The organism is Streptomyces sp. NPDC031670, assembly GCF_055580545.1.
Window position 1 is genome coordinate 1 of sequence record NZ_JBVILC010000020.1, and the last position, 111,096, is coordinate 111,096.

General features: G+C 72.2%; 103 protein-coding genes, 2 tRNA genes and 1 riboswitch (1 of these 106 only partly in view). Of the genes, 39 read left to right on the forward strand and 66 right to left on the reverse strand.

The genetic code is table 11. The features are described 5' to 3' along the window. The 17 genes from ACZ5ID_RS29095 to ACZ5ID_RS29175 all read right to left on the reverse strand — a co-directional run. The coding region (locus ACZ5ID_RS29095; protein ID WP_468903708.1) for an FAD-dependent monooxygenase at window positions 1-317 on the reverse strand (317 nt) is incomplete at its 3' end. A gap of 75 nt (window positions 318-392) precedes the next feature. Beyond that, window positions 393-1,379: an alpha/beta fold hydrolase gene (locus tag ACZ5ID_RS29100; protein ID WP_468903710.1), complete on the reverse strand. Its 987-nt coding sequence runs from the start codon at window positions 1,377-1,379 to the stop codon at window positions 393-395. 87 nt (window positions 1,380-1,466) lie between these two features. Next, on the reverse strand, window positions 1,467-2,303 hold the full coding sequence (locus ACZ5ID_RS29105; RefSeq protein WP_468903713.1) for an NAD(P)H-binding protein: 837 nt from the start codon (window positions 2,301-2,303) through the stop codon (window positions 1,467-1,469). A gap of 113 nt (window positions 2,304-2,416) precedes the next feature. Further along, entirely contained in the window at window positions 2,417-3,904 is a 1,488-nt protein-coding gene (locus ACZ5ID_RS29110) for an FAD-dependent monooxygenase (protein ID WP_468903715.1), read from the reverse strand. A gap of 215 nt (window positions 3,905-4,119) precedes the next feature. Then, the gene (locus ACZ5ID_RS29115) at window positions 4,120-4,536 is read right to left on the reverse strand and encodes a pyridoxamine 5'-phosphate oxidase family protein (RefSeq protein ID WP_406555568.1); all 417 of its coding nucleotides are present in this window, start codon (window positions 4,534-4,536) and stop codon (window positions 4,120-4,122) included. Window positions 4,537-4,687: 151 nt separating this feature from the next. Beyond that, the gene (locus tag ACZ5ID_RS29120) at window positions 4,688-6,208 is read right to left on the reverse strand and encodes an MFS transporter (protein WP_468903718.1); all 1,521 of its coding nucleotides are present in this window, start codon (window positions 6,206-6,208) and stop codon (window positions 4,688-4,690) included. 407 nt (window positions 6,209-6,615) lie between these two features. Further along, window positions 6,616-7,494 carry a sigma-70 family RNA polymerase sigma factor gene (locus ACZ5ID_RS29125; RefSeq protein ID WP_468903720.1) on the reverse strand — a complete coding sequence of 293 codons (879 nt, stop codon included), beginning with the start codon at window positions 7,492-7,494 and terminating at the stop codon, window positions 6,616-6,618. A gap of 157 nt (window positions 7,495-7,651) precedes the next feature. After that, the gene (locus tag ACZ5ID_RS29130; protein WP_468903722.1) at window positions 7,652-8,110 is read right to left on the reverse strand and encodes a carboxymuconolactone decarboxylase family protein; all 459 of its coding nucleotides are present in this window, start codon (window positions 8,108-8,110) and stop codon (window positions 7,652-7,654) included. 60 nt (window positions 8,111-8,170) lie between these two features. Next, the gene (locus ACZ5ID_RS29135) at window positions 8,171-8,881 is read right to left on the reverse strand and encodes an SDR family oxidoreductase (RefSeq protein ID WP_468903724.1); all 711 of its coding nucleotides are present in this window, start codon (window positions 8,879-8,881) and stop codon (window positions 8,171-8,173) included. 59 nt (window positions 8,882-8,940) lie between these two features. Next, complete coding sequence (locus tag ACZ5ID_RS29140) at window positions 8,941-10,194, reverse strand: acyltransferase family protein (RefSeq protein ID WP_468903726.1); 1,254 nt, start codon at window positions 10,192-10,194, stop codon at window positions 8,941-8,943. A gap of 317 nt (window positions 10,195-10,511) precedes the next feature. After that, the gene (gene fxsT, locus ACZ5ID_RS29145; RefSeq protein WP_468903728.1) at window positions 10,512-13,499 is read right to left on the reverse strand and encodes an FxSxx-COOH system tetratricopeptide repeat protein; all 2,988 of its coding nucleotides are present in this window, start codon (window positions 13,497-13,499) and stop codon (window positions 10,512-10,514) included. A gap of 94 nt (window positions 13,500-13,593) precedes the next feature. Then, window positions 13,594-14,832, reverse strand: a complete 1,239-nt coding sequence (locus tag ACZ5ID_RS29150) for an FxsB family cyclophane-forming radical SAM/SPASM peptide maturase (RefSeq protein WP_468903730.1) — start codon at window positions 14,830-14,832, stop codon at window positions 13,594-13,596. Further along, the gene (locus ACZ5ID_RS29155; RefSeq protein WP_468903732.1) at window positions 14,829-15,107 is read right to left on the reverse strand and encodes a hypothetical protein; all 279 of its coding nucleotides are present in this window, start codon (window positions 15,105-15,107) and stop codon (window positions 14,829-14,831) included. The genes ACZ5ID_RS29150 and ACZ5ID_RS29155 overlap by 4 nt, the downstream gene beginning before the upstream one ends. Beyond that, window positions 15,104-18,517, reverse strand: a complete 3,414-nt coding sequence (locus ACZ5ID_RS29160) for an SAV_2336 N-terminal domain-related protein (protein ID WP_468903734.1) — start codon at window positions 18,515-18,517, stop codon at window positions 15,104-15,106. The genes ACZ5ID_RS29155 and ACZ5ID_RS29160 overlap by 4 nt, the downstream gene beginning before the upstream one ends. 44 nt (window positions 18,518-18,561) lie before the next feature. Further along, window positions 18,562-19,563: an AAA family ATPase gene (locus ACZ5ID_RS29165; RefSeq protein ID WP_468903736.1), complete on the reverse strand. Its 1,002-nt coding sequence runs from the start codon at window positions 19,561-19,563 to the stop codon at window positions 18,562-18,564. Window positions 19,564-19,795: 232 nt separating this feature from the next. Beyond that, a complete protein-coding gene (locus ACZ5ID_RS29170) occupies window positions 19,796-21,769 on the reverse strand; it encodes a VMAP-C domain-containing protein (protein WP_468903739.1) in 1,974 nt (657 codons plus the stop codon). Further along, window positions 21,762-22,151, reverse strand: a complete 390-nt coding sequence (locus ACZ5ID_RS29175) for a CU044_2847 family protein (protein ID WP_468903741.1) — start codon at window positions 22,149-22,151, stop codon at window positions 21,762-21,764. Before ACZ5ID_RS29175 ends, ACZ5ID_RS29170 begins: the two co-directional genes overlap by 8 nt. Before the next feature lie 134 nt (window positions 22,152-22,285). On the opposite strand from ACZ5ID_RS29175, the gene ACZ5ID_RS29180 reads away from it, so the two are divergent. The 3 genes from ACZ5ID_RS29180 (at window position 22,286) to ACZ5ID_RS29190 (ending at window position 24,416) form a co-directional block, all read left to right on the forward strand. Then, on the forward strand, window positions 22,286-22,468 hold the full coding sequence (locus ACZ5ID_RS29180) for a DUF6104 family protein (protein ID WP_468903743.1): 183 nt from the start codon (window positions 22,286-22,288) through the stop codon (window positions 22,466-22,468). Between the two features lie 156 nt (window positions 22,469-22,624). Next, window positions 22,625-23,488, forward strand: coding sequence for a DUF4097 family beta strand repeat-containing protein (locus ACZ5ID_RS29185; protein WP_468903745.1), 864 nt, complete (start codon window positions 22,625-22,627; stop codon window positions 23,486-23,488). A 1-nt stretch (window position 23,489) separates the two neighbouring features. After that, complete coding sequence (locus ACZ5ID_RS29190; RefSeq protein ID WP_468903748.1) at window positions 23,490-24,416, forward strand: PadR family transcriptional regulator; 927 nt, start codon at window positions 23,490-23,492, stop codon at window positions 24,414-24,416. A 64-nt stretch (window positions 24,417-24,480) separates the two neighbouring features. Here ACZ5ID_RS29190 and ACZ5ID_RS29195 read toward each other — a convergent pair whose 3' ends face one another. The 3 genes from ACZ5ID_RS29195 to ACZ5ID_RS29205 form a co-directional block, all read right to left on the reverse strand. Then, complete coding sequence (locus ACZ5ID_RS29195) at window positions 24,481-25,845, reverse strand: cellulase family glycosylhydrolase (RefSeq protein WP_468903750.1); 1,365 nt, start codon at window positions 25,843-25,845, stop codon at window positions 24,481-24,483. A 64-nt stretch (window positions 25,846-25,909) separates the two neighbouring features. Next, on the reverse strand, window positions 25,910-26,875 hold the full coding sequence (locus tag ACZ5ID_RS29200) for a zinc-binding dehydrogenase (protein WP_468903752.1): 966 nt from the start codon (window positions 26,873-26,875) through the stop codon (window positions 25,910-25,912). A gap of 267 nt (window positions 26,876-27,142) precedes the next feature. Further along, window positions 27,143-28,357: an NAD(P)-dependent malic enzyme gene (locus ACZ5ID_RS29205; protein ID WP_468903755.1), complete on the reverse strand. Its 1,215-nt coding sequence runs from the start codon at window positions 28,355-28,357 to the stop codon at window positions 27,143-27,145. Between the two features lie 546 nt (window positions 28,358-28,903). On the opposite strand from ACZ5ID_RS29205, the gene ACZ5ID_RS29210 reads away from it, so the two are divergent. The 4 genes from ACZ5ID_RS29210 to ACZ5ID_RS29225 all read left to right on the forward strand — a co-directional run bounded on the left by ACZ5ID_RS29210 (window position 28,904) and on the right by ACZ5ID_RS29225 (window position 32,470). Next, window positions 28,904-29,866, forward strand: coding sequence for an ABC transporter substrate-binding protein (locus ACZ5ID_RS29210; protein WP_468903758.1), 963 nt, complete (start codon window positions 28,904-28,906; stop codon window positions 29,864-29,866). A 72-nt stretch (window positions 29,867-29,938) separates the two neighbouring features. Then, window positions 29,939-30,877, forward strand: coding sequence for an amino acid ABC transporter permease (locus tag ACZ5ID_RS29215; protein ID WP_468903761.1), 939 nt, complete (start codon window positions 29,939-29,941; stop codon window positions 30,875-30,877). Continuing rightward, window positions 30,877-31,638 carry an amino acid ABC transporter ATP-binding protein gene (locus ACZ5ID_RS29220; protein ID WP_468903764.1) on the forward strand — a complete coding sequence of 254 codons (762 nt, stop codon included), beginning with the start codon at window positions 30,877-30,879 and terminating at the stop codon, window positions 31,636-31,638. Before ACZ5ID_RS29215 ends, ACZ5ID_RS29220 begins: the two co-directional genes overlap by 1 nt. A 202-nt stretch (window positions 31,639-31,840) precedes the next feature. Next, the gene (locus ACZ5ID_RS29225) at window positions 31,841-32,470 is read left to right on the forward strand and encodes a CGNR zinc finger domain-containing protein (protein ID WP_406555652.1); all 630 of its coding nucleotides are present in this window, start codon (window positions 31,841-31,843) and stop codon (window positions 32,468-32,470) included. Here the strand turns inward: ACZ5ID_RS29225 and sodX are convergent. Beyond that, the gene (gene sodX, locus ACZ5ID_RS29230) at window positions 32,374-32,799 is read right to left on the reverse strand and encodes a nickel-type superoxide dismutase maturation protease (protein WP_468903768.1); all 426 of its coding nucleotides are present in this window, start codon (window positions 32,797-32,799) and stop codon (window positions 32,374-32,376) included. The two genes, ACZ5ID_RS29225 and sodX, sit on opposite strands and share 97 nt — an antisense overlap. A gap of 166 nt (window positions 32,800-32,965) precedes the next feature. On the opposite strand from sodX, the gene sodN reads away from it, so the two are divergent. The 5 genes from sodN to ACZ5ID_RS29255 all read left to right on the forward strand — a co-directional run bounded on the left by sodN (window position 32,966) and on the right by ACZ5ID_RS29255 (window position 37,049). Further along, window positions 32,966-33,361 carry a superoxide dismutase, Ni gene (gene sodN, locus ACZ5ID_RS29235; protein ID WP_067163856.1) on the forward strand — a complete coding sequence of 132 codons (396 nt, stop codon included), beginning with the start codon at window positions 32,966-32,968 and terminating at the stop codon, window positions 33,359-33,361. 268 nt (window positions 33,362-33,629) lie between these two features. Continuing rightward, entirely contained in the window at window positions 33,630-35,258 is a 1,629-nt protein-coding gene (locus tag ACZ5ID_RS29240; RefSeq protein ID WP_468903771.1) for a hypothetical protein, read from the forward strand. Then, window positions 35,258-35,914: a hypothetical protein gene (locus ACZ5ID_RS29245; RefSeq protein ID WP_468903774.1), complete on the forward strand. Its 657-nt coding sequence runs from the start codon at window positions 35,258-35,260 to the stop codon at window positions 35,912-35,914. Before ACZ5ID_RS29240 ends, ACZ5ID_RS29245 begins: the two co-directional genes overlap by 1 nt. A gap of 12 nt (window positions 35,915-35,926) precedes the next feature. Next, window positions 35,927-36,619: a hypothetical protein gene (locus ACZ5ID_RS29250; protein ID WP_468903776.1), complete on the forward strand. Its 693-nt coding sequence runs from the start codon at window positions 35,927-35,929 to the stop codon at window positions 36,617-36,619. A gap of 22 nt (window positions 36,620-36,641) precedes the next feature. After that, on the forward strand, window positions 36,642-37,049 hold the full coding sequence (locus tag ACZ5ID_RS29255) for a VOC family protein (protein WP_468903778.1): 408 nt from the start codon (window positions 36,642-36,644) through the stop codon (window positions 37,047-37,049). Window positions 37,050-37,055: 6 nt separating this feature from the next. Here the strand turns inward: ACZ5ID_RS29255 and ACZ5ID_RS29260 are convergent, their stop codons facing one another. From ACZ5ID_RS29260 to ACZ5ID_RS29275, 4 genes are all read right to left on the reverse strand, one after another. Further along, window positions 37,056-37,412 (reverse strand): GntR family transcriptional regulator, encoded by a 357-nt coding sequence (locus ACZ5ID_RS29260; protein WP_468903781.1) that lies wholly within the window; start codon window positions 37,410-37,412, stop codon window positions 37,056-37,058. Then, window positions 37,412-38,407, reverse strand: coding sequence for a DUF1648 domain-containing protein (locus ACZ5ID_RS29265; protein ID WP_468903783.1), 996 nt, complete (start codon window positions 38,405-38,407; stop codon window positions 37,412-37,414). Before ACZ5ID_RS29265 ends, ACZ5ID_RS29260 begins: the two co-directional genes overlap by 1 nt. 72 nt (window positions 38,408-38,479) lie before the next feature. Next, entirely contained in the window at window positions 38,480-38,923 is a 444-nt protein-coding gene (locus tag ACZ5ID_RS29270; RefSeq protein ID WP_468903785.1) for a DUF6304 family protein, read from the reverse strand. Between the two features lie 58 nt (window positions 38,924-38,981). After that, complete coding sequence (locus tag ACZ5ID_RS29275; RefSeq protein ID WP_468903787.1) at window positions 38,982-39,557, reverse strand: dihydrofolate reductase family protein; 576 nt, start codon at window positions 39,555-39,557, stop codon at window positions 38,982-38,984. 137 nt (window positions 39,558-39,694) lie between these two features. Here ACZ5ID_RS29275 and ACZ5ID_RS29280 point away from each other — a divergent pair, with 137 nt between their 5' ends. Further along, the gene (locus ACZ5ID_RS29280; protein ID WP_468903790.1) at window positions 39,695-40,267 is read left to right on the forward strand and encodes a TetR/AcrR family transcriptional regulator; all 573 of its coding nucleotides are present in this window, start codon (window positions 39,695-39,697) and stop codon (window positions 40,265-40,267) included. A 29-nt stretch (window positions 40,268-40,296) separates the two neighbouring features. On the opposite strand, the gene ACZ5ID_RS29285 is transcribed toward ACZ5ID_RS29280, so the two are convergent. The 3 genes from ACZ5ID_RS29285 to ACZ5ID_RS29295 all read right to left on the reverse strand — a co-directional run bounded on the left by ACZ5ID_RS29285 (window position 40,297) and on the right by ACZ5ID_RS29295 (window position 43,656). Beyond that, window positions 40,297-40,911: a GNAT family N-acetyltransferase gene (locus tag ACZ5ID_RS29285; protein WP_468903793.1), complete on the reverse strand. Its 615-nt coding sequence runs from the start codon at window positions 40,909-40,911 to the stop codon at window positions 40,297-40,299. A gap of 145 nt (window positions 40,912-41,056) precedes the next feature. Beyond that, window positions 41,057-42,088 carry a family 2 encapsulin nanocompartment cargo protein polyprenyl transferase gene (locus ACZ5ID_RS29290; protein WP_468903915.1) on the reverse strand — a complete coding sequence of 344 codons (1,032 nt, stop codon included), beginning with the start codon at window positions 42,086-42,088 and terminating at the stop codon, window positions 41,057-41,059. A gap of 170 nt (window positions 42,089-42,258) precedes the next feature. Continuing rightward, complete coding sequence (locus ACZ5ID_RS29295) at window positions 42,259-43,656, reverse strand: family 2B encapsulin nanocompartment shell protein (protein WP_468903795.1); 1,398 nt, start codon at window positions 43,654-43,656, stop codon at window positions 42,259-42,261. Window positions 43,657-44,069: 413 nt separating this feature from the next. Between ACZ5ID_RS29295 and ACZ5ID_RS29300 the strand changes: the two genes are divergently transcribed. Both ACZ5ID_RS29300 and ACZ5ID_RS29305 read left to right on the forward strand, forming a co-directional pair. Continuing rightward, window positions 44,070-44,660 (forward strand): N-acetylmuramoyl-L-alanine amidase, encoded by a 591-nt coding sequence (locus ACZ5ID_RS29300; protein WP_468903797.1) that lies wholly within the window; start codon window positions 44,070-44,072, stop codon window positions 44,658-44,660. 22 nt (window positions 44,661-44,682) lie between these two features. Continuing rightward, complete coding sequence (locus tag ACZ5ID_RS29305; RefSeq protein WP_468903799.1) at window positions 44,683-45,591, forward strand: 1-aminocyclopropane-1-carboxylate deaminase/D-cysteine desulfhydrase; 909 nt, start codon at window positions 44,683-44,685, stop codon at window positions 45,589-45,591. A 54-nt stretch (window positions 45,592-45,645) separates the two neighbouring features. Here ACZ5ID_RS29305 and ACZ5ID_RS29310 read toward each other — a convergent pair whose 3' ends face one another. Beyond that, complete coding sequence (locus ACZ5ID_RS29310; RefSeq protein WP_468903801.1) at window positions 45,646-47,244, reverse strand: Na+/H+ antiporter; 1,599 nt, start codon at window positions 47,242-47,244, stop codon at window positions 45,646-45,648. 40 nt (window positions 47,245-47,284) lie between these two features. Here ACZ5ID_RS29310 and ACZ5ID_RS29315 point away from each other — a divergent pair, with 40 nt between their 5' ends. The 3 genes from ACZ5ID_RS29315 (at window position 47,285) to ACZ5ID_RS29325 (ending at window position 49,236) form a co-directional block, all read left to right on the forward strand. Further along, window positions 47,285-47,545 (forward strand): UBP-type zinc finger domain-containing protein, encoded by a 261-nt coding sequence (locus tag ACZ5ID_RS29315; RefSeq protein WP_468903803.1) that lies wholly within the window; start codon window positions 47,285-47,287, stop codon window positions 47,543-47,545. Window positions 47,546-47,848: 303 nt separating this feature from the next. Continuing rightward, complete coding sequence (locus ACZ5ID_RS29320; protein ID WP_067163834.1) at window positions 47,849-48,262, forward strand: ATP-binding protein; 414 nt, start codon at window positions 47,849-47,851, stop codon at window positions 48,260-48,262. A 32-nt stretch (window positions 48,263-48,294) separates the two neighbouring features. Continuing rightward, window positions 48,295-49,236 carry an RNA polymerase sigma factor SigF gene (locus tag ACZ5ID_RS29325; protein WP_468903917.1) on the forward strand — a complete coding sequence of 314 codons (942 nt, stop codon included), beginning with the start codon at window positions 48,295-48,297 and terminating at the stop codon, window positions 49,234-49,236. A 95-nt stretch (window positions 49,237-49,331) separates the two neighbouring features. Here ACZ5ID_RS29325 and ACZ5ID_RS29330 read toward each other — a convergent pair whose 3' ends face one another. Then, complete coding sequence (locus tag ACZ5ID_RS29330) at window positions 49,332-49,787, reverse strand: hypothetical protein (protein ID WP_468903805.1); 456 nt, start codon at window positions 49,785-49,787, stop codon at window positions 49,332-49,334. Window positions 49,788-49,891: 104 nt separating this feature from the next. Between ACZ5ID_RS29330 and ACZ5ID_RS29335 the strand changes: the two genes are divergently transcribed. Next, window positions 49,892-50,860, forward strand: a complete 969-nt coding sequence (locus ACZ5ID_RS29335; protein WP_406555932.1) for a diacylglycerol/lipid kinase family protein — start codon at window positions 49,892-49,894, stop codon at window positions 50,858-50,860. Window positions 50,861-51,177: 317 nt separating this feature from the next. Next, the gene (locus ACZ5ID_RS29340; RefSeq protein ID WP_004937597.1) at window positions 51,178-51,435 is read left to right on the forward strand and encodes a WhiB family transcriptional regulator; all 258 of its coding nucleotides are present in this window, start codon (window positions 51,178-51,180) and stop codon (window positions 51,433-51,435) included. 165 nt (window positions 51,436-51,600) lie between these two features. On the opposite strand, the gene ACZ5ID_RS29345 is transcribed toward ACZ5ID_RS29340, so the two are convergent. Further along, entirely contained in the window at window positions 51,601-53,067 is a 1,467-nt protein-coding gene (locus ACZ5ID_RS29345) for a sensor histidine kinase (RefSeq protein WP_468903919.1), read from the reverse strand. 331 nt (window positions 53,068-53,398) lie between these two features. Further along, window positions 53,399-54,472 (reverse strand): SIS domain-containing protein, encoded by a 1,074-nt coding sequence (locus ACZ5ID_RS29350; protein WP_468903807.1) that lies wholly within the window; start codon window positions 54,470-54,472, stop codon window positions 53,399-53,401. 163 nt (window positions 54,473-54,635) lie between these two features. Here ACZ5ID_RS29350 and nagB point away from each other — a divergent pair, with 163 nt between their 5' ends. Continuing rightward, a complete protein-coding gene (nagB, locus tag ACZ5ID_RS29355; RefSeq protein WP_468903809.1) occupies window positions 54,636-55,421 on the forward strand; it encodes a glucosamine-6-phosphate deaminase in 786 nt (261 codons plus the stop codon). 524 nt (window positions 55,422-55,945) lie between these two features. Here nagB and ACZ5ID_RS29360 read toward each other — a convergent pair. The 4 genes from ACZ5ID_RS29360 to ACZ5ID_RS29375 all read right to left on the reverse strand — a co-directional run bounded on the left by ACZ5ID_RS29360 (window position 55,946) and on the right by ACZ5ID_RS29375 (window position 60,698). Next, entirely contained in the window at window positions 55,946-57,466 is a 1,521-nt protein-coding gene (locus ACZ5ID_RS29360; RefSeq protein ID WP_468903812.1) for a glycoside hydrolase family 3 protein, read from the reverse strand. Window positions 57,467-57,475: 9 nt separating this feature from the next. Beyond that, window positions 57,476-58,333: a carbohydrate ABC transporter permease gene (locus tag ACZ5ID_RS29365; protein WP_468903814.1), complete on the reverse strand. Its 858-nt coding sequence runs from the start codon at window positions 58,331-58,333 to the stop codon at window positions 57,476-57,478. A gap of 4 nt (window positions 58,334-58,337) precedes the next feature. After that, the gene (locus ACZ5ID_RS29370; protein ID WP_468903817.1) at window positions 58,338-59,333 is read right to left on the reverse strand and encodes a carbohydrate ABC transporter permease; all 996 of its coding nucleotides are present in this window, start codon (window positions 59,331-59,333) and stop codon (window positions 58,338-58,340) included. Window positions 59,334-59,414: 81 nt separating this feature from the next. After that, window positions 59,415-60,698 carry an extracellular solute-binding protein gene (locus ACZ5ID_RS29375; protein ID WP_468903819.1) on the reverse strand — a complete coding sequence of 428 codons (1,284 nt, stop codon included), beginning with the start codon at window positions 60,696-60,698 and terminating at the stop codon, window positions 59,415-59,417. A 283-nt stretch (window positions 60,699-60,981) separates the two neighbouring features. On the opposite strand from ACZ5ID_RS29375, the gene ACZ5ID_RS29380 reads away from it, so the two are divergent. The 5 genes from ACZ5ID_RS29380 to ACZ5ID_RS29400 all read left to right on the forward strand — a co-directional run bounded on the left by ACZ5ID_RS29380 (window position 60,982) and on the right by ACZ5ID_RS29400 (window position 67,642). Beyond that, on the forward strand, window positions 60,982-61,746 hold the full coding sequence (locus ACZ5ID_RS29380) for a GntR family transcriptional regulator (protein ID WP_468903821.1): 765 nt from the start codon (window positions 60,982-60,984) through the stop codon (window positions 61,744-61,746). A 130-nt stretch (window positions 61,747-61,876) separates the two neighbouring features. Further along, complete coding sequence (locus ACZ5ID_RS29385) at window positions 61,877-62,131, forward strand: DUF3311 domain-containing protein (RefSeq protein ID WP_467871303.1); 255 nt, start codon at window positions 61,877-61,879, stop codon at window positions 62,129-62,131. Further along, entirely contained in the window at window positions 62,128-63,759 is a 1,632-nt protein-coding gene (mctP, locus tag ACZ5ID_RS29390; RefSeq protein ID WP_468903824.1) for a monocarboxylate uptake permease MctP, read from the forward strand. Before ACZ5ID_RS29385 ends, mctP begins: the two co-directional genes overlap by 4 nt. Window positions 63,760-63,980: 221 nt before the next feature. Next, window positions 63,981-64,120, forward strand: a riboswitch (cobalamin riboswitch). A 130-nt stretch (window positions 64,121-64,250) separates the two neighbouring features. Continuing rightward, a complete protein-coding gene (locus ACZ5ID_RS29395) occupies window positions 64,251-66,629 on the forward strand; it encodes a ribonucleoside-diphosphate reductase subunit alpha (RefSeq protein ID WP_468903826.1) in 2,379 nt (792 codons plus the stop codon). Then, on the forward strand, window positions 66,629-67,642 hold the full coding sequence (locus ACZ5ID_RS29400) for a ribonucleotide-diphosphate reductase subunit beta (RefSeq protein ID WP_468903829.1): 1,014 nt from the start codon (window positions 66,629-66,631) through the stop codon (window positions 67,640-67,642). The genes ACZ5ID_RS29395 and ACZ5ID_RS29400 overlap by 1 nt, the downstream gene beginning before the upstream one ends. A gap of 67 nt (window positions 67,643-67,709) precedes the next feature. Here the strand turns inward: ACZ5ID_RS29400 and def are convergent, their stop codons facing one another. From def to ACZ5ID_RS29440, 8 genes are all read right to left on the reverse strand, one after another. Continuing rightward, the gene (def, locus tag ACZ5ID_RS29405) at window positions 67,710-68,342 is read right to left on the reverse strand and encodes a peptide deformylase (protein WP_468903830.1); all 633 of its coding nucleotides are present in this window, start codon (window positions 68,340-68,342) and stop codon (window positions 67,710-67,712) included. Window positions 68,343-68,407: 65 nt separating this feature from the next. Continuing rightward, a complete protein-coding gene (locus ACZ5ID_RS29410) occupies window positions 68,408-69,397 on the reverse strand; it encodes a tetratricopeptide repeat protein (RefSeq protein ID WP_468903832.1) in 990 nt (329 codons plus the stop codon). A gap of 113 nt (window positions 69,398-69,510) precedes the next feature. Beyond that, window positions 69,511-70,794: an HD-GYP domain-containing protein gene (locus ACZ5ID_RS29415; RefSeq protein WP_468903834.1), complete on the reverse strand. Its 1,284-nt coding sequence runs from the start codon at window positions 70,792-70,794 to the stop codon at window positions 69,511-69,513. Then, entirely contained in the window at window positions 70,791-72,173 is a 1,383-nt protein-coding gene (locus ACZ5ID_RS29420) for an HD-GYP domain-containing protein (protein ID WP_468903836.1), read from the reverse strand. The genes ACZ5ID_RS29415 and ACZ5ID_RS29420 overlap by 4 nt, the downstream gene beginning before the upstream one ends. Window positions 72,174-72,379: 206 nt before the next feature. Further along, on the reverse strand, window positions 72,380-72,673 hold the full coding sequence (rsrA, locus tag ACZ5ID_RS29425) for a mycothiol system anti-sigma-R factor (RefSeq protein WP_371654607.1): 294 nt from the start codon (window positions 72,671-72,673) through the stop codon (window positions 72,380-72,382). After that, on the reverse strand, window positions 72,670-73,314 hold the full coding sequence (locus ACZ5ID_RS29430) for a sigma-70 family RNA polymerase sigma factor (RefSeq protein WP_180357259.1): 645 nt from the start codon (window positions 73,312-73,314) through the stop codon (window positions 72,670-72,672). The genes rsrA and ACZ5ID_RS29430 overlap by 4 nt, the downstream gene beginning before the upstream one ends. A 256-nt stretch (window positions 73,315-73,570) precedes the next feature. Continuing rightward, on the reverse strand, window positions 73,571-74,206 hold the full coding sequence (locus tag ACZ5ID_RS29435; protein ID WP_468903838.1) for an alpha/beta hydrolase family protein: 636 nt from the start codon (window positions 74,204-74,206) through the stop codon (window positions 73,571-73,573). A gap of 68 nt (window positions 74,207-74,274) precedes the next feature. Then, window positions 74,275-75,096: an SOS response-associated peptidase gene (locus ACZ5ID_RS29440; protein ID WP_468903840.1), complete on the reverse strand. Its 822-nt coding sequence runs from the start codon at window positions 75,094-75,096 to the stop codon at window positions 74,275-74,277. 49 nt (window positions 75,097-75,145) lie between these two features. Here ACZ5ID_RS29440 and ACZ5ID_RS29445 point away from each other — a divergent pair, with 49 nt between their 5' ends. From ACZ5ID_RS29445 to ACZ5ID_RS29460, 4 genes are all read left to right on the forward strand, one after another. Continuing rightward, complete coding sequence (locus ACZ5ID_RS29445) at window positions 75,146-75,859, forward strand: M50 family metallopeptidase (RefSeq protein ID WP_468903842.1); 714 nt, start codon at window positions 75,146-75,148, stop codon at window positions 75,857-75,859. A gap of 26 nt (window positions 75,860-75,885) precedes the next feature. Further along, complete coding sequence (gene aroA, locus ACZ5ID_RS29450) at window positions 75,886-77,211, forward strand: 3-phosphoshikimate 1-carboxyvinyltransferase (RefSeq protein WP_468903845.1); 1,326 nt, start codon at window positions 75,886-75,888, stop codon at window positions 77,209-77,211. A 15-nt stretch (window positions 77,212-77,226) separates the two neighbouring features. After that, complete coding sequence (gene rsgA / locus ACZ5ID_RS29455) at window positions 77,227-78,240, forward strand: ribosome small subunit-dependent GTPase A (RefSeq protein ID WP_468903847.1); 1,014 nt, start codon at window positions 77,227-77,229, stop codon at window positions 78,238-78,240. A 69-nt stretch (window positions 78,241-78,309) separates the two neighbouring features. Further along, window positions 78,310-78,633, forward strand: coding sequence for a DMT family transporter (locus ACZ5ID_RS29460; protein WP_344075238.1), 324 nt, complete (start codon window positions 78,310-78,312; stop codon window positions 78,631-78,633). A 43-nt stretch (window positions 78,634-78,676) separates the two neighbouring features. Here the strand turns inward: ACZ5ID_RS29460 and ACZ5ID_RS29465 are convergent, their stop codons facing one another. Further along, the gene (locus tag ACZ5ID_RS29465) at window positions 78,677-79,315 is read right to left on the reverse strand and encodes a TetR/AcrR family transcriptional regulator (protein WP_468903850.1); all 639 of its coding nucleotides are present in this window, start codon (window positions 79,313-79,315) and stop codon (window positions 78,677-78,679) included. Window positions 79,316-79,468: 153 nt separating this feature from the next. On the opposite strand from ACZ5ID_RS29465, the gene hisN reads away from it, so the two are divergent. Together hisN and ACZ5ID_RS29475 are read left to right on the forward strand one after the other, a co-directional pair. Next, entirely contained in the window at window positions 79,469-80,269 is an 801-nt protein-coding gene (hisN, locus tag ACZ5ID_RS29470; RefSeq protein WP_468903852.1) for a histidinol-phosphatase, read from the forward strand. 214 nt (window positions 80,270-80,483) lie between these two features. Then, entirely contained in the window at window positions 80,484-80,885 is a 402-nt protein-coding gene (locus ACZ5ID_RS29475; RefSeq protein ID WP_468903854.1) for a CBS domain-containing protein, read from the forward strand. Between the two features lie 93 nt (window positions 80,886-80,978). On the opposite strand, the gene ACZ5ID_RS29480 is transcribed toward ACZ5ID_RS29475, so the two are convergent. Continuing rightward, window positions 80,979-82,448, reverse strand: a complete 1,470-nt coding sequence (locus ACZ5ID_RS29480; protein WP_468903856.1) for a catalase — start codon at window positions 82,446-82,448, stop codon at window positions 80,979-80,981. A gap of 125 nt (window positions 82,449-82,573) precedes the next feature. Here ACZ5ID_RS29480 and ACZ5ID_RS29485 point away from each other — a divergent pair, with 125 nt between their 5' ends. Next, the gene (locus ACZ5ID_RS29485) at window positions 82,574-82,990 is read left to right on the forward strand and encodes a Fur family transcriptional regulator (RefSeq protein WP_468903858.1); all 417 of its coding nucleotides are present in this window, start codon (window positions 82,574-82,576) and stop codon (window positions 82,988-82,990) included. Between the two features lie 137 nt (window positions 82,991-83,127). Here ACZ5ID_RS29485 and ACZ5ID_RS29490 read toward each other — a convergent pair. The 4 genes from ACZ5ID_RS29490 to ACZ5ID_RS29505 form a co-directional block, all read right to left on the reverse strand. Continuing rightward, a tRNA-Met gene (locus ACZ5ID_RS29490) sits at window positions 83,128-83,204 on the reverse strand. Between the two features lie 72 nt (window positions 83,205-83,276). Continuing rightward, window positions 83,277-85,037 (reverse strand): tetratricopeptide repeat protein, encoded by a 1,761-nt coding sequence (locus tag ACZ5ID_RS29495; protein ID WP_468903860.1) that lies wholly within the window; start codon window positions 85,035-85,037, stop codon window positions 83,277-83,279. Between the two features lie 226 nt (window positions 85,038-85,263). Then, window positions 85,264-85,337: transfer RNA gene (locus tag ACZ5ID_RS29500), tRNA-Met, on the reverse strand. A gap of 68 nt (window positions 85,338-85,405) precedes the next feature. Then, a complete protein-coding gene (locus ACZ5ID_RS29505) occupies window positions 85,406-88,321 on the reverse strand; it encodes a UPF0182 family membrane protein (protein WP_468903921.1) in 2,916 nt (971 codons plus the stop codon). A gap of 126 nt (window positions 88,322-88,447) precedes the next feature. Between ACZ5ID_RS29505 and ACZ5ID_RS29510 the strand changes: the two genes are divergently transcribed. Then, on the forward strand, window positions 88,448-89,014 hold the full coding sequence (locus tag ACZ5ID_RS29510; protein WP_468903862.1) for a PPA1309 family protein: 567 nt from the start codon (window positions 88,448-88,450) through the stop codon (window positions 89,012-89,014). Between the two features lie 51 nt (window positions 89,015-89,065). Here the strand turns inward: ACZ5ID_RS29510 and ACZ5ID_RS29515 are convergent, their stop codons facing one another. From ACZ5ID_RS29515 to ACZ5ID_RS29530, 4 genes are all read right to left on the reverse strand, one after another. After that, window positions 89,066-90,154, reverse strand: a complete 1,089-nt coding sequence (locus ACZ5ID_RS29515; RefSeq protein WP_468903864.1) for a YlbL family protein — start codon at window positions 90,152-90,154, stop codon at window positions 89,066-89,068. A 108-nt stretch (window positions 90,155-90,262) separates the two neighbouring features. Next, window positions 90,263-90,490, reverse strand: a complete 228-nt coding sequence (locus ACZ5ID_RS29520; RefSeq protein ID WP_468903928.1) for a hypothetical protein — start codon at window positions 90,488-90,490, stop codon at window positions 90,263-90,265. 155 nt (window positions 90,491-90,645) lie between these two features. After that, window positions 90,646-91,107: a molybdenum cofactor biosynthesis protein MoaE gene (locus tag ACZ5ID_RS29525; RefSeq protein WP_468903866.1), complete on the reverse strand. Its 462-nt coding sequence runs from the start codon at window positions 91,105-91,107 to the stop codon at window positions 90,646-90,648. A 78-nt stretch (window positions 91,108-91,185) separates the two neighbouring features. After that, window positions 91,186-92,292: an SDR family oxidoreductase gene (locus tag ACZ5ID_RS29530; protein ID WP_406555032.1), complete on the reverse strand. Its 1,107-nt coding sequence runs from the start codon at window positions 92,290-92,292 to the stop codon at window positions 91,186-91,188. Between the two features lie 189 nt (window positions 92,293-92,481). On the opposite strand from ACZ5ID_RS29530, the gene ACZ5ID_RS29535 reads away from it, so the two are divergent. After that, window positions 92,482-93,915: a zinc-dependent metalloprotease gene (locus tag ACZ5ID_RS29535; protein WP_468903868.1), complete on the forward strand. Its 1,434-nt coding sequence runs from the start codon at window positions 92,482-92,484 to the stop codon at window positions 93,913-93,915. Beyond that, the gene (locus ACZ5ID_RS29540) at window positions 93,912-94,433 is read left to right on the forward strand and encodes an NUDIX hydrolase (RefSeq protein ID WP_468903870.1); all 522 of its coding nucleotides are present in this window, start codon (window positions 93,912-93,914) and stop codon (window positions 94,431-94,433) included. Before ACZ5ID_RS29535 ends, ACZ5ID_RS29540 begins: the two co-directional genes overlap by 4 nt. 87 nt (window positions 94,434-94,520) lie before the next feature. On the opposite strand, the gene ACZ5ID_RS29545 is transcribed toward ACZ5ID_RS29540, so the two are convergent. The 4 genes from ACZ5ID_RS29545 to ACZ5ID_RS29560 all read right to left on the reverse strand — a co-directional run bounded on the left by ACZ5ID_RS29545 (window position 94,521) and on the right by ACZ5ID_RS29560 (window position 98,394). Continuing rightward, window positions 94,521-95,276 (reverse strand): AIM24 family protein, encoded by a 756-nt coding sequence (locus tag ACZ5ID_RS29545; protein WP_406555035.1) that lies wholly within the window; start codon window positions 95,274-95,276, stop codon window positions 94,521-94,523. Between the two features lie 17 nt (window positions 95,277-95,293). Beyond that, window positions 95,294-95,974 (reverse strand): AIM24 family protein, encoded by a 681-nt coding sequence (locus ACZ5ID_RS29550; protein ID WP_406555036.1) that lies wholly within the window; start codon window positions 95,972-95,974, stop codon window positions 95,294-95,296. A gap of 13 nt (window positions 95,975-95,987) precedes the next feature. Further along, a complete protein-coding gene (locus ACZ5ID_RS29555) occupies window positions 95,988-97,682 on the reverse strand; it encodes a TerD family protein (protein ID WP_468903873.1) in 1,695 nt (564 codons plus the stop codon). A 115-nt stretch (window positions 97,683-97,797) separates the two neighbouring features. Further along, the gene (locus ACZ5ID_RS29560; RefSeq protein WP_406557220.1) at window positions 97,798-98,394 is read right to left on the reverse strand and encodes a M48 metallopeptidase family protein; all 597 of its coding nucleotides are present in this window, start codon (window positions 98,392-98,394) and stop codon (window positions 97,798-97,800) included. A 239-nt stretch (window positions 98,395-98,633) separates the two neighbouring features. Between ACZ5ID_RS29560 and ACZ5ID_RS29565 the strand changes: the two genes are divergently transcribed. Both ACZ5ID_RS29565 and ACZ5ID_RS29570 read left to right on the forward strand, forming a co-directional pair. Next, complete coding sequence (locus ACZ5ID_RS29565; protein ID WP_468903875.1) at window positions 98,634-99,839, forward strand: ThiF family adenylyltransferase; 1,206 nt, start codon at window positions 98,634-98,636, stop codon at window positions 99,837-99,839. Next, window positions 99,832-101,250 carry an ABC1 kinase family protein gene (locus ACZ5ID_RS29570; RefSeq protein ID WP_468903878.1) on the forward strand — a complete coding sequence of 473 codons (1,419 nt, stop codon included), beginning with the start codon at window positions 99,832-99,834 and terminating at the stop codon, window positions 101,248-101,250. Before ACZ5ID_RS29565 ends, ACZ5ID_RS29570 begins: the two co-directional genes overlap by 8 nt. A gap of 39 nt (window positions 101,251-101,289) precedes the next feature. Here the strand turns inward: ACZ5ID_RS29570 and ACZ5ID_RS29575 are convergent, their stop codons facing one another. From ACZ5ID_RS29575 to ACZ5ID_RS29595, 5 genes are all read right to left on the reverse strand, one after another. Next, window positions 101,290-101,475, reverse strand: a complete 186-nt coding sequence (locus ACZ5ID_RS29575; RefSeq protein WP_468903880.1) for a hypothetical protein — start codon at window positions 101,473-101,475, stop codon at window positions 101,290-101,292. 120 nt (window positions 101,476-101,595) lie between these two features. Then, window positions 101,596-101,919 carry a hypothetical protein gene (locus ACZ5ID_RS29580; protein ID WP_468903882.1) on the reverse strand — a complete coding sequence of 108 codons (324 nt, stop codon included), beginning with the start codon at window positions 101,917-101,919 and terminating at the stop codon, window positions 101,596-101,598. Next, window positions 101,916-102,284 (reverse strand): WhiB family transcriptional regulator, encoded by a 369-nt coding sequence (locus tag ACZ5ID_RS29585; protein WP_406554553.1) that lies wholly within the window; start codon window positions 102,282-102,284, stop codon window positions 101,916-101,918. Before ACZ5ID_RS29585 ends, ACZ5ID_RS29580 begins: the two co-directional genes overlap by 4 nt. Before the next feature lie 161 nt (window positions 102,285-102,445). Further along, a complete protein-coding gene (locus ACZ5ID_RS29590; RefSeq protein ID WP_468903885.1) occupies window positions 102,446-102,787 on the reverse strand; it encodes a hypothetical protein in 342 nt (113 codons plus the stop codon). A gap of 180 nt (window positions 102,788-102,967) precedes the next feature. Then, window positions 102,968-105,199, reverse strand: coding sequence for an ATP-dependent DNA helicase UvrD2 (locus ACZ5ID_RS29595; protein ID WP_468903887.1), 2,232 nt, complete (start codon window positions 105,197-105,199; stop codon window positions 102,968-102,970). A gap of 142 nt (window positions 105,200-105,341) precedes the next feature. Between ACZ5ID_RS29595 and ACZ5ID_RS29600 the strand changes: the two genes are divergently transcribed. After that, entirely contained in the window at window positions 105,342-105,584 is a 243-nt protein-coding gene (locus ACZ5ID_RS29600) for a mycoredoxin (protein WP_358836176.1), read from the forward strand. Window positions 105,585-105,684: 100 nt separating this feature from the next. On the opposite strand, the gene nudC is transcribed toward ACZ5ID_RS29600, so the two are convergent. The 3 genes from nudC to ACZ5ID_RS29615 form a co-directional block, all read right to left on the reverse strand. After that, on the reverse strand, window positions 105,685-106,656 hold the full coding sequence (nudC, locus tag ACZ5ID_RS29605; protein ID WP_406554556.1) for an NAD(+) diphosphatase: 972 nt from the start codon (window positions 106,654-106,656) through the stop codon (window positions 105,685-105,687). A gap of 76 nt (window positions 106,657-106,732) precedes the next feature. Further along, window positions 106,733-108,151: a dipeptidase gene (locus tag ACZ5ID_RS29610; protein WP_468903890.1), complete on the reverse strand. Its 1,419-nt coding sequence runs from the start codon at window positions 108,149-108,151 to the stop codon at window positions 106,733-106,735. 10 nt (window positions 108,152-108,161) lie between these two features. Continuing rightward, window positions 108,162-111,096, reverse strand: partial view of a UvrD-helicase domain-containing protein gene (locus tag ACZ5ID_RS29615; protein WP_468903892.1) — the 3' portion only. 875 nt of this gene lie beyond the right edge of the window; the window shows 2,935 of its 3,810 coding nt (coding positions 876-3,810); its start codon lies off the right edge, out of view; it ends in the stop codon at window positions 108,162-108,164.

Consider the following 111,096-nt stretch of genomic DNA (forward strand, 5'->3'; position numbering starts at 1 on the left):
AGCCACGCCTCCAGGATCTCCTCGGTACGGAACTGCGGGACGCCCCGGACGCTGAAGTGGTTGTCCTCCAGCTTGGAGAAGTCGATGCGCACCCCACCGAAGTGGCCCTGAGCCCATTCGACGTCCCCGAAGCGGGCGAGCAGTCCGCGCTGGTCGAAGACCTCGGCCGCGCGGCGGGTGAAGCCGACACCCCGGGACTCGCCGCTCGGCGCGGGCAACCGGTCGTACACGGCCACGTCCACACCGCCGAGCTTGAGTTCACCGGCCAGCATCAACCCGACCGGTCCGGCCCCAACGATGATTGCGCCCTGAGTCATGTCACACTCCTCGTACACATGTTGAACAGGCCATGGGATAAGTACCGTTGACCGGTCCGCCCCGGATCGGGCCGGTCAGGCGAGGAACTTCAGCAGTTCACGGGTGAGCAGCTCGGGCTGCTCCTCGGGGATGTAGTGGATCGACCGGTCCGCGTGGACCACGCGGACGTCCGGCGCCAGCGTCGGCAGGACCTGCCGGAACTGGTCGTACGTGAGCCGCGAGGCGACACCGAGCACGGGCGCGGTGACCTTGCCGCAGGTCTTCAGGTCCGCGATGTCCTGGTGGGCGGCCTTGTACCAGGCGGTCCCGGCCCGGACGGCGTCCGGCGAGTCGTAGCGCTGCGCGTAGACCGCCCGGTCGAAGTCGGGGACGAGGCTCTGGTCGGGGAGGGAGTTGGCGAAGAGCCAGTCGATGATGTGCCGCATCCGGCCGGCCGCCAGCTGCTCGGGCAGCCCCTGCACCTGGTTGAACGCCCACCACCAGAGGTTGAAGCCCTGGCCGGGGCGGGGCAGCAGCGGGATGTCGTACTGCGTCTCGTCGACGTGGAGGGTGTCGACGACCGAGAGCCTGCGGGTGGCCGAGGGGTGGTTGGCGGCGAAGCTGTACGCCACCATCGCGCCCATGTCGTGGCCGACGATGTTCACCCGGCTGTATCCGAGGGAGCGCACCAGCTCGTACACGTCGCGGGCCATCGTCTTCTTGTCGTAGCCGCCCTGCGGCTTCTCCGAGCCGCCCATCCCCCGGACGTCGACCGCGATGACACGGTGGCTGCGGGCCAGCTCCGGCATGATGTGCCGCCAGGCCCACCAGGTCTGCGGCCAGCCCGCGAGCAGGACCACCGGCTCGCCCGAGCCACCGGTGACGTAGTGCAGCCGTACGCCGTTGGCGTGTGCGTGGCGGCTGCGGAAATCACCGGGGAGGGACCTGGCCAGGGCGGCGTCCGTGGGGACGTGGTGCCCGGGGGCGGCCCCGGCGGGCTCGGCGACGGCAACGCCGCCGGCCATCGCGAGGGCGGCGGACCCGGCGCCCAGGCTGATCATCGTTCTGCGGTCCAGCGACATGCTGCGTCCTACCTGTCATACGGGTGCCTACATGGGGGGACTTGCCGGTGCCAGTGGGGGGTGGCGGGTGTGCGGGGCCGGTGGCCGTCAGCCGCGGAAGGGGCCCGCGTACTCCTCGGCCCACTCGGTGAAGGGCCGCGCGGGGTGGCCGGTGAGCTTCTCGACGTCACCGGTGAGCGGGACCGGGGAGGAGCTGGCCGCCCACAGGTCGAGCAGCGCGTCCGCGACGTCGCCGGGCATGAAGTCGGGCTTGTCCGCGCGCCACACGGCCGGGGGGACCTCGGTGACCGGGATGGACCGGCCCGCGGCGGCCTCGATGGCCGCGATGTGCTGGGTGAAGGTGAGCGCCTCGGGGCCGGTGAGGTGGTACGAACGGCCGCGCAGCGACGGGTCGGTGAGCACCGCGAGCGCCGCCTCGGCGACGTCCCGCTCGTTGACCGGGTCGGCGTAGTTGTTGGGGTAGGGCAGGCCGACCGTGCCGCGCGCCTTGAGCTGCCAGGCCCACGGCATGGCGTTGCTGGCGAGGGCGCCGCAGTTCAGCGGGGTCGAGGTGATCGAGGAGGCGGCGAGCGCCTGCTCGACGGCGAGGTGAGGTGCGGCGATCGGGTTCTCGGCGGCGTCGGGGCGCAGCACCGCGTCGGCGGACATGATGACGACGTGCTCGACACCGGCCTGTTCGGCCCGCTCGACGAACTCGCCGATCGCGGCGGCCTCGCAGTAGAGGAAGACCGAGGTGACCCCGGCGAGCGCGGCGGGGAAGTCCGCGGGCTCGTCGAGCGCCAGCTTCACGGACTCGACGCCCTCGGGCAGCGTGAGCTTCTCGGGGCTGCGCGAGCCGGCGCGTACGGCGACGCCCCGGGCGGCGAGCAGCCGCACGAGGTGCGAGCCGACTTTGCCGCTGCTGCCGGTGACGAGGACGGTCATGGTGGGTTCCCTTTCGACGGTGCTGGGGGTGGGCGTGCGGCCAGGGCCTGTCCGGCGGGTAGGCGCCGGACAGGCCCTCGGCAGGGTGGCGGCCGGTACTGCGGATTCAGCTTCTATCCGGCCACTTGAGCCGCGCCGAACCACCGCTCAAGCGCGTCCCGGAGCTTGCCGCCGTCGGGCGCGGCCCACACGACGTGTCCGTCGGGACGGACGAGTACGGCCTCGGGGTCCTGGTCGGAGGCGGTGCCGGAGGGCACCCACTCGCCGGTGACCACGTCGACGCGGTCCGCCCAGGCCTCGGCGAGCTCGGCGGCCTCACCGGAGTCACCGGTGGTGATCAGGACACCGCGCGCGCTGTGCAGCAGTTCCGCGACCCGGACCCGGCCGCCGTCGGCGCGCTCGATCTCGCGGCCCGGGGCCAGGCGCAGCCCGAGGAGCGGGTGGCCGGTGCCGTCGGTGTCGACGTCGTACCGTACGTCCAGACCGCTGACCAGGCCGGCCAGGTGGCGGGCGGCGTCCGGGATCTGCACCAGCTCGCGCAGTACGGCGCGCAGCGGCTCCATCTCCTCGCCGCTGAGGTAGATCAGGGACTGGGCGAGCGTGTTGCGCAGCAGTTGCTCGCCGACCGGGTGCCGCTCCGCGTGGTAGGTGTCGAGCAGGTCGTCGGGGGCCTGGCCCTTGATGGCCGCGGCCAGCTTCCAGCCGAGGTTGACGGCGTCCTGGAGGCCGACGCTGACGCCCTGGGCGCCCAGCGGCGCGTGGTCGTGGGCGGCGTCGCCGGCGAGGAAGACCCGCCCCTTGCGGTAGTCGGTGGCCTGGCCGGTGGCGTTGGTCAGCGCGCACATCCAGCGGGCGCTCGCGCCGTGGATGTCCTCACCGGTCATGCGCTCCCAGGCGTCGGCGAGTTCGGAGAACCGCAGCTCCCCCTCGCCGTGGTGCGGGCGCACCCCCGGCTCGTGGATGACGATGCGGTCGATGCCCGGCTCCAGGGTGACCGAGAGGACCATGCCGCCGCCCTCGATGCGCTCACCGATGGGGCGCATCCGCAGCCCCGCGCCGACCACGTCGGCCAGGTACATCCCGCGGGTGGCGGGCTCGCCGGGGAAGTCGATGCCGGCGAGGCGGCGGATGGTGGACCGGCCGCCGTCGGTGCCGACGAGGTACTGGGCCGCCTCCTCGCCCGGGCCGTCGGGGCCCTCGTACTCGACGACGACGCCGTCCTCGGTCTCCCGGTAGCCGGTGACCTCGTAGCCGCGGCGGACGGTGACGCCCAGCTCCTCGACCCAGGCGCCGAGGGTCTCCTCGGTACGGGACTGGGCCAGGCCCATGATGCCGTAGTGGCTCTCGTCCAGCTGGTCGAAGTTGATCCGGACGCCGCCGAAGTGGCCCTGCTTGCCCCAGCGGATGTCGCCGAGTTTGGTCAGCAGGCCGCGCTGGTCGAGGACTTCGGCCGTACGGCCGGTGAATCCGAGACCGCGCGATTCTCCGCTCGGGGCCGGAAGCTTGTCGTAGAGGGCGACCTCCACACCGGCAAGGCGGAGTTCTCCGGCGAGCATGAGTCCTACCGGACCGGCCCCGACAACAATTGCGCCCTGGGTCATGTGCGCACTCCTCGTGCAGATGGATGACATGGATCAGCCGATATGGCCGATGCTGGCAGCCACTACCTGAGTACGACTCAAGTCGCGTATGGCGAACGCGGGTTACGCCCGTATGCCGGGCAGGAAACACGGAAACACAGAAACGCGGCACCGCCGGATTCGGTGGTCCGGTGGTGCCGCGTTCGGAGAACGTGCGGTGAATTACGGGGAGCGAATTACGTATTGAGGTTCATGACCCGGTCGACGGCGATCTCCAGGACCACCCGGCCGGGCGGATTCGGCGGCAGCGACCCGTACCGCTCGGCATAGCGCCCCACTCCCTCGGCCACCCGCCGCGGGTCGTCCCGGACCGTGGCCGTGCCCTCCAGGGTGACCCAGGCGAAACCCGCCACCTGACACAGGACGGCCCGGCTGCCCGGGGCGGCCAGCACATTGCGGGCCTTGCGCGAGGTGACCACCGTCATGACCCGCGCCAGCCCCGAAGCCGCGTCCCAGGTGAACCGGACGGGCGCCACATGGGGCGAGCCGTCGGGGCGCAGGGTGGTCAGGGTGGCCACGAGCGGTTGGGTGAGGAAGGCCTCCACCGAGGCGGAGACCTCCACGGCGTTCGTACGCCCTTGGGGCAGCGACATCACGGACACGTCCTTCCAGGCGTTCCCAGCCGGGCGCGGCGCCATGGACGGCCCGGCCCCTTACCGGCCAGTGGCGCTCCTCCGCCAGGTGTCGGAGGAGCGCCACGGCCTGCCCAGCCCTATGCGGCGAGCGGGCGGTTCACAGGGGTCATCACTTCTCGACGCCGGCGGCCTCGGGCGTGCCCGCGGCCTCCGGGTCGGCGGTGCCGTGCGCGTGCGCCGAGCTCATCGACTGGGCGCCCTTCGGCATGAAGAACAGCGCGACGAGCAGCGCGGTGAAGCAGAGGATCGCCGCGGAGAGGAAGGCGTGGTGGTTGGCCGTCGCCTGGATGTCGTGGATCTTGCCGGCGTCGCCACCGGTCTTGGCGAGCTTGTCCTCCAGGCCGTTGTACGCGATGGTCGCGATCACGGCGAGACCGAGGGCGCCACCGGCCTCCTGGCTGGTGTTGATGAGACCGGCGCCGACGCCCGCCTCCTCGTCCGGGATGCCGACGAAGGCGGCGATCTGCAGGGTCACGAAGACCATGCCGCAGCCGAGGCCGAGCAGGATGAACGCGGGGAGCAGGTCGATCACGTACGAACCGTCGGCCGGGGCGCGCCACAGCAGGAGCAGACCGCTGGTGGTCAGGGTCAGACCCACGGCGAGCACCGGGCGGGCCGCCACCTTGGCGATGATGCCGGAGGCGGCACCGGCGCCGAAGGCCACCGAGACGGCGAGCGGCACGTAGGCGAAGCCGGCCTTCATCGGGGAGTACCCGAAGGCCTGCTGCATGAAGAGGCTGGCGAAGAAGAACAGCGCGCCGAAGGTACCGAAGACGAGGATCGCGGAGAGGTTGGCGACGCGCATCGTCTTGAGGCGGAAGATGCGCAGCGGCATCATCGGCGCCTCGACCTTGGTCTCGATGACGATGAAGGCGGAGAGCAGGACGGCGACACCGACCAGGCTGCCGATCGTGCGGGTGGTGCCCCAGCCGACGTTGATGGCCTCACCGAGCGTGAAGATGAGGAGCAGCAGGCCGGCGGTCAGGGTCGCGGCGCCCGCGAAGTCGAAGCGCTGGCGCGGGGCGTCGGACTTCGACTCGGGGACGACCTTCGGGGCGAGGATGGCCAGCGTCACGCCGATCGGCACGTTGATCCAGAAGATCCACTCCCAGCCGGGGCCGTCGGCGAGGACGCCGCCGAGGATCACACCGAGGATGGAGGCGATACCGGCGAGCGAGCCCCACACACCGAGCGCCTTGTTGCGCTCCGCGCCCTCGGGGAAGGTGTTGGTCAGGATCGACAGCGCCGCGGGGGCGATCATCGCGGAGCCCAGGCCCTGGAAGCCGCGGGAGGTGATCAGCATGGCGGCGTTCTGCGCCAGACCCGAGGTGAGCGAGGCGAGCGCGAAGATCAGGAAGCCGCTCATGAGGAACTTGCGCCGGCCGAAGGTGTCGGCGAGCCGTCCGCCGAGCAGCAGGAAGCCGCCGAGCACGGTCGAATAGGCGGTGACGATGTAGTTCAGACTGACATCGGACATGTCGAGGCCGTCCTGAATGGACGGCAGGGCGAGGTTCACGATCGACACGTCGATGAAGACCATGAACTGGCCCAGGCACACAAACGCCAGGATCGCACCGGGCTTGAAACCAGCCCCGGGTCCCGACCGCGCGAGTGAGTCGGCGGCAGCCATTACGAGACTCCTAAACTATGCAGGATCGAGTAGGTGAGAGCGCCCCCGGCGATGCCGGGTGGCTGCCGGACACAACCGCGGTCGGGTACCGAACGCCGCCCGAGAGTTCTGTTCCGGACGCGGGACGAACGTGTCAAAGGCCGCTCTCCATCGGGGGCTTGTCGTACGGGCGCCCCCGAACGAGGGCGACGGACGCCCCGCCGGCGCTGCCCCCCTCGGCTCACCGGCCCGGACTCGTCCGTCACTGATATGACGGATCGCGCGCGACGAATGTGACCGCTGGACGAAAAATAGTTTTAGAACGGCATCTGACCTGCTGCGATGGCCCCGTAGACGTACGAAGGCCCGGGTCCGCCGCAGCGGCCCCGGGCCTTTTCGAACCCTGTACGGCCCGGTCGGGCGCGGGCTCAGGCGTCCAGCAGCACCAGATCGAGCGCGTCCAGACGCGCCGGGTCGGTGATGACCTCGATCTCGGTGATCACCGAGTCGGCGAAGCCGAAGCCCATCACGCGGAAGGTCGGCTTGCCGCGGTCGGCGACCACACCCGGCGAGCCGTCCACCAGGGCGGGTTCGGCGGACTTGGCGAACTGGGCGAAGGTGAGCGCCTGCCGGGCCACCGAGGCGGCGCCGCGCAGCACCGTGCCGCCGGGGCGGTCCGCCGCGTAGGAGCGGGCCACGACGTCGGGGTCGAGCACGGCGACCAGGGCGTCGAAGTCGCCGCCGCGGGCGGCGGTGAGGAACGCCTCCACGACCTCGCGCTGGCGGGTGAGGTCGGGGGCCGGCGGGGTGTTCACGCCCTGGACGCGGCGGCGGGCCCGGCTGGCGAGCTGCCGGGCGGCGGCGGGGCTGCGGTCCACGATGGGCGCGATCTCCTCGAAGGGCACCGCGAACATGTCGTGCAGGACGAACGCGAGGCGCTCGGCGGGGTCGAGCGTCTCCAGCACGACCAGCAGGGCCAGCCCCACCGAGTCGGCCAGGAGCGCCTGGTGCTCCGGGTCGGCGCCGTCCTCCGGCTCCAGGGCGGGCTCGGTGACCTGCGCCTCCAGCGGGTCCTCACGGCGGGCCCGGCGCGAGCGCAGCATGTCCAGGCAGACCCGGCCCACGATCGTGGTCAGCCAGCCCACCAGGTTCTCGATGTCGTCCGTGTCGGAGCGGCTGAGCCTCAGCCACGCCTCCTGAACGGCGTCGTCGGCCTCGCTCAGCGAGCCGAGCATCCGGTAGGCCACCGCTCTCAGATGGCTCCGGTTCTCCTCGAATCGCTGCGCCAGCCACTCGCGCTCGTCCATCGGTCACATCCTTCTGGTTCGCGTTCCGTCAATCCCCTGACGAACCGACCCCGGCAAATGTGACAACGTCCGCCGCCGGCGGGCTCGTTCGCCGGTCCCTGTGCCGGCCAACTCTCGCACACCGCCGGGGATCTGGTCCCCGGCGGCGTACGGTCCGCTACCAGGCCTGGCCGGCCTGCTGGCGGGTGGCGGCGTTGAGGCGGTTGAACAGGTTGACCACGCCGATCTGGAGGACCAGGGCGGCCAGCTGCTGCTCGTCGTAGTGCGCGGCGGCCTCGTTCCACACGGCGTCCGGCACCGCGTCCTCACGGTCGGCGAGCCGGGTGGCGTGCTCGGCGAGTGCCAGCGCCGCCCGCTCGGCGTCGCTGTAGAACGGCGTCTCGCGCCAGGCGCCCACCGAGAAGACGCGCTCCTCGGAGACGCCCGCCTTCCGCGCGGCCTTCGCCGAGGCGTCCAGGCAGGGCCCGCAGCCGTTGATCTGGCTGGCGCGCAGGTGGACCAGTTCGAGGGTGGCCTCGTCGACGCCGGCCCTGCGGATCGACTTGATCAGCCCCAGAATGGCCGTCATGGCCTCGGGCAGCACCTGCGCCGGGTTGTTCATCCGGGGGGTGGACATCGTTGACTTCCTTCAGCAGTGCGGGCGGGGAGATGCGGTGGGGGGAGTGGGGGGACGTTCCTACCAGGGCAGGACGCCCTGGTCCTGGACGAACGTGGCGGTGGGGCCGTCCGCGTCCAGGGTGGCGAGCCGCACGGCGATCGCCGCGCCCTGCTCGGCCGACTTGTAGCCCTCGCCCCCGGTGATGTCGGTGCGGCACCAGCCCGGGTCGACCGCGTTGACCTTGATCGGGGTGTCCCACAGCTCCTTGGCGTAGGACACCGTGATCATGTTCAGCGCGGTCTTGGAGGAGTTGTACGGCAGGTTGTTCACGTGCCAGATCGGGTGGTCCTGGTCGAGCACGTTGGTGAGCGAGCCCATCTCGCTGGACTGGTTGACGATCCGGGCCGCCGGTGACTTGCGCAGCAGCGGCAGGAACGCGTTGGTCACCGCCACCACGCCGAAGACGTTCGTCTCGTATACCGAGCGCATCGTCTCCAGCGAGGTGACGCTGGGCTTCCCGTCCTCGTGCGAGACCGTGATGCCGGCGTTGTTCACCAGGATGTCGAGCTTGCCGTAGGCCAGGTCGATATAGGTGGCGGCCTTCTTGATGCTCTCCGGGTCCGTCACGTCTATCCGTACGAAAGGCTGGCCGAGCTTCTCGGCCGCGACCTTGCCGAGTTCCTCGTCCCGTGCGCCCACGATCGCGGTGATTCCCAGCTCGCCGAGCTGGCGCGCGATCTCGAATCCGATTCCTTTGTTGGCACCTGTGATGAGGGCGATGGTCTTCATGGGGGGAATCCTTACAGTCGGGTCTTGATCTCCACTTGAATGCAAGTGGTTCGAGCGGGTCAGCTCGCCGCGGCCTGGGGGCGCCGGGGCTTGGACCAGTTACGGGTGATGGGGCGCTCGACGAGTGCGTACAGCGCCCAGGAGGCCAGCAGGGCGATCGTGAATTCCACGAGCACGATGCCGATGGTCTGCGGCACCGAGTACATCTCGTGACCGAGCCACTTGCGTCCATAGGCGAGGACCACGAAGTGGACGAGATAGAAGGCGAACGAGACTTCGCCGAGCCAGATCATCACGCGATTTCGGAAGGGCGTGAATTGGTTCTTCGCGTCGGCCACGGCGGCGGCGGCGATGAGGAAGATGATGGGGATGATGGTCATGGACCGCTGCGAGTAGAGGAACGGCACATGGGAGCACCACACATAGCTTCCGGCCAGCAGCACGGTCGACCAGGTCATACCGATGTTCCACCAGCGGCCGTTGAGCACCGCCTGCGCGACGAGCATGCCGAGCGCGAAGTCGAGCAGCCGCACGGGCGGGAAGTTGTACGCGAACCAGTACTGCTCGGTGGAGGCGCGGGCGCCGAGCGCGAGACCGCCGGGGAAGTTGGGGTTGTCCGGCAGCAGGAGGTAGGTGAAGAACGGTGTCGCGATGATGGCCGCCGTCACACCGGATATCCAGTACTTGAGGTGTTCGGCCCGGATGCGGCGGAACACCTTGTGCAGCAGCGGGAAGGCGAGATAGAAGAGCAATTCGCAGCCCAGCGACCAGCTCGGCTGGTTCACACTGGAGATCACGTCGAACTTCGGGAACCAGACGTGCACCATGAGCAGGTTGAGTATCGCGGTGCGGGTCGGCGTATAGGCGGAGGCGAAGAGGACCATCGCGAGCAGCCAGGTGATCGCGTAGTTCGGGTAGATCTTCACGAGCCGGCGGCGCCAGAAGGCGCGGGTGGTGTCCGTTTCCCGGACGGCCCAGGTGAGCACGAATCCGCTGAGGACGAAGAAGAACGTGACGCCGAGGGCGCCCGCGTTGCGTGTGACGTCGAACCAGTCCATCGCGGCGCCGTCGTCCTTGACCAGACGCAGGAACGGGAACGGCAGTCCGGTGTGGTTGAGGAAGACCAGGAGGGCCGCGGGGAAGCGCAGTCCGGTCAGCGAGGGCAGCCGGGTCGCCTCGGGGCGCAGCCAGCCGTCCCGGGTGGCGACCGTGCGTAACCCGGTCGACTTCCCCAGGCGCGCGGTCCGCGGCCGGCTGGACGCTCCGGCCGCCGCGGTCGGCGGCCCGGCGCCGATCGTGTCGCCTTGAGTCATGGCAAACCCTCCTGAAGGCATGGGGAGTTGGCCTCTCGCCCCGACAGGAGAGAGGTCCTCGGCACATCCGATCGTCGCCCACCGCAAGGGAGCGGCCCTTGAGCGGTGCCCCGGGCCCCATCAAGGATCTTGATGATCGCGCTCCGCTTCAAGGCGGGGCCGCCCGGGACAGCGCGGACTTCGGCCACGAACCACAGGAACCGGCCGCCCGGGTACAGAAACGGGCGGCTCCACGTCAGAGGAACGTCAGAGAAACGTCAAATCCCGGCCACACGTGGTCTTGCTCACATTCGCCCCGCACCCGGCCGCCGGCCGCCTCAGACCGGCATCGGCTCGAAGTCCCAGTACGGCCGCGCCCCGCTCCTCATGTACGCGCTCTGGCGGTGGCTCTCGCCCAGGACCCCGGTCAGGGTCGCCACCGCGTCCCGGAGCAGCTCGGCGGCCTGGGCCCGGCGGCCCAGCGCCCGCAGGTCCTGGGCGAGGCCCGCCTGGAGGTTGACCGAGAGGACGTGCGTCTGGCCCACCGAGGTGACCGCCCGCACCAGCGCGGAGCGGCCGAGCTCGGCCGCGCCCGGCAGATCACCGTCGGCCGCCCGCGCGGACGCGGTGTTCAGGGCGCAGCCCAGCGTCCAGGGGTGGACATGGCCCAGCACCCGGGTGAAGGCCCGCAGATTGCGCTCGGCCAGCTCGCGCGCGGGGCCGTGCTCGCCCTGCTCGCGCAGCACCAGGGCCACGTTGTCGCGCGCCCCGATCGTGTACGGGTGGTCCGCGCCCAGCAGCCGTTCGTATCCGGCGGCTGCCTCCGAGGCCAGCCGGTGCGCCTCGTCGAGACGGCCGAGCTCACGCAGGAGCATGGCGTAGTCGCAGGTGTACGCGGTCGCCTCGGCGCGCCGCAGCATCGCCTCCCGGGCCTCGCGCAGCAGCCCCCGGGCCCGCTCGGGCTCGCCGTCGCGGCGCAGGCAGAGGGCCAGGTTGTGCTGGGCCATCAGGGTCTGCGGGTGGTCGGCGCCCAGCACCTGGCGGTGCAGGCGGTGGTTGTACTCCTGGATGGTCAGCGCCTCCCCGTACCGGCCCATCAGCCGGAGCATCTGGGCGGTGAACGAGCCGCACTGGAGGGTGAGGTGGTCCTTGCCGCCCAGGACGGAGATGCACTCCTCCAGGACCTCCTCGTGGCGCGAGAGCGATTTGGCGTAGTGGCCCTGGAGGGCCAGGGTGACCGCCAGGTTGTGGCGGATCGCGAGGAGCCGGGGCACCTTCCAGTCGCCGAGCAGGGCGGCGGTCTCCCCCGCCGCCTCCTCGAACAGGGCGCGCGCCTCGGCGTACTTGCCCAGCACCATCAGGGTGCCGCCCAGGCCGTTCTTGGCGCGGACCACCTCGATGCCGCCGCGGCCCTCGGCCATCAGCCGCCGGAGCGTGCCGCGGCCCAGCTCCTCAGCACGCCCGTACTCCCCCAACTGGCGGTAGTTGTGCGCGAGTTGATGGGTGGCGACCAGGACCAGACCGTCGGTGGGGCCGGACACCGGACGCCAGGACTCCACCGCGAGGCCGCTGAGCCGGCGCCCCTCGCGGAACTCGCCGCGCACCCGCAGGTACTCGATGCAGTTGAGGACCAGCCGACGCACGTCCGGGTCGGTGGAGGTGAGCGCGCCGGAGGGCTCCAGATGCGGGATGAGCTCGGCGTACCGCGGCCAGTTGTGGGCGCCTGCCGGGTCGCGCGGGTCGGCGGCGACCAGCACCCGGCAGGCGGTGGCGGTGGCCCGCTCGTGCTCCTGCTCGGGCAGGCCGGCGCGCACGAAGCGGTGCAGCAGCCGGTGGATGCGCAGGGAGCCGACGGTACGGGTGCCGAGCCGGCCGGGGTCGTCGTACTCCAGCGGGGTGGAGGTGACCCGGGAGAGCGTGCGCAGCGCCGAGTTCCAGCTGCTGGGGTCGGTGACCAGGGCGGCGAGGTGCGGGGGCAGATCGCTCACCCGGGCGTTCTGCAGCAGGCGCAGCGGTACGGAGTCCGGCGAGAAGTGGGCGAGGAGCTTGAGCAGCTCCCAGGCCTCGGCGGACGTCTCGTTCAGGCTGTTCAGCGTCCGGGACCAGGCGGCCTGGAAGCTCGCCGGGTACTCGCGCGAGGGCGTGGTGGAGACGGTGTGCGGATCGTCCTGGCTGATCCCGCGCACATAGTCGGCGACGGAGGCCGCCGGGTTGTTGGCGATCCAGGTGGCGGTCTGGTCGAGCAGCAGCGGCAGGTCCTGCACGGCCTCCGCGAGCCGGTCCGCCTCCTGCTCGCCCAGGCGCTCGGCACGGCGCCGGGCGAAGGCGACGCTCTCCTCGCGGTCGAAGGGCGGCAGCTGCACCAGCTGGGCGCCGAGGCCCGGCCACTCGGGCGAGTTGGCGGTGACCAGGACGTGCCCGGGGCCCTCGGGGACCAGCTCCCCGACCGCCTCCGGGCTCTCCGCACCGTCGAAGACCACCAGCCAGCGGCGGCAGGACGTCTCCAGCGCGCCCCGCACGGCCGTGATGACCTCGCCCAGACGGCTTCCCTGGGGCAGGCCGAGCGCCGGGGCGAGCGCCGCGAAGCCCTCACGGGCACTGGCCTTGGCGGCGGCGCCGACCCACCAGACGATGTCGTACTCGCCGGCGAACCGGTGCACGTACTCCATCGCGGCCTGCGTCTTGCCGACCCCGCTCAGACCGTGCACCACCACCCGGCCGCCGTCCTCGCCGGCGGCGGCCAGGATGTCGTGGATGCGCTCGAAGGCGTCCTCGCGGCCGGTGAACTGGCGGTTGCGGCGCGGCGCGTTCCAGATCGCCGGCCGGTCGTCGGGGAAGCGGATGGCCCGCTCCAGGACCACCCCGCCGGGGCGGCCGGCCGGACCCGCGCACTCCAGGACCCGGCGGCGCGCCTCGTCGGGGCCGACCCCGCGCAGCCCGATCGGGCGCAGGGTGGCGGCGGCGGGCGGCAGCGGCCTGGCGGTGACGGTGACGGCGGCGACGCGGTCGCGGTGCTGGGGCAGGGTGTCGCGCAGCAGCCGGGCCCAGCCCTGGTACTTCTCCGAGTCGAACCGCAGGTACCAGTCGTCCAGGACGACCAGGATGCGGCCGGGCGGCTCCAGCAGGTCGGCGAGGGCGGAGTCGGCGGGCTTGAGGTGCAGCGGATCCCACCGGATGAGCACGGCGGGGTGCCCCGCCCGCTCCAGCTGCTGCCCGATCCAGTCGGCCCAGGCCTGGCTCTGCCCGGCGAAGAGCACGGTGACGCGGGGTGACTCCTCGGCCGGCTCGGGCGGCGTGGGCTCCACGGCGCCCTCGTGGTCGGACATGCGGCGGACTCCCTCGGCTCGGGCCGGCAGCTGCTGGATGTGCGCGCACCCTCAATTGTGCGTCACGAAACGGTGGTTGAGCAGGAGTTGACGGTCACGGGCCTCCCCGTCGGCGCGCGTCGGCGTCCGCGAGCCGGGCCGCGATGTGGCGGATGAGCCGCTCCAGGTCGGCGCAGTAGACGCTGGGATGCAGGAACCCGCTGTACGGGGCGTAGCGGTGCGCGTAGTTGCCGCCCCCGCACACCTCCCGTACCGGGCACACCGCGCAGTCGTGCGACAGTCCGGCGGCTCCCAGTTGGCGGGCGGCGAGGCCGGGGTGGCGCAGTGCCCGGTCGAAGGAGTGGCGGAAGACGTCGAGGCCGGTCGCGGAGGCGCCCTCGTACGCCGAGCGCAGCGCGCCCGTCTGCTCGATCGCGCCGTCCGTGTCCACCACCACGGCCACCATCGGGGAGAGCCCCACCGATTCGACCGTGCTGGGCACGCCGAGGAGCAGCGCCACGATCTCCTGGAAGAGCCGCACCCCGGTCCGCATCCGGTCGTCGTCCCACCACAGGTCGAAGACCCGCACCAGCCAGTCCCCGTACGGGGTGGGGCGCGGGCGCCGCCCGGGTACCGGGGCGGGGGCGATCCCCGGGGGCGGGGCGGCCCAGTTGCCGTGCGGCAGGAGCAGGTCGATGCCGGGCGGGCCGAGGGCGAGCAGCGAGCGGTAGACGTCCGCCGGGTCGGTGGCGAGGTCGACGGTGCACAGGATGCCCGCGTACGCGCCGGGGCGCCGGGCGAGCAGCCGGGCGGCCTCGGCGACGGCGGGCCAGGAGGAGCGGCCCCGGCGGTCGGTGCGCCGGGTGTTGAGCCGGGCCGCGCCCCCGTCCAGGCTGAGCCCGACCCGGACGCGCCCGGCGGCGAGGCGGTCGAGGGTGCGGGGGGTGAGCAGGGTGCCGTTGGTCTGTACGGTCGCGGTGACCTCGCAGCCGCCGGGCACCACGCCCCGGACCGCCTCGCGCACGGCCCGGCGCACCTCGGCCGCGTACGCCAGGACGGGACCGGCGCCGCCGAGCAGCGGTTCGCCGCCGTGCAGGTCGATGCGGAGCGCGGTGAGGCGGTGGGCGGCGGCGTGCTCGGCGATGCGCCGGGCGGTGCGGCGCACGGTCGCCTCGGGGACCCGGGCCGGGCGCTCGCGCCAGCTCGCGTCCTGGCCGCGGTAGATGTAGCAGTAGTCGCAGGCGAGGTTGCACCGGCTGTGCACCTTCAGCACGAACTGGCGCAGCGGTACGGGCCGCACGGCGTCCGGATCGAGTTCGCGGTGCGGCCAGCGGGGCTCCCCGGCGGTGGTCACGGCGCCTGCCCGGGACCGTCGTCGCCGGGGCGGGCGGAGGGCGTGTCGGCGAAGTACGCGCCGGGCGCGTCCGGGGCCGCCCCGGCGGCCGGGGCGTCGCTGAAGTAGGCCACGGCGGGTCCCTGGGGACCGGGCCGCCGGCGCAGGTCGGCGAGGACGGCGGCCAGGACCGGGTGGGCGCACTCGTGCGGGGCGCGGGCCGCCAGGGGGCGCAGGACCGGCAGCGCCGCGGGGTCCGGCAGCGCCCTTCCCCCCTCGGTCGCGGTCGCCGTCACGACGCTCCCAGCTCGCCGTCGAGCCGGTCGGTCGCCGCCCGGCTCAGGGCCTCCGCCTCGTCGCGCGCGGCTCCCTCGGGCGCGGCGGAAAGGACACGCAGTACTTCGTGGTGCTCCTGCTGTGCCCGGGCCGGGCCCGCCGTCCGCTCCAGGAGCAGCGCCCGCGTCTGGCGCGCCCTGGCCTCGGTCAGCGGCTCCCCGGCCGCGTGGCTCTCCCGCGCCGCCCGCAGCGCGTGGTCGGCCGCCTCGCCGAGCCGGGCGGGCGAGCCGGTCCGCTCGGACAGCAGCCGCAGCACCTCGGCGCGCAGCAGCCAGATCCGGGCGAGGAGCGTGCTGCGGTCGGTGGCCCGGGCCGCCGCGCCCAGGATCCAGTGGGCCTCGTGCAGATCGGAGAGGATCTCCTCGGCGTGGAAGCGCAGGACGTGCGCGACGCCCAGCAGATAGCGGCGGCGGGCCAGTTCGGGGTCGGACTCGGAGGTCTCGTCGAGCGCCCGGCGCAGCGCGCGCACCGCGCCCCGGGCGTCCTCGACGGAGTCCTTGGCGCGGGCGCGCGCGGTGAGCGCGTCGCCGAGCTCGGTGAAGGCGGCGGCGCGGCGCGGGTCGTCCGGGTCCATCAGCTCCAGCGCCTCCGACCAGGCCACCACGGCCGAGTCGAGGTGGGTGCGGCTGCGGGTCGACTCGTACCGCTCGCGCAGCACCTTCGCCATCCGCAGCAGGCACACGGTCTGGGCCTCGCGGTCGGGGCCCGCGTAGCGGCGGGCCTGGTCGAGGGCCTGGAGGACGGTGAGCCGGCCGGCGTCGTCGTCGGACCCGGTCCCGGAGAGCTCCACGGCGTCGGCGACGTCCAGCCAGGCCCGGCTCACCTCGGCGTCGCTCACCGAGCCCGGCGCCAGGGTCTCGAACCCGGCGTAGAGGTCGGTGGCCGCCCGCTCGGCGTACGCGCGGGCGGTGGCCGCGGCCTCCTCGCCGGGACCGGCGGCGGCGCGGCGGGCGAGGGCGAGCAGCAGCGCGCCGCGCAGCAGCAGGACTCCCGCGGCGCGGTCCTCCCTCAGGAGCGCGTCGGTCACCTGGACGGCGTTGACCAGGCAGCCGCCCGCCCACGCCGGCTCCAGCTCCGCCAGCCGCCGCAGCACCCGCACCCGGGCCAGCGAGGCGGCCCGCCAGTCGGCGCGCTGGGTGGCGGAGGCCGGAGGGATGCCGCTGACCAGGGCGAGGCTGCTGTGCGCGCGGTTGAGCAGATGCAGGGCGACCTCGTGGGGCGAGCGCGCCTGCGGGGGCCGCGGTTCGGCGCCGGTCCCCGCGACGGCCGCGGGCACCTCGGGGGCGGCGGGGGCCGCGGGCAGCCGCCAGGTCTCGCCCGGCCGTCCCGGCGGCCCCTGCGGCTCGGTCAGCGCCCGCAGCCACCACGCCTCGTCCGCCCCGGCCCGGCCCGACTCCGCCTCGTCCGCCATCGCCTCCAGGACGCGGGCGAGGGTGAGGTGGGCGCGGCGCTCGTGCGGCAGGGCGTTCTCCACGGCGGACAGCGCCTCGCCCAGGTCCTCGCCCAGGCGCCGCAGCTCCCAGCGCAGCAGCAGGGCCTGGGCCAGCTCCCCGTACAGATAGGCCCGTTCGGCGACGCGCTTCTCGGCGCGCACGGCGGCGCTCAGCAGCTGGACGCCCATGTCGAGGTCGCGGACCGTGCCGTACGAGCGGAAGCGGTCGAGGCAGTCGTGGGCCCGGTCGGACAGCTCGCGCGGCCCGGCGCCGCCGCCGCCCGGCTGGACGAACTGGTCGGGCCGGCCGAAGCGCCGCAGCACCTGCGCCGAGACCCGGGCGAAGACCCGCAGCCGGGAGTCGTCGACGGGGCCGGCGGGCGCGCTGCCGCCGGGGTCGACCGAGCCGGCGAGGACGGCCGCGGCGAGCGCGGGGAAGTTGCGCACGGTCCGCCCGTAGCGCCGCTCCACGTACTCCGAGCAGTGCTTCAGGACGAGGATCGCGCTTCCGGCGCCGAGCAGTTCCAGCAGCTCCTCGCGGACCCCGTCCAGGAAGACGTAGCCGGGCAGGCCCGGGCCGCTCTCCTCGTCGTCGGTCCGCAGCAGCCCGCTGAGCAGCACCTCGGCCAGCACCTCGGGGCCGCTGTCGACCAGCATCGCCCGCTGGACCAGCTGCATCACGGGCAGCACCAGCGGCGCCGCCGACAGACAGGCGGCGAGCTGGGCCGCGTCCGGTGAGGCGGTGGCGCAGAAGGCGGCGACCCGCTCGGCGGGGCTGAGGTCCTGCTCGGCGCGGGCGCTGCCGGAGGCGGGGGCGTGGTCGGCGCGGACCCGGCCGACTGCCGCCTCCATGGTCTGCTCGGCGGAGCCGCTCACCAGCCGGGCCCAGGCGCCGAACGACGACTGGCGCAGGGCGAGCACGGGGACCGGCACCCCCCGGGCGTCCCGGCCCCGCTCGGGCCTGCGCGGCTCGAACTCCAGCCGCCCGGCCGGGCCCTCGCGGCGCCGCAGCACCCCCTGCCGGGTGGGCAGATGGGTGGAGCGCCACATCCGCTGCGGCAGCGGCTGGACCACGGCGAGCGGGGCCGTGCGCGCCCAGCCGTACAGCAGCCGCTGGAGCCGGCCGCTGCGCCACATGGGGCCCGCGCAGTCGCTGAGCAGCAGGGTGAGCCGGCGTCCGCCCGGGTCCCCGAGCTCGGACGGGTCGACGAGGTGGCCCCCGCCGTGGACGCCGGTGCCCACGCGCGGCCGGCCGTCCTCGCCCTCGTGCAGAAAGTGCGTCCGCACCTCGCGGAAGGCCCCGGCCCGCTCGCAGACCTGGCGCAGCTCGTCGAGGGTCTGCTCCCACACCACGGTCGAGGAGGACACGTCCATCACCAGGGCGAGCCGGGCCTGGCGGCGGCGGTCGGGCCGCAGCACCGGCAGGATCAGGCCGGTCTCCGCCGCCCGGTCGGCGGTGGCCTGCTCGTCGAGACGGCGGCCGGTGGGGCGGGTGGGCGGCCGGTAGTGCTGCAGGGGGCGCAACGCCCGCTGCAACGCGCTCGGTTCGGGCAGGGTGGCCGCGGCGGGCGCCGCCACCCGCACCCCGTCCGGGCCGGCCGGCGGATGTGCGCCCTCGGCGCCCCGGCCGGAACCGGCGCCGGGTCCGGGGGTGAACAGATCGGCCCCTGCCCCTGGCCCAGGGGTGCCGGAGCCGCCGGGACCGCCCTCGTCGGAGAGGTGCTCGGCGGTCGCGGAGGCCGCCGCGTCGGCGGGATCGGGCGGTTTGACGCCGGGGCCGCCGGGGACCGGGGGCACCGTCTCGGCCGCCCGGGGACCGGGCCGGGTGAGGGGCCCGGCGAACCCCGCCAGCCACAGCGCGTCCGCCAGCTCCTGGGCGGTCGGCTGGATCTCCGCCTCGCGCAGACGCGCCACCAGGGCTGTGAGCGTGGAGGTCACGGCGTTCCTGGCGGGGCGCGGGCCCGGGGCGGCGGTCATCGGGGTCACCGCTGCCTGGTGTCCAGCGGGCGCAGCAGCAGCTCGGCTATCTCCTCGCGCCGCTCCGGCTCCTCCTCGCTCACCTGCTGGGTGAGGAAGATGGCGTTCAGGAGCTGGTCGGTGGGGCGCAGCTCGCCGTTGCCGTCGTCGCGGGTGAAGCGGGTGAGCAGATCGACGTTGCGCTCGTCGGCGCCGGGCCCGAAGTGGGCCTGGACGAAGGCCGCCAGCCGCTCCTCGCGGGGCGGGTCCAGGTGCAGATGGATACAGCGGCGCAGCAGCGGCGCCGGGAAGTCGCGCTCGCCGTTGCTGGTCAGGACGGTGACGGGGAAGGCGCGGCAGCGGATCCTGCCGTTCGGCACCGCCACCCGCCGCCCGTCGTCGGTGAGGACGTCGACCACGTCGCGGCCGGGCCGGTCGGCGATCCGCTCCAGCTCGGGTATCGGGAACTCGCCCTCCTCCAGCACGTTCAGCAGGTCGTTGGGGAGGTCGATGTCGCTCTTGTCGAGCTCGTCGATGAGCAGGACGCGGGGGCGCTCGGCGGGCAGCAGCGCGGTGCCGAGCGGGCCGAGGCGGATGTAGCGGCCGATGTCTTCGGCCTGGCCGTCGGCGAGCTGCGCGTCGTGCAGCCGTCCGATGGCGTCGTAGGTGTAGAGGCCGTCCCTGAGCTCGGTGCGGCTGATGACGGGCCACTGCAGGACGCGGCCCAGGCCCAGTTCGTACGCGATCGAGTGCGCCAGCGTCGACTTGCCCGAACCCGGCTCGCCGGTGATCAGCAGCGGGCGGCGCAGATAGAGCGCCGCGTTGATCAGCTGGAGGGTCTCGGCGTCGTGCGCGGACAGCTCCGAGACGCGGTCGCCGAGCCGGCGCTCGGAGGCGATGTCGATGTCCGGCACGGTGTACGGACGGGGCTCGCCGCCGAAGGTGCGCCAGCGGGGCGGCGGGGGCAGGGTGTTGATCCGCTCGGGATCCGGCGCCCCGAGGCCCCGGTAGATCAGCCAGTCGTCCATCGCTCGCTCCTCGTCGACGGTCGGCGGGGCACCACTTCTTGGCCACGTGTCGTTGCGGGTCGAAGTCTCGTTGCGAGTCGAGGTCCAGTCGGAACGTACCCACTCCCGGGCCGACGAAAGGCGTTTGCCCCGCCCGGTCCGGGCGGGTGGACGCACAGGCGGTCACAGCGGCGCTTGTCCGGGCGCGCGGCGGGGCGCGGAGTGCCCGGGGCGGGCACGCGGTCACGGCGTATCACGGCGCGTCCAGCCGCTGGAGGTCCGGCAGCGGCCGGTCCGGGTCGTCGTAGAGCATCGCCACACCCTCCGCCCAGTGCTGGGCATCCTTGGAATCGCTGATCTCCTCCCTGATACGGCGCAGCCGGTCCGGGAGCTCAGTGGGGTCCTTCGCCTGGCCGAGCAGACCGGCGGCCCCGGCGCGCACCGCCACGCACAGGTCGTGGCAGCCCTGTTCGGGGTGGGCGTCGGTGTGCCAGAGCGCCACCCCGTGGCCGGCCTCCAGCGCCATCCGCATGGCCGCGCCGCCGACCCCGCGCCCGGCGGGCCGGCACAGCACCGGCACCGCGCCGGGCTCCATCTCGGTGTAGTGGCGCAGCCGGGGCGCCCGTCCCGGCTGCGGGGCCGGCACCGCGACCAGCTCCTCGGCGGCCATCAGGGCGTCCCAGCGCTCCTGCCACTCGGGGTCGGCCGCGCCGCGCCGGTCGAGGTCGCGCAGCACCACCCGCCGCTGCACGCCGAGGTAGGGCGACCGGTACAGGCGCCCGATCTCGGTGAGCTGCCAGCGGTGCACGGCGGTGTCGAAGTGGTCGGCGGGCAGGGCGACTTCGAGGGGGGCCGGGCAGTCGTCGGTGTCGACGCTCTCGAAGGCGGTGACGAGCGGCCGGCGCAGCCGCCGGATGAGCTCGGCGGGGGCCACGCCGTCGCCCCGGCACTCCTCGGCCACCGGCCGGGAGCCCTCCCGGTCGCCGTCGTGGACCCGGATGCGCCAGTAGAACCGGTCGGGCGCGTCGGATAGGGGCTCCAGTTCGACGGTGACGACGGCGCCGCCGCGCTCGGGCGTGGGGTACGGCAGGACGGTCAGGATCTCCTCGGGCGCGCCGGGTCCGAGCACCGGCAGCAGTCCGTCGGGCAGCCGCGCCTCGGTGACCACCGTGTGCACCACGGGCGGGATGCCGCGCAGCCGCTCTGTCACCCAGGCGGCGAGCTGCGCCGGGTCGCCGCCGCGCCCGCGCTCGTACTCCACGACCAGCTTGAGGTAGTGCAGGAAGGCGATGGCGGGCATCGGGCGGTGCGCCTCGTAGAGCAGGCCGTGGCCGTCGCGCCAGGTGCGCGGGTCGGGCAGCCCGGCGGGCGGCGCGATCCCGCCGCGGGCCTTGCGCACCAGCTTGGCGACGACCGGCACCCCGCCGGGCGCGGGCACGGAGGCCAGCAGCCCGAGGGCAGTGCGCCGGTCGTACGGACTCCACTGCTCGGGCGTGCGGTGCAGCCCGGCGGCGGGTAACTGCTGCTGCCGGTCGACCCAGGTGTTGTAGCCGCTGAGCCGGGGCTCGCCGCCGTGCCACCGGTCGTGCTCGGCGAGCACCGTGCCGTACAGGTCGCCGAAGCGGCGCAGCGCCGGGAGCGCGATGGCCCGGCCGCCGCCGCGCTCGGCCTGGCGCGACTTCATCACGGCGACGACGGCGCCGGTGTGCGGGTCGACCACGGGTCCGCCGGAGACCCCTTTGGGGAACTCGGTGGTGTGGAAGCGGAACCCGTAACTGCCGTCGTACGTACGGATGTCGATGGCGGTCTGCCAGCGCTGCGGGCCCTCCTCCGGCCGGAAGGCGTAGACCATGGCGTTGCTCGCGCCGGGCGGCTCGGCGCAGTCGCTGAGCCAGACGCACTCGTGCTCCGCGTCGTCGTCGATCAGGCGGACCAGCGCCAGGTCCTGCTCGACGGGCACGGCCTCGCCGGGCAGGTCGTCGTCGACCAGCCAGGCCGCGAGCCGGGCGGGCAGCGGCTCCTCGCCGAGCCGGTCGCTGCCGACGGAGAAGATCCGCTCGCGGTCCCGGGCGAGATGCGGGCGCAGGACGTGCGCGCAGGTCAGCACCCAGCCGGGGGCGACGAAGAAGCCGCTGCCCCACATCGTGCCGCCACCGGCGGGGAGCAGGTGGACGGTGGCCGAGCGCGCCAGGTCGTCGATGAAGGGGTCGTGCGCGTGCTCAGGCATCGGCCGGGCCGCCGGGGGCCGGGGGTATGCGCGGCGGGTCCGGCGGCGGCGGGGGCGCCGGCCGGTCCTCCCGGCGCCACACCAGCGTGACCTGGAGGGACGTCTTCGCCTCCCCGTCGGCGAGGACGGCGACGGCCGCCCCGGCCTTCACCGACAGCTCGACGCCGAAGCTGACGGTCGCCTCGTCGGGCCGCGCTGCTGCGGCGGCGTCCAGCACGGACCGCCCGACCCCGGCGATCAGCTCGCTCAGCCGTTCCACCTTGGCGACGGCGTTCTCGATCACGCCGACGTCGTCGTCGTCCGCCGCGTACCCCCCGGCGGCGGACACCCGGGCGAGCACCACGGCCCCGCCCGGCAGCTCGATCTCCCGTACATGCGCCATGGCCGCCCCCTGAACCAGTCGCAAGCTCCCCTGACTTGAGATGACGAGGGTAATCGGCCCGGCGGTTGCAGGGGACCCCTTCAGAGCGGCGGATACCCTGGAGGGGAACATCCCCGTACGTTCAGGAGCACGTTGTGTACTTCACCGACCGCGGCATCGAGGAGCTGGCGAAGCGGCGCGGCGAGGAGGAGGTCACCTTCGAGTGGCTTGCCGACCAGCTGCGCACGTTCGTCGACCTGAACCCGGACTTCGAGGTCCCGGTCGAGCGCCTCGCCACGTGGCTGGCCCGCCTCGACGACGAGGACGAGGACGCGTAGCCGCAGCCCCCGGCCGGGGCCCCTCCCTGCCCCGCCGGACCCGGGGCCCGCACGGGGGCCGCGCCCCGGGCGGTTGACTTCCCCCATCCGCGATATATCGTGTCTCTCAGTAGACGCGATATGTTGCGTATGACCGCGCCCAGGGAGGGCAGAGCCATGGCCGAGTCGACGTGGACCGTTTCCGAGCCGCGCACACTCACCTTCGACGCTCCGGTGACCGCGCTCAACGTGCGGATCGTCAACGGGACCGTGAACGTCGTGGGGACCGAGGAAGGTTCCGGGCGCCTGGAGGTGTCGGCCCTCGACGGGCCGCCGCTGATCGTCACCCAGGACGGCCCGAACCTCACCGTCGCCTACGAGGACCTGCCCTGGAAGGGCTTTCTCAAGTGGTTCGACCGCAAGGGCTGGCGGCGCAGCGCGGTCGTCTCGCTCACCGTGCCGGCGGGCTGCGGGGTCGAGGTGGGCGTGGTCGGCGCGGGCGCGGTGGTCTCCGGGATCCGGGGGCGCACCGACGTACGCGGCGTCACCGGCGACACCACGCTGGTCGGCCTCTCCGGCCAGGTCCGCGCGGAGACGGTGTCCGGGAACGTGGAGGCGCAGGCCGTCACCGGCGACCTCCGCTTCCAGTCGGTCTCCGGCGATCTGACGGTGATCGAGGGCGCGGCCACGTCCGTGAAGGCGGATTCGGTCAGCGGCGACATGGTGCTGGACCTGGACCCGTCGGGGAAGCCCGCCGACGTCCGGCTGACCACGGTGTCCGGCGAGATCGCCATCCGGCTGGAGCACCCGGCCGCCGACGCGAGGGTCGAGGCGAACACCACCAGCGGTGCGGTCTCCAACGCCTTCGACGACCTGCGGGTCACCGGGCAGTGGGGCGCGAAGAAGATCACCGGGACGCTCGGCGCGGGCACCGGCACCCTGCGGGCCACCACCGTCTCGGGCTCGATCGCCCTGCTGCGCCGCCCCGAACCGCACGACACGGCGGGACCGGCCGCCCCGACCACCGGGAAGGTGCTCTGACATGCCCCCCGTCTTCGCCCACGGCAGGCTGCGCCTGTACCTCCTCAAGCTGCTCGACGAGGCCCCGCGCCACGGGTACGAGGTGATCCGCCTGCTGGAGGAGCGCTTCCAGGGCCTGTACGCCCCGAGCGCCGGCACCGTCTACCCGCGGCTGGCCAAACTGGAGGCGGAAGGGCTCGTCACCCACACCACCGAGGGTGGCCGCAAGGTGTACTCGATCACCGACGCGGGCCGCGCCGAGCTCGCGGGCCGCAGCGGCGAGCTGGCCGACCTGGAGCTGGAGATCCGCGAGTCGGTCTCCGAACTCGCCGCCGAGATCCGCGCGGACGTCCGGGGCGCGGCGGGCGACCTGCGCGACGACGTGCGCCGCCAGGCGCGGGAGACGCGGACGTCCGGTACGGCGGAGAGCGAGTCCTGGCAGCAGACCAAGGAGGAGTTCAAGCGGGCCAAGCAGGAGTGGAAGGAGCAGGCGCGCCGCGCCAAGGACGAGTCGCGCCGCGCCCGCGAGGACGCCCAGCAGGCGCGCCGCCAGGCCACCGAGGCCCAGGAGAGGGCGCGCGAGCAGATGCAGCGGGTGGCGGAGCAGGTGCAGGACCACTTCGCGCGCGGCGACTGGCCGACGGGCGTACGGGAGGGCCTGGCCGAGATCACCAAGGAGCTCGGCCGCTTCACCCGCCCCCAGCCGAAGGAGCCCGCCGCCCGGACCGCCGAGCCCGTGACGGAGCCCGCGCCCCCCGCCTGGGCCGACGACCCGGCGACCGGCAACCCGGCCCGCGACCTCGACCGCCTCCTGGACCGCTTCCGCGACGACATCCGCGACGCGGCCCGCGACCACGGCGTCACCGAGCACCAACTCCGCGAGACCCGCCGCCACCTGTCGACGGCGGCGGCCCACATCGGGGCCATCCTGCGGGACGGCACACGGTAGGCGGCGCGGACCTCAGCCGTGGCCGGGCCGCGCCGCCGCAGCGGGGCCGCACCCGTACCGGGAGTCAGGCGCGGGGTGCGACCGTGACGGTCACCGCCGACCCCGCCGCCGCCCGCACATCGAGGCCGCGCACCCGCGCCGGGCCCGTCACCGAGATCCGCCACCGCCGCGCCTGCGTCGGCAGCGAGAGCCGGGTGGCGCCCCCGTCGGCCACGTAACCCAGGCGGTACGTCCGCGTCGCCGGGTCGTACGTCTCGGTGCGCACCCGTCCCGCGACCGCGCGGGCGTACGGCGTGGCCATGAGCTTCTTGTTGCCCCGCAGGCCACCCCCCTCGTCGGCCGCGCAGTAGCCGCCGCCGTAGCACCACACATAGCCCGCCCACCCCGAGGTGTAGCGGGCCAGCGAGGCCAGCGCGTCCGTGTAGAAACGGCCCATGTGGGGCAGTTCGCCGTTGAGCGGCCCCCACTCGCCGACCACCACCGGCACCCGGTACTTCTTCGGGTACGCGGTCACGGCGGCCTCGTACGCCTCGATCCACCCCGCCGACGGGTCGTAGTCCGCGCCCGCCTCCATCGCGGTGTTGTAGAAGTGCGGCGCGTACACCACCTTGGCGTCCTTGATCCTTCCCAGGCCGGTCGGCACGCCCTCCCCCACCGCCGGGGTGGGCTCCACGAAGAGCCAGTGCCGCCGGTCCGCCGCGCGCACCGCCCCGGCCAGGCGGTTGTACATCGGGGTGAGCTGCTCGGCCTCGATCCGGCGCGCCGCCGTCGGCGGGTCCTCACCCGGCCGGAACTCGCCCATCGGCTCGTTGATCAGGTCGTAGCCGAGGACCGCGGGGTGGTGGGCGAACCGCCCGGCGAGCACCCGCCACATCCGGGCCTGCGCCCGCCGCAGGTCCGCGTCCCCGTACAGATGGGTGAACGCCCGCTGCACGGCGGGCTCGTAGTACTCGGAGAACCAGTCGTCCGGGTGCGGGGTGAAGGGCAGCCCGTCCGTCCGGGTCGCCCACTCGGGGACGCCGCGGTGCCCGAACGCGGGGCCGAACACGTCCTGGTGGGCGTCGATGACGACCCGGACGTCATAGCGGTGCGCCCAGTCCAGGACCCGTTCGATCGCTCGGAGGTACGCCTGGCTGTACTGACCCCGTACCGGCTCCAGGTCGTCCCAGAAGACCAGCAGCCGGGCGAGGCCGAAGCCGTGGGCGCGCAGATCGCGGAAGGTCCGCTCGGTGATCGCGGAGAGCGCCTGATCGCCCCGGTGCGTCTTGTCCTCCACGTTCCAGCCGCGCAGGGTGAGCGTGCGCCCCCGCTCGTCGGTGAGGCGGGGGATGGCGGACGTGTCACGGGCGTGGGCCGCGGGGGCCGCGGTCGCCCCGGCCACGAGGACCGCGCAACACCCCACGGCCGCGAGGGACTTGCTCGTACGCATGGAACACCTCCGGCATGTCGTCGGTGAACATGCCGGAGATCAGATCAGGGATTCTGACGAACCATCAAGAGGTCGTCAGCACGATCTTCCCGAAGAGGTCACCCGACGCGATCTTCTCGAAGCCCTCGCGCGCCCGGTCCAGCGGCAGCACCTCGTCGATCACCGGCCGCACCCCGGTGGCCGCGCAGAACGCGAGCAGGTCCTCCAGCTCCTCCTTGGTGCCCATGGTCGAGCCGACCACCTTCAGCTCCAGGAAGAAGATCCGCGTCAGCTCGGCGTGCGCGGGCCGGTCGCCGCTGGTGGCGCCCGAGATGACCAGCGTGCCGCCGGGCCTGAGCGACTTGACCGAGTGCGACCAGGTGGCGGCGCCGACGGTCTCGATCACCGCGTCCACCCGCTGCGGCAGCCGCGCGCCCGGCTCGTACGCCTCCAGGGCGCCCAGCTCGACGGCCCGCTTGCGCTTGGCCTCGTCCCGGCTGGTCGCGAAGACCCGCAGCCCGGCGGCCTTGCCGAGCACGATCGCGGCGGTGGCGACACCGCCGCCCGCGCCCTGTACGAGGACGGAGTCGCCGGGCCGCACGCCGGCGTTGGTGAAGAGCATCCGGTACGCGGTGAGCCAGGCGGTCGGCAGACAGGCGGCCTCCGCGAAGCTGAGCTCCTTGGGCTTGGGCAGCACGTTCCAGGTCGGTACGGCGACCTGCTCGGCGAAGGTGCCCTGGTACTTCTCGGTGAGGATGGAGCGGCCCTCTGCGGGGCCCACGCCGTGGCCGGTCTGGCCGATGACGGAGTGCAGGACGACCTCGTTGCCGTCGCTGTCGACGCCGGCCGCGTCGCAGCCCAGGATCATCGGCAGCTTGTCCTCACCGAGGCCGACCCCGCGCAGCGACCACAGGTCGTGGTGGTTGAGCGAGGCCGCCCGGACGTCGATGAGGGACCAGCCCGGACGTACCTCGGGGGCGGGGCGCTCCCCCAACTCCAGACCGGAGAGCGGCTGGTCACGGTCGATGCGTGCGGCATAGGCGGCGAACATGGCCCCGACGATAGGGGCGCCCGCGCCCCGCCCGGAACCGCCACCGGGTGTGACACGCCGCACCTTGGCCGCCCGCGGGGGTGCCTGCGCCCCTGGGCGGGGTCGGCCTTGCCGGAGTGGTTGCCTCGGGCACGGGCTTTCAGGGGCGCGGGGAACTGCGCGACCAGCCACCCACGGCCCGCAGACGCACGCCGACCGGCGGGCCGGGGCCGGGGCCGGGGGTGCTGCCGCGGGCAGGACGTCGTCCGCGGCAGCCACCCCGTACCGTCAGCGCCGAGCCACACCCTCCGCCCGCGCCGCCGCCGCCACCGCCGCGGTGACCGCCGGCGCGACCCGCTCGTCGAACGGCGACGGGATCACGTAGTCCGCGGCCAGGTCGTCGCCGACCACATCCGCCAGCGCGTTCGCCGCCGCGATCTTCATCCCCTCGGTGATCCGCGAGGCCCGCACCTGGAGGGCGCCCGCGAAGATCCCCGGGAACGCCAGCACGTTGTTGATCTGGTTCGGGTAGTCCGACCGGCCCGTGGCGACCACCGACGCGTACTTGTGCGCGATGTCCGGGTGGACCTCCGGGTTCGGGTTGGCCATGGCGAACACGAACGCGCCGGGCGCCATCGAGGCCACCGCCGCCTCCGGGACCGTACCGCCGGAGACGCCGATGAAGACGTCCGCCCCGGCCAGCGCGGTCTCCAGGGAGCCGGACAGCCCCGCCTTGTTGGTGATCGACGCGAGCTCGCGCTTGACGTCGGTCAGGTCCGTACGGTCCCGGCTGACGATGCCCTTGCGGTCGGCGACCGCCACATCGCCCAGCCCCGCCTCCAGGAGGAACTTGGCGATGGCCACGCCCGCCGCACCGGCGCCCGAGATCACGCCCCGCAGCTCGCCGAGCGTGCGCCCGGTGAGCTTCGCCGCGTTGCGCAGCGCCGCGAGGGTGACCACGGCGGTGCCGTGCTGGTCGTCGTGGAAGACCGGGATGTCCAGGGCTTCCTGGAGCCGGCGCTCGATCTCGAAGCAGCGCGGCGCCGAGATGTCCTCGAGGTTCACTCCGCCGAAGGACGGCGCGAGGCGCACGACCGTCTCGATGATCTCGTCCGTGTCGGTGGTCGCGAGCGCGATGGGCACCGCGTCGACCCCGCCGAACTGCTTGAAGAGGATGGCCTTGCCCTCCATCACGGGGAGGGACGCCTCGGGGCCGATGTCACCCAGCCCGAGCACGGCCGTACCGTCCGTGACCACGGCGACGACCTGGGACTTCCAGGTGTAGTCGTGGACCAGTTCCGGGTTCTCCGCGATCGCGGTGCACACCTTCGCCACACCCGGCGTGTACGCCAGGGACAGGTCGTCCCGGTCCCGGATGGGCACGGTGGCCTGCACGGCCATCTTGCCGCCCCGGTGCAGGGCGAAGGCCGGATCGAAGGGCTCCTCCGAGGAGGCTCCGTCGGTACTGCTGTCGCTGCGAGGATTGACGATCTCCGCTGCCATTTTGATTTGACCCCTTAAGTCTTCATCAGTTGAGGGTGGCCACTCCTTGTTGAGGAGGGGTGGGTGGGCACCACGTACGTTCCCCGCGGGAAGCGGTTGGCCCGCCCCGCGGGGAGGAGGTACGTACGCGCGGGCGCGCCGCACAACGCGCCCTGAGCCCCGGATGAGGGGTGTAAGGATCCTTCTTACCGGACGGAGGGGTGCGCCGAGTAGTCCATTTCGACTGCGGAACGCCGTGGTGACACGACTCATAGCGGCATGTCGGGACAAGTGAGCTATGCGGCCTGAAACGTGTCCACAACGCGAGATGAACCGCAGATTTTCCGGCTGCCGGAAGGGAAACCCGCACATGGTCCGGCCTTGGCGTACCGGCCCGTTCAGGTTCGGGGGTGACCCGTTATCCGATTTTGACATGCGCGCCCCCCTGAATCCGCAGGTCCGAATGGCAAGATGCCGACACAACACGGTCGTGTCGCCCAAGGACGGGCACCGCGGCCCACTGTTCACTCACTGGCAAACTCCATCACCCGCCGGAGGAACCCGACCATGACCGCAAGCACCACCCGTCGTACGACCGCCGCCTCGTCCCGGATTGCCGCGGTCGGCGCGATCGCGGTCGCCGGCGCCCTGCTGCTCACCGGCTGCGGAGACCAGACGAAGAGCAAGGACAACGGCGGCGCCAGCTCCGCCGGCACCAGCAAGGCCCCCCTGTTCTCGAAGCTGCCCAAGGCCATTCAGGACAAGGGCGTCATCAAGGTCGGCTCGGACATCGCGTACGCGCCGGTCGAATTCAAGGACAAGGACGGCAAGACCGCCGGTATCGACCCGGACCTCGCCGACGCCATGGGCAAGCAGCTGGGCGTGAAGTTCCAGTTCGAGAACGGCACCTTCGACACGCTGGTCACCGGTCTGCGCGCCAAGCGGTACGACATGGCCATGTCGGCCATGACGGACACCAAGGACCGCCAGAACGGCGTCGACTCCGCGACGAAGAAGAAGGTCGGCGAGGGTGCCGACTTCGTGGACTACTTCACCGCCGGTGTGTCGATCTACACTGCGAAGGGCAAGGACCAGGGCATCAAGACCTGGGACGACCTCTGTGGCAAGAAGATCGTGGTGCAGCGCGGTACGGTCTCCGAGGACCTCGCCAAGAAGCAGTCCGACAAGTGCGGCGACAAGGGCAAGATCTCGATCGAGGCCTTCGACACCGACCAGCAGGCCCAGACCCGGCTGCGCTCCGGCGGCGCCGACGCCGGCTCCTCCGACTTCCCGGTCGCCGCGTACGCGGTGAAGACCTCGGGCGGCGGCAAGGACTTCCAGATCGTCGGCGAGCAGGTCGAGGCCGCTCCGTACGGCATCGCGGTCGCCAAGGACAACACGCAGCTGCGCGACGCCCTCAAGGAGGCGCTCGACGCGATCATCAAGAGCGGCGACTACGACAAGGTCGTCGCGAAGTGGGGCGTCGAGGCCGGCGCCGTGAAGGAAGCCAAGATCAACGGCGGCGTCTGATTCTCCCCGCTCCGGGCCCGCTCCGCCCCGTCCCCGGGCGGAGCCCCCGAAGGCTTCTGAAAGGCAACACCCGTGACTGTTGACGTCAACAAGACGGAGCCGGCGGACACCCCGCCTCCCGCCGCTCCGGAGAGCATCAAAGCGATCCCGGTCCGCCACTACGGCCGGTACGTCTCCGCGGTGATCGCGATCGCCCTGCTCGCCGCGATCATCTACGCGTTCAGCCAGGGCAAGATCAACTGGGGTGCCATCCCCGACTACTTCTTCGACGACCGCATCCTCGACGGCGTCGGCCAGACCCTGCTGCTGACCGTCCTGTCCATGGCGATCGGCATCGTGGGCGGCATCATGCTCGCCGTGATGCGCCTGTCGAAGAACCCGGTGACGTCCTCCATCGCCTGGTTCTACATCTGGTTCTTCCGGGGCACCCCGGTCCTGGTCCAGCTGATGGTCTGGTTCAACCTGGGCCTGGTCTTCGAGTACATCAACCTCGGGCCGATCTACAAGGACTACTGGTCCTCGTTCATGACGCCGCTGCTCACGGCGCTGCTCGGGCTCGGCCTGAACGAGGCCGCGTACATGGCGGAGATCTGCCGGGCCGGTCTGCTCGCGGTCGACGAGGGCCAGACCGAGGCCGCCCACGCGCTGGGCATGAGCCACGGGAAGACGCTGCGCCGGATCGTGATCCCGCAGGCGATGCGCGTGATCGTGCCGCCGACGGGCAACGAGGTCATCAACATGCTGAAGACCACCTCGCTGGTCTCGGCCGTGCAGTTCTACGAGCTGCTGCGACAGGCCCAGGACATCGGCCAGACCTCCGGCGCCTCGGTCGAGATGCTGTTCCTGGCCGCCACCTGGTACCTGATCCTGACCACGGTGTTCTCGATCGGCCAGTACTACCTGGAGCGGTACTACGCCCGCGGTTCCACGCGTGCGCTGCCGCCCACTCCGTTCCAGCGGGTCCGGGCCACCCTGACCTCGCTCCGCAGCACCCCCAAGGTGGTGAGCTGATGACCGCCATGGTGAAGTCCGAAGGCGTGCACAAGTCCTACGGCGCCGTCGAGGTCCTCAAGGGCATCGACCTGGAGGTGGCCGAGGGCGAGGTGTTCTGCCTGATCGGCCCGTCCGGCTCCGGCAAGTCGACCTTCCTGCGGTGCATCAACCACCTGGAGAAGATCAACGCCGGGCGCCTGTCCGTCGACGGCGAGCTCGTCGGCTACCGCCAGAAGGGCGACAAGCTCTACGAGCTGAAGGACAGCGAGGTCGCGCTCAAGCGCCGTGACATCGGCATGGTCTTCCAGCGCTTCAACCTGTTCCCGCACATGACGGCGCTGGAGAACGTCATGGAGGCGCCGATCCAGGTCAGGGGCGAGAGCAAGGCGGTGGTGCGCGAGCGCGCCGAGAAGCTGCTCGACCGGGTCGGCCTGGCCGACAAGGCGCGCAACTACCCCTCGCAGCTCTCCGGCGGCCAGCAGCAGCGGGTGGCGATCGCCCGTGCGCTGGCCATGGAGCCGAAGCTGATGCTCTTCGACGAGCCGACGTCCGCGCTCGACCCGGAGCTGGTCGGTGACGTCCTGGACGTCATGCGGGGTCTGGCCGAGGACGGTATGACCATGATCGTGGTGACCCACGAGATGGGCTTCGCGCGCGAGGTCGGCGACTCGCTGGTCTTCATGGACGGCGGTGTGGTGGTCGAGTCCGGACACCCGCGCGACGTCCTGACCAACCCGCAGCACGACCGGACGAAGTCGTTCCTGTCGAAGGTGCTCTAGCGCTCCGCGGGGGACGCCTTTCCTTCCCCGCGGGCCGACTGCGGCTGGTCGCGGGTACTGGGTCGGGGCGGTACGGGCTGAGGAGCCCGTACCGCCCCGTTCGGCGTAGCGGGAGTCCGTCCCCGCCGAGGCCGCCCACGTAATACCCTCGGAAGGCATATAGCCGTTACTGACGCCACTGCTGCCGCCGTAAGGATTACACGTGGAACTGGCCTATTACTCGGACTATGCCGTGCGCCTGGTCAACACCGAGGAGCCGGCCCGTAACAAGGACTCCCTGACCTCGGTCGAGGTGATCCGGGAGCTCTTCACGTCGGAGTCGACGACGGCCCGCCGGGCGACGGAGGCGGACGTGCCCCGGCTGCGGGCGGTACGGGCGCGGCTGCGCGCGGTCTTCGAGGCGGCGGACGCGGGCGAGGAGGAGCAGGCGGTGGACCTGCTCAACTCCCTGCTCCTGGAGTTCCCGGTCAGCCCGCAGATCTCGGGCCACGACCACCGGGACGAGGACGGCAGCCCGCTGTGGCACATGCACCTCGCGGACCACACCTCGAACGCGACGGCGGGCTACGCGGCGCTCGCGTCCATGGGCCTGGCGTTCCATCTGACCGAGTACGGGGTGGACCGCCTCGGCCTGTGCCAGGCGGCCCCGTGCCGCAACGCCTACCTGGACACCTCCACCAACCGTTCCCGGCGCTACTGCTCCGACCGGTGCGCGACCCGGGCGAACGTGGCCGCCTACCGGGCGCGCAAGCGCCTGGAGACCGACCGGTCGGCGAACACCGGCCGCAGCGCCGAGACCGCCCAGGACAGCAGCACCGCGACCGAGCGCTGACGCCCGCGCGTCAGCGGCCGGTAGCGGGCGCGCACCCGCCCGAGCACCAGCTCACCGGGGACGGTGCCGAAGGCCCTGCTGTCGACGACCTCGTCGTCCGGATTGTCCCCGAGCACCCACCAGCCGCCCTCACGCAGCTCGATGAGCCGTTTGACGATCAGCAGATCCTGCTGGAGCGGATGCCGCAGCACCGCGACGTCCCCCGCCCGCAACTCGCTCCCGTAGTGCACCAGCAGCTGATCCCCGTGGAGCAGCGTCGGCACCATGGAGGTCCCGGTCACCTCCGCGATCCCCAACGGCACCCTCGGCTCCCGCCCCTGATCCGTCATCCGCCACCCACCTCCCGGTACCCGGTGCACTCCCACGGTACGTTCCGCCACGAGTCCCATGGTGACCCTGGACTTTTGTCCTAAGCCCCCGGGGGCACTCGCGAAATCGCGTCTTCCACCGAGTAATGTCCCACCTGAGAAGACGATCACGAGGAAGGACAGCTCAATGCTTTCCCGCCTGTTTGCCCCCAAGGTGAAGGTCAGCGCCCACTGCGACCTCCCCTGCGGTGTGTACGACCCGGCCCAGGCCCGTATCGAGGCCGAGTCGGTCAAGGCCGTGCAGGAGAAGTTCCAGGCCAACGAGGACCCGCACTTCCGTGCGCGTGCCGTGGTCATCAAGGAGCAGCGCGCGGAGCTCGCCAAGCACCACGTCTCGGTGCTCTGGAGCGACTACTTCAAGCCCCCGCACTTCGAGAAGTACCCCCAGCTGCACCAGCTGGTCAACGACACCCTGAAGGCCCTCTCGGCCGCCAAGGCGTCGACGGACCCGAAGACGGGCGAGAAGGCGCTGGAGCTCATCGCCGAGATCGACCGGATCTTCTGGGAGACGAAGAAGGCCTGAACCAGGCCGTTTCACGCCGGTTTCCGCGGTTTCGCCGCGGGGCCGACGGCAGAGAAGAGGCCCGTCCGGGGTTCCCGGTCGGGCCTCTTCTCGTCCCCTGCTCGTCCCCCGGCCGGGGCGTTCCCCCTTCCCGCGCAGCCGCCCCCGGGCACCTCTCGGAAACGCTCCCCTCGCGGCCGGTACAGGAGGACACTGGGTGCGCGGAAGCGGACGGACCGGGGCCACGAGACGTACCGGTGCCGGAGTACCGGGGCGGGACAGGGGGGACATGGCCGAGACGGGTCCTGAGTACGGTGCCGCGTACGCCCGGCCGGGTGGCGGTGGCGCCACCCGCACCGAGGCGACCCGGCTGCTCTGCGCGGGGGTCTACCTCGACAGCACCTTCCGCCGCCGGGTGATCGAGGAGCTCGTCCAGCACGAGGAACGCCCCATCGCCCTCTCCCTGGGCGTCGACGCGCTGCCCGTCCTAGCGCACGCGCTGCGCGCCCGCCGCAAGGAGGTGGAGACCGCGCTCATGCTCCTCGGCATCTGGGCCTCCTTCATCGCCCTCTGGTTCGCCGGGATCGGTTCGGACCGGGCGCTCCCGATCCCCGGCTGGCTGGCGTACGCCGTCGTCTGTCTGGTCCTCGGGGGCGCGCGCGCCGGAGCCGGGCTCGGTGTCGCCGTCTTCACCCTCGACCGGTCGATGGTCAAGCAGGCGACCAGGGGCCGGCTGCAGATCCTGCTGCCACTGGTGCCGTTCACGGTGGCGCTCGTGTACTGGACGGCCGCCCTGTACACCCTGTTCAGCGGCGCCGACGCGTGGGCGGGCGTGGTGTTCCCGCTGCTGCTGGTGCTGCCCGTCTGGGCCTACCGCGCGGACGTCACCGCCGTCATGCGCCACGAACTGGGCTCCGAGGCCTACCCGCACACCCGCCGCGAGTCGCTGCCGCACCGCTACCGGCGCATCGGCGCCGCCATCGACCGGGAGCAGTACGCGTCGCTCACGATCTACGACCCGTTCCGCCCGTTCATAGGCGCCGGTCTGCCGTACGCCGAACAGTGGTCGCTGGTCATGGAGTTGAAGAGGCGCCGGGACGCGCAGCCGGACGCCGGGGCGGGCCCGCTCACCGGGCGCGAGGTCATCGACCTCATCAAGCCGGAGCTGGAGGCCCTGCGCACCTCGGCCGCCGCCACCAGCCGCGACCGGCTGCGCGAGCTGGAGGTGGAGGAGTTCGTCTATCTGCCGTCCGGCGTCGCCCGCTGGAAGGTCGCCTACGACCCGTCGGCGGTACGGCGCCACCTCGACGAGGCGGTGGGCGAGGGGGGCGAGGCGCGCCGCCACTTCCTGCGCGTCCGGATCGGCGCCTGGGACGAGCAGGTCGTGGTCTCCGTGCTCGTCCGCGTCCACACCCAGGGCGGCATGCTCGTCCTGGAGGTCGTGCCGCACGTCCTGACGCCCGTACGGGCGGAGTTCCGGGCCGTCGACGTGATCGAGGCGCGCGGCGAGGGCGACATCCTGCGCGACACGGTCCGGGGACTGCTCGCCGCCCCGACCGCGAACTTCGCCGCCGCGACATCGCTGGTCCGCACCACGGTCTCCGAGTTCCGCACCTGGCTGGCCAACCCCCGGCACGCCCTGCCGGACGGCCCGGCCACCTCCGTACGGGAGCTGGGGAGCACCAGCGATCTGTCCGTGTTCCAGAACATGGACGTCAAGCGGTACGTACGGACCGTCCAGGACCGCATCGCCAGCGGCGTGCGGGCGGCGCTGCGGGCCAAGAACTACGAGACGGGCGACTTCGAGCAGCAGATCGTCACGGTCAGCGGCGGCGGGGTGTTCATCGGGTCGATGAGCGGCGGCGCGGTCGCGACGGGCCGGCAGGCGTCGGCGACGCACAAGGAAGGCGGAGAGTGATGGCGCGACACCGGCAAGGACCCGCGGAAGGGCGCGCGGAAGGCCACGCGGAGGGCCACGCGGAGGAGCCTCCGGAACGGCGTTCGCAGGCGCATCCGGACACCCGCCCGGACACCCGCCCGGCCGCGCCCGCGCAGCCCCCGCCGGAGCAGGACCCCCAGGCGCCCGCCGGTACACCCGGCGGGATCTCCATCGGCGTGATGACCGGCGGCGCGGCTGCGGCCGGGGACCGGGCCTCGGCCGAGGACCGCTCGCACCGGGCGGGGACGCCGCCGGTTCCGTACGCGGGCACCGGGCCCGCGCCCGTGGGCGTCCCCGGCGGCGTGGGCATCGGGATGATGACGGGCGGCGCCGCGGCGGCGGGAGCCGACGCGCGGGCCGTCGACGCCTCGACGCAGCTCCTGGACGCGCCCCCCGAACTCGCCGCCGCCGTCCGCGCCCTGCGCGACCATCTCGGCGTCCTGCGCCCCACGGCCGAGACCGCCGAACTGGCCGACCGGCTGGCGGAGGTCGAGGAGGGGGTGGCGGCCACCGGTCAGGTGCGGCGCGACCGTCTTCAGTGGCTGCGCGAGCGGTTGACCCTCGGCACGACGGCCGCGGCCGGGCTCGCCTCGGCCGCCGCCGTCGTCGACACCATCACCCGACTGACCGGCTGAGACGCAGGTGCCATGAGCTACTGGGACGCGGACGCGCAACGCTGGGTGGAGGGGCCGTCGGGCGGTGGGGGCGCCTGGGGCCCGCAGCAGCCGCCCCCGGACGACGGTCTGCGGCGCATGCTGATCGTGGTGTTCGCCGCGGTCGTCCTGGCCGCGGCGGCGGTCGCCGGCATCTGGTGGCTGGCCCGCGACCACGGCGGCGGCCCGGACCGGGAGCCGCCGTTCTTCCCGCCTCCGGCGGTCTCGACGTGGACACCCGGTACGCCGGACGCCACGGACGCCACGGAAACGGCCGACCCGGTGTTCCCCGGCAGCACCGAGCCGGAGGCGACGGGGACGACCGACACGGCCAGTACGGCCGGGGCGACCGAGACCGGTGAACCGGCCGCCGGTTCGGTCCCGTCCACCGCGACGGCCACCGGTCCGCAATCCACGGTGACGACCTACTACACCGCGCTCAACAGCGGCGACTACACGACCGCGTGGGCCCTCGGCGGCAGGAACCTCAGCCCGAGCTATACGGAGTACGTCGCCGGCTTCTCCGAGACCCGGCGAACCGGCGTCACCGTCCTGTCCGCCACGGGCGACACCGTCCGCGTGGACATCACCTCCTATCAGACGGACGGAACCCGCCAGACGTACTCCGGCACGTACACCGTCCACGACGGCGTGATCACCGACGCCCGTATCCGCCGGGTGAGTTGAGGCCGCGCGATAGATTCGGGTCATGTCACCTCTTGAACCCCCTTACACGCGGCTCCTGGTGGAGCGATACGAGCCGACCTTCCGCTTCTACACGGCCGTCCTGCCCAAGCTCACCGGCTGCTCGCTGGCGCGCGGCACCGAGGCGTCGGGGTACGCCAGTTGGGACGACTGCGAGGGCCGTACCGCCTTCGCGGTGTTCTCGCGGGCCGCGATGACCGCGGCCGTCGGGGAGGAGAACGTGCCCGTGGGGGCCTCGGTCGTCATCCGGGTGGACGGGCCCGAGGCGCTCGACGCCGCTGTCGACCTCTGCGCGTCGGCCGGCGCCACGGTGGTCGCGCCGGCGCAGGACCGGCCGCAGTGGGGTCCGACGATGCGGGCGGCCCATCTGCACGATCCGGACGGCAACCTGGTGGAGCTGCAGACGTACTGAGGGAGGTCAGTGCAGGCCGGTACGGACCAGGGCGAGCAGCTCGTCCTCCGACAGGCCGAGCCTGCGCGCCTCCTCGGCCAGTTCCCGTACCCGCACCAGCAGCCCGGCCCGGGCGTGGGAGGACGTCGTGTCGACGACCACCGCGCCCCGGCCGCGCCGCAGCTCGATCAGGCCCTCCTCGCGCAGGCGCTGGTAGCCGCGCAGGACGGTATGGACGTTGACGCCCAGCGAGTCGGCCAGGACCCGGGCCGCGGGCAGCCGTTCGCCCGGCTCCACCGTGCCGTCGGCGATGGCGCGCCGCACCGACGCGGCGATCTGGTCGCCCAGCGGCACCGGCGACCCGGGGTCCACCCGGAACAGCATCAGCGCACCGCCGAACGTTCGACCAGCGTGTTGAGCAGGGCCGCGGCCGTCGCGGAGTCGGCCACCGTCACCGCGAACTCGCGCCCGCCCGCGCGTCGCACCACGATCGCCTCGCCGGAGCGCAGGATCAGGCCCGAGCGCCCGGGACGCACCCGGTAGCCCCAACCGCCGTACTCCGAGAGCGCTTTCACCTCCCGGCTCACCGCCCGCTCCACGTCGTCGAGCGGTATCCGCACGCGCGGCCAGGGCAGCACGGTCGGGCGGGCCGTCAGCCCGTGCCGGTCCACGGTCACTTGCGGGCAGGAGCAGGCGAGGATGAGCAGCCCGCACGCCAGCGGCGCGGTGGCGCGCCCCCAGCCGTACACATACGTCAGCGCTCCCCCGAAGACGAGCAGCGCCACGCCGACCGCGCAGAGCGTCCGCGAGGGGGCGCGGCGGGCCCAGCCCGCCACCTCGCCCTCCGCCAGGTCGAGCCGTTCGACCGCGCCGGGGCCGAGGGGCCGGGGCGCGTGCGGGGGAACAGCGAGGCGCCGCGCCACCATCGCGCCCGCCGCCGCGGCGAGCACGGCCACGCCGAGGGCCACCGCGAGCTGCCACAGGGGCAGCCGGGCCGCACCGCCGTCGTCCGCGTCGAGGTTCGCGAACAGTACGCCGGCCATCAGATGGCCGGTCAGACCCGCGGTGGCGTACCCCGCGGCGAGCATCCGGCGCACCCCGCGCGGCCCGAGGCCGCCCTTGGCCACCACGGCCGCCCAGACGACGGCGAGCCCGCCCAGGAGTCCGGTGGCGACGGCCACGTACGCGCCCCGGCCGGAATAGCCGTCGGCCGTACCGCCGCCGGAGAAGTGGGTGGCCAGCCGCGTCGGCAGCCGGTCGTGCAGGACGGCGAAGAGGAGCAGGTCGACGGCGAGCGCCAGCAGGAACGGCAGCACGGCGACGGCCACCGGACGGCCCTGCGGACCGCTACCACCCCTCGAAACCCTCGTTGTTCGCATACAAATAGAATAACTCGCCGTCGCCGAGCCCAGGGAAGGGGGCGCGGCCGGCCGTGGACGGCCGCGCCCGGATCAGATGCTTTCGAGGACGGACGGCTGGAGCTGTGCCCCGGTGGGGAGTTGGCGGCGGATGTCGTCGAGCACCGAGGCGAAGTCCAGCTCGGCGCGCCCCGACGCGTACACCGCTCCCCCCAGGTGCAGTGCGAGTCCGAGGTCGGGCTCGGGCGGCTTGAGGGAGAGCAGGCAGCTCAGGGTTGCCTGGTGGAGGGCGCCGTCGGGGGAGGCGACCGGCACCGGCATGTCCCATTCCAGGACGAAGTCGCGCAGGGCGCCGCCGTCGAGCGCGAACGAGCCCTCCGTCGGTATGCCGGGCACCGGGCCGAGCGAGTCGAACCGCGTCCCGGCGAAGTCGACTCCCCTGATGCGGGTGTGCAGTTGGGTCCCGTCGGCGGTGATCGTCAGCGCTTCGGATCCATGGCGGTCTCGGTACCAGCCCGCCCAGGACTGTGTGGTCATGGGCGGGAGAGTAGCGGCGCACCCTGCCGTTCGTCACAGGGCGTGACCGAAATGGGAGTTAGCGCTTCCTTGTGTAGGTGGTGACGACTGTACCGTTTTCGAAGGAACGGCTGTCCGTCGGCACGAACGACCGAGGGGCGAACTCCGCCCGGAACAAGGGGATTCCGGCTCCCGCCACGATCGGATAGCTCTTGATCACGAGCTCGTCGATCTCGTCGACGAGCTGCCCGGCGAGATCGGCGCCGCCGCACAGATAGATGTCCAGACCCTCTTCGCGCTTGAGCTCGCGCACATACGCCACCGGGTCTTTGGAGACGACCTCGACGGCCGGGTCCGGGGACTCGCGGAGACTGCGCGAGAAGACGATCTGGCGCAGATGGGCGTACGGGCTGGTGATGCCCGCCGCGAACCCGGGTTCGTACGCCCCCCGGCCCATCAGCACGGTGTCGTACCGCGAGGTGGGCACCTCATCGACGCCCAGGGCCCGCCGGGCGGCGGTCGGCAGCGCGTCGGGTTGTTCGCCCGCCAGGAAGCCGACGAACTCCTCGCTCACCGGATAGAAGTCGAACGACCCGTCCGGGGCGGCGATGAAGCCGTCGAGGGTGAGGGCGATGTAGTACGAAAGCTTGCGCAAGCTGGCCTCTTGGGACTCGGGGGGTGGCCGGGCAATCAACCACTTCGGGTAAAGTACTTCGTGTGTAGTGGTTGCGCAAGGCTTTTATGGCCACACGGAGAGCCCCAACGGAAAGCCTTCAGGGAAAGAGGACACGAATGGTCAGGAACCCCGAACGCAGAACGGCTCTCGTGGACGCGGCGATCGAGGTGCTGGCGCGCGAGGGCGCGCGAGGGCTGACCTTCCGCGCGGTCGACACCGAGGCCGAGGTGCCGCCCGGCACCGCGTCCAACTACTTCACCAGCAGGGACGACCTGTTCACCCAGGCCGGGCGGCGCATCCACGTGAAGCTGACACCGGATCCGGCGGAGGTGAGCGAGGCGATGCGGCCCGCGCCCTCGCGGGAGCTGGTGGCCTCGCTGATGCACTGGCTGCTGCGGCGGATCGTCGAGGAGCGCACCGGCTATCTCGCCATGCTGGAGCTCCGGTTGGAGGCCACCCGCCGGCCCGAGCTCCGGGAGGCGCTGACCGAGGCCGCCCGCGCCGAGCTGGAGGCGAACATCGCGTTCCATCTGGAGGCCGGACTGCCGGGGGACGCGGACACGGTACGGCTGCTCTACTTCGCCATGACCGGCCTGCTGGTCGACCACCTCACCCTGCCGGACATGCTCGGCGAGGACACCGCCGAGCGGATGGTGGAGATGGTGGTGGACCGGGTGCTCGGCGGCTGAACCCCGGTCCCGGACGGCGGCGAACCGTTTCAGCCGCGCGGCTCGCGCCACATCGGGTACATCAGCGGGCCGCCGGGCAGCCGCAGCGGCTCACCGAGGTGGGCGAAGCCGAGCCGTTCGTACAGCACGGAGCTGCGCGCGCTGCTGGCCTCAAGATAGGCGGGCAGCCCCGCGCGGTCGCACTCCTCCAGGACGGGAGCGATGAGCGCGGCACCCGCTCCCTGCCCCTGGCGGTCCGGGGCGACCGCGATCAGCAGCAGGTACCGGTGCGCCCGGCCGTGCGGATGGACGGAGGCGGTGAGCCGGCCGATCAGCTCCACGCGCTCGTTCTCCGGGTCGACCGCGGCGCGCAGCTGTGCCGGGCCGTCCTCCCCGTCCTCGTCCGCCTCGGCGGGGACATCCAGCCACAGCGCGGTCGCCGTGCCGTCCTCGGTGAGGTCGGCGTGCCCCTCGTCGAGCGCCACCTCCAGGAAGGCGCGCATGAGGTGCGGGTGCTTCTCCCGGCGGTGTGCGGGGTCGGGGAAGACCCAGCTGCTCACCGGGTCGTCCTGGAACGCCTCGTCGAGCAGGCGTACCGCCGTCCGAACCGCCTTGTCGTCGTCCCGCTCGACCCGCCGTGTGCCGGTGCCCGGTCCCGTACCCATGTCGCCGCCCTTGTCGCGTTCCGTCGATCCTCAACTGACGGCGACGATCCTAGGGTTGGCTCTCCCCGAGTCAGGGCGCGAGGGGGCCCCGGAGGCAGCCCCGGGACCCCTCGGCCCGTCCCCCCGGCCCTCCCCCCGGCCGCTGTCAGCGGGAGCGCCGGGTCACGTACTCCGCCAGGGCCAGCAGATCGCCCGCCGCCGCGAGGTCCGGGACCGCCCGGGACAGCTCGCCCACCGCCCGGGCCATCCGGTCGGCCGCATGGATCTGCGCCCAGTCGCGACCGCCCGCCCGGTCCACCGCCCCCGCCGCCCGCCGCACCGCCGCCGCCCCCATCGGGCCCCGGTACAGCTCGGCGAGTTCGGCCGCCGCGGGGGTGCCCGAGGTCAGGGCGGCCACCACCGGCAGCGACTTCTTGTGCGAGGCGAGATCGGCCCCGGCGGGTTTGCCGGTACGGCCGGGGTCGCCCCAGATGCCGATCAGATCGTCGATGAGCTGGAAGGCGAGCCCCGCCTCACGGCCGAACGCGTCGAGCGCGGACACCTCCTCGGGACCGCTTCCCGCGTAGAGGGCCCCCAGCGAGCAGGCGCAGCCCAGCAGTGCCCCGGTCTTGGCCATCGCCATGCCGAGGCACTCCTCCAGGGAGACGTCCTGCGGGCCGCGCTGCTCGAAGGCGCAGTCGGCCTGCTGTCCGGCGCAGAGCTCGATGACGCAGGAGGCGAGCCGGGCGGAGGCGGCCGGGGCCGCCGGGTGGGGGTCCTCGGCGAGCAGCCGCAGCGCCAGCGCGAGGAGCGCGTCCCCGACGACGATCGCGTCGGGCGTGCCGAACACGGTCCAGGCGGTGGGCCGGTGGTGCCGGGTGGCGTCCTCGTCGATCACGTCGTCGTGCAGCAGGGTGAAGTTGTGGACGAGCTCGACGGCAGCGGCGGCCCGCCGGGCCCGCCCGGGGTCGCCGCCCAGCGCGCCGGTGGTCGCGAGGACGAGCGCGGGCCGGATCGCCTTGCCCGCCCGTCCGGCGGCCGGGGTGCCGTCCGCGTGCTCCCAGCCGAAGTGGTACATCGCGACCCGCCGTATCGGGCCGGGCAGCGACTCCACGGTGTCCCGCAGGACCGGGTCGACCGCCACCCGGGTCCGTTCCAGCAGGTCCACGGCCTCGCGCCCCTCGACGGCTTCCCCCATCGCCAACTCGACATTCCTCTCGCCGTGTCCGACTGCGCGGGCCTGCCCGCGTCCTGGCCTGCCCGCGTCCTGGCCGGCGCGCGGTCAGCCGCCGCGCGCGGTGGGGGTCTTCCGGACGGGCGGCCGGGGGACCTCCCCGGCCGCCGACCGCCCGCCCGGGGTCCGAGGGGTCAGCGCCAGCGGCTGACTTCCACGTTCTCCAGGACGCCGAGGGCGTCGGGGACGAGGATCGCGGCCGAGTAGTAGGCGGTGACCAGGTACGAGATGATCGCCTGCTCGTCGATGCCCATGAACCGCACCGACAGGCTCGGCTCGATCTCGTCGGGGATGCCGCTCTGCCGGAGGCCGATGACGCCCTGCTCGTCCTCGCCCGTACGCATACAGATGATCGAGGTCGTACGGGCGTCGCTGACCGGGATCTTGTTGCACGGGAAGATGGGCACTCCGCGCCAGGTGGGGATGCGGTTGCCGGCGACGTCGATGCTCTCGGGGACCAGGCCACGTTTGTTGCACTCGCGGCCGAAGGCGGCGATGGCGCGCGGGTGCGCGAGGAAGAGCTTGCTGCCGCGGCGGCGCGAGAGCAGTTCGTCCATGTCGTCGGGGCTGGGCACGCCGTCGTGGGGCTGGAGGCGCTGGCCGTAGTCGCAGTTGGCCAGCAGGCCGAACTCGCGGTTGTTGACGAGCTCGTCCTCCTGGCGCTCGCGCAGTGCCTCGACGGTGAGCCGCAACTGCTGCTCGGTCTGGTTCATCGGCTGGTTGTAGAGGTCCGCGACCCGGCTGTGGACCTTCAGCACGGTCTGGGCGACGGAGAGTTCGTACTCGCGCGGGGCGCCCTCGTAGTCCACGTAGGTGTGCGGGATGACCGCCTCGCCGACATGGCCGGCGGCCAGGTCGATGGCCGCCTCGCCGTACTTGTTGGTCCGCTGCTCGGGGATGGCCGCGTAGGCGGTCAGATGGTCGTTGAGGGAGGTGGCGCGCTCGGCGAGGTTGAGCACGTCCGCGCGCCGCAGCTCCAGGACGGTGCAGGCGGTGGCGGCGCGCGCGGTGTCCTCCCAGGTGGCGTCACCCGAGACGAGCGCCTGCTCGCCCAGGTGGGCCCCGTCGGCCAGGACGCCGAGCACCGCCTCGTCGCCGTAGGGCCCGGTGCCGACGCGCTCGACGCGGCCGTGGGCCAGCAGATAGACGGTGTCCACCGGGTCCCCGGCGGTGGCGAGGACCTCCCCGGCGGCGAACTCGCGCTGCTCGCAGCGGTTCGCCAGCTCCTCCAGCGCCGCCTCGTCCTCGAAGCCGCGCAGCGCGGGGAGCTCTCCCAGCTCGGCGGGGATGACGGCGACCCGGCGGCCGGTCTGCACGAAGGTGATCTTCCCGTCACCCACCGAGTAGCTCAGTCGCCGGTTGACCCGGTACGTACCACCCTGGACCTGCACCCACGGCAGCATCCGCAGCAGCCACCGGGAGGTGATCTCCTGCATCTGGGGCGCGGACTTGGTGGTGGTCGCCAGATTCCGCGCGGCGGCGGTGCCAAGACTCTGCTGCGCGCGGTTCTCGGGCCCTGCCTCGACCGACATGTGTTTCCTCTCGATCTTCCGATCATGAGCTGATGTGCGCGAGAAGCCTTCCAGCACGGACCGTGTGCGCGCCATTACACAAATGAGTGGGACTAGAACCACGCCCGGCGGGGCAGGTTGCGCTCTCCCGTGGGCGGCCTCGGGAATTCCGGGCCCACATCGCCACGGCACGATCACGGTCAAGCGCGTCCGGGGCGTTGCCGGAACCCCGGGCGGCGAGGTCGAGGTGTCCGGCCCCGACCTCTGGCTCGCGCAGAACCGACCGTCATCGGGCGATCTGTCCGGATCGGCTCGCACGCCGCCCGAACAGATCGCCCATAGCGGGAAGTTCCGGTAGAAGCGGATAGAGCACATTCCGGCTCAACCGCACCAGGTACCGCAAACCGGGGTACCGCTCATCGAAGGAGTCGGCCATGGCCCCACCCATGTCGGCTGACCAGTTCCTCACCGCCCTGCGCGCCGAAGGCCTCCATGTCGTCGAGGTCGACGGCTGGCGCACCCACAACCGCGCCGGGCACGGCGCCTGGGGCCCGCTCAACGGGGTGATGATCCACCACACCGTCACCCAGGGAGCGAATGCGACAGTTCGCATCTGCTACGACGGCTACGACAGTCTGCCCGGCCCGCTCTGCCACGGCGTGATCACCAAGGACGGCACCGTCCACCTGGTCGGCAACGGCCGCGCCAACCACGCGGGCGCGGGCGACGGCGACGTGCTGCGCGCGGTCATCGCGGAGAAACGCCTGCCGCCGTGCCAGAAGGCCGACACCGACGGCAACCCACGCTTCTACGGCTTCGAGTGCGAGAACCTCGGCGACGGAGAGGACCCCTGGCCACCGGCTCAGCTCCTGGCGATCGAGAGGGCCGCCGCAGCCGTCTGCCGGCACTACGGCTGGACCGAGCGTTCGGTGATCGGCCACCGGGAGTGGCAGCCCGGCAAGGTCGACCCGCGGGGCTTCGGCATGGACTGGCTGCGGGAGCGGGTCCACGAGCGCCTGAAGTGACGGCCCCGGCCACAATGGACAGGTGACCGAAGAAGCGCTCGACCTCACCACCGCCTTGCAGCCACGCATCCCTTCGCCTCTGCAACCGGTCGAGGACGAGCGCTTCGCCCGCCATGGCGTACGCCTGCTGCTCAAGCGCGACGATCTGATCCACCCGGCCCTGCCGGGCAACAAGTGGCGCAAACTCGCGCTGAACCTGCGCGAGGCGGCCGGGCGCCCGGTGCTGACCTTCGGCGGCGCCTACTCCAACCATCTGCGCGCCACGGCCGCCGCGGGCCGCCTCCTGGGCTTCCCCACCATCGGTGTCGTCCGGGGCGACGAGCTCGCCCACCGGCCCCTGAACCCCTCACTCGCCCGGTGCGCGGCGGACGGGATGCGGCTGCACTTCGTGGACCGCGCGACCTACCGGCGAAAGGCCGAGCCGGAGGTGCTGGCCGCGCTGCGCGGACGCTTCGGCCCCGGCGCCTACGTCGTCCCCGAGGGCGGCAGCAACTCCCCGGCCGTACAGGGCTGCGCGGAGCTGGGGCGCGAGCTGGACTGCCGCGCCGACGTGGTGGCGGTGGCCTGCGGGACCGGCGGCACCCTGGCCGGGCTCGCCGCCGGGCTCACGGGCGGCCGGCGCGCGCTCGGCTTCCCGGTGCTGCGGGGCGGCTTCCTCGCGCGCGAGATACGGCGGTTGCAGGAGGAGACCTTCGGCGCCGCCGGGGACAACTGGTCCCTGGACGAGCGCTTCCACTGCGGCGGCTACGCCCGTACCACCCCCGCGCTCACCGCCTTCGCGGACGACTTCGAGGCCCGCCACGGGCTGCCGCTGGAGCGCCTGTATGTCGCCAAGATGCTGTACGGGCTGGTGACGCTCGCCGGGGAGGGCGCGTTCCGCGCGGGGACCACGGTCGCCGCCGTCGTCACCGGGCCGCCGCTCCCGCCGTAGGGGTGGCCCGGCCCCTGGGTTCTCCGGCCCGCAGGGCTCTCAGGCCACCGGCGTTCACGACTCGCTCTCGCGGTACGCCGCCGCCTCCTCCAGATCGAGCCGGCGCAGCAGCGTCCGCAGCATCTCGTCGTCGATCCGGCGCGCGTCCCGCAGTTGGACGAACACCTCGCGCTCGGCGCCGATCATCTCGCGCGAGAGCCTGCGGTAGGTGGCGTCGGCCGACTCCCCGGTCACCGCGTTCACCCCGCCGAGCCGCTCCCACGGGGAGTTGCGGCGCCGCTCCAGGACCGTGCGCAGCCGCTCGACCAGCGGCGGCGGCAGCGCGTTCGCCTCGTCCGCGAGCAGCTCCTCCAACCGGCGCTCGGCGGCCAGCGAGGCGTCGCTCTGGGCCTGCGCCTCGGCCAGCGTCGCCGCCCGCGCGTCGCGCCCGGGCAGCTTCAGCGCCCGGATCAGCGGCGGCAGCGTCAGCCCCTGCACCACCAGGGTGGCGATGACCGTGGTGAAGGTCAGGAACAGCACGAGGTTGCGGGCCGGGAAGGGGCGGTCGTCGTGCGTGGTCAGCGGAATGGAGAAGGCGATGGCGAGCGAGACCACCCCGCGCATCCCGGCCCACCCCACGATCACCGGCGCCGTCCAGTCCGTGTCCGGCTCGCGGGTACGGATGCGCTCCGACAGGACCCTCGGCAGGAAGGTCGCCGGGAAGACCCAGACGAACCGCATCGCGACGACCGCGGCGAAGACCCCGGTGGCGTACAGCACCGCCTCCCCGACCCGGTACTCGCCGAGCCCCCTCAGCACCACCGGGAGCTGGAGGCCGATCAGCGCGAACACCGACGACTCCAGGACGAAGGCGACCATCTTCCAGACCGCCGCCTCCTGGAGCCGGGTCGCGAAGTCCACCTGCCAGGAGCGGTGGCCCAGATGGAGCGCGACGACCACCACCGCGAGCACCCCCGACGCCCCGACCTCCTCGGCCGCCGCGTACGCCAGGAAGGGGATGAGCAGCGAGAGGGTGTTCTGGAGCAGCGCCTCCGTCAGGCGCGTGCGCAGCCAGTGGATGGGCACCATCAGCACGAGCCCGATCCCGACCCCGCCGAGCGAGGCCAGCGCGAACTCCCCGATCCCGCCCGCCCATGTCGCCCCCTCCCCCACCGCCGCCGCCAGCGCCACCTTGTAGGCGGTGATGGCGGTCGCGTCGTTCACCAGCGACTCGCCCTGGAGGATGGTGGTGATCCGGCCCGGCAGGCCCAGGCGCCGGGCGATGGCGGTGGCCGCGACGGCGTCCGGCGGGGCGACCACCGCGCCGAGCACCAGCGCCGCGGTCAGCGGCAGATCGGGCACCAGCAGATAGGCGAGCCAGCCGACGGCCACCGTCGCGAACAGGACGTATCCGACCGAGAGCAGTGCGACGGGCCGCAGGTTGGCGCGCAGGTCGAGGTACGAGCTGTCGACGGCGGCCGTGTACAGCAGCGGCGGCAGCAGCAGGGGCAGCACGATGTGCGGGTCGAGCGTGTAGTCCGGGACGCCCGGCACATAGGCGGCGGCGAGCCCCGCCGCGACCAGGAGCAACGGGGCCGGTACCGGGGTGCGGCGGGCGGCCCCGGCCACCACGGCGCTCCCCGCGACCAGTGCCACCAGCGGCAACGCGTCCATCCCAGCCACCTCACAACCCAAGCGTCGTAACCTGGCAATCATGAGCGAGTGCCCCCACGTTGCCGAACTGCCGCGCCCCGCGCCCCCGCCGCTGACGGACACCTGCCCGCAGTGCCTGGCCGCGGGCACCCATCACGTACAGCTGCGGCTCTGTCTGGTGTGCGGATATGTGGGCTGCTGCGACTCCTCGCCGCGGCGGCACGCGACCGCCCACCACCTGGAGACCGGGCACCCGGTGATGCGCACCCTGGAGCCGGGCGAGGACTGGCGGTGGTGCTTTGTGGACAACGCGCTGGTGTGAGGAGAGAGGCCGGGGCATTCCGGACGGTTCGGCGCCCTTCTCGCTGGGTACGTCAACCCGGCGCCGGTTCACAGCAATTGGGCACCGCACACCTCTAGCCACTGTCCGTGCCCATATGCTTACCATGAGTGACACCTGTCGGGAGGGGTCCCGGCGACACGGCACCATGGATCGCGATAGCGTCGCCCTTCCGAGCACCACGATCGCGTGGACGACGCACGATCACCGCATTTCGTACCGCATGGCCCCGGGGGCGTCCCCTCCGCCGGGGCCCGAGAGAGCTTGTGCACCTTGGAGGTGAGGGTGTCCCAGATCGCAGGCGAGCCCGGGAACCAGGACTTCGTGGAAGTCCGGCTGCCGGCCGCGGGTGCCTACCTGTCGGTGCTGCGTACGGCCACGGCCGGTCTCGCGGCACGTTTGGACTTCACCCTCGACGAGATCGAGGATCTGCGTATCGCGGTCGACGAGGCCTGCGCGATCCTGCTCCAGCAGGCCGTCCCCGGCTCCGTGCTGAGCTGTGTCTTCCGTCTCGTCGACGACTCCCTGGAGGTCACGGTCTCGGCGCCGACCACGGACGGCCGGGCGCCCGAGCGCGACACCTTCGCCTGGACGGTGCTCTCCGCACTCGCCGGCAAGGTCGACTCCTCGGTCGCCGACGACCGTACGGTCTCCATCAGCCTGTACAAACAGCGCGGCGCGGGACCCGGACCGGCGTGAGCGGGGACGGTCCGGTGCGGGACGACAGGCGCATCCCCGAGTCGCACCCGGAGGAGCACCCGGAGGAGCCGCTCTCCATCGGTATCCCGGAGCAGCAGGCCCGGCCGCACCCGGTGGACGGACTTGACGGCCTTGAGGCCGTGGCGGAGCAGACGCGGCAGGCAGAGCGGGCGGCCCACATGAGCGAGCACATCGAGCACACGCAGCACCAGCACGATCCGCAGGACCGCAGCGGGGCGCGGGCGATGTTCATCGAGCTGCGCAAACTCCCGGACGGCTCGCCGGAGAAGGCCGAGCTGCGCAACAGGCTGGTCCGGATGCACCTGCCGCTGGTCGAGCACCTGGCCCGGCGGTTCCGCAACCGGGGCGAGCCGCTGGACGACCTGACCCAGGTCGCCACCATCGGCCTCATCAAGTCGGTCGACCGGTTCGACCCGGAGCGCGGCGTCGAGTTCTCGACGTACGCGACGCCCACGGTCGTCGGTGAGATCAAGCGGCACTTCCGCGACAAGGGCTGGGCGGTCCGGGTGCCGCGCCGCCTCCAGGAGCTGCGCCTGGCCCTCACCACGGCCACCGCCGAGCTCTCCCAGCAGCACGGCCGCTCGCCCACGGTGCACGAGCTGGCGGAGCGCCTCGGCATCTCCGAGGAGGAGGTCCTGGAGGGCCTGGAGTCGGCCAACGCCTACTCGACGCTCTCGCTGGACGTCCCGGACACCGACGACGAGTCGCCGGCGGTCGCGGACACCCTGGGCGCGGAGGACGAGGCGCTGGAGGGCGTGGAGTACCGGGAGTCGCTCAAGCCGCTCCTGGAGGACCTGCCGCCGCGCGAGAAGCGCATTCTGCTGCTGCGCTTCTTCGGGAACATGACCCAGTCGCAGATCGCGCAGGAGGTCGGCATCTCGCAGATGCACGTCTCCCGGCTGCTGGCCAGGACCCTGGCGCAGCTGCGGGAGAAGCTGCTGGTGGAGGAGTAGGCACGGCGAGCCCGGCCCGGGTCACGCGTCCGGGCAGGCGTCCGGTCGGCGGCTGGTGGCGGACCGGGGGCACCGGACGCGTCGGTGACCGTGGGTTACGGCTCCCGCGTCCCGCCCGCCCCGCGCATGCCGAGCGCCTCGGCCGTGGCCGGATTGACCAGCTGGACCAGCCCGGTCACCGCGAGCACCGCCATGGCGATCCCCACCGGGATCGCCGGACCGTTCGAGGTCAGGAACATCCAGGCCACCGGCAGCGCCAGGAGCTGGGTGATCAGCGCGGGCCCCCGGCTCCAGCGGCGCCGCAGCAGCAGCCCGCGCGCGGCGATCAGCGGGATCAGGCCGAGGACGATCAGCGTCACGCCGCCCGTCTCGGCCTGCCGCGGCTGGTCGGGCTTGCCGGTCAGGCCCATCACGAGCATGAAGAGGCCGCCGCCGACCAGGGCCAGGCCCTCGATCGCGGCGATCGCGGCTGCCGCGGTCAGCCGGCGGGGGCGCGGCCCCTCGGGGGCGCCGGCGCCGGTCTCGCTGTCAGGGTGCTGCTCAGTACTCACCCCAGCAGGGTAGCCCTCGCCGCCGTCCCGCCCCCCGGGGCCGGGGGGCCGCCGGGAGGGGGCGGGACTGCGCCCGGTACCGCCCGGTAGGTACTCTGGCGACCATGCGTGCACTTCTCGTGGTCAACCCGGCGGCTACCACCACCAGTGCCCGCACCCGTGATGTCCTCATCCACGCGCTGGCCAGTGAGATGAAGCTGGAGGCTGTGACCACGGAGTACCGGGGGCACGCCCGCGACCTCGGGCGGCGGGCCGCGGAGAGCAGCGACATCGACCTGGTCGTGGCCCTCGGCGGTGACGGCACGGTCAACGAGGTCGTCAACGGACTGCTGCACAACGGCCCCGATCCGGAGAACCTGCCCAGCTTCGCGGCGGTCCCCGGCGGCTCCACCAATGTCTTCGCGCGCGCGATCGGGCTGCCCAACGAGCCCGTGGAGGCGACCGGCATACTGCTGGACGCCCTGCGCGAGGGGCGGGGCCGCACGGTGAGCCTGGGCCTCGCGGCCGGCACACCGGGCACCGAGGACGAGGGCGTCCCGGACCGCTGGTTCACGTTCTGTGCCGGACTCGGCTTCGACGCGGGCGTGGTCGGCCGGGTCGAACAGCAGCGCGAACGCGGCAGACGTTCCACCCACAGCCTGTACCTGCGCCAGGTGGCCCGGCAGTTCCTCGCCGAGCGGCACCGGCGGCACGGCACCATCACCCTGGAGCGGCCCGGGCAGGACCCGGTCGAGGACCTGGTGATGTCCATAGTCTGCAACACCTCCCCGTGGACCTACCTGGGCAACCGGCCGGTGTACGCGACTCCGGAGGCGTCCTTCGAGACGGCCCTCGATGTGCTCTCGCTCACCAGACTCTCGACCTCCTCGGCGGCCCGTTACGCCACCCAGCTGCTGACCTCGACCCCCGAGAAGGGTCCACACGGCAAGCACGCGGTTTCACTGCATGACCTCACGGCCTTCACCTTGCATTCCAAGGCCCCGCTGCCCTTCCAGATGGACGGCGACCACCTCGGTCTGCGTACGAGCGTGACGTTCACAGGCGTACGCCGTGCACTGCGTGTGATTGTGTGAGTGGAAGGGCCGAAAGTCCTTTAACTCGAACGTTTGGGCTGGGCCCCACCCCATAGAAGTACGACTGTGACCCAGTCGACACCGAGGAATCAAAAAAAACTTTCCGGAAGGGGTTGTATCCGCCGCCGAGGTTTGCGAATCTCTACATGGCGATCGGGACGGCCCGCAACACCAGCCTCCGTGAGAGCCAGAACCCCTCCTCAAAACTCCGGACCACAACCAGTCCAACTGGAAGTCGGCCCTTCCCTTGCGGGGGGATTCGTGAAAGCGTTCACATTCACAAGCACCCATACGTAACACCAAGAGAGGTAGCAGCCATGGACTGGCGTCACAACGCCGTTTGTCGTGAGGAAGACCCCGAGCTGTTCTTCCCCATCGGCAACACCGGTCCTGCGCTGCTGCAGATCGAGGAAGCCAAGGCCGTCTGCCGCCGCTGCCCCGTCATGGAGCAGTGCCTGCAGTGGGCGCTCGAGTCCGGCCAGGACTCCGGCGTCTGGGGTGGCCTCAGCGAGGACGAGCGCCGCGCGATGAAGCGCCGTGCCGCTCGCAACCGGGCGCGCAACGCGACCGCCTGATCCCCCCTCCTGCCTAGGCCCGCGCGGCGCGTACAGCGAGTACGCACTTACCGCCCCCCGAGCCGCAGCGCGCAGCAGAAGTAACCCACAGCATCCGAGCCCCGGGCCGTTCGCGGTCCGGGGCTCGCTGCTGTGTGCGGGCCGCCCGCCGGGCGCGCCCGGGGACTACTTGTCGGCCCGTACCGGCACGTCGAGCACCACCTGGGTGCCCCGCTCCGGCGCCGCCACCATGTCGAACGCGCCGCCGAGCTCGCCCTCGACCAGGGTGCGGACGATCTGGAGGCCCAGGTTCCCGGCCGTCTGGGGGTCGAAGCCCTCGGGCAGCCCCCGGCCGTCGTCGCGCACGGTGATCAGCAGCCGGGCGTCCTCGCGGGTGCCGCCGCGCACCGCCGAGACATCGACCGTGCCCTGCTCCCCCTGGGCGAAGGCGTGTTCGAGGGCGTTCTGGAGGATCTCGGTGAGGACCATCGCGAGCGGGGTGGCGACCTCGGCGTCCAGGATGCCGAAGCGGCCCGTACGGCGGCAGACCACCTTGCCCGGGGAGATCTCCGCCACCATCGCGAGCACCCGGTCGGCGATCTCGTCGAACTCGACGCGCTCGTCCAGGTTCTGCGAGAGCGTCTCGTGCACGATCGCGATGGAGCCGACCCGCCGTACCGCCTCGTTCAGCGCCTCGCGCCCCTGGGCGGAGTCGATCCGCCGGGCCTGGAGGCGCAGCAGGGCCGCCACCGTCTGGAGGTTGTTCTTCACCCGGTGGTGGATCTCCCGGATGGTGGCGTCCTTGGTGATCAACTCGCGCTCGCGCCGACGCAGTTCGGTCACGTCCCGCAGCAGCACCAGCGAACCGATCCGGGTGCCCTTGGGCTTGAGCGGGATGGCGCGCAGCTGGATGACCCCGCCGCTGCCCTCGACCTCGGTCTCGCGGGGGGCGTAGCCGCTGGCCAGCTTGGCGATGGCCTCGTCCACCGGCCCGCGCGAGGGCGCGAGTTGGGCGGTGAGCTCGCCCAGGTGCTGGCCGACCAGGTCGGAGGCGAGCCCCAGACGGTGGTACGCGGACAGCGCGTTGGGCGAGGCGTACTGGACGATGCCGTCCGCGTCCAGCCGGATCAGCCCGTCCCCGGCGCGCGGGGAGGCGTCCATGTCGACCTGCTGCCCGGGGAAGGGGAAGGACCCGGCGGCGATCATCTGCGCGAGGTCGGAGGCGGACTGGAGGTAGGTGAGCTCCAGACGGGAGGGGGTACGAACGGTGAGCAGGTTGGTGTTGCGCGCGATCACCCCGAGGACGCGTCCCTCGCGGCGTACGGGGATGGACTCGACCCGCACCGGCACCTCCTCGCGCCACTCCGGGTCGCCCTCGCGCACGATCCGGCCCTCGTCCAGGGCGGCGTCGAGCAGCGGGCGCCGGCCGCGCGGGACGAGATGGCCGACCATGTCGTCCTGGTAGGAGGTGGGGCCGGTGTTGGGCCGCATCTGCGCGACGGAGACGTACCGGGTGCCGTCGAGGGTGGGCACCCACAGCACGAGGTCGGCGAAGGAGAGGTCGGAGAGCAGCTGCCACTCCGAGACCAGCAGATGGAGCCACTCCAGGTCGGATTCACTGAGAGCGGTGTGCTGGCGTACGAGGTCGTTCATGGAGGGCACGTCAGCGAGGGTACCCGCGCGGGCTACGGCGCCGGGGCGGGACCCTCGGCCCGTCCGGCACCGCAGCCCGGAACTGCCGGCCGACGGGTGTGCGGTGCCCCTCGGCCTTACGGGAGGTCCTCGGCGCTGTCAGGGCAGAGAGCGCCGGATTCCTCGGTCCGGCCTCCTGTGCGGGGAGGCCGGGGGCCTGCTGGGCCATTGTGGACTAGACCATTCATCGCTGTCCATCCGTTTGCCGGCCCTGCTCCAGGCGGGTAGAGCCTGCCATGCGCGGGGCGTTACGCCTAGCCCGTTCCACCCCTCGGGCCTCTACGCCCCCCGGTCAGCGGGTCTCGGTCACCTTCGCCAGGGCGCGGGGGGCGTCGGGGTCCTGGCCCCGGGCGATGGTCACCTCGTAGGCGAGGAGTTGCAGCGGAAGGATCTCCAGAACCGGCTGGAGCTCCTCGGGGACGCCCTCGACCGGCAGGACGAACCCGGCCGAGGCCGCGTCCACCTGCGCCTGGGGGCCGACGACGAAGAGGTCGGCCCCCCGGCCGCGCAGCCGGTCGAGCACCGGCTGAAGGGCCTGGCCGCCGCGGCCGTCGGTGACCACCGCGATCACCGGGGAGATGTTGTCGACCATGGCGAGCGGGCCGTGCAGCAGATCCGCGCCGGAGTACGACAGGGCCGGGATGTAGCTGGTCTCCATCAGCTTGAGAGCGGCCTCCTTGGCCGTGGGGTAGCCGTAGCCGCGCGAGGTGATGACCATGCGTTCGGCGAAGCGGTAGCGCGAGGCCAGCTGCCGCACCTCGGCCCGGCGCGCCAGGATCCGGTCCGCGAGCCCCGGCAGCGCCCCGGCCGCCGAGACGTCACCGCCGCGCAGCCCCTCCACGAAGAGGTAGAGGGCGAGCAGCGAGGCGGTGTACGTCTTGGTCGCGGGCAGCGCCTTCTCCGGCCCGGCCAGGATGTCGATGTGGTGCTCGGAGACGGCGGCGAGCGGCGAGTCGGCGTTGTTGGTGACGGCCAGCGTGATCGCGCCCGCGCGCCGGGCGGCCCGGGTGGAGTCGACGAGGTCGGGCGAGCCGCCGGACTGGCTGACGGTGATGACGAGGACGTCGCTGAGGTCGGGGCGGGCGCCGTACGCGGTGGTCGTGGACATCGAGGTGAGCCCGCAGGGCATCCCGAGCCGGATCTCCAGCAGGTACTTGGCGTACAGGGCCGCGTTGTCGGAGGTCCCGCGGGCGGTCAGCAGGACGAAGCGGGGGGCGCGGGCGGCGATCGCGGCGGCCACCTCGCGGATGCGCGGGGCCCCGTCGGCGAGGATGCGGCGCAGTACGGCCGGCTGCTCGGCCATCTCCCCGTACATGATCCGGCCGGGCTGCTCGCCGTGGGGCGCCCCGGTCTGTGTCGACGACATACGCCATGCCTCCCAGGGGCGGTCTCTGTACGCCTTGCCGAAACCCCTTAAGTCGACCATGGCGGACGGTACGACCGCCAGCGGGAGACGGGCCCGCTCTGCTAGATTGGTCTATACCACCCTGGTCAGTTACGTACGTCCCTCTCCAGATCGGCAGGCCCACGTGGAAGTTGTCATCGTCCCGGACGCCAAGGCGGGCGGCGAGCTCATCGCGGAGACCATCGCGGCGCTGTGGCGCCGCAAGCCCGACGCCCTGCTGGGCGTGGCCACCGGCTCGACCCCGCTGCCCATCTACGACGCGCTGACGGCCAAGGTCGCGGCGGGCGCGGTCGATGTCTCGCGGGCGCGGGTGTGCCAGCTCGACGAGTACGTCGGGCTGCCGACCGGCCATCCCGAGTCCTACCGCGCGACCGTGATCCGCCAGGTCGTGGAGCCGCTCGGGCTCGGCCCGGACTCGTTCATCGGGCCGGACGGCTCGGCGGCGGACGTCCAGGCGGCGTGCGAGGCGTACGACCGGGCGCTGGTGGCGGCCGGGGGTGTGGACCTCCAGATCCTCGGGATCGGCACCGACGGGCACATCGGCTTCAACGAGCCCTGCTCGTCGATCGCCTCCCGCACCCGGATCAAGACGCTGACGGAGCAGACGCGGGTGGACAACGCGCGCTTCTTCGACGACGACATCGAGCAGGTGCCGCACCACGTCATCACGCAGGGCATCGGCACGATCCTGGAGGCGCGGCACGTGGTGCTGCTCGCCACGGGCGAGGGCAAGGCGGAGGCGGTGGCCCAGACCGTGGAGGGGCCGGTGGCGTCCGTGGTGCCCGCGTCGGCGCTGCAGTTGCATCCGCATGTGACGGTGGTGGTGGATGAGGGGGCGGCGTCGAAGCTGAAGCTTTCGGAGTATTTCCGCCACACGTACGCGAACAAGCCGGCCTGGCAGGGGTTGTAATCCCCTACCCGACCCCCTCCCGGGGTGGGGGCTGGGCTGGGCTACGCCCCGAGCTCGTCTCCCGCACCCCTGGACCCCTTTTCGCCTGCGGACCGTGGGTGGCTGATCGCGCAGTTCCCCGCGCCCCCAAACCCCCTCTCGCCTGCGGACCGTGGAGGGTTGCTCGCGCAGTTCCCCGCGCCCCTAACTACCTAGGGGCGCGGGGAACTGCGCGCTCAGCCACAGACAACCCGCAGACGACCACCGGGCCCCGAAGGGGCGCGGGGAACTGCGCGAGCAACCCACCACCGACCGGCAGACGAATCCCCGGCAGCACAGGGGCGCGGGGAACTGCGCGCTCAGCCACAGACAACCCGCAGACAACCACCGGGCCCTGAAGGGGCGCGGGGAACTGCGCGAGCAACCCACCACCGACCGGCAGACGAATCCCCGGCAGCACAGGGGCGCGGGGAACTGCGCGACCAGCCACCCACCGGACCGCAGACAACCACCGGGCAGCACAGGGGCGCCCCGCCCGGGGGGGGTCAGGGCGTGGGGGACAGGATTTCCGCCGCTGCCCGGCCGCACACCCGTGCCGCCCCATGCGTAGCCACATGCACGGCCCCCCGCGCCCCCGCCTGCGGCACCCCCATCTCGATCACCACCGTGTCCGGCCGCGCCGACAGCAGCGCGTCCAGCGTCGCCCCCATCCACGGATGCCGGTGCTCGTCCCGTACGACCGCCACGATCCGGCGGGACCCGGCCGCGGCCAGCACCGAGGACGGGTCCACGGACGGGCCGTAGGTGCCCGTCGACGTCCCCGGCAGCAGCGCCGCCAGCTCCGCCGCCACCCCCCACGGCGTCTCGTCGCCGACCGCGATGTTCGCGACGGGGGTGAAGGCGGCCACATAGGGCGGCCCGGTCAGCGGGAGCGCGTCCCCGGTGACCCGCAGCGCGCGCCGCGCCGCGACCAGTCCGATGTCGGCGCCGGAGCGGGCGCCGGGCGCGGTCCCCTCCTGCACCTCCGCGCCCGGCCCCGCCACGTCCCCCCTGGCCTGCCGGGTCCAGGACGCGAGAGCGCGTACCCGCTCCGCCGCGTCGGCCAGGCGCGGTTCGGGCAGTTCCCCCTCGCGTACCGCCGCGACCAGCGCGTCGCGCAGCCGCAGCACGGTGTCCTCGTCCGCCAGGCCGCCGCCGACGCACAGCGCGTCGGCGCCGGCCGCGATAGCGAGGACCGAGCCGCGCTCGATCCCGTACGTCGAGGCGATGGCCTGCATCTCCACCGCGTCGGTGACGATCAGCCCGTCGTAGCCGAGTTCCTCGCGCAGCAGCCCGGTCAGGACACGTGGGCTCAGCGTCGCCGGGCGGGTCGGGTCGAGCGCGGGAAGCAGGATGTGCGCGCTCATGACCGACTTGGAACCCGCGGCGATCGCCGCGCGGAACGGCACCAGTTCACGGGCGTGCAGGGTGTCGAGGTCCACGTCGATGCGCGGCAGCGCGTGGTGCGAGTCGACCGCCGTGTCGCCGTGGCCGGGGAAGTGCTTGGTGCAGGCGGCGACCCCGGCGGACTGGAGTCCCTCGATGTACGCGGCGGTGTGCCGTGCCACCAGGTGCGGGTCGGCGCCGAACGACCGTACCCCGATGACCGGGTTGCCGGGATTCGAGTTGACGTCGGCGGACGGGGCCCAGTTGAGGTCCACCCCACAGGCCGCGAGCCGGCGGCCGAGCTCGTGCGCCACCGCCCGGGTCAGGTCGGTGTCGTCCACCGACCCGAGCGCCAGGTTGCCGGGGAAGGACGAGCCCGTACGGACCTCCAGCCGGGTGACGTCACCGCCCTCCTCGTCGATGGCCACCAGGACGTCGTCCCGTTCGGCCCGCAGCTGGGAGGTCAGGGCGGCCAGTTGGCCGGCCGTGGCGATGTTGCGGCCGAACAGGCCCACCGAGGTGAGGCCTTCGCCGATCCGGCGCAGCAGCCAGTCGGGGGCGGTGGTGCCGACGAAGCCGGGCTGCAGGACGGTGAGGGCGTCACGCGTGAGTGTGTTGGTGCTGCGTGCGATCGTCGTCATGGGGCGGCGTTATCCCTTCACTGCGCCGGCCGTCAGACCCGCGGCCATCTTGCGCTGGACGAGGAGGAAGAGGACCACGATGGGGACGGCCATCATGGTGGAGCCGGCCATCATCGGGGCGAACTCGGTGCCGTGCTGGGTGGTGAAGCTGGACAGCCACACGGTGGCGGTCTGGTGGTTCTGGCTCATCAGCATGAGGGCGTACAGGTATTCGTTCCACGCCTGGATGAAGCCGTAAACCGAGGTGGCCACCATGCCGGGGGCCAGCAGCGGGAAGACCACGCGGATGAACGCGCCGGTGCGGCTGCACCCGTCGACCATCGCCGCCTCCTCCAGCTCCTTGGGGACGTTGACGATGAAGCCGCGCAGCGTCCAGACCGTGAAGGGGAGGATGAAGGTCAGATAGGTGAGGATCAGACCGGACAGCTTGTCGTACTGGCCCAGGTCGTTGAGGAGCAGGAAGACCGGAATGATCATCGCGACCAGCGGGACCATCTGGACCGCCAGGATGCCGATGATCACGATCTTGCGGCCCCGGAACGCGAACCGCGAGATGGCGAGCGCCGCGAGCAGTCCGACCGCGATGCCGATCACCACGACCACGACGGAGACGATCAGCGAGCGGCCGATCGAGCCCCAGAAGTCCCCGATGTCCAGCGCCCGGCGGAAGTTCTCGGTGGTGAGCGTCCGGGGGAAGAAGTGGGGGTCCGGGTCGATCGCGTCCTTGGCCGGCTTGAGCGCGGTGTTGAGCATCCAGTAGACCGGGAAGCCGGCGGTGGCGAAGACCAGCAGTCCGAGCAGGTTCCAGCCGAGCTTGGACTTCTTCTTGCGGGGGCGGGCGAGCGCCTGTGCGTCGGAGGCAGCCATCCTGTTACTCCACCTCTCCGATCTTCAGCATCTGCCGCATGTACACGGCGATCACACCGAGCAGCAGCAGCACGGTCAGCAGCGCGATCGCGGAGCCCTGCGAGTAGTCGTTGACCACGAACGCCTTGTCGTACGAGTACGTGGTCAGCAGCTGGAACTCCGGCTCCGGGTGGTTGCCGCGCATCACGAAGACCTGCGGGAAGACCCCCATGTCCCAGATGACCGAGAGGGTCGCCAGCATCACGATGACGGGCTTGAGGATCGGCAGCGTCACATGCCGGAACACGCCCCAGGAGCCCGCGCCGTCGAGCCGGGCGGCCTCCTCCAGTTCCTGGGGGACCTGGGTGAGGCCCGCGCTGAGGGTGATGACGACGAACGGCACCGCGCCCCAGACCACGAGCAGCATGATGACGGCGAGGCCCTGGGTGCCGCTGGCGAACCAGTTGTGGCCGATCATGTCGACCCCGGGCACCTGGCTGAGCAGCCAGTTCAGTACGCCGAAGTCGCTGTCGAACATCCACTTGAAGATGGTGATGGCGACGACGATCGGCATGCCCCAGCTCGCCACCAGGGCGATGTTGACCAGGGTCTTGACCCAGCCGGAGACCCGCTGGAGCAGCAGGGCGACCAGCATGCCCAGCACCATGGTCAGCACGACCGCGGTGAAGGCGAACAGCACGGTCCGCACGACGACGGTCCAGAACTCGCTGTCGCTCAGGACGTTGGTGAAGTTGTCGAAGCCGACCGACTCCGGGTCCTTGAAGCCCCACAGCTGCGGCTGGCCGAACTTCTGGAACGACAGGGTGACCAGGCGTACCAGCGGATAGCCGAGGACCAGGGCGAGCGCCAGCAGGCACGGGGCGAGCAGCGCCCAGGGCACCGCCGCCTGTCCCGCTCCGCGTCTGCCGACCGGCCTCTTGGGCTTTCCTGGTCCCCCACCCGGTAGTGGGTCGCGCCGCGCCGGCGGCACCTTGGCGGTGGTTGTCTCTGCGGCACTCATCGCGCGCTCCTAGCGGTCCCTCTTTCGGTACTGGCCGGGCGAGGGCCCCGTCGCTCTTCCGACGGGGCCCTCGCCCACAGGTCACTTGGTGTTGATGACCTTGTCGATCGCGGCGTCCGCGTCCTTCGCGGCCTGCTCGACCGACTTCTTGCCGGTACCGATGGCCTGCAGCATGTCCTGGAGGACCTTGGCCTTCTCGACCTGGCCCCAGCCCGGGGCCATGGGCACGAACCAGCTGGACTCGGCCGCGGTGGCCGCGACGGCCGTCTTCGGGTCCGACTTCAGCGGGGCGAGGGCCGTCTTGTTGTTGGGCAGGTTCTGCTTGGCGACCAGGCCCTTCTGGCCCTGGGTGCCGGTGAACGCGTTGATCCACTCGGCGGCGAGCGCCTGCGCCTTGGACTTGACCGGGACCGCGAGGTCGGAGCCGCCGAGAAAGACCGGCATGGCCTTGCCGGACGGGCCGGGCATCACGAACGACTCGATCTTGTCGGCGAGCTTGCCGACCTTGTCGTTCTCCGGCAGGGCCGCGTTGGCGCCCTCCCAGGCCGGGCTGAAGACCAGACCGGACTTGCCCTGGCCGTAGACGATCGGGCGGTCGGCCTCGTCCTTCGTCTTGTCGCCGTGCATGTACTTGTCGAGGATGTTCTTGTACTCGTTCAGACCCTTGAGGGACTCCGGCGAGGACAGGTTGCCCTTGAACGCGCCGCCGTCCTCCTTGGCGATGGAGCCGCCGGCGTCGTACACGTACGACATGGCCGCGTACCAGTCGCGGCTCGGCTGGTACCAGGCGCTGAACTTGTCGCCCTTCTTGGCCTGGATCTTGTCCAGGTCGGCGGTCAGCTCGGTGTACGTCTTCGGGGTGGCGGTGACGCCGGCCTCGGCGGCGATGTCCTTGCGCCAGGTGGCGGTGCGGCCACCGGCGTAGTACGGGACGCCGTAGGTCTTGCCGTCGTAGGTGACCGAGGCCTTGAGGCCGTCGAGCCAGGCGGAGGAGTTGTCGAACTTCGACGGGTCGACCTCCGCGAAGGCGCCCTTGACCGAGTAGGCGAGCATCTCGGTGTTGCCCATCTCGACGACGTCGGGGGCCTTGTCGGTGGCGAGCACGGCGTCGAGCTTGGCGTTCTTGTCCGGCCAGCCGTAGTACTCGTGGTTGATCTTCAGGCCCGGGTGCTTGGCGACGATCGCGTCGTCGGCCGCCTTGACCAGGTCTGGCCAGTTCTTCTGCGCGTCGACCGTCAGCCAGACCGTCAGCGACTTGGCGTCGCCGCCCTTGGCGCCGTCGTCCTTCTTGTCGTCGGAGCCACACGCCGCGATGCCGACCAACATGCCCGCGACGCCGATCGCCGCGATGAGCTTGCGCTTCACGCCACCCTCCTCAGGGATGCTGCAACCCCCCGCCCACCGCGAAGACATATGACGTGTACTGCTGTGGGGCTGGGACCTGGTCTTTAATGGTTTAGACCAGTACCCGGGAGCTTGGCCTAGACCTTTAGGGGTGTCAAGGGTGTATAAGAAGGGCTGTCGCGTCCGTTATCGGACCGACACCTGAGGGAGGGCGACGACCCGTGACCGGTCCGTGCCACCATGTGAGCCGCGACAGACGGAGGAGCCGGTGACGGCAGCAGCGCAGCACTCGGGAAGGCGGGCCATGGCCACCGACGGGAGCGGTACGGAGACAGAGGCGGGCGTCGGCGCCCGGACCGCTCGCGTGCCCAAGTACTACCGCCTCAAGCGGCATCTGCTCGACATGACGGAGACCCTGCCGCCGGGGACCCCGGTGCCGCCCGAGCGCACCCTGGCCGCCGAGTTCGACACCTCCCGCACCACCGTGCGCCAGGCCCTCCAGGAGCTGGTCGTGGAGGGGCGTCTGGAGCGCATCCAGGGCAAGGGCACGTTCGTCGCCAAGCCCAAGGTCTCCCAGGCCCTGCAACTGACCTCGTACACCGAGGACATGCGCGCCCAGGGCCTGGAGCCCACCTCGCAGCTCCTGGACCTCGGCTATGTGACGGCCGACGACACGCTCGCCGGGCTGCTCGACATCGCCGCGGGCGGCAGGGTGCTGCGCATCGAGCGGCTGCGTCTGGCGAGCGGTGAGCCGATGGCGATCGAGACCACGCACCTGTCCGCCAAGCGCTTCCCCGCGCTGCGCCGCTCGCTCGTCAAGTACACCTCCCTCTACACCGCCCTCAACGAGGTGTACGGGGTGCGGCTCGCCGAGGCCGAGGAGACCATCGAGACGTCGCTGGCCACCCCGCGCGAGGCCGGACTGCTCGGCACGGACGTGGGCCTGCCCATGCTGATGCTCTCCCGGCACTCCCTGGACGGCGACGGCGAGCCGGTGGAGTGGGTGCGCTCGGTCTACCGCGGCGACCGCTACAAGTTCGTCGCACGGCTCAAGCGGCCGACGGACTGAGGCAGCCGGCCGGCTGAGCCGGCCGCCGGTTCACGTCCGGTATCCGGTACAGGGGTTCCGTGGCGGGATTCCGTCCCCTAGATTTCGTGCGCATTACAACAGGTGAGCACAGTGAGGGGACGGAGCCACCATGCCGGAAACAACGCAAACGCCGAGAGCGGTGATCACGCCGGTGCGCGTGGTCATCGCGCTCTGCCTGATCGCGCCCTTCGTGGCGATGCTGTGGGTCGGTTCGTACGCGAAGGCCGACCCGGCCCTCGCCGGGATCCCGTTCTTCTACTGGTACCAGATGCTGTGGGTGGTCATATCCACCGCGCTCACGATGCTCGCGTACAAGCTGTGGCAGCGTGACCAGCAGGGCCGCAAGGCGGGTGAGGGCAAGTGACGCTCGCAGCCAAGGACGGGGTGAACGGCGTCGCGCTCGGCGTCTTCATCTTCTTCTTCCTCGCCGTCACGGTCGTCGGCTTCATGGCCGCCCGCTGGCGCCGCGCCGAGAACGAGCACAGCCTCGACGAATGGGGGCTGGGCGGGCGCTCCTTCGGCACCTGGGTCACCTGGTTCCTGCTCGGCGGTGACCTCTACACGGCGTACACCTTCGTCGCGGTCCCGGCGGCGGTGTACGCGGCGGGCGCGGCCGGGTTCTTCGCGGTGCCGTACACGATCCTCGTCTATCCGCTCATCTTCACCTTCCTGCCGCGGCTCTGGTCGGTCTCGCACAAGCACGGCTATGTGACGACCTCGGACTTCGTACGCGGCCGGTTCGGCTCCAAGAGCCTCTCGCTCGCGGTCGCGGTCACCGGCATCCTCGCCACGATGCCCTACATCGCGCTCCAGCTCGTCGGCATCCAGGCGGTGCTGGACGTGATGGGCATCGGCGGCTCCGGCAACTGGTTCGTCAAGGACCTGCCGCTGCTGATCGCGTTCGCGGTGCTCGCCGCGTACACCTACTCCTCGGGTCTGCGCGCCCCCGCCCTGATCGCGTTCGTGAAGGACACGCTGATCTACATCGTCATCCTGGTGGCGATCATCTACATCCCGATCAAGCTCGGCGGCTTCGACGACATCTTCGCGGCGGCCCGGCACAAGTTCGAGACGCCCAACGCGGCCGGCAAGCCCACCGGCGCGCTGGTGCCCGGCGAGGCGGGCCAGTGGACCTACGCCACGCTCGCCCTCGGCTCCGCGCTGGCGCTGTTCATGTACCCGCACTCGATCACGGCGACCCTCTCCTCCCGCAGCCGCAACGTCATCCGCCGCAACACCACGATCCTGCCCCTGTACTCGCTGATGCTGGGGCTGCTCGCGCTGCTCGGCTTCATGGCGATCGCCGCCGGGGTCAAGGTCAAGAACGGCCAGCTGGCCATCCCGCAGCTCTTCGAGGACATGTTCCCGGACTGGTTCGCGGGCGTGGCCTTCGCGGCGATCGGCATCGGCGCGCTCGTCCCGGCGGCCATCATGTCGATCGCGGCGGCGAACCTGTTCACCCGCAACATCTACCGGGACTTCATCAAGCCGGACGCCACGCCCAAGCAGGAGGCACAGGTCTCCAAGATCGTCTCGCTTCTGGTGAAGGTGGGCGCGCTGGTCTTCGTCCTGACCATGGACAAGACGGTCGCGATCAACTTCCAGCTGCTCGGCGGCATCTGGATCCTGCAGACCTTCCCGGCCCTGGTGGGCGGTCTGTTCACGCGCTGGTTCCACCGCTGGGCGCTGCTCGCGGGCTGGGCGGTCGGCATGGCGTACGGCACGCTCGCCGCGTACGGGGTCGCCTCCCCCACCCAGAAGCACTTCGGCGGCAGCTCCAGGGAGATCCCCGGCATCGGTGAGATCGGCTACATCGGCCTGACGGCCTTCGTCCTGAACGTGGCGGTCACGGTGGTCCTCACGTTCGTCCTGCGGGCCGTGAAGGCCCCTGACGGGGCCGACGAGACGTCCCCGCAGGACTACACCGCGGACGCGGGCGACCCGGGCGTGGAGGTCGAACTGCCCCCGGCGACGGCGGGCTCGGCGCACTGAGCCGGACAACATGAGACGGGCCGCCGGGGAAACCCGGCGGCCCGTTTTCGTGGCTCGGGGGAATGCCCACGACCGCCTCGCGGTTCCGGCCTAGGGCATCCGCAACCCCCTCAGGGGCGCGGGGAACCGCGCGACAAGCCCCCGCCGGCCCGCAGTGAAGCAACTACCCAGCACACACACTCCGGTACGGATGCGACACAACATGTGGGGGCGCCACGACCGCCCGGCACAAGATGTATGCTCATGCTCGCTGTCGCCGCAGGGGAATCCGGTGCAAATCCGGAACTGTCCCGCAACGGTGTACTGGTACGCATTCGCGTACTTGTTCAGTCCGAGGACCTGCCGAACAGCCCGCCCTGACCGTCCGGTCCGGGTGCCGAGACGTCCGGGCCTCGCGGAATGGGCAGTGGACGCGGCGTACCCCCGAGGGGGTGTGTCCGTGTGCCCGCGCACTTCCCCGAGGCCCCGTGCCGAGCGAGGAGTGCCCCCACGTGACCATCGCCCCTGCGGATCCCGCTTCAGCGATCACCGAGGAGTCGGTCGACGCCCCCGGGACCGCGCTGCTGCGGACCCTGACCGACCTCACCGCCGATCTGGTGGACACCGACCCCGGCCGGGTCGCCGCCGCCGCGCTGCGCGGACGCAACGCGCGCTCGGACGAGGCGGAGTTGCGTGGGCTCGCCACCGAGGCCGCCGCGGGTCTGATCTCCGAGGACCCGGCGTACTCCCGTCTCGCCGCCCGGCTGCTGACGCTCACGATCGCCGAGGAGGCCGCGGGCCAGGGCTCCATCTCGTTCTCCGAGTCGGTCGAGGTCGGCCACCGCGAGGGGCTGATCGCGGACCGCACCGCCGACTTCGTGCGGCTGCACGCGGCCCGGCTCGACGCGCTGGTCGAGGCCTCCCTCGCGGACGGCGCCGACGACCGCTTCGGCTACTTCGGCCTGCGCACGCTCTACTCCCGCTACCTCCTGCGCCACCCGATCACCCGCCAGGTCATCGAGACCCCGCAGTACTTCATGCTCCGGGTCGCGGCGGGCCTGGCCGAGGACGACTCGGTGCGCGCGCTGGACGAGGTCGCCTCGCTGTACGGGCTGATGAGCCGGCTCGACTACCTGCCGTCCTCCCCCACGCTCTTCAACTCCGGCACCCGCCACCCGCAGATGTCCAGCTGCTACCTGCTGGACTCCCCGCTGGACGAGCTGGACTCGATCTACGACCGCTACCACCAGGTGGCGCGCCTGTCCAAGCACGCCGGCGGCATCGGCCTGTCGTACTCCCGCATCCGCTCGCGCGGCTCGCTCATCCGGGGCACCAACGGCCACTCCAACGGCATCGTCCCGTTCCTGAAGACGCTGGACGCCTCGGTGGCGGCCGTCAACCAGGGCGGCCGGCGCAAGGGCGCCGCGGCGGTCTACCTGGAGACCTGGCACTCCGACATCGAGGAGTTCCTGGAGCTGCGCGACAACACCGGTGAGGACGCCCGGCGCACCCACAACCTGAACCTGGCGCACTGGATCCCGGACGAGTTCATGCGCCGGGTGGACGCGGACGGCACCTGGTCGCTGTTCTCCCCCGCCGACGTGCCCGAGCTGGTCGACCTGTGGGGCGAGGAGTTCGACGCCGCCTACCGCAGGGCCGAGGCCGCGGGTCTGGCCCAGAAGACGATCCCGGCGCGGGACCTGTACGGCCGGATGATGCGCACCCTGGCGCAGACCGGCAACGGCTGGATGACCTTCAAGGACGCCTCCAACCGCACCGCCAACCAGACGGCGGAGCCCGGCCACACGGTCCACTCCTCCAACCTGTGCACCGAGATCCTGGAGGTCACCGACGACGGCGAGACGGCCGTCTGCAACCTCGGCTCGGTCAACCTCGGCGCCTTCGTACTGGCCTCCGGCGAGATCGACTGGGAGCGTCTGGACTCGGCCGTCCGCACCGCCGTGACGTTCCTGGACCGGGTCGTCGACATCAACTTCTACCCGACCGAGCAGGCCGGCCGCTCCAACGCCAAGTGGCGCCCGGTGGGCCTGGGCGCGATGGGCCTCCAGGACGTCTTCTTCAAGCTGCGCCTGCCCTTCGACTCCCCCGAGGCGAAGGCCCTGTCGACGAAGCTCGCCGAGCGCATCATGCTCACCGCCTACGAGGCGTCCTGCGACCTCGCCGAGCGCTCGGGTCCGCTGCCGGCCTGGGACAAGACCCGTACGGCCCGCGGTGTGCTGCACCCCGACCACTACGACGTCGAGCTGAACTGGCCGGAGCGCTGGGCGGCGCTGCGCGAGCGGATCGCCTCGGTGGGCATGCGCAACTCGCTGCTGCTCGCGATCGCCCCGACCGCGACCATCGCCTCCATCGCCGGCGTCTACGAGTGCATCGAGCCGCAGGTCTCCAACCTCTTCAAGCGCGAGACGCTCTCGGGTGAGTTCCTCCAGGTCAACGGCTACCTGGTGGAGGACCTGAAGCGGCTCGGCGTGTGGGACGCGCAGTCCCGCGAGGCGCTGCGCGAGGCGAGCGGCTCGGTCCAGGACTTCAGCTGGATCCCCGCCGACGTGCGCGCGCTCTACCGCACGGCCTGGGAGATCCCGCAGCGCGGCCTCATCGACATGGCCGCGGCCCGTACCCCGTTCCTGGACCAGTCGCAGTCGCTGAACCTGTTCCTGGAGACGCCCACCATCGGCAAGCTGTCGTCGATGTACGCGTACGCCTGGAAGCAGGGGCTGAAGACGACGTACTACCTGCGCTCGCGCCCGGCCACGCGCATCGCCCGCGCCGCGCAGGCCAGCGCCCCCATCCCCGTCCAGCAGGCCGCCCCCGACGCCGACGCGGTCGCCTGCTCCCTTGAGAACCCCGAGTCCTGCGAGGCCTGCCAGTAATGAGCTCCACCGACAAGAACCTGCTCGACCCGGGCTTCGAACTGACCCTGCGTCCGATGCGCTACCCGGACTTCTACGAGCGCTACCGGGACGCGATCAAGAACACCTGGACGGTGGAGGAGGTCGACCTCCACTCCGACGTCGCCGACCTCGCCAAGCTCTCGCCGGGCGAGCAGCACATGATCGGCCGGCTGGTGGCGTTCTTCGCCACGGGCGACTCGATCGTGGCGAACAACCTGGTCCTGACGCTGTACAAGCACATCAACTCCCCCGAGGCGCGGCTGTACCTGAGCCGCCAGCTCTTCGAGGAGGCCGTGCACGTCCAGTTCTATCTGACGCTGCTCGACACCTACCTGCCCGACCCGGACGACCGCGCGGCGGCGTTCGACGCGGTGGAGAACATCCCCTCCATCCGTGAGAAGGCGCAGTTCTGCTTCAAGTGGATCAACGAGGTCGAGAAGCTCGACCGGCTGGAGACCAAGGCCGACCGCCGCCGCTTCCTGCTGAACCTGATCTGCTTCGCCGCCTGCATCGAGGGCCTGTTCTTCTACGGCGCCTTCGCGTACGTGTACTGGTTCCGCTCGCGCGGTCTGCTGCACGGCCTCGCCACCGGCACCAACTGGGTGTTCCGCGACGAGACGATGCACATGAACTTCGCCTTCGAGGTCGTGGACACCGTCCGCAAGGAGGAGCCGGAGCTCTTCGACGACGCGCTCCAGCAGCAGGTCACCGACATGATCAAGGAGGCCGTCGAGGCGGAGCTCCAGTTCGGCCGCGACCTGTGCGGCGAGGGTCTGCCGGGCATGAACACGGCGTCGATGCGCGAGTACCTCCAGTGCGTCGCCGACCAGCGCCTGACCCGCCTCGGCTTCGCGCCGGTGTACGGCTCCTCGAACCCCTTCTCCTTCATGGAGCTCCAGGGCGTCCAGGAGCTCACGAACTTCTTCGAGCGCCGCCCGTCCGCCTACCAGGTGGCGGTCGAGGGCTCGGTGGGCTTCGACGAGGAGTTCTAGCCTCTCCGTACGGCGAAGGGCCCCGCACCGTCCGTGGTGCGGGGCCCTTCGCCGTACGTACGGACGGCTACGCGTTCGGGACGACCTCGTAGCGGGGCGTGTTCTCCGCCATCTGCCGCAGCGCGTCCTTGCGGTCGCGCTTGGAGAGGCGGTCGATGTACAGGTAGCCGTACAGGTGGTCCGTCTCGTGCTGGAGGCAGCGGGCGAAGTAGCCGGTGCCGCGGACCCGGATCGGGTTGCCCTGGGCGTCCTGGCCGCGGACCACCGCGTAGTCGGGGCGGGCCAGCTCCGCGTAGGCGGTGGGGACCGAGAGGCAGCCCTCGTTGGACTCGTCGAGGACCCGGCGGTCGGCGGGGAGCTCCTCCAGGACCGGGTTGCACACGACGCCGACGTGGCGCACGCCCTCGTCGTCCGGGCAGTCGTAGACGAAGACCTTCAGGTCCACGCCGATCTGGTTGGCGGCCAGGCCCACGCCCTCGGCGGTGCGCTGGCTGGCGAACATGTCGTCGATCAGCGCGGCGAGCTTGTCGTCGAACTCGGTGACGTCCTTGCACTCCTTGTGCAGCACCGGGTTGCCGACGACCGTGATGGGCCGGGACGTGCCCCGCGCGCGGTACGCCTGCTCGCGCTCCTCGCAGTCCTCCGTGTCGACGACGAACCCGTCGTTCGCGGCCTGCTGGTCCGTCTCCTGCTGCGACATGTCCGCCGTACGCCTTCCTGAAAACCCGGTTCCGAACCCGTACAGCCTAGGCCCTGAGGGCACGGTCAGCAGACTTCCTCCAGATCCCGCCACTCGCGGCTGTCGGGGCTGTCCGCGACCCAGCCGTCGAGCAGTCCGCGCACCAGCCCGGGCGGGGCCGCGATCCCGCACTCGCGCTCGGGTACCCACAGGTCCCCGGCCGTGCGGTGGCCCAGCGGGCCGGGGTGGCCCGGCTCGCTGTGGTCGTGCGGGTCCAGGTGCTCGCCGTCGCCCTCGTCGCTGGGCATCGTCGACTCCGAGCAGGCCCGGCACAGCAGCCGCACCGAAGACGACCAGTCCTCGGCGGCGAAGCCCGCGTCGGCCGCGAGGCGCTCCAGGGCGTCCCGGTCGGCCTCGGTGGCGGCCTCCAGGAGCACCACCCAGGTGGGCACCGGCGAGGGCGCCCACAGCTCGATCTCGTCGAAGACGGGGAAGGAGGGCCCGGCCGCGACCGTGCGCTCGCCGTGCGGCACCCCGTCGTGCAGGACCACCTCGCCCCAGCGCCGCCCGGAGGACGGCAGCGGGATCGAGAGGACCTCGATCCGCGCCGGGTCCAGCCTGCGGCCCCACACCACCTCGGCCTCGCCCTCGGGCGAGAGCCGCACGGCCGCGCTGCCGAGCTCCATCCCCAGCGGCTCGCCGGCGCCGGTGGCCGTCTCCTGGTAGCCGCGCACCTTGAGTCCGTACGCCTGCCAGGCCCGCCGCGCCAGCGGCCAGTCCTGGAGCGCCGTGGCGGCGATCCCGACGTTCCACCAGTCCGGAGCGCCGGTCTCCTTGTCCAGCAGCGCCACGGCCCGCAGGCCCGCCGCCCGCGCCTGCTCCCAGTCGTGCCGGAACTTGTGGAGCAGCGCCAGGTTGAACCAGGACTCGGAGAGCCACGGTTCCAGGTCCGCGGCGCGCGTCAGCAGCGCGCCGGCGTCCTCGTACCTGCCGTCGCCGATCAGCGTGAACGCACGGTCCGTGGCCTGCCGCCACGAGGCGGAGGGCCGGTGCCGTCCCTTGCCGAAGATCCTCACGATTCCCGCCTGCCCAGACCGACCTGCCTCCGAGCCGGTCTTCGGTCTCCCAGTTTTCTGGGTTCTTTCGCATCCAACCATGCCCGGCCGGAAGGCCGCTCATTACTCCTGGGTTACCCAGGTGCCGCCAGGGTCAGACAGCCCCTGGCCAGGACGCGTGCGAGGGATTCGACGACCTCGGGCTGATAGTCCCGTCCGGTGCCCAGCCGGAGCCGCTCCAGGGCGCTCAGGGAGCTGCCCGGCCCGCCCGGGGGGCCCGCGAGGTCGTCGTAGGCGTTGACCGCGCGCACGATCCTCGCGGGCAGCGGCTGCTCGCGGTAGGGGTCGGCCTGCCGTTCCACGATCACCGCGACCTCGGCGGGCACCCCGGTCTGGCGCACCACGGCCCCGCCGAGAAGGGCTATCCGGCGCTGTTCGGCGGCGGGCAGCAGCGCGGTGGCCCCGGCGGGCACGGGGTCGACCAGTGAGAGTTGGCCGATGTCGTGCATCAGCGCCGCGTACTCCAGGACGGTCAGCTCGGACTCGCTCAGCCCCAGCTCGCGCCCGACGGCCCGGCTGAGCACCGCGACCCGGCGGGCGTGGCCGGGCTGGGTGTAGCCGGCGATCTCGGTGGCGCGGGCGAGCGAGGTGATGGTCTGCCGGTAGGTGGTGCGTACGGCCGCGTACCGCCGGAACGCCAGCTGGGTCAGGAGCAGCGGCACACAGAACACCGGGAGCGCCCACAGCCCCGCCACGGCGACCGCGAGGGCGATGACGGCCCCGGTGGCGCAGACCGCCGAGCCGACGCCGAGCAGCGCCCGCAGCTCGTCGCGGAGCAGCGGGCCGTACGGGAAGGAGGTGCGGGACCGCAGCAGCGCGGCGGCGACGACCGCGTCGCACAGGGCGGTGAGCACCAGGACGAGCAGCAGGAACAGCGCGTAGTACGGGCCGTGCCCGACCCACAGCTCCAGCGTGCCCGAGTTGTAGAGCGGCTGGAAGCAGGCGGCGGCGAAGGCGACCGTCAGCACCCGCCGGGCCATCCGGTCCAGGCTCGGGCCCCGGCCGGCCGCCACGTGCGGCACCGCGCCGACCAGGGCGGCGGCCAGCACCACGGCGACGGACTGGAGGACGCCGTGGTGGGTGGGGTGCCCGGCGTTCCGGCCGAGCAGGGCGTACGCGAGGGCGCCCGCCGAGCCGAGCGGCGCGCTCTCGCGCGCGGCGGCGGTGCCCTCGTCCGCCCCGTCCCCCCAGCGGGCCAGCTCCCCGACGGTGACCAGGGCACCGAAGGCGAGCGCGACGCCGGGCTCCTCGACCCCGGACCAGAAGGTGGCGGCCAGCGCCCAGGCGGTGAGGGCGGCGGCGGCCCCGTACACCAGGGCGACCGTGGACGGCAGCGCACGCGCCCGCGGGGGGCTCATGGGCGCCCGGCCCGGGCGGTGTCGCGCGCCGGGACGTTTCGGCGTCCTGGGCCCGCGCCCCGGTCCGGCTCGTCCGCCGTCACCGCGGGGTGCCAGCCGTGCCGGTCGAGGGCGCGCACCAGGGCGCCCACCATCGCGGGGTCGAACTGGCGTCCGGCGCACCGCTTCAGCTCCTCGACCGCGGCCCGCACCGGCCGGGCACGGCTGTAGGAGCGGGTCGAGGTCATCGCGTCGAAGGCGTCGGCGACGGCGACCACCCGGGCGAACTCCGGGATCTGCCCGCCGGCCAGGCCGTAGGGGTAGCCGCTGCCGTCGAGCCGCTCGTGGTGGTGCAGGATCGCGGCGCGCGCCTCCCCGAGGAAGCCGATGCCGCGCACCATCTCGTGCCCGTACTCGGGGTGCAGCTCGATCACCGCGCGCTCCTGCGGGGTGAGCGGCCCGTCCTTGCGCAGCAGCCGGGTGGGCACGCCCAGCTTGCCCACGTCGTGCAGGATCCCGGCGAACCGCAGCACCTCGACGCGGCCCTCCTCCATGCCGAGCTCCCGGGCGATCAGCACGGAGGCGAGTCCGACGCGCTCGCTGTGGCCGCGCGTGTAGGTGTCCTTGATGTCGACGGCCTGCACGAGGGCGCGGATGGTGGCCTGGTGGGCGGCGTGCTCGCGGTGGTACTGCGCGAAGACCCAGCACGAGACGTACATCGGGAGCAGCACCAGCAGGGCGGCGGGCGGGCCGTACGGGCTGCGCCAGAGGACCGCCATCATCAGCCCGGCGAGGCCGTGGACGCAGTACGGGCCCAGCGAGCGCAGCAGCAGCCCGCGCCAGGCGGTGCGGGCCGGCAGCCGCTCGGCGGTCCACAGGATCAGCCCGTCGAGGGCGGCCAGGACCGCGCAGAAGACCAGCGCGGCGGCCCCGGCGGGCAGCAGGACGTACGGGAAGTCGGGGGCCGGGGCGGCCGGGGTGCCGCCGAGCGGGGCGCGTCCGCCGAGCAGGGCGTGCGCCTCGGCGGCGGCGCCCACGGCGAGCGCCAGCCGGGCCGCCCGCCACAGCCGGCGCGGGGCCCGGGGCTCCTGCTCGGCCTGGACGAGGAGCGTGCCGGGGACGGCGACCAGCACGGCCGCGGCGGGCGGCAGCAGGAAGGCGGCGGCGAGCAGCACCGGGAAGAAGGAGCCGGGGGCGGTCGGCACGGTGACGCGGCCGGCGAGGAAGGGGCAGCGCGCGGGCCATTCGCACAGCGCGTACAGAGCGGCGAGCAGGCCGAGCGCGCCCCAGGGGACGCCCCCGCGCGCCACGGGTAAGGCGCACGCCCCGGCGGACACCACCGCGCCCAGGAGAACGGCACGCGCCCCCCGGGGCAGGGTCCGCCACTGCGGTCGGTCCATGGCGCGCCTCCCTACCTGCTCCGGATCGGGAGGATAGGCCCGCACGGGACGACGGGTAGGCGCATTGTCGGATTGAACCGTTCGGGCCCGGGCGGATTAGCACCTTCGGGTGACAGATTCCCGGTACGGATTCGAGGGACGAAAAAAGGGCCGCGCCCGTGGCAGCGGCCCTTCCTCCCGCGAGGAACCGGGGAACGGCTCCCGGCTCAGCTCTCGGTGACGATGTCCTGGTCCGGCACGGCCTGGCCGGAGCGGATCAGGTCGATCCGGCCCATGACCTTGGAGCGCAGGTCGGCGGGGACGTCGTCCGACCCGCAGCACCGTTTCACCAGCTTCTTCACGGCCTGTTCGAGGCCGTACTTCTCCAAGCACGGCGAGCACTCCTCGAAGTGCACCTCGAACTTGTTGCAGTCGCTGTCGGGCATCTCGTGGTCGAGGAACTCGTAGAGATGGTCCAGGACCTCAGAGCAGTCCGTCTCGTGCGGCTCTCCGCAGCTCATGAGCCCGAGCCTTTCGCTTCGTCCGACTCGCCGGCGCCGGCCGGGACGAGCCCGCGGTCACGGGCGTAGTCCTCCAGCATTCCGCGCAGTTGGCGGCGGCCCCGGTGCAGCCGGGACATCACCGTACCGATGGGTGTACCCATGATGTCCGCGATCTCCTTGTACGCAAAGCCCTCCACGTCCGCCAGATACACGGCGATGCGGAACTCCTCGGGGATCGCCTGGAGGGCTTCCTTCACGTCGGAGTCGGGCAGGTGGTCCAGCGCCTGCGACTCCGCCGACCGCAGTCCGGTCGACATGTGCGACTCGGCGCGCGCGAGCTGCCAGTCCTCGATCTCCTCGGCGGCGCTGCGCTGCGGTTCACGCTGCTTCTTGCGGTACGAGTTGATGAAGGTGTTGGTGAGAATCCGGTAGAGCCAAGCCTTGAGGTTCGTCCCCTCCCGGAACTGGTGGAAGGATCCGTATGCCTTCGCGTAGGTCTCCTGCACCAGGTCCTCGGCGTCCGCGGGGTTGCGCGTCATGCGCAGCGCGGCCGAGTACATCTGGTCGAGGTAGCCGAGGGCATCCCGCTCGAAGCGTGCGTTGCGCTCGGCGGTCGACTCTTCCACGTGGCCGTCGTCGGTCCCTGTGACCGGACCCACCTCCTCGAACGGTGTGACGAGTCCGAAGCCGGACCCGCTCGAATCGGAGAATAGTCGAGTCTTCGACGGTTCCCGCCGATCCGGTCCGCCCGCCGCTCCATTGGGAGCGATCTTGGCCGCCGACAGCACCGTCCAGTCCAGGTCAGCGCCGCGTGAGCGGCTGGGGCAGATGGTCGAACCCATGCGACGGACTCCCTCTCCAGAAATACCGGCCCTGCGGATGTACACGTCCGTCACAACAGCGGACCGGTACGTGTCATTCCCGCAGTGCGCCCGCCCACCGCCCGACGCCCCGGGTGATGATCCCGAGGGCCTCGTCCTGCGTCAGCGAGCCCCGCTTGGGCACGGCGAACCCGTGGTCCCCGGAGGGCACCTCCACCAACGCGTACTCCCCCTCGGGGAACTCCCCCGGCCGCCCGAAGGGGTCGTTGCCGCCCTGGACGACGAGGGTGGGCACCCCGGTCCCGAGCAGTTCCTCGGCACGGGACTTCTCGGGGCGGCCGGGCGGGTGCAGCGGGAAGCTCAGCGCGAGCACGGCGTGCGCCCCCAGCTCGCGCGCGGTCCGGCAGGCGACCCGGGCACCGGCGCTGCGCCCGCCGGCGACGACGGGCACCCCCGCGGCGGCGAGGGCGGGCCACACGGCCCGCCACCCCGTGTCCAGGGTCCTGGGCGCCGGTGCCACCTTCTTCCCGGCGACGCGCCAGGGCTGCTCCACGAGGGCAACGCTCACGCCGAGCGGGGGCAGGGCGCCGGCGAGCGCGACGAGATCGCGCGCGTCGATGCCGCCGCCGGCGCCGTGGCCCAGCGCGAGGAGGAGCCGGGGGGCAGGGGCGTGGTGCCAGGTGATCCGGGCGTCCCCGGCGGGCGTCTCGACGAGATCGGTAGGGGTCACATCCCCATCCTGCCCGGCGAACGGAGATCCGCCGCGCTCCCGCACGCCCCACCGGGGGGCGCGGTCCCCTAGAAGAGCGTCCCCTCCTCCGGCCCCGCCAGCTCCTTCAGCAGCTCCGGCCCGTTGTTCCGCACATTGCTGACCGCCGTCGAGACCGCGTACGCCCGCATCAGCCCCTCCGGCGGCGGAGCCAGCAGCCCCCGGAGCTCCTCCACGGACATCGAGGACGGGTCCAGCCACGCGTCCCACCGCGACGGCGTCAGCATCAGCGGCATCCGGGGATGGATCGCGTACAGCGTGGACGGCCCCTCCGCGGGCGCCACCCCCAGTGGCCCCTTCTCCGCCTCCGTCGTGATCACCGAACAGGTCGCCCACCACGCGCGCGGATGGTCGTCCGGCAGTGAGGCGTCCCGCCAGAACTCGTAGAGCCCGGCCATCGCGAACACCGAACCGTCCGCCGGGGAGATGAAGTACGGCTGCTTGCGGGGCCGTTTCCGCTTCCCCTCGACCTCCAGCTCCCGCTCGTCCACCCCGGTGACCCACTCGTAGTAGCCGTCGGCCGGGATGATGCAGCGGCGGGCCGCGAAGGGCCGCCGGAACGACGGCTTCTCGTGCACCGTCTCCGCCCGCGCGTTGATCATGCGCGCGGCCCCGTCCGGCGAGCTCGCCCAGGACGGCACCAGGCCCCACCGAAGTTTCCGCAGCTGGCGAACCGGACGCGGGTCGTCCGCGTCTTTCAGTGGACGCTCCAGGACCGCGTAGACCTCTTTGGTCGGGGCCACGTTCCAGTCGGGCGCCAGCGTCTCGCTCGGATCGGGGTCCCACTTCTCTATCTCGAAGACGCCCGCGAGATCCTCGGGGCTACGACTCGCCGCATACCTCCCACACATGACCGTCACCCTGCCACGCGGCAGCCGACCACGAGGAGCCGTCCCGGAAATGGCCGATGAAATGCCCGACCTGCACGTTTTCGGCACCCAGGCCGCCCCCGCCCAGTGGCTGGTGGTGGCCACCGCGATAGCCGCCCTCGCCGTCGTGCTGCCGCACGGCGTCTGGCGGCTGTCCCGCAACGCGATCACCATCGCCCACGAGGGCGGCCACGGCCTGGTGGCCCTGCTCACGGGCCGCCGCCTCGACGGCATCCGGCTCCACTCCGACACCAGCGGCCTCACCGTCAGCCGGGGCCGCCCGACCGGCCTCGGCATGATCCTCACCGCCGCCGCCGGCTACACCGCTCCCCCGCTGCTCGGCCTGGGCGGAGCCTGGCTGCTCGCGGCCCACCGCGTCACCCTGCTGCTCTGGCTCGCCACCGCCCTGCTGCTCGCGATGCTGGTGATGATCCGCAACCTGTACGGCATGCTCACCGTGGTCCTCAGCGGCGCCGCCTTCCTGCTGGTGTCCTGGCTGACCTCGCCCGATGTGCAGTCCGCGTTCGCGTACACGGTGGTGTGGTTCCTGCTCCTCGGGGGCGTACGGCCGGCCTTCGAGCTCCAGGCCAAGCGGCGCCGGCACCACGGCGGCGCCGTCAGCGACACAGACGCCGACCAGCTGGCGCGACTCACGTCCGTACCACCGGCGCTCTGGCTCTTCCTCTTCCACGCCGTCTCGGTCTGCTCGCTCATCGGCGGCGGACGGTGGCTGCTCGGACTCTAGGTTCTCCCACCACTAAAGTGAGAGCCATGACCGAAACGCCCGTGCACCCCGCCCTCTGGCCCGCCCCCGTAGCAAGCGGAGCCGTCGACGCGACGGTCACCGTGCCCGGATCGAAATCGGTCACCAACCGGGCGCTGGTGCTGGCCTCCCTCGCCGCCGAGCCCGGCTGGCTGCGGCGCCCCCTGCGCTCCCGGGACACCCTGCTGATGGCCGAGGCGCTGCGCGCGCTCGGCGTCGGCATCGAGGAGGGCGTGGGCCCGGACGGCTCCGGCGAGGCCTGGCGTGTGATCCCCGCCGGTCTGCACGGCCCGGCCACCATCGACGTGGGCAACGCCGGTACGGTCATGCGCTTCCTGCCCCCCGTGGCCGCGCTCGCCGACGGGCCCGTCCGCTTCGACGGCGACCCCCGCTCGTACGAACGGCCCCTGAACGGCGTGATCGACGCCCTGCGCGTGCTCGGCGCGCGGATCGACGACGACGGCCGGGGCGCGCTCCCGCTCACCGTGCACGGCAGCGGCGCCCTCGACGGCGGCCGGGTCCGGATCGACGCCTCCTCCTCCTCCCAGTTCGTCTCCGCGCTGCTGCTCTCCGCGCCCCGCTTCAACCAGGGCGTGGAGGTACGGCACACCGGCGCCACCCTGCCGTCCATGCCGCACATCCGGATGACCGTCGACATGCTGCGCTCGGTCGGCGCGCAGGTGGACGAGCCGGAGACCGGCGGCGAGCCGAACGTGTGGCGGGTCTCGCCGTCCGCGCTGCTCGGCCGCGACCTCACGGTCGAGCCGGACCTGTCCAACGCCCAGCCGTTCCTGGCCGCCGCCCTGATCACCGGCGGCAGGGTGACGATCCCGGACTGGCCCGAGCGCACCACCCAGCCGGGCGACCAGCTGCGGCGGATCTTCACCGAGATGGGCGGTTCCTGCGAGCTGACCGAGCGGGGCCTGGTCTTCACCGGCTCCGGCTCGATCCACGGCATCGACGTGGACCTCGGCGAGGTCGGCGAGCTCACCCCGGGCATCGCGGCGGTGGCGGCGCTGGCCGACTCGCCCTCGACGCTGCGCGGGGTCGCCCATCTGCGCCTGCACGAGACGGACCGGCTGGCGGCCCTCACCAAGGAGATCAACGAGCTCGGCGGCGATGTCACCGAGACCGCCGACGGTCTGCACATCCGCCCGCGCGCTCTGCACGGCGGCGTCTTCCACACCTACGACGACCACCGCATGGCCACGGCCGGCTCGATCATCGGCCTCGCCGTGGAGGGCGTCCGGATCGAGAACGTGGCGACGACCGCCAAGACGCTGCCCGACTTCCCGCGGATGTGGACCGGGATGCTGACCGGGGCCGGAAACTGAGCGGGGCCTGAGCAGATGCGCCGCTACGGCAAGAACCCCGACGAGGACGACATCCGGGTCCGCCCGAACCGCAAGGGCAACCGTCCCCGCACCACCATCCGCCCCAAGCACGAGGACGCCTGCGAGGGCATGGTCCTCACCGTCGACCGGGGCCGGCTGACCTGTCTCGTCGAGGGCCGCACGGTCACCGCGATGAAGGCCCGCGAGCTGGGCCGCAAGGCCGCGGTGGTCGGGGACCGGGTCATGATCGTCGGTGATCTCTCGGGCGAGAAGGACACCCTGGCGCGGATCGTGCGCATCCAGGAGCGCAGCTCGGTGCTGCGCCGCACGGCGGACGACGACGACCCGTTCGAGCGGGTGATCGTCGCCAACGCCGATCAGCTGGCGATCGTCACCGCCCTCGCCGACCCCGAGCCGCGCCCCCGGCTCATCGACCGCTGTCTGGTCGCCGCCTACGACGCCGGGCTCACCCCGCTCCTGGTGCTGACCAAGTCGGACCTGGCCCCGGCGGACGAACTCCTGGAGATGTACGGGGCGCTGGGCGTCCCGCACGTGGTCACCTCGCGCGAGGAGCTGTACAGCGGCGACGCGGCGGACCGGGTGCGCACCCACCTCGGCGGCAAGGCCACCGCCTTCGTCGGCCACTCCGGCGTCGGCAAGACGACCCTGGTCAACGCGCTGGTCCCGGAGGACCGCCGGCGTATCACCGGCCATGTCAACGCGGTCACGGGCCGCGGCCGGCACACCACCACCTCGGCCCTCGCGCTGCCGTTGGCGAGCAGCGACGGCGGCTGGGTGATCGACACCCCGGGCGTACGGTCGTTCGGGCTGCACCACGTGGACCCGTCCCGGGTCATCCTCGCCTTCCCGGATCTGGTGCCCGGCACCGAGAACTGCCCGCGCGGGTGCAGCCACGACGAGGCGGAGTGCGCGCTGGACGCCTGGGTCGCCGAGGGGCACGCCGACCCGGCGCGGCTCTACTCGCTGCGCCGGCTGCTCTCCACCCGGGAGCGCCACGAGGGCGACTGACGGGCGGCGAGTGCATAATCGCCCTAGCGATGACGAGCAGTCACCTATGTGTTGCGGGAGGGCTTGGACATGGCGTGGCTGCTGGTGGTGGTCGCCGGAATCCTGGAGACGGGGTTCGCCGTCTGTCTCAAACTGTCGCACGGCTTCACCCGGATCGCCCCGACCATCGCCTTCGCGGCGTTCGCGCTGGGCTCGTTCGGTCTGCTCACCCTGTCGCTGAGGAAGCTGGACGTGGGTCCGGCGTACGCGGTGTGGACCGGTATCGGCGCGGCGGGCACCGCGATCTACGGCATGGTCTTCCTCGACGACGTGGTCTCCACGCTGAAGCTGGTGTCGATCTCGCTGGTGATCGTGGGCGTGATCGGCCTGCAGATCTCGGGCTCGGCGCACTGAGGCCCCGGCCGCCCGCACGGACCCTCCGGCCCGGCGCGCCCACTCACGGCGCGGGCCGCACCGGCGTACGGGCCAGGACCGCGCGGACATGGGCCGCGTGCCCGCTCCCGCCGGGCCCGGCGGGCGGTCCCGGATCCGGCGCCATCACATACGACAGCGCGAGCCGCACCACCGTCTCGCAGCAGCGGGCGAGCTCCCCCGGCTCCACACCGGGCAGCTCCTTCTCCAGCGCCGCGAGCGAGCGGTCCCGTACCGTCGCCACCAGCTCTGAAGGCCCCGGAACCCCGGCGTCCGCGCGGCGCTGCGCCGGTACGGGAGAGTGCGCGCCCAGCGTGCGGGCTGCGCGCGGGGCGGGCAGCCGCTCGTCCCGGCAGCCGGTGAGCAGCGCCCGGATCAGCGCGCTGGCGCGCGCCGAGCGCACGGTCCACTCGACGAGGGCGACCAGCCGGTCGGCCGGGACCACCCGTTCGGCCAGGACACGGTCGACGCCGCGCAGATAGATGTCGGCCTCGCGCCGCACCAGGGCGCGGGCCAGGCCCTCCTTGCTGCCGAACTCGTTGTACAGCGTCTGCCGGGACACTCCGGCGGCCGAGGCCACGTCCACCATCCGCACCGCCGACCAGGGCCGTGCCGAGAGCGCCGAGACGGCGGCGTCCAGTAGGGCTTCCCGCGCTGTGGGCATCGCGCCTCCCCGGGCCGTGCGAGCGGGCCGTCCTCAGAGTTGACGCGCGCCCCCGCACTGTCAATAGCCGCGGCGGGCGGCGCGGGGACCTTGGCCGGTGTCCGCATCCCGGGCCATGTGGTCCCCGCAGGTGCCGGTCGATACGGTGTGGCCATGCCCGACTACCACGATGATCTGCGTCTCGCCCACGTCCTCGCGGACGCCGCCGACGCCGCCACGATGGACCGGTTCAAGGCGCTCGACCTGAAGGTCGAGACCAAGCCGGACATGACGCCGGTGAGCGAGGCCGACAAGGCCGCCGAGGAGCTGATCCGCGGCCATCTCCAGCGGGCGCGGCCCCGGGACGCGATCCTGGGCGAGGAGTACGGCCTGGAGGGCACGGGTCCGCGCCGCTGGGTGATCGACCCGATCGACGGCACGAAGAACTATGTGCGCGGGGTGCCGGTCTGGGCGACGCTGATCGCGCTGATGGAGGCGGGCGAGGGCGGCTACCGGCCGGTGGTGGGCGTGGTGTCGGCGCCCGCGCTCAACCGCCGCTGGTGGGCGGCGAAGGGCCACGGCGCGTACACCGGCCGCAGCCTGTCGCAGGCGACCCGGCTGCGGGTCTCCAACGTCTCCCGGCTCGCGGACGCCTCGTTCGCGTACTCCTCGCTGAGCGGCTGGGAGGAGCGCGGCAAGCTCGACGACTTCCTGGACCTGACCCGGGCGTGCTGGCGCACGCGCGCGTACGGCGACTTCTGGCCGTACATGCTGGTCGCGGAGGGGTCGGTGGACATCTGCGCCGAGCCGGAGCTGTCGCTGTGGGACATGGCGGCGAACGTGATCGTGGTGCAGGAGGCGGGTGGCGTCTTCACCGGTCTGGACGGCAGGGAGGGCCCGCACAGCGGCGACGCGGCGGCCTCCAACGGCCTGCTCCACGACGAGCTGCTCAACCACGTGGGCACCGCGGACTGAGGCGCGGCCCCGGCGCGGGCCCGCGACTGGGGCACCAGAGGGGCGTGGGTCGTACTTTTACGCGCCCCTCAACTGACCTCTACCACCCTCTTGTTGACGTGCGTCCCTGGATGCCACTCTAGGAGTCCCCCCACTTGTGAACTTGTGAATCCGTTCGCGTTTCCCGTACTCCCGTACGGGACCACGGGGGTTCACCAAGGAGGTGGCTCCTTCCATGCTCGTCCGTGACGCCATGAGCACGGTGATCCTCACCATCGGACCCGCGCACACCCTCCGTCAGGCCGCCCGGCTGATGGCCGCGCGCCGCGTCGGAGCGGCCGTCGTCCTCGACCCCGACACCAGCGGGCTCGGCATCCTCACCGAGCGCGACATCCTCAACTCCCTCGGCCAGGGCCAGGACCCCGACCGGGAGACCGCGAGCACCCACACCACCACCGACGTCGTCTTCGCGGCGCCGGGCTGGACCCTGGACGAGGCGGCCGACGCGATGGCGCACGGCGGCTTCCGGCATCTGATCGTCCTCGACGGGGCCGGGCCGGTCGGCGTGGTCTCGGTCCGGGACATCATCCGCTGCTGGGCGCCCACCCGGCGCCACCCGGCCGAGCTGGTCGGCTGAACCGCCACGGGCACGCACTTGGGCACGCGCGGAGGGCCGGCTCCCCCGGGGAACCGGCCCTCCGACTGCCTACGACAAGCGATCCAGTGCTGTTCAGCCGCGCAGGGCCTGGACCGCGGCCTCCAGCCGCTTGCCGAAGTCCTCGTCCGCCTTGCGGAAGTTCTCGATCGCGCGCTCGGCGATGTCGTCGCGCGAGACCTTGGCGATGAAGCCCGACAGGTTCTCGATCAGCCGGGTCTTCTCGTCCTCCGAGTACAGCCGGTACAGGTTGCCCGCCTGGACGAAGTCGTCGTCCTCGGCGTGCAGCGGGGCGGCGTGGCTGCCCGTCACGTCGCCGACCGGGACCGGCTGCCACAGCGGACGGCCGGTCTGCTGGGGACCGCCGAAGCTGTTCGGCTCGTAGTTCTTCGCGCCCTTGTGACGGCCGTCGTACAGCTGGCCGTCACGGGAGTTGGTGCGCGCCTCGGTGGCGTGCGGACGGTTGACCGGCAGATGGTCGGCGTTGATGCCGACGCGGTAGCGGTGGGCGTCGCCGTACGCGAAGAGGCGGCCCTGGAGCATCTTGTCGGGGGACGGGCCGATGCCGGGCACGAAGTGCGCCGGGCTGAAGACCGACTGCTCGACCTCGGCGAAGATGTTCTCCGGGTTGCGGTTGAGCTCCAGCTTGCCGATCTCGATCGGCGGGTAGTCCGCGTGCGGCCACACCTTGGTGAGGTCGAACGGGTTGAAGCGGTAGGTCGCCGCGTCGGCCGCCGGCATGATCTGCACCTGCACGGTCCAGGACGGGAAGTCGCCGCGCTCGATCGCCTCGCGCAGATCGCGCTGGTGGCTGTCCGGGTCCTCGCCTGCGAGCTTGTTGGCCTCGGCCTGGGTGAGGTTCTTGATGCCCTGGTCGGTCTTGAAGTGGTACTTGACCCAGAAGACCTCGCCCGCCTCGTTGTTCCACTGGTACGTGTGCGAGCCGTACCCGTTCATGTGGCGCAGTGTGGCCGGGATGCCGCGGTCACCGAAGAGCCAGGTCACCTGGTGGGTGGACTCGGGGCTCAGCCCCCAGAAGTCCCAGACGTTGTCGGCCTCCTGGGAGCCGGTGTACGGGTCGCGCTTCTGGGTGTGGATGAAGTCGGGGAACTTGATGGCGTCCCGGATGAAGAAGACGGGCGTGTTGTTGCCGACCAGGTCGTAGTTCCCCTCCTCCGTGTAGAACTTCAGCGCGAAGCCGCGCGGGTCGCGCACGGCGTCGGCCGAGCCGAGGTTGCCGGCCACGGTGGAGAAGCGCAGGAACGTCTCGGTCTCCTTGCCGACCTCGGAGAGGAACTTCGCGCGCGTCCACCGGGTGACGTCCCGGGTCACCGTGAACGTGCCGTAGGCGCCCGCGCCGCGCGCGTGGACTATGCGCTCCGGGATGCGCTCCCGGTTGAAGTGCGCGAGCTTCTCCAGGAGCGACTGGTCCTGGAGGAGCACCGGGCCGCCGGCCCCCGCGGTCTCGCTGTTCTGGTTGTCGGCCACCGGCGCGCCGGCCTCCGTGGTGAGCGGTCCCTGCGTCACGTGCGCCTCCTGCGTCATTCCTGCGAGTCCTGTCCCCTGGCCTGTGTCGTAATCGATCCTACAATGGACTTTGTCTAAGTCAAACGCTCATCCAAAGTCACACCCGTTCGGGATACGCTCCTCCGACTGTTAGGCTGGCCCTTATGAGTGACCTCCTGGAACGACTCCGCGGACGCGGCTGGCGCATGACGGCCCAGCGGCGTGTCGTGGCCGAGGTCCTCGACGGGGACCACGTGCATCTGACGGCGGACGAGGTCCACGCGCGCGCGGTGGCCAAGCTCCCCGAGATTTCCCGCGCGACCGTCTACAACACGCTGGGCGAGATGGTGACGCTGGGTGAGGTCATCGAGGTCTCGACGGACCGCCGCGCCAAGCGGTACGACCCGAACGCGCACCGGCCGCACCACCACCTGGTCTGCGCCCTGTGCGGCGCGATCCGCGACGTCCACCCGACGGGCGACCCGCTCGCTGAACTTCCCGCGGCGGAGCGCTTCGGGTTCACGGTGTCCGACGTCGAGGTCACCTACCGGGGGACCTGCCCGGACTGCGCAACGGCGTAGTCCTCCCCTAGTACCAGGGCGGTCGTCGGCAACCGCCCCCCTTGATGGGCAGACGCCCCCCTTGGTGGGCAGACGCCCCCCTTGGTGGGCGGAAACGACTCAGGGCCCGGATCCATTGGATCCGGGCCCTGAATACTTGGTAGCGGGGACAGGATTTGAACCTGCGACCTCTGGGTTATGAGCCCAGCGAGCTACCGAGCTGCTCCACCCCGCGTCGGTGAACCCAACAGTACGTCACCGCGCGGACCAGCGCAAACCCGATCAGCCGCACCCCGCTCGCGCGGCGCTACGCCGTCAGCTCCTCGTGCAGGGCCTCCCGCAGCCGGGCCGCCCGCTCCGCCACCTCGGCCGGACCGAGCTCCACCGCCCGCGCGCACCAGCGCTTGCCCTCCGCCAGCTCCCCGCACCGGGCGGCGAGCAGCGCGAGCCGCAGCGCGGCGCGCCCGTGCCCCGCCTGGGCGGCCCGGGCCCACCACAGCGCCGCCTCCCGCTCGCGGCCCTCGCGGGCCAGCAGCAGCCCGAGGTTGAAGGCGCCGTTGCGGCTGCCCGCCTCGGCCGCCTCCCGGTACCAGCGCGCGGCGCCCTCCTGGTCGCCGCGGGCCGCCGCCAGCATGCCGACCCGGACCTGGGCGCGCCGGTGGCCCTGGGCCGCGGCGCGCTCGTACCACTCCTCGCACTCCGTCTTCTCGGCCACCGGCTCGCCGAGGACCGGCGCGCCCGGCGGCGGCTGGCGCGCGTCGAGGACGGTGGCGAGCCGGAACGCCGCCTCCGCGCTGCCGCCGCCCGCCGCGCAGCGCAGATGCCGCTCGGCCGCGGCCTCCTCGCCGTCCCGCAGCAGCGCCATGCCGACCTGGAGGGCCGCCTCGGTGTGCCCGGCCGCCGCCGCCCGCTCGTACCACTTCAGGGCGGTCCGGTCGTCGTCGCGGCTGGCGAAGAGGATGCCCAGGTTGAAGGCCGCGTCCACGCTGCCCGCCTCGGCCGCCTTGGAGAACCACGGCTCGGCGCCGGTCGCGTCGCCGGCCTGGAGCAGCAGCACCGCGAGCGCGTTGGCCGCCTCGCGGTGGCCCGCGTAGGCGGCGCGCCGGTACCACTGCTCGGCCTGCGCGGTGCGCTCCTGGGCGGCGCAGAGCAGCGCCAGGTTGTACGCCCCGTTGTCGTCCCCGGCGTCCATCGCGGCGCGGTACCAGCGCTCGGCGGTCTGGGTCTCGCCCCGGGCCGCGTGCAGGGCGCCCAGCGCGTTGGCGGCGTTGCCGTCGCCGTCCTGGGCGGCACGCAGCCACCACACGGCCGCGCTCTCCTCGTCGCCCGCGTCCCGGAGCAGGAAGCCGAGCGCGCAGGCGGCCTTGGCCTCGCCGTCCTTGGCCGAGGTGAGGTACCAGCGCCCGGCCTCCTTCAGCTCGCCGCGCTTCTCCAGGATCGCGCCGAGGTGCAGCGCGGCCCGCCGGTGCCCGCGCGCGGCGGCCTGGCGGTACCACTGCTCGGCCTCGGCGCTCCTGGCCCCGGGGTCCGTCTCGGGCTCGACAGCGATGTCAGGCTCGGCGCCGGCACCCTCGCCGCGCCGGTCGATGAGCCGGGCGAGACGGTACGCGGCCTCCCGGTGGCCCTGCTCGGCCGCGGCGCGCAGCCAGCGCTCGGCGCCCACGTCGCCGCGGTGCTCCAGCAGGTCGGCCAGGGCGTACGCCCCCAGCGCGTGGCCCTGTTCGGCGGACTGGCGCAGCCAGTACTCGGCGGCCGGCTCGTCGCCGCGCTCGCGGTAGTGCCGGCCCAGCGCGTGGGCGGCGGCGGCGGAGCCCGCGACGGCGGCGATACGCCACCATCCGGCCGCCTCGTCGGCGTATCCGCGCTGGTGCAGCAGGACACCCAGGTTGTTGGCCGCGGCGCGGTCGCCCTCGGCGGTGGCGCCGCGCAGATAGGGCTCGGCGCTGTCGAGGTCGCCGCGGCGCAGCAGCAGGGCTCCGAGAACGCTCATGGACGCGGCGTCGCCGCAGTCGGCCGCGCGCCGGTGCCGTGCCTCGGTCTCGGCGTCGGCGGCGTCATCGGAGCGCATCCGCGCAAACCGCCCTGTCTCCAACAGAGTTGCCCTGTCCCCCATAAATACCATCGTCGCACCACCAGCTACCCGCGTACACCTGGTATACCGCAGCCAGAGAGGTCACTTCAGCGTTTTGTCGACATGCCCACAGAGAGATAAGCCAAACGCAGCAGGGACACATCCGGACAGCGCAAATCGACGAGGGCCCGGATCCTGATGGATCCGGGCCCTCGTCCGTGAGTAGCGGGGACAGGATTTGAACCTGCGACCTCTGGGTTATGAGCCCAGCGAGCTACCGAGCTGCTCCACCCCGCGTCGGTGAACACAACGTATCACGACGCGGGACGGAGCCCGACCGGATAATCGGCCGAAGGGCCCGGTGCTCAGCCGCTCCCTCCCCCGCCGGAGCCGCCGGCCGGGGCCCCTCCGGAGGCCCCCTTCGCCTTGGACTCGGCCTCGGCGGCGCGCTGGAGCGCCGCCTGGAGGTCCTGCTGGGCCTTGCCGTACGCCGCGAAGTCGCCCTTCTGCAGCGCCTTCTGACCGTCGTCGTACGCCTTCTGGGCGTCCTTGATGGCCTGTTCCACCGTGGCGTTGGTCCCGGTGGCCGGCGGCTTGGTGGTGTCCGTCGGCGGCTTCGTCGCGGGCGGCTCGGCGCCGTCCACGCCGAACACCGCGTTCAGCGCCTGCGCCAGGGTGTCCTTGAAGACGGTCCTGTCCCCGTAGGAGACGCCGACCTTCTTCAGGAGGGGGTAGTTGGCGGAGCCACCGCGCGCGTACACCGGCTCGATGTAGAGGAACCCGCCGCCCAGCGGCACGGTCAGCAGATTGCCGTAGTCGATCTCGGAGTCGCTGCCGCGCAGGTTGCGGACGAACTCGGCGACCTCCGGGAGGCCGTTGAGCTTGCTCTGCACCTGCTGCGGGCCCTGGACGTTGTCGGTGACCCGGAGGAGTCTGATCGTGCCGTAGTCCTTGCTGGCCGCGTCCGCGTCGATCGCCATGAACCCGCCCAGGTTGGGCCGTCCGTTCGGCGTGAACGTCGTCGTCAGGGAGAACTTGTTCCCCTGCGTCTCGGCGCCCGGCATCTTCATCGACAGGTAGTACGGCGGGACCGCGACGCCGTCCTTGTTGGTCGGGTCGTCCGGCACCTGCCAGGCGTCACTGCCGCTGTAGAACTGCACGGGGTCCGTGACGTGGTACCGGGTCAGCAGCTCGCGCTGGACCTTGAACATGTCCTGCGGGTAGCGAAGATGGGCGAGCAGGTCGTCCGGGATGGCGGCCTTCGGCTTCACCGTGTGCGGGAACGCCTTCATCCAGGTCTTCAGGACCGGGTCCTTGGTGTCCCACTGGTACAGCGTCACCGTGCCGTCGTACGCGTCGACGGTGGCCTTCACCGAGTTGCGGATGTAGTTGACCTGGTTCTGCTGGGCCACCACCGCGCGCTGGCGGGTGGTCAGCGAGTCGGCCGTCGTCTCACCCAGCGTCGTACGCGAGGCGTAGGGGTAGCCGTTGGTCGTGGTGTACGCGTCGACGACCCACTGGATCCGGTTGCCGATCTTGGCGGGGTAGGGGTCGCCGTCGATGGTCAGCCACGGGGCGACCGCCTCCACCCGCTGCTTCGGGGTGCGGTTGTAGAGGATCTTCGAGCCCTCGCCGATGGCTCCCGAGTAAAGGATCTGCGGCTCGCTGAAGGCCACCGCGTACGCGGCGCGGTTGAAGGGGTTGGAGAGGCTGACCCCGCCCTTGCCGTCGAAGCTCGTCGTCTTCTGGCCCTTGCCCTCGGACTCGTAGTCGAGCTCCTTCTGCGGACCGCCGACGATCGAGTACTGCTCGGTCTTCTCGCCGTAGTAGATCCGCTGCTCGTACCGGTCGAACCGGCCCGCGGTGGGCAGACCGGACTCGGTGAAGTCCGGGGAGCCCGTGGAGTCCACGCTGGTGCCCTTGGCCGCGATCATCCCGTAGCCGTGGGTGTAGGTGAAGTGGTCGTTGATCCAGTTGCGCTTGTCGATGCCGTTGAGGTTCAGCTCGCGCAGACCGACGACCGTGTCCTGCTCCTTGCCGGCCTTGTCCGTGTAGCGGTCCACGTCCAGCGGTACGGCGAACTGGTAGTACTTGCGCTCCTGCTGGAGCTGCTGGAAGGCGGGGGTGACCACGTTGGGGTCGATCAGCCGGTAGCTGGCCGCCGTGTCGGCGTCGGCGCGCAGCTTGGCGTTGTCCTCCGCCGCCGTCGTCCCCTTGTAGTCCCGCACCTCGGTGCGGTCGATGCCGTACGCCTCGCGCGTGGCGTCGATGTTCTTCTGGATGTACGGCGCTTCCTTGGCCTGCTCGTTCGGCTGGACCTGGAACTTCTGCACGATCGCCGGGTAGAGCCCGCCGATCAGGATGGCCGAGAGGACCATCAGGCCGAAGCCGATCACCGGGAGCTGCCAGGTGCGGCGCCACAGCGTCGCGAAGAAGAGCAGCGCGCAGATGACGGCGATGCAGAACAGGATCGTCTTCGCCGGCAGATAGGCGTGGGCGTCCACGTACCGCAGACCCGTCCAGTTGCTGCTGGCCTTGAAGTCACTGGACTTGACCGCCAGGCCGTACCTGTCCAGCCAGTACGCCACGGCCTTCAGGACGACGAAGACGCCGAGCAGCACCGACAGGTGCCCGGTGGCGGCGCCGGTGGCCCGCGCTCCGGGGCTGGTGATCCGCAGCCCGCCGTACAGGTAGTGCGTGAGGGCCGCGGCGATCAGGGACAGCACGGTCGCCGCGAAGCCGAAGCCGACCAGGAACCGGTACCAGGGCAGGTCGAAGGCGTAGAACGACACGTCCAGATGGAACTGGGGGTCCTTCTGCCCGAACGGCACCCCGTTGACCCACAGCAGCCAGGTGCGCCACTGCCCGGAGGCGGAGGCCCCCGCGATCAGGCCGACGAGCGCGGCGATGCCCAGGAGCAGCCACTTCTTGAACGGGGCGATGCCCATCCGGTAGCGGTCCAGGCTCTGCTGCTCCAGCGACATCGCGCTGAGCGGCGGTCGCAGCCGGTGCGCCAGCCAGATGTTCAGGCCGACGGCCACGGCCATCAGGACGCCGAAGAAGGAGAACAGGCCGATCTTGGTCCACAGGGTGGTGGTGAAGACGGACGAATAGTGCACCGAGCGGTACCAGAGCCAGTCCGTCCAGAACCCGGCGAACATGACGAAGATCATGGCCAGCACGGCCAGGATTCCCAATGTCATGAGCAGGGTCCGGACGCGGCGGGACGGCCGGCCGACTCTGATCCGTGGCCCGGACGGGCCTCCGCCGCGGTCCGGCATCTGGAAAGCCAAGGTGCGCACCTCGAAGTTAGCTGTCGATTGAGCAGGCCCCGCGATCGTAGAGCCCACTCATGCAACTTACTGAGGCTTTACTCAGTTCCCGATCCGGGGGTGAAAGAGGGCAGGATGTTGGCCATGTCCAACGTTTCCCCCTCCGGCCCCCCGATGGCCGCGAGCCCCCTCACCCGCGCAGTGCTGGAAATCGACGAGTACGCCGCCGGTCTCGGCTGGGACCAGCCGGCCCGGCTGTTCGCCCTGGTCGACACCGTCAAGCTCCGTACCCAGGAGCCGGGGCTGGCCGCCCAGCTCGGCCTCGACCAGGGCGACACGGCCGCCCCGCTGACCCCGATCGAGCAGGACGAGATCCCGGCCGGCCAGGCCCTCGACGAGTTCCTGGGCACCATCGCCTGGCCGGACGCGGTGGTCGGCTGCGCGCTGACCGTGGAGCGCCTGATGCTGCCGCCGTCGGCCGAGACGTCCGTGCCCGAGGGCCTGAACGAGAAGCAGCTGGCGAAGTGGGTGGCCAAGCACCCCGACCGCCAGGAGGTCCGGATGACGGTCGCGGTCCTGCGCGACGGCGCCCGTGACTCGGCCGTACGGCTGCGCGAGAAGGACTCGCCGACCGAGGTGCTCACCGGCGCCGGTCTCGTCCCGGGCCTGGCCGAGGCGCTGGCCGCGACCTTCGCGGAGTAGCGGCGGGCCGTCAAGCGCGGGCCGCGTCCACGCGCGCGTGGACGCGGCCGGTCACTTCGCCGAGCAGCTCGGCAGACCGGCCGTGTCCCCCTTGCGGATCTTCTCCAGCGCCTTGGTGGCGTCGTCGATGGTGGAGACCTTCACCAGGGTGAGCCCGCCGGGGGTGTCCGAGGCCGCCGCGGCGCAGTTCTCGGTGGGCGTCAGGAAGTAGCGGGCGCCCGCGCCGCGCGCGCCGATCAGCTTCATCTCGATGCCGCCGATCGGGCCGACCTTGCCCGCGTCGTCGATCGTTCCCGTACCGGCGATGAACTTGCCGCCGGTCAGATCGCCGGGGGTGAGCTTGTCGACGATGCCGAGGGCGAACATCAGGCCCGCGCTCGGGCCGCCGACGTCGGCGAGCTTGATGTCGATGGCGAACGGGAAGGTGTGGTCCGTCCCGGCCTGGATCCCCACGATCGCCCGGTCGCCGTCCTTGGCCTTCTCCGTGGTGACGGTGACGTTCTCGCCGCCCTCGGGCTCCTTGCCCGCCTTCGCCGCCGCTGCCGCCTCCTTGGCCGGGACGACGGAGAAGACCACGTTCTGGCCGGGGCGGTGCTTGGTGACCAGCTTCGCCACGTCGGAGGGCTCCTTGACGGGCGAGCCGTCGACGGACCTGACCACATCGCCCGCGTGCAGCCTGTTCTCGGCCGGGCCGGCCTTCACCACGGACGCCACGACGACCCGGGACTTCACCGGGATCTTGAGCTCGTTGAGGGCCGCGACCTTGGCGCTCTCCTGCGACTGGCTGAACTCCTCGGCGTTCTCCTGCGAGGACTGCTCCTCGGTCTTGCCGTCCGGGTACAGCGTGTCGTGCGGTACGACCTTGTTGTCGTGGGCCAGCCAGCCGTAGACGGCCTCGACCAGGTTCATGTTGTAGTCCGCACCGGTGACCCTGACCGTCGTCATGTTGAGGTGACCGGTCGTGGGGTAGGTCTTGTGCCCGGAGATCTGCAGTACGGGCTCGCCGCGCGCCTCGCCGAGGGTGTTCACCGTGGGACCGGGCGACATCTCCGAGTACGGCACTTTGATGAGGACGCCTGCGCAGAGCAGCGCGATCAGGATCAAGGTGGAGGCGAGCATCGTCGCGGTGCGGCGTGGCATGGAACGACAGTACGGGACGTGCCTGTCAGCGCACCGCCGGGGCCGGTCCGTACGGGGAGGGTGGGCATCCTGGTACGTACCGAGGCGCGAGAGGCGCGCCGGAGAGGGTCAGACGGGCTCGGTTCCGGCCTGGGATTTCTCCATGGCTTCTCGGAACCGGCTGTAGCCGGCGAGTTCCGCGATGTCGCCGGTCGTGCGATTGCGGGCGGCCCAGCTCGCCCATATCGCCGCGCCGACAGCAGCGAAAAGCGGAATCAGCAACCAGGTGAGAGCAGCCATTCCGTCCTCCCGTCCCCAGATGAGCGACCGCAACTGACAGATCAGCAGATTAACCATCTGCGAGATCAACGCTCGCGGCAGGGGTGCGGTTACGCAAATCGGGGCGGATCACCCCGACAGGGTTTCAGACACCCCGGCCGGACGTCCCGTTCACCCGTTGGGGGCGCGGCCCGCGACCGGCGGGCGCCCGTCCGGCCCCCTGAACGACGGCGCTAAGCGCCGACCCATTCGTCCGTACCGTCCGAGAACCGCTGGTGCTTCCAGATCGGGACCTCGTGTTTCAGGTCGTCGATCAGCTTGCGGCAGGCCGCGAAGGCCTCCCCGCGGTGCGGACAGGAGACCGCCACCACGACCGCCAGATCGCCCACGGCCAGTTCGCCCACTCGGTGGACGGCGGCCAGCGCGCGGACCGGGAACTCGGCGACGACCTTGTCGGCCACTCGGCGCATCTCGGCCTCGGCCGTCGGATGGCACGAGTACCCGAGCGCCGCCACGTCGGCACCGCCGTCATGATCACGCACGGTGCCGACGAAGAGCGCGGTGCCGCCGGCCGAGGGGTCGCCCACGGCGCGGAACACCTCGTCCAGGGAGAGCGGGGTGTCACGGATCCCGAGCAGCCGGATCGGGTCGTCCGCCCCCTGCTCGCCGGGGTGGTCGTGCGAGGTCTGTGCCATGGCCCCATCGTGCCGTACCGCACTGACATCGCGGTATAGCTCTTTCACCCCGTCACCGCAGCCTCCCGTAGGAGGGTCCTACAGACCCCGGCGCTTACGGGCCCGGCGGATCGCCGCGGCGGCTCCCAGCAGGGCGACCGTCGCTCCGGCGGCCCCGGCGGCCGTCGCGTCCTTCCGGCCCAGCCGGCGGCCCGCCACGGTGTGTCGCCCGGCGGCCTCCTCCAGGAGCTCCGCGAGGACCTCCTCGTTGGTCCACTGGGGCCGCCAGCCCGCGTCGTGCAGCCGGCCGACACTGACCACCCAGGGGTGCATGGTGTACGCCAGGTCGCCCGCCGGGGACGGGGTGAGGCCGATCCGGTGCAGCCGGGCGGCGGCGCCGAGCGCGACCGCCGAGGGCAGCTCCATCCGCCGGATGCCGCTGAGCTCCTCGACCTCCTCCTGTTCGAGCCAGCCGTCGCAGCCGACCGCGAACTCCCCGTCGACCTTCCCCAGCGCCGCGTACTCCAGAGCGCTGCACAGGTCCTCGACATGGCAGAACTGCCAGGTCGGGCGGGATCCGGCGACGACCAGGAGGCGCGGCGACTCGAAGTACCGGGTGAGGGCGGTGTCAGTACCGCCCACCAGGACGGCGGGCCTCACCACCGTGACGTTGAGACCCGGATGGGCACGCGGGGCGCGCCGGCCCAGCCGCTCGATCTCCAGGAGGTCGCCGACGCCGGTGGCCTCGGCGGTGGCGCGCAGCTCGGCGTCCTCGGAGAGGGGGATGTCGTTGTCGGGCAGCGCCCCGTAGACCATGGCCGAGGTGCACAGCACGACCCGGTGGACCCCGGCCGCCGCGGCGGCCGTGAGCACCGTCTGGGTGCCGCGTACGTTGTAGGCGGTGCGGGCCGCGGCGTCGGACTCCAGGTCGAGGTCGAGCGCCAGGTGCACGACGACGTCGGCGCCGCGCAGCTTCTCGGCGATGGCCGGGTCGCGTACGTCCAGGATGTGCCAGGTGGCCTCGGACACCTCGCCCCGGCGCTCGTCGATGGCGATGACCTGCTTGATCTCCTCGGACGCGGCGAGCCGCGCGGTGAGGAGCGCGCCGATCCCGGCCGCGGCACCGGTGACCGCGACGACGGGACCCCGCGCTGCGGAGGGGGAAGGGTTTCGCGCTGCGCGAACCTGCGGATCTGGGGAACTCACCGGGCGTCTCCAGCGGTTGTCTTCAGTACGTACACGAATGACGCGTACGGACCAGGTGACGTCCATCCTGCCGCAGGCCGAGAGTCGGCGGAGCACCGAGCCCTCATCCGGCGCGGATGTCTACGCTGGTGGTGTTGGTGGGCAGTCGCCGTCGGCAGGAGCCGGCGGCCCTAGGAGCCGAGGAAACCCGTGAGTGACAACCCATTCGGATTCGGCCTTCCGCCGGAGGAGCCGGAGAACGGCGACGAGGGCAAGGAGAAGGGCAAGGGCAACCAGGGCGGCCCGGCGAATCCCTTCGGGTTCGGCGGCGGGACCGGCGGCGCGGACAATCCGTTCGCGGCCATGTTCGGTTCGCTGAACCCGAACGACCTGGGAGCGGCCTTCCAGCAGCTCGGCCAGATGCTCAGCTACGAGGGCGGTCCCGTGAACTGGGACATGGCCAAGCAGATCGCGCGTCAGACGGTCGCCCAGGGCACCGCCGACGGCAGCAAGGACGCGAGCGTCGGCCCGGCCGAGCGCGCCGCCGTCGAGGAGGCCGTGCGCCTGGCCGACCTGTGGCTGGACGGGGCGACGTCGCTGCCCTCCGGCGCGTCGACGGCCGTGGCGTGGAGCCGCGCGGAGTGGGTCGAGGCGACCCAGCCCGCCTGGAAGGAGCTCGTCGACCCGGTCGCCGAGCGCGTCGGCGCGGCCATGGGCGGGGTGCTGCCCGAGGAGATGCAGGCCATGGCGGGCCCGCTGATCGGCATGATGCGCTCCATGGGCGGCGCCATGTTCGGCCAGCAGATCGGGCAGGCGGTGGGCGTCCTCGCGGGCGAGGTCGTCGGCTCGACCGACATCGGCCTTCCGCTGGGCCCGCCCGGCAAGGCCGCGCTGCTGCCGCTGAACATCGACGCGTTCGGCAAGGACCTGGGCGTCCCGAAGGACGAGGTCAGGCTCTACCTGGCCCTGCGCGAGGCGGCCCACCAGCGCCTCTTCGCCCATGTGCCGTGGCTGCGCTCGCACCTGTTCGGCGCGGTCGAGGGCTACGCGCGCGGGATCAAGGTCGACACGGCCAAGCTGGAGGACGCGGTCGGCCAGCTCGACGTGTCCAACCCCGAGCAGCTCCAGGAAGCGCTTCAGCAGGGCATGTTCCAGCCGGAGGACACCCCGGAGCAGAAGGCCGCCCTGGCCCGGCTGGAGACGGCGCTCGCGCTGGTCGAGGGCTGGGTGGACGCGGTGGTGCACGAGGCCGCCAAGCCGCGCCTGACCTCGGCGGACGCCCTGCGCGAGACCCTGCGCAGGCGCCGCGCGAGCGGTGGCCCGGCCGAGCAGACCTTCGCCACCCTGATCGGCCTCCAGCTGCGCCCGCGCCGGTTGCGGGACGCCTCGCGCCTGTGGGCCTCGCTCACGGACGCGCGCGGGGTCGACGGCCGCGACGGTCTGTGGGAGCACCCGGACATGCTGCCGACCGCTTCCGACCTGGACGACCCGGACGGCTTCGTCCACCGCGAGCAGCTGGACTTCTCGGAGCTCGACAAGATGCTCGGCGAGGCCGCCTCCCGCCGGGACGAGCCCCAGGAGGACCCCTCGGCCAAGGACGACACGGCCAAGGGCGACGACGACAAGGACGACGACGGCAAGTGAGTCTGTATGAAGACGCGGTCCTCGTACTGAAGACGTACGAGGACCAGCCCGAGCTGCGCCGGACCTACCTCGACCATCTCTCGGCGCACCCGGACGGCATGTGGAAGGCCTGCGAGGCCGGCCACCTCACGGCGAGCGCGCTGGTGATGGCCCCGGAGCGCGGGCAGGTGCTGCTGACGCTGCACCGCAAGCTGAACAGGTGGCTGCAGATGGGCGGGCACTGCGAGCCGCAGGACGTCTCGCTGACGGCGGCTGCCCTGCGCGAGGCGACGGAGGAGTCCGGTGTGACCGGTCTCACCCTGCTGCCGGGCGGACCGGTCCGGCTCGACCGGCACCCGATCCCCTCGCCGTGCAACTGGCACCTGGACGTCCAGTACGCGGCGCTGGCCCCGGCCGGGGCGGTCGAGGCGATCAGCGACGAGTCGCTGGACCTGCGCTGGTTCGGCTACGACGAGGTGGCCCGGGTCGCCGACGAGTCGGTGGTGCGGCTGATGGAGACCGCGCGGGCCCGGCTGTGACGGGCTGACCGGGGACAGCACCGGAACCGGGTAGTGAGCGGGTAAGGGGCGGTCGCCCATGGCGACCGCCCCTTACCGACGCCCCGGTCAGGTCCAGGCGTTGCCCTGGTTCTGCGCGTGGGCGCCCTGCTGGCCCATGCCGTACTGGGCCCGCAGGCCCTGGCCGATCACCGCGTTCTGCGGCGGCAGCACCTCGCTGGGCTGCACGAGCGCGAAGCCCTGGCCGAGGAAGCTGAGCTCCCAGCCCTCCCCCGTGTTGCCGCGCCGCCGCCACACGCCCGTGGAGTGCGTCTGCGCCTGCATCTGCACCCGCAGCGAGGTGGACCACGCCACGATCGCGTCCGCGTCGGCGTTGACGTACTTGTCCGGGGTGACCTGGAGCATCAGCGGCTGGCCGGAGGTCATCAGGACGACCTTGCCGGTGCCGGTGATGTTGAGCTGGAACTTGCCGGTGCCGGAGATGCCGTACTGGCTGTCCACGGCGACGACCTCGTAGTGCAGCGAGGAGTCCATGGCGAGGACGTAGCCGCTGTCCACGGTCAGCCCGTCCCGGTCCACGTCCACCACATGGACGTACTGCGCGAGATTGGCGAGGTAGACGGTGCCCTGGCCCGAGACGCGCATCAGGTCCAGGCCCTCGCCGGTGCGGGCGTGGGCGTTCTGGTGGCCCCGCGACTGGTACTCGCCGTCGAACTCCATCAGCCCCTGGTAGGCGACCATCGAGCCCTTGCGGGCGAGGATGTCGTCGTGGCCGGTGAGCACCACGCGCAGCAGCTGCGCGTTCTGCGCGCTGTAGCGCTCCTGGGACTGCTGCTCGGTGTAGCTGAAAAGCGGGCTCTGCATGGTGTTCTCGCTCCCCCTCAGCCCCGGGCCCGCAGGCGGTCGGTGCTGTCCTCACTCGGCTGTACGACGACGATCCCCTGGCCCGAGAAGGCCATCTGGTACGCCTCTCCGCTGCCCCGGCCGATCAGCGAGGACGCCTTGAAGCTGCGCTTGCCCTTCACCTTGAGGTTCGGGGACCACGCCACCAGGGCGTCGGGGTCGACGTACGTCTCGTCCTCGCCGCTGCCGCAGTCGACGACGACCGGCGTGCCGCGGGAGGTCAGGGCGACCCAGCCGGTGCCGGAGATCTTCACGTTGAACAGGCCCTGGCCGGCGAACTTGGCGAGGCCCTTGACCCGTTCGACGCCCCACTGGAGGCTCGCGTCGAAGGCGAGCACATTGGTGCCGTTGACGGACAGTGCGTCGTTGTTGAGCTGGACGACGACCACATTGGCTCCGTAGTCGGCGAGGTAGAGCAGTCCGTCGCCGGTGCACTTCATCAGCGGGGCGCCCTCGCCGGTGATCCAGTCACGGGCGATCTGGCGCACGGCCGGCGGGTTCGGCTCGTACTGGATGAAGCCCTCGTAGGCGACCATCGAGCCCACGCGCGCGAAGAGGTCCTGTCCGGTGGCCATGGCCACCTTGAGCATGGCGCTGCCGTGGTTCTCCATCCGGGCGGTGACGGGGGCGGGGGCGTAGCCCGCGAGCTGCTGGTTCATGGTCCCGGCTCCCTCAGACCTCGTACGGCTGGACGACGATGAAGTTCCCGGGCGCGCCGCGGAACTGCAGGTTGACGGACTCGCCGCTGTGGCCGGGGTAGGCGTTGCGGCGCAGCCTGACCTGGCTGGAGACGATCACCTGCGAGGCGGACGACCAGGCCACGATGGCGTCGCTGTCCGCGAACGTGGTCGGCGTGACCGGCAGGACCACGGGGGTGCCGTGGGTCATCACCACGAGGGTGCCGGTGCCCTGGAACAGCATGGTGAACAGCGCGCCGCCGGGGATGCCGTGGCCCTCGATGCGGCGGACCTCGTACTGGAGGGACTCGTCGAACGCCAGGACGTGTTCGGCGGAGACGCAGATGCCGTCGCCCTGGAGTTCGATGGGGTGCAGATGGGCACTGTTCTCGGCGAGGAAGACCTGGCCGCGGCCACTGCAGCGCATCAGCTGCATCTCCTGGCCGGTCGCGTTGCCGACGATCCGGCCCGCGAACCCGGCGCCCTTGTAGCTGAAGTCGACCTTGCCCTGGTACATCACCATGCTGCCCTGGCGGGCCAGCACGGGTGCGCCGCCGGCGCCGAGGTCGACCCGGACGAGCTGCTTGTTCTGCGGGGTCCAGCGCTGCCCGGTGGGCAGCTCGCGGTACTGCTGGATGGCGCCCGCGAGACCGCCGCCGGACTGCGGCGTCCCGTGCTGCGGCAGCTGCGGGGGAAGGCCGGGCTGCTGACCGTACGGGGCGGGCCGGCCATAAGGAGCCGGCTGACCGTAGGGCGCGGGCCCGCCGTACGGGGCGGGGGCGCCGGGCGGCGGGACCTGCCCGGGGTACTGGCCGGGGACCTGGCCGTACGGGGGCTGCTGGGGCGGCTGTCCGTACGGCGCCGGGGCGGCCGGGGGCGGCACGGTGCCCGGCGGCATCGTCAGGGGCGCGGCGATGGTCGGCGCCGCGTGGATCTGCGGGCTGGGCGCGGGCGCCGGGGCCGGGGGCGGCGTGGACCCGGGCGGCGGCGCGTAGTGCTGCGCGGGGGCCGGGGCCGGTGCGCCGAACTGGGGGGCCGGCTGCGGCGGGTGGGGCTGCTGGGGCGTCCCCGGGGCGCCGAATCCGGGCGCGGGGGCGGTCTGCGCGGGCGGTGCGAAGCTCGGGGCGGCGGCCTGCGGCTGCTGCGGCGGCGCGGGCTCCTCCTCGGCGACCTCGCCGCCGAAGTTCTTCAGCAGTGCCTCCAGGCCGCCGTCGAAGCCCTGGCCGACGGCGGCGAAGCGCCAGACGTCCTTCAGATAGAAGTCGCCCAGCATCACCGCGCGCTCGGTGCTGAACTCGGCGCCCGTGAACGAGTATCTGGCGACCTCGTCGCCGCCGGCGACCACTCTGATGTACCCGGGGCCGATCTGGGACATCTGGCCCGCGCCGTCGATCGTCGCGGTGAACGACAGCTTGTGGATGTGGGCCGGGACGCGGTCCAGGGTGACGCGGAACGACTCGGTGTCACCGGCCTGGGCGCCCAGCAGCTGGACGGACTCCTCGGGCGACTTGGGCTGGTTGAAGAAGATGAAGTACCGGTCGTCGGACAGCTGCTCGTCGGCGTCGAGACCGAAGCAGCTGATGTCGAAGGTCAGCCCGGGGGCGCCGATCTGCACGCCCACATACAGGTCCGTCCCCGGAGTCAGGTCACTGATCTTGGCCTTGTGGCCGCGTTGGAATTCCCTGGCCATGCGTAACGACCGTCCCCCATCCCGAGTGTGATTGGTCGCGCCAGGCTAACGGCTGCCTGCGACAATCGCCCAAGCCGGGAGCCACCGGTACGCATTCGGTACACGACGGCCGAGCTCACTCTCCGCGAGCGGCGGGCAGATGCGGCAGCCGGTCGGCGGCCACCACCCCTTCGAGGTATCCCCGCGCGCGTTCGGTACGGGGGTAGGCCTCCAGCAGCCGCCAGAAACGCGGTCCGTGGCCCGGCACCAGCAGGTGCGCCAGCTCGTGGACCAGGACGTAGTCCACGACGTACTCGGGCATGCCCTGGAGCCGGTGCGAGAGGCGGATGCTGCCCTCGGCCGGGGTGCACGAGCCCCAGCGGGTGTTCTGGTTGGTCACCCAGCGCACCGAGGCGGGACGCGCGCGACCCTCGAAGTACAGGTCGGACAGGCGCTCGGCACGCTCGGTCAGCTCCGCGTCGCCCAGCATCCGCTTGCTCTCCTGGGCCGCGAGCTTGTCCAGCATCACGCTCACCCAGCGCTGCTCCTCGGCCTCGGACATCCGGGCCGGGATCAGCACGATGGTGCGGTCGCCCTCGCGGTAGGCGGAGACCGTCCTGCTGCGCCGGGCGCTTCTGCGCACCTCGACCGCGCTCGTCGCATGACCGCGGGGCGGCGGACTTGTCGGACTGCGGGGCGGGCTTCCGGCACTCTGCAGTGGGTCGGCGGGCACGCCCCGACGTTACCCGCTGTCAGTGGGGGAAGTCCCGCCTCCGGATGGGTTCGCCCATGATCCATTCGGCGCTTGCACCATTAGTACGACTAACGCCCCTGCCTGTGGACAACTTTCCGCACGCGTCCGGCGCAGCGGGCATTCTGGCAGCGGATCGCACGACGGACACGACCGGGCGGGGCGGCGGCCGAAAGGTCCGCGGCCCGGCCACGTGCACGCGCAACGACGGGGGATTTGAGATGCATCCGATGCTGAAGCCGGCGCTGCGCCGGGCATGGCGGGACCGGCAGACCGTGCAGTTCGGGGTGACTCCGACGCGTGCCGTGGTGCTCTCGCCGGTGGACACGGCGACGGGCAGCTTCCTGGAGCTCCTGGACGGCACCCGCGGCCTGCCCCTGCTCTACGAGGAAGCGAGGGCGGCGGACCTCTCGCCCGGCCAAGTGGACGCGCTGGTGGAGCGGTTGACCGAGGCCGGGGTGGTCGACGACGCCACGGCGGGCGGCCCCGCGGCGCGGGCGGCCCGCGAACGGACCGAGGCGTTCGACCGGACCAGGGCCGACCTGGCCTCGCTCTGCCTGGTCCACCCGGAACCGGGCGGCGGCGCCCGGCGGTTGGCGGCCCGCCGGTCCCTGCGGGTGCAGGTCCGGGGCGCGGGGCGGGTGGGCGCGACGGTCGCCTCGGTTCTGGCCGCTTCGGGGGTGGGGCGGGTGGAGGTGCTGGACGGCGGGACCGTGCAGCCGTGGGACGTGGCGCCCGGCGGCCTGAGCGGCGGGGCGGTCGGTGAGCGCCGGGGCCCGGCGGCCCGGCAGCTCGTCCGGGGCGCGGCGCCGGACCGTCCGCCCCGGGCCGGCGAGGCCGACGAGCCGACCGGGCTGTCACTGATCGTGGTGGCCCCCAGGGACGGCCTCGATGTGTACGCGCCGGATCCGGTGACCGGCGAGGAGTGGGTGGCGGCGGGTGTCCCCCATCTGTACGCGGGCGTCCTGGAGACGACCGGGCTGGTGGGGCCGCTGGTCCTGCCCGGGGGCACCGGGTGCGCGGGCTGTCTGGCGCTGGAGCGGGCCGAGCGCGATCCCGGCTGGCCGCGGATGCTGGCGCAGTGGCGCTCCGGCCGTCGCCGGAGCGCGGTCCCCGCCTGCGACCTCTCGCTCGCGACCGCGGTGGCGGGCCTGGCCGCGGCGCATGCGCTGGCCTTCCTCGACGGCGACCTCCCGACGAGCACGGGCACGCGGTGGGAGGCGTCCCTGCCCGCGCTCGACTGGCGGCCCCGGAGGCTGGCGGCCCGGCTCGACTGTCCCTGCGGCGCCGCCGGGGAGAGTGAGAGGGAGGACACCTCCGGGAGAGGCGCCGCCGCAGGACACAATGGCCCGGTAACCGCTGACAACGACGCACTGCCGCGAGGCGCGCGGCACCGCCGGCTGGGAATTGGAGGGGCGCATGTCTGATCTTCCCCGGAAGGCGGTCACCCGGACCGCCAAGTTGGCCGCGCTGCCACTGGGTTTCGCCGGACGTGCCACATGGGGCCTGGGCAAGCGGATCGGCGGCAAGTCCGCGGAGATCGTGGGCCGCGAGCTCCAGCAGCGCACCGCCGAGCAGCTCTTCAAGGTCCTGGGTGAACTCAAGGGCGGGGCGATGAAGTTCGGGCAGGCGATGTCCGTCTTCGAGTCGGCGCTGCCCGAGGAGATCGCCGGGCCCTACCGGGCCGCGCTGACCAAGCTCCAGGAGGCGGCTCCGCCCATGCCGACCCGTACCGTGCACACGGTGCTCGCGGAGCGGCTCGGACCGCAGTGGCGCGAGCTGTTCCTGGAGTTCGACGAGAAGCCCGCCGCCGCGGCCTCCATCGGACAAGTGCACCACGCGGTCTGGCACGACGGGCGCGAAGTGGCGGTCAAGGTGCAGTACCCGGGCGCCGGTGAGGCACTGCTCTCCGACCTGACGCAGCTCAGCCGGTTCGCGCGGCTGCTGGGGCCGCTGATCCCGGGCATGGACATCAAGCCGCTCATCTCGGAGCTGCGCGACCGGGTCTCGGAGGAGCTGGACTACGAGCTGGAGGCGCGGGCCCAGCGGGAGCACGCGGCGGAGTTCGCCGACGACCCCGATGTGGTGGTGCCCGACGTGGTGCACCAGCGCGACCAGGTCCTGGTGACCGAGTGGATCGACGGCACCCCGCTCTCCGAGGTGATCGCGGGTGGTACGCAGGAGCAGCGCGACCGGGCGGGCCAGCTGCTGGCGCGGTTCCTCTTCTCGGGCCCGGCACGGACCGGACTGCTGCACGCGGACCCGCATCCGGGCAACTTCCGGCTGCTTCCTCCCGAGAAGGAGGGCGGTGTCCGGCGGCTGGGCGTGCTGGACTTCGGGACGGTGGACCGGCTGCCGGGCGGGCTGCCCCGTACGATCGGCGACTCGCTGCGAAAGACGCTCGACGGCGACGCGGAAGCGGTCTACGCGCTGCTGTGCGAGGCGGGTTTCGTGAAGGAGACCATAGACCTCGACCCGGACGCGGTCCTGGACTATCTGCTGCCGATCATCGAGCCCGCGCAGGCGGACGAGTTCACCTTCACCCGCGCCTGGATGCGCGGGCAGGCGGCGCGGATCGCCGACCCGCGCTCCCCCGCGCACCAGTTGGGCAAGCAGCTCAATCTGCCGCCCTCGTATCTGCTCATACACCGGGTGACGCTCTCCACCATCGGCGTGCTGTGCCAGCTGGACGCGACGGTCCGGCTGCGGGACGAGCTGGAGCGGTGGGTGCCCGGGTTCCTGCCCGAGGACCAGGAGCCCGCCGGGCCGGGGACGCTCGCGGTCCTCGCGGCCGGGGAGCCGGAGGACGAGGTGGACGAGCAGCCCGCCGGGGCGTGAGGCCCACGGCCGGGCGAGGCGGGGACGCACCCCGCCCGGTCACCACCACACGGAGTCGAGTCTGCCCTCGATCGCCCGGATGTTGGCGCGCGCACAGGCGTCGCAGAAGTAGAGACGGTGGCCGTTCTCGACGGAGTAGGTCCACGTCGGCGGGTTGCTCTGGGCGGGGGTGCCGCAGCGCGAGCACACAACGGTCTCGGCAGCCGGCTGAGTCGGGTCGTCCATTTCGTGACGATACCGCCACGGCCGGCCGTTGCGGGCACAACGCACCGCGGGGGCCGGTCCGTTCGGACCGGCCCCCGCGGGCTCATTCGTCACTTCACACGCGATACGGCCGTGCGGTCGTCACTGCATGACGGCCATGGCGAGGGCGCGGCGGGCACGCATCGACACGCGCTCGGCGCGGCGCTGCATCCGCCGGGCGGCGATCAGGCGCATGGCCTGCCGCTCGGCCTCGGCCTCGCGCAGGCGCTCGTGCATATGGGCACGGGCGAGGGCTTCTGGCATGAGTTGCATTTCGAGGGTCCTGTTCTGACGCGAGGCGTTCGCGCCGGTGGTGGTGAAGTCTGGGGTCGCGGAGCCGACGGGCTCGCTGGTGGACGTCGTCATCGGGGCCTGCTTCTGGGGGTCGTTCGTGAGGGGGCGGTCGATGGTTCCCGGGCGGTTCATGCGGAGACCGGGTTCTTGCGCGGGCGGCCACGGGGCCGCTTGCGGGCCACGACCACGCCCTGGACGAAGAGCTCGCCACCCCAGACGCCCCAGGGCTCGCGCCGCTCCTTGGCCCCGGCGAGGCAGGCCTCGACCAGCGGGCAGGTGCGGCAGAGGGACTTGGCGTACTCGACGTCTGCCGGGGACTCGGCGAAGAAGACCTCCGGGTCGTACGAGCGGCAGGGGACGGGTACGCCGAGGTTCTCGATGGCGTCGTCGAGCGCGGTGAGCGTGGTGAGGGGAGTCAAGGCGGGGTCCTCCGTGAGACCGGGCGGGGGGATCGTCTGGGCGGGCGGTACTGACGGGGCGTGCGCTTCGAGTTGCACGGTGTTTTCTTCCTCGTCTTTGTTGTCGGTCCGGCCGGTCGGCCGGGTTTCGGCTGGTACCGAGACCCTTCGCACTGTTGTCCCCCGGTCGAGGGCAAACAGAAGGGCCGCGGATCCCTGGTGGGGTTCCGCGGCCCTGAAGGCGCCTGCCTGATCCTGGATCAGGCTGGATCGCTCCAGGGTTCGAGCCCACGGAAGGCCCACATGGTGTGGTGCTGCGTCGTCTGCTTCTCGGCTCCGGCACCGGCCGCCGCGAAGGCATAGGCCTGGGCCTGTCCCTTCGCCACCACTGCTTCCGGTGCCTGGGTCGGTCGCTCATTGCCGGTCCGCACGGGGAAGCTCGCCAGGGAGGACGGAATGACGACCGAGAGGCCGAGCAGACCGGAGACACCGGTGGACAGACCGGTGCCCTGGAACGAGGAGCCGAGCGGGCAGGTGGCGACGACCGAGCGATCGGTCATTTTGGTGGTGCTGATGCTGGTGGAGTTCATGAAGCTGGTCACTGGTCTCGCCTCCTCTCGGCGTCTCGGGGAGCTGGGGCCCGGGGGCCCTGATCCCATGCGTATTCGGATAAGTACAGCAAGTAGAGCACGGACGCAGGGCCTCTGAGAAGCCGCTGTTTCCGTGGTTAAGAACCTATGGGGATTCCTGGGGCGGGCGCAAACTATTTTTCCCACGAGTTTTCAAGAAGACTCATCATCGCTCCCACCGACCTCCTGACCAGCGCAGATGGCCAGGACATCGGTGCCGAAACGGTCCAGCTTGCGGGCGCCGACGCCGGAGATCACCGCGAGCTCGCCGCCGCTGGACGGCACCGCCTCCGCGATCGCCATCAGCGTCTTGTCGGTGAAGACGCAGTACGGCGGCTGTCCCAGCAGGCTCGCCTGCCCCGCCCGCCAGTCGCGCAGCCGCTCGTACAGGCCCTCGTCCATGTCCGAGGGGCAGTCCTCGCAGCGCATCAGCTTCATCTCGCCGGCCTCGGTGAGCGTCTTGCCGCACACCCGGCACAGGACCGGGCCGCGCCGGGTGCGTCTGCGGGCGGCGCCGCGCTCGACGCCACCGGTGGAGACCGCGGACGAGGAACGGGCGCCGACGGCCGGGGAGCCGGGCCGCAGTCCGTTCAGGAAGCGGCTGGGCCTTCGCGACGGCCGCCCGCCGGGAGAGCGGGAGAGCGACCACGACAGGGCCAGGTGCACCCGGGCCCGGGTGACGCCCACGTACAGCAGTCGGCGCTCCTCCTCGACCTGCTCGTCGGTCTTCGCATATGTGATCGGCATCATGCCCTCGGTGAGGCCGACCAGGAAGACGGCGTCCCACTCCAGACCCTTCGCCGCGTGCAGCGAGGCGAGGGTGACGCCCTCGACCGTCGGCGCGTGCTGTGCCGCCGCGCGCTCGTCGAGCTCGGCCACGAGGTCGGAGAGCGTCGCGCCGGTCTTGGCACGCGCGAAGTCCTCCGCCAGCCGGACCAGCGCCGCCAGCGACTCCCAGCGGTCGCGGACCGCGCCGGAACCCGCCGGGGGCGCGGCGCTCCAGCCCTTGGTGCCGAGGACGGCCCGCACCTGGGACGGCAGGTCCACGGCGTCGTCGAGGAGGGCGTCGTTGCCGCCCGCCCGGGCCGCGCCGCGCAGGGCGACGCCCGCCTCCCTTACCTCGGGCCGCTCGAAGAAGCGCTCGGCGCCGCGCAGCTGGTAGGGCACGCCCGCGTCGGCGAGTGCCTGCTCGTAGATCTCCGACTGGGCGTTGATCCGGTAGAGGACGGCGATCTCGCCGGCCGAGACCCCGGAGGCGATGAGGTCGCGGATGCGCCGGGCGACGCCCTCGGCCTCGGCGGGCTCGTCCCCGTACTCCGTGTAGAGCGGCTCGGGGCCCGGCTCGCGCTGGGAGAGCAGTTCGAGGCGGTGCTCGGCGGCCCGGCCGCGCGCCTGGGCGAGCAGGCCGTTGGCGAGGTGCACCACCTGTGGGGTCGACCGGTAGTCCCGCACCAGTTTGACGACCGTCGCGTGCGGGTGGCGGGTGCGGAAGTTCAACAGGTGGTCGGGGGTGGCGCCGGTGAACGAGTAGATCGTCTGGCTGGCGTCGCCGACGACGCAGAGGCTGTCCCGGTCGCCGAGCCACAGCTCCAGCAGGCGCTGCTGGAGGGGGCTGACGTCCTGGTACTCGTCGACCACGAAGTGCTGGTACTGGGCGCGGATCTGCTCGGCGATGTCGTGGCGGTCCTGGAGGACGCCCACCGTGAGCAGCAGCACGTCCTCGAAGTCGATCATCCCCCGGTCGCGCTTGAGCTCCTCGTACGTCCCGTAGATCTGGGAGATCTCCGCCGGATCGCGCGGGGCGTCGCGCAGGGACTTGGCGACCGCGGCCGGGTAGTCGGCGGGGACGGTCTGGGTGACCTTCGCCCACTCGATCTCGCTCGTGACGTCCCGCAGCTCGCCCCGGTCCAGCCGCACCCGGCAGCGCGCGCCCGCCTCCGCGACCAGCTGGACCTTGCGCTCGACGAGGCGGGGCAGCTCCCCGCCGACCGCCTTGGGCCAGAAGTACTGGAGCTGGCGCAGGGCGGCCGAGTGGAAGGTGCGGGCCTGGACGCCGCCGGCGCCGAGCTGGCGCAGCCGGCCCCGCATCTCGCCCGCGGCGCGGTTGGTGAACGTGACGGCCAGCACACTGCTCGGCTGCAGGATCCCGGCCCGCACCCCGTACGCGATCCGGTGGGTGATCGCGCGGGTCTTGCCCGTCCCGGCGCCGGCCAGCACGCACACCGGTCCGTGCAGGGCCGTCGCGACCTCGCGCTGCTCGGGGTCGAGGCCGTCGAGCACCGCGTCCGCCGACTCGGGGACCTGGGGGAAGAGAGAGGAGTGCGTTGCTGATGTCACCCCGCCATGCTGCCAGGTCGGGGGAGGCCCACGGGACGCGTTGTCCACAGGGGGCGGGATTAGTCGTACCGGCTCGGGAATGGTGACGCCGTCGCGTACGTTCCAACCCGTGGCGTTCACCCGCCGGGGCCGAACAGCCGAGCCACCAGCCGAGCCGAGCAATCGGGCCGAACATGAGGAGTGCGAGAGCATGCCGGGCACTGTGACGATGTACAGCACCACGTGGTGCGGCTACTGCCGTCGGCTGAAGAGCCAGATGGACCGCGAGGGCATCACGTACAACGAGATCAACATCGAGCAGGACCCGGAGTCGGCGGCCTTCGTCGAGAAGGCCAACGGGGGCAACCAGACGGTGCCGACCGTGCTCTTCCCCGACGGCTCGACCCTCACGAACCCCTCGCTCGCCCAGGTCAAGCAGAAGATCGGCGTCTGATCCGCGCCGCTTCGCCGCTACGCGCGCGTACGAAGGCCCCCGCCTCGGAGGTGGGGGCCTTTCGCGTGTCCGGGGCCGCGGCCGGACCCGGCCGCGGGGTTCAGTGCGTGGGCCTGGGCAGCGGCTTGCCGTACCAGAGCTCGATGAGGCGGGCGGCGATGGAGATGCCGTAGGGCGGCAGGACCTCGCCCGACTCGAAGGCGGCGCGCAGATCCTCCCGGGAGAACCAGCGGGCCTCGTGGATCTCCTCGCCGTCCACGTTGATCTCGGACGACGTGGCCTGCGCCATGAAGCCGAGCATCAGGCTGGACGGGAAGGGCCAGGGCTGGCTGGCGACGTACTCGACCTCGCCGACCGTGACGCCCGCCTCCTCGAAGACCTCGCGGCGCACCGACTGCTCGATGGACTCGCCGGGCTCGACGAACCCCGCCAGCGTCGAGAAGCGGCCCTCCGGCCAGTGCACCTGGCGGCCCAGCAGCGCGCGGTCCTGCTCGTCCGTGACCAGCATGATCACGGCAGGGTCGGTGCGGGGGTAGTGCTCGGCGCCGCACGCCTGGCAGCGGCGGATGTGACCGGCGGCGGCGATGACCGTGCGCTCGCCGCAGCGGGAGCAGAAACGGTGCAGCCGCTGCCAGTTCTCCAGGGCGACCGCGTGGACCATCAGGCCCGTGTCCCGGGGCGACAGGAGCAGCCCGGCCTCGCGCAGGCCGGCCGCGCGCGCGGACTGGTCCATCCGGCCGGGCAGGGAGTCCTTCTGGAGCGCGAAGTAGCTGACACCGTCGTCGTCGGTGCCCAGGAAGTAGCGGTGGGTCTCGGTGACGGGGGCCTCGAAGGCCGGGGTCATCACCAGTTCCGTACGGCCGTCGGCGGTGTCGTCGATCAGGACCTGTCCGCCGGAGACCACGAAGACCCTGGTCGTCGGGTGGCTCCAGGCAGCAGCGAGCCAGGCCTCGTCCAGGCGGTGGTGGGCCGCGCGGTCGACGCCGCTGTCCTCGGTGAGGCTGATGGGTGTGGTGAGGCCGATCGGCCGGTCCGCGGTCGCGTCACTGCTGGTGGTGCCGGTGGTGCTCACAGGTGCTTCCAACTCCCCCGGATGGATGGGTTCAGCGGTGTTCGTTCGGCGGTGGTGCCGCGGGGCACGCGGGCTCTCACAGCCGTACGGCGGCGAGGTCGCCCCACAGGTGGGCGGTGGTCTCGACGCCCTTCATAAGGAGGTCGACCTCGACCTTCTCGTTGGGCGCGTGCCAGCCGTCGGACGGCACGGAGATCCCCAGGAAGAGCACCGGGGCGCCGAGCACGTCCTGGAGGTCGGCGGCGGGCCCGGAGCCGCCCTCGCGCGTGAAGCGGACCTTCTGGCCGAAGGCGCGTTCCATGGCGCGCACGACGGACCGCAGGGCCGGGTGGTCCAGCGGCGTCAGACACGGGCGGGTGCCGGCGCTGAAGGCGATCTCGTGCCGGATGCCGTCCGGGACACGGGTGGCGACCCACTCCGTGACCAGTTTCTCGATCCGGTCCGGGTCCTGCCCGGCGACCAGCCGGAACGACAGCTTCACCATCGCCGAGGAGGGGATGACCGTCTTGCCGCCCGGGCCCTGGTAGCCGCCGCCGATGCCGTTGACCTCGGCGGTCGGCCGGGCCCAGACGCGCTCCAGCGTCGAGTATCCGGCCTCGCCGTGGACCGCGCGGGACTTGGCCGTACGCAGCCACTCGGCCTCGTCGAAGGGCAGTTCGGCGACGAGTTCGCGCTCGGCGTCCGTGAGCTCCGCGATGCCGTCGTAGAAGCCGGGCACGGCGACCCGCTCGTCGGCGTCGTGCAGCGCCGCGACGAGGCGGGCGGCGGCGGTGGCCGGGTTGGGCACGGCGCCGCCGAAGGAGCCGGAGTGGATGTCCTGGTCCGGTCCGTAGAACCGGATCTCGCACTCGGCGAGGCCGCGCATGCCCGTGCACACCGTGGGCGTCGTCTCCGACCACATGCCGGTGTCCGAGACGATCACGGCGTCGGCGGCGAAGCGGTCGGCGTGCGCCTCGACGAGGGCGCGGAAGTGCGGCGAACCGGACTCCTCCTCGCCCTCGACCAGGAGCTTGAGGTTGACCGCGGGCGCGGTGCGGCCGGTGGCGGCCAGGTGCGCCCGTACGCCCAGGGTGTGGAAGAACACCTGGCCCTTGTCGTCGGCCGCGCCCCGCCCGTAGAGCCGTCCGTCGCGCAGCTCGGGCTCGAAGGGCTCGGTGTGCCAGCCGTCCTCGCGCGCGGCGGGCTGCACGTCGTGGTGACCGTAGACCAGCACGGTGGGAGCCTCGGGGTCGCCGGAGGGCCACTCCGCGTAGACGGCCGGGGCGCCCGGGGTGGCGAGGACCTCGGCGACCGGGAAGCCGGTCTCCTTGAGCTTGGCGGCCAGCCACTCGGCGCTGCGCCGTACGTCGCCGTCGTGCTCGGGCTGGGCCGACACGGACGGGATCCGCAGCCACTGGGCGAGGTCGTCGAGGAAGGCGGCGCGGTGCTGCTCGATGTAGGCGCGCACCGTGTCGTCGGCTTCGGTGCGGACGGCGCTGTCCGGGGTCTCGCTCATGCCATGGAGCCTATCCGGCCGCTGGTGGTGGCTCGTCCGCCGGTGTCCCGGCCGGACCCCGCCCGCGCACGAGGGCGGCCTCCTCGCGCGCGTGGCCGCTCCCGGCCCCGCGGCGGCCCTCCCCCAGCAGAATGCGCTCCAGCTCGGCGCGGCCCGGGAGGCGGGCGGGGCGGACGGTCTCCCCGGTGCGTACGTACAGGAAGGCGGCGGTGACGGACTCCAGCGGGACACCGTGCTGCTCGGCCCAGGCGAGGCGGTAGACGGCGAGCTGGAGGGGGTCGCCGGTGGCGCCGCGGCCGGTCTTCCAGTCGACGATCTCGTACGTGCCCGGGCGCTCGCCCCGGTACACCGCGTCGATACGGCCGCGGATCACCCGGCCCGCCAGGGTGATCTGGACCGGCGCCTCGGTGCGGAGCGGGGTGCGCCGGGCGTACGGGGAGCGCTCGAACGCCTCCTTGAGGGCCGCGAGGTCGCGTTCGTCCGCGATGTCCGCGTCGCGCTCGTCGCCGCCGGGGAGCTCGTCGGGGCCCAGCATGGGCAGCGGCAGCTCCTCGAAACGGGACTCCACCCAGGCGTGGAATCGGGTGCCGCGGCGGGCGGCGGGCTGCGGCGGCTTCGGCATCGGGCGGGCCAGCTCCTGGGCGAAGCCGTCCGGGTCCGCCGCGAGCCGCAGCAGGTCCGAGGCGGTGAGCGAGGCGGGCATGGGCACCTCGTGGCTGGTGGCGCGGGCGCGGCGGAGCTCGGTGGTGAGGGCCTCCAGGTCGCGGTCCCAGGAGGCGATGGCCCGGCGCTCCTCGGGGGTGAGGACGCGGTGGTCCCGGGGGGCGGCGTCGGGGCGGGTGTGCTGGACGGGGACGTCGGGGTGGGGGCGGGGGGCGACGGGGCCGTCCGCCGGGGCCGGGCGCTGGGTCGGGAGGGCGTCCCAGCCGTCCTCCAGGAGGGCGAGGTCGTCGAGGGCGTCGAGATCGGCGAAGGCGTCGTCCGGGGGCCTGGTCGCCGGCCCCGCCGCCGCCCCCTCCCGGGGCTCGTCGAGCCCGCCGTCCACCGGTTCGTCCACGAGGTCGTCCGGCGGGAAGGGGCCGTCTTCGTCGAAGGGGTCGAAACCGGGGTCGAGGTCGAAGGGGTCGAAGCCGGGGTCGAGGTCGAAGGGGTCGAAGCCGGGGTCGAGGTCGAAGGGGGCGTCGGCGAACCCGTCCTCGTAGGGAACGTACGGAAGGTCCGCCTCCTCGCGCGCGTGGTGCGGCTCTTCCGCGCCCGCGCCGCCCTCCGCGTCCAGGTGGGCCAGGACCGTCTCCGCCGCGGCCCGCCGGCGCGCCAGGGACGTGGGGTCGAGCGGGAGCGGCCACGCGTGCGTGGCGGCGGACTCGCCCAGGGCCGGGTTCTCGGCGTCCTCGGCCGGGGCGTCGGCCCAGGCCTCGATCTCGCCGTGCCCCGCCTCGCAGTGGGCGTACAGCGCGTGCAGGAACTCCGAGGGGCCCCGCGGCTTCTTCTGGCTCGGGCCCCACCAGTGGCCCGAGCCGAGCAGCAGCGAGCGGGGGCGCGTGAACGTCACGTAACCCAGGCGCAGTTCCTCTGTGTGCTGGTGCTCCTTCAGCTCCTCCTTGAAGGCCTTGAGGCCCTTGGCGTCCCACTCCGGAGTGGCCGGAAGGGTCGGGGCGTCGCCGCGCAGGGCGTGCGGCAGGACCTTGGCCTGGGCCGTCCAGGCCTCCCGCGACTGGGTGGAGGGGAAGACGCCGTTGACCAGACCGGGGACGGCGACCACGTCCCACTCCAGTCCCTTGGACTTGTGGGCGGTGAGCACCTTGACCGTGTTCTCGCCGCCGGGCAGGGCGTTGTCCAGGCCCTTCTCGTACTGCGCGGCGGTGCGCAGGAAGCCGAGGAAGGCCAGGAGCGAGGCCTCGCCGTCGAGGGCCGCGAAGCCGGCCGCTATGTCCAGGAAGTTGCCGAGGGTCTCGCGGCGGCGCGCGGCCAGGGCGTGCGGCGAGGCGGAGAGTTCGACCTCCAGGCCGGTGGTGGTCAGGACGCGGTGGAGCACGTCCATGAGCGAGTCCGCGAGCGAGCGGCGCAGATCGCGCAGCTCGGCGGCGAGCCGGGCGAAGCGCACGCGTGCCTCGGCCGAGAACGGCAGCCCGTCGTCCTCGTCGTCGCCCGCCTCCAGGAAGGTATCGAGCGCGTCCGCCAGCGAGATCACCTCGGCCGGGTCGACGCCCTCCACGGCGTCCGCGAGCCGCTGGTCCGGGTCGTCCGATCCGGCCTTCTCGCGCCGCACGAGACGGCGGGCGCGCCGGCCGAGCAGGGCGAGGTCGCGGGGGCCGATGCGCCAGCGGGGGCCGGTCAGGACCCGGACGAGGGAGGCGTTGGCGCCCGGGTCCTGGAGCACCTCGCAGACCGCCACGAGGTCGGCGACCTCGGGCAGGTGCAGCAGCCCGGAGAGGCCGACGACCTCGACGGGGATGTCCCGCGCCACCAGCGCGCCCTGGATCTGCGGGAAGTCGCCCGCGGTCCGGCACAGGACGGCGATCTCGCCGGGTTCCTTGCCGGTGCGCACCAGATGGGCGAGGGAGTCGGCGAGCCAGTCGATCTCCTCCTGGTGGGTGTCGAGCAGGGCGATGCGGACCGTGCCGTCGCGCTCGGCGCCCGGGGCGGGGCGCAGCGCCTCCACGCCCGCGTGCATCGCGCGCAGCGGGGCGGCCAGCGAGTTGGCGAGGTCGAGCAGTCGGCCGCCGCTGCGGCGGTTCTCGCTGAGCGAGTGGCGGGTGGCGGGGCGCCCGTCCTCGTACGGGAAGTGGCGGGGGAAGTCGTCGAGGTTGGCCACCGAGGCTCCGCGCCAGCCGTAGATGGCCTGGCAGGGGTCGCCCACGGCGGTCACCGCGTGTCCGGTCCCCTCGCCGAACAGGGCGGCGAGCAGCCGGCGCTGGGCGACCGAGGTGTCCTGGTACTCGTCG

What these genes read in the sequence shown, in the direction of transcription:
- ACZ5ID_RS29380 (WP_468903821.1), top strand. Translation starts at nt 60,982, where the DNA reads ATGGCCACCGACGGGAGCGGTACGGAGACAGAGGCGGGCGTCGGCGCC.
- ACZ5ID_RS29205 (WP_468903755.1), bottom strand. Translation starts at nt 28,357, where the DNA reads ATGGCAGCGGAGATCGTCAATCCTCGCAGCGACAGCAGTACCGACGGA.
- ACZ5ID_RS29250 (WP_468903776.1), top strand. Translation starts at nt 35,927, where the DNA reads ATGAGCTACTGGGACGCGGACGCGCAACGCTGGGTGGAGGGGCCGTCG.
- rsrA (WP_371654607.1), bottom strand. Translation starts at nt 72,673, where the DNA reads ATGAGCTGCGGAGAGCCGCACGAGACGGACTGCTCTGAGGTCCTGGAC.
- ACZ5ID_RS29170 (WP_468903739.1), bottom strand. Translation starts at nt 21,769, where the DNA reads ATGCCTGAGCACGCGCACGACCCCTTCATCGACGACCTGGCGCGCTCG.
- ACZ5ID_RS29135 (WP_468903724.1), bottom strand. Translation starts at nt 8,881, where the DNA reads ATGAAGACCATCGCCCTCATCACAGGTGCCAACAAAGGAATCGGATTC.
- ACZ5ID_RS29495 (WP_468903860.1), bottom strand. Translation starts at nt 85,037, where the DNA reads ATGCGCTCCGATGACGCCGCCGACGCCGAGACCGAGGCACGGCACCGG.
- ACZ5ID_RS29115 (WP_406555568.1), bottom strand. Translation starts at nt 4,536, where the DNA reads ATGTCGCTGCCCCAAGGGCGTACGAACGCCGTGGAGGTCTCCGCCTCG.
- ACZ5ID_RS29505 (WP_468903921.1), bottom strand. Translation starts at nt 88,321, where the DNA reads ATGCCGGACCGCGGCGGAGGCCCGTCCGGGCCACGGATCAGAGTCGGC.
- ACZ5ID_RS29110 (WP_468903715.1), bottom strand. Translation starts at nt 3,904, where the DNA reads ATGACCCAGGGCGCAATTGTTGTCGGGGCCGGTCCGGTAGGACTCATG.
- ACZ5ID_RS29270 (WP_468903785.1), bottom strand. Translation starts at nt 38,923, where the DNA reads ATGACCACACAGTCCTGGGCGGGCTGGTACCGAGACCGCCATGGATCC.
- ACZ5ID_RS29120 (WP_468903718.1), bottom strand. Translation starts at nt 6,208, where the DNA reads ATGGCTGCCGCCGACTCACTCGCGCGGTCGGGACCCGGGGCTGGTTTC.
- ACZ5ID_RS29210 (WP_468903758.1), top strand. Translation starts at nt 28,904, where the DNA reads ATGACCGCAAGCACCACCCGTCGTACGACCGCCGCCTCGTCCCGGATT.
- ACZ5ID_RS29420 (WP_468903836.1), bottom strand. Translation starts at nt 72,173, where the DNA reads ATGGACCGACCGCAGTGGCGGACCCTGCCCCGGGGGGCGCGTGCCGTT.
- ACZ5ID_RS29200 (WP_468903752.1), bottom strand. Translation starts at nt 26,875, where the DNA reads ATGTTCGCCGCCTATGCCGCACGCATCGACCGTGACCAGCCGCTCTCC.
- ACZ5ID_RS29520 (WP_468903928.1), bottom strand. Translation starts at nt 90,490, where the DNA reads ATGGTTAATCTGCTGATCTGTCAGTTGCGGTCGCTCATCTGGGGACGG.
- ACZ5ID_RS29240 (WP_468903771.1), top strand. Translation starts at nt 33,630, where the DNA reads ATGGCCGAGACGGGTCCTGAGTACGGTGCCGCGTACGCCCGGCCGGGT.
- ACZ5ID_RS29475 (WP_468903854.1), top strand. Translation starts at nt 80,484, where the DNA reads ATGCTCGTCCGTGACGCCATGAGCACGGTGATCCTCACCATCGGACCC.
- ACZ5ID_RS29525 (WP_468903866.1), bottom strand. Translation starts at nt 91,107, where the DNA reads ATGGCACAGACCTCGCACGACCACCCCGGCGAGCAGGGGGCGGACGAC.
- ACZ5ID_RS29400 (WP_468903829.1), top strand. Translation starts at nt 66,629, where the DNA reads ATGAGCTCCACCGACAAGAACCTGCTCGACCCGGGCTTCGAACTGACC.
- ACZ5ID_RS29570 (WP_468903878.1), top strand. Translation starts at nt 99,832, where the DNA reads ATGTCTGATCTTCCCCGGAAGGCGGTCACCCGGACCGCCAAGTTGGCC.
- ACZ5ID_RS29220 (WP_468903764.1), top strand. Translation starts at nt 30,877, where the DNA reads ATGACCGCCATGGTGAAGTCCGAAGGCGTGCACAAGTCCTACGGCGCC.
- def (WP_468903830.1), bottom strand. Translation starts at nt 68,342, where the DNA reads ATGTCGCAGCAGGAGACGGACCAGCAGGCCGCGAACGACGGGTTCGTC.
- ACZ5ID_RS29345 (WP_468903919.1), bottom strand. Translation starts at nt 53,067, where the DNA reads ATGAACGACCTCGTACGCCAGCACACCGCTCTCAGTGAATCCGACCTG.
- sodN (WP_067163856.1), top strand. Translation starts at nt 32,966, where the DNA reads ATGCTTTCCCGCCTGTTTGCCCCCAAGGTGAAGGTCAGCGCCCACTGC.
- ACZ5ID_RS29130 (WP_468903722.1), bottom strand. Translation starts at nt 8,110, where the DNA reads ATGTCCACCCCCCGGATGAACAACCCGGCGCAGGTGCTGCCCGAGGCC.
- ACZ5ID_RS29415 (WP_468903834.1), bottom strand. Translation starts at nt 70,794, where the DNA reads ATGAGCCCCCCGCGGGCGCGTGCGCTGCCGTCCACGGTCGCCCTGGTG.
- ACZ5ID_RS29550 (WP_406555036.1), bottom strand. Translation starts at nt 95,974, where the DNA reads ATGAACCAGCAGCTCGCGGGCTACGCCCCCGCCCCCGTCACCGCCCGG.
- ACZ5ID_RS29245 (WP_468903774.1), top strand. Translation starts at nt 35,258, where the DNA reads ATGGCGCGACACCGGCAAGGACCCGCGGAAGGGCGCGCGGAAGGCCAC.
- ACZ5ID_RS29480 (WP_468903856.1), bottom strand. Translation starts at nt 82,448, where the DNA reads ATGACGCAGGAGGCGCACGTGACGCAGGGACCGCTCACCACGGAGGCC.
- ACZ5ID_RS29335 (WP_406555932.1), top strand. Translation starts at nt 49,892, where the DNA reads ATGCGTGCACTTCTCGTGGTCAACCCGGCGGCTACCACCACCAGTGCC.
- ACZ5ID_RS29260 (WP_468903781.1), bottom strand. Translation starts at nt 37,412, where the DNA reads ATGCTGTTCCGGGTGGACCCCGGGTCGCCGGTGCCGCTGGGCGACCAG.
- ACZ5ID_RS29290 (WP_468903915.1), bottom strand. Translation starts at nt 42,088, where the DNA reads ATGGGGGAAGCCGTCGAGGGGCGCGAGGCCGTGGACCTGCTGGAACGG.
- ACZ5ID_RS29610 (WP_468903890.1), bottom strand. Translation starts at nt 108,151, where the DNA reads ATGAGCGAGACCCCGGACAGCGCCGTCCGCACCGAAGCCGACGACACG.
- ACZ5ID_RS29195 (WP_468903750.1), bottom strand. Translation starts at nt 25,845, where the DNA reads ATGCGTACGAGCAAGTCCCTCGCGGCCGTGGGGTGTTGCGCGGTCCTC.
- ACZ5ID_RS29125 (WP_468903720.1), bottom strand. Translation starts at nt 7,494, where the DNA reads ATGGACGAGCGCGAGTGGCTGGCGCAGCGATTCGAGGAGAACCGGAGC.
- ACZ5ID_RS29370 (WP_468903817.1), bottom strand. Translation starts at nt 59,333, where the DNA reads ATGAGTGCCGCAGAGACAACCACCGCCAAGGTGCCGCCGGCGCGGCGC.
- ACZ5ID_RS29255 (WP_468903778.1), top strand. Translation starts at nt 36,642, where the DNA reads ATGTCACCTCTTGAACCCCCTTACACGCGGCTCCTGGTGGAGCGATAC.
- sodX (WP_468903768.1), bottom strand. Translation starts at nt 32,799, where the DNA reads ATGACGGATCAGGGGCGGGAGCCGAGGGTGCCGTTGGGGATCGCGGAG.
- ACZ5ID_RS29365 (WP_468903814.1), bottom strand. Translation starts at nt 58,333, where the DNA reads ATGGCTGCCTCCGACGCACAGGCGCTCGCCCGCCCCCGCAAGAAGAAG.
- ACZ5ID_RS29105 (WP_468903713.1), bottom strand. Translation starts at nt 2,303, where the DNA reads ATGACCGTCCTCGTCACCGGCAGCAGCGGCAAAGTCGGCTCGCACCTC.
- ACZ5ID_RS29265 (WP_468903783.1), bottom strand. Translation starts at nt 38,407, where the DNA reads ATGCGAACAACGAGGGTTTCGAGGGGTGGTAGCGGTCCGCAGGGCCGT.
- aroA (WP_468903845.1), top strand. Translation starts at nt 75,886, where the DNA reads ATGACCGAAACGCCCGTGCACCCCGCCCTCTGGCCCGCCCCCGTAGCA.
- ACZ5ID_RS29100 (WP_468903710.1), bottom strand. Translation starts at nt 1,379, where the DNA reads ATGTCGCTGGACCGCAGAACGATGATCAGCCTGGGCGCCGGGTCCGCC.
- ACZ5ID_RS29515 (WP_468903864.1), bottom strand. Translation starts at nt 90,154, where the DNA reads ATGCCACGCCGCACCGCGACGATGCTCGCCTCCACCTTGATCCTGATC.
- ACZ5ID_RS29555 (WP_468903873.1), bottom strand. Translation starts at nt 97,682, where the DNA reads ATGGCCAGGGAATTCCAACGCGGCCACAAGGCCAAGATCAGTGACCTG.
- ACZ5ID_RS29510 (WP_468903862.1), top strand. Translation starts at nt 88,448, where the DNA reads ATGTTGGCCATGTCCAACGTTTCCCCCTCCGGCCCCCCGATGGCCGCG.
- rsgA (WP_468903847.1), top strand. Translation starts at nt 77,227, where the DNA reads ATGCGCCGCTACGGCAAGAACCCCGACGAGGACGACATCCGGGTCCGC.
- ACZ5ID_RS29600 (WP_358836176.1), top strand. Translation starts at nt 105,342, where the DNA reads ATGCCGGGCACTGTGACGATGTACAGCACCACGTGGTGCGGCTACTGC.
- ACZ5ID_RS29350 (WP_468903807.1), bottom strand. Translation starts at nt 54,472, where the DNA reads ATGTCGTCGACACAGACCGGGGCGCCCCACGGCGAGCAGCCCGGCCGG.
- hisN (WP_468903852.1), top strand. Translation starts at nt 79,469, where the DNA reads ATGCCCGACTACCACGATGATCTGCGTCTCGCCCACGTCCTCGCGGAC.
- fxsT (WP_468903728.1), bottom strand. Translation starts at nt 13,499, where the DNA reads ATGTCCGACCACGAGGGCGCCGTGGAGCCCACGCCGCCCGAGCCGGCC.
- ACZ5ID_RS29300 (WP_468903797.1), top strand. Translation starts at nt 44,070, where the DNA reads ATGGCCCCACCCATGTCGGCTGACCAGTTCCTCACCGCCCTGCGCGCC.
- ACZ5ID_RS29295 (WP_468903795.1), bottom strand. Translation starts at nt 43,656, where the DNA reads ATGTCGGTCGAGGCAGGGCCCGAGAACCGCGCGCAGCAGAGTCTTGGC.
- ACZ5ID_RS29565 (WP_468903875.1), top strand. Translation starts at nt 98,634, where the DNA reads ATGCATCCGATGCTGAAGCCGGCGCTGCGCCGGGCATGGCGGGACCGG.
- ACZ5ID_RS29485 (WP_468903858.1), top strand. Translation starts at nt 82,574, where the DNA reads ATGAGTGACCTCCTGGAACGACTCCGCGGACGCGGCTGGCGCATGACG.
- ACZ5ID_RS29445 (WP_468903842.1), top strand. Translation starts at nt 75,146, where the DNA reads ATGGCCGATGAAATGCCCGACCTGCACGTTTTCGGCACCCAGGCCGCC.
- ACZ5ID_RS29340 (WP_004937597.1), top strand. Translation starts at nt 51,178, where the DNA reads ATGGACTGGCGTCACAACGCCGTTTGTCGTGAGGAAGACCCCGAGCTG.
- ACZ5ID_RS29310 (WP_468903801.1), bottom strand. Translation starts at nt 47,244, where the DNA reads ATGGACGCGTTGCCGCTGGTGGCACTGGTCGCGGGGAGCGCCGTGGTG.
- ACZ5ID_RS29580 (WP_468903882.1), bottom strand. Translation starts at nt 101,919, where the DNA reads ATGAACCGCCCGGGAACCATCGACCGCCCCCTCACGAACGACCCCCAG.
- ACZ5ID_RS29360 (WP_468903812.1), bottom strand. Translation starts at nt 57,466, where the DNA reads ATGACGACGATCGCACGCAGCACCAACACACTCACGCGTGACGCCCTC.
- ACZ5ID_RS29575 (WP_468903880.1), bottom strand. Translation starts at nt 101,475, where the DNA reads ATGGACGACCCGACTCAGCCGGCTGCCGAGACCGTTGTGTGCTCGCGC.
- ACZ5ID_RS29140 (WP_468903726.1), bottom strand. Translation starts at nt 10,194, where the DNA reads ATGACTCAAGGCGACACGATCGGCGCCGGGCCGCCGACCGCGGCGGCC.
- ACZ5ID_RS29280 (WP_468903790.1), top strand. Translation starts at nt 39,695, where the DNA reads ATGGTCAGGAACCCCGAACGCAGAACGGCTCTCGTGGACGCGGCGATC.
- ACZ5ID_RS29440 (WP_468903840.1), bottom strand. Translation starts at nt 75,096, where the DNA reads ATGTGTGGGAGGTATGCGGCGAGTCGTAGCCCCGAGGATCTCGCGGGC.
- ACZ5ID_RS29315 (WP_468903803.1), top strand. Translation starts at nt 47,285, where the DNA reads ATGAGCGAGTGCCCCCACGTTGCCGAACTGCCGCGCCCCGCGCCCCCG.
- ACZ5ID_RS29465 (WP_468903850.1), bottom strand. Translation starts at nt 79,315, where the DNA reads ATGCCCACAGCGCGGGAAGCCCTACTGGACGCCGCCGTCTCGGCGCTC.
- ACZ5ID_RS29385 (WP_467871303.1), top strand. Translation starts at nt 61,877, where the DNA reads ATGCCGGAAACAACGCAAACGCCGAGAGCGGTGATCACGCCGGTGCGC.
- ACZ5ID_RS29190 (WP_468903748.1), top strand. Translation starts at nt 23,490, where the DNA reads ATGCCCCCCGTCTTCGCCCACGGCAGGCTGCGCCTGTACCTCCTCAAG.
- ACZ5ID_RS29175 (WP_468903741.1), bottom strand. Translation starts at nt 22,151, where the DNA reads ATGGCGCATGTACGGGAGATCGAGCTGCCGGGCGGGGCCGTGGTGCTC.
- ACZ5ID_RS29285 (WP_468903793.1), bottom strand. Translation starts at nt 40,911, where the DNA reads ATGGGTACGGGACCGGGCACCGGCACACGGCGGGTCGAGCGGGACGAC.
- ACZ5ID_RS29460 (WP_344075238.1), top strand. Translation starts at nt 78,310, where the DNA reads ATGGCGTGGCTGCTGGTGGTGGTCGCCGGAATCCTGGAGACGGGGTTC.
- ACZ5ID_RS29185 (WP_468903745.1), top strand. Translation starts at nt 22,625, where the DNA reads ATGGCCGAGTCGACGTGGACCGTTTCCGAGCCGCGCACACTCACCTTC.
- ACZ5ID_RS29545 (WP_406555035.1), bottom strand. Translation starts at nt 95,276, where the DNA reads ATGCAGAGCCCGCTTTTCAGCTACACCGAGCAGCAGTCCCAGGAGCGC.
- ACZ5ID_RS29165 (WP_468903736.1), bottom strand. Translation starts at nt 19,563, where the DNA reads ATGGACGACTGGCTGATCTACCGGGGCCTCGGGGCGCCGGATCCCGAG.